General features: G+C 58.1%; 96 protein-coding genes, 5 tRNA genes and 2 pseudogenes (2 of these 103 cut by a window edge). 62 read left to right on the top strand and 41 right to left on the bottom strand.

What is annotated here, in order from left to right; all coding sequences use genetic code 11:
- The 7 genes from BSF40_RS12030 to gltX all read right to left on the bottom strand — a co-directional run.
- On the bottom strand, positions 1-532 hold the 5' portion of the coding sequence (locus BSF40_RS12030) for an alpha/beta fold hydrolase (RefSeq protein WP_095965283.1). Its footprint begins 302 nt before the window's first position; 532 of the gene's 834 nt are visible here — the first part of the coding sequence; its start codon is at positions 530-532; its stop codon lies off the left edge, out of view.
- Between the two features lie 30 nt (positions 533-562).
- Positions 563-1,102, bottom strand: a complete 540-nt coding sequence (locus BSF40_RS12025; RefSeq protein ID WP_095965282.1) for a TetR/AcrR family transcriptional regulator — start codon at positions 1,100-1,102, stop codon at positions 563-565.
- 186 nt (positions 1,103-1,288) lie between these two features.
- Positions 1,289-1,364, bottom strand: a tRNA-Glu gene (locus BSF40_RS12020).
- Positions 1,365-1,444: 80 nt separating this feature from the next.
- Positions 1,445-1,520 (bottom strand) — tRNA-Ala (locus BSF40_RS12015).
- A gap of 53 nt (positions 1,521-1,573) precedes the next feature.
- Positions 1,574-1,649 (bottom strand) — tRNA-Glu (locus tag BSF40_RS12010).
- Between the two features lie 79 nt (positions 1,650-1,728).
- A tRNA-Ala gene (locus tag BSF40_RS12005) sits at positions 1,729-1,804 on the bottom strand.
- Positions 1,805-2,062: 258 nt separating this feature from the next.
- Positions 2,063-3,544, bottom strand: a complete 1,482-nt coding sequence (gene gltX / locus BSF40_RS12000; protein ID WP_095965281.1) for a glutamate--tRNA ligase — start codon at positions 3,542-3,544, stop codon at positions 2,063-2,065.
- 230 nt (positions 3,545-3,774) lie between these two features.
- Here gltX and BSF40_RS11995 point away from each other — a divergent pair, with 230 nt between their 5' ends.
- Together BSF40_RS11995 and BSF40_RS11990 are read left to right on the top strand one after the other, a co-directional pair.
- Positions 3,775-4,863: an HlyD family secretion protein gene (locus BSF40_RS11995; RefSeq protein WP_095965280.1), complete on the top strand. Its 1,089-nt coding sequence runs from the start codon at positions 3,775-3,777 to the stop codon at positions 4,861-4,863.
- 49 nt (positions 4,864-4,912) lie between these two features.
- The gene (locus BSF40_RS11990; protein WP_172435702.1) at positions 4,913-6,403 is read left to right on the top strand and encodes an MDR family MFS transporter; all 1,491 of its coding nucleotides are present in this window, start codon (positions 4,913-4,915) and stop codon (positions 6,401-6,403) included.
- Positions 6,404-6,538: 135 nt separating this feature from the next.
- Here BSF40_RS11990 and uvrB read toward each other — a convergent pair whose 3' ends face one another.
- Positions 6,539-8,554 carry an excinuclease ABC subunit UvrB gene (gene uvrB / locus BSF40_RS11985; protein ID WP_095965279.1) on the bottom strand — a complete coding sequence of 672 codons (2,016 nt, stop codon included), beginning with the start codon at positions 8,552-8,554 and terminating at the stop codon, positions 6,539-6,541.
- A 335-nt stretch (positions 8,555-8,889) separates the two neighbouring features.
- Between uvrB and BSF40_RS11980 the strand changes: the two genes are divergently transcribed.
- Together BSF40_RS11980 and BSF40_RS11975 are read left to right on the top strand one after the other, a co-directional pair.
- Positions 8,890-10,086, top strand: coding sequence for an amino acid aminotransferase (locus BSF40_RS11980; protein WP_015095910.1), 1,197 nt, complete (start codon positions 8,890-8,892; stop codon positions 10,084-10,086).
- A 211-nt stretch (positions 10,087-10,297) separates the two neighbouring features.
- Positions 10,298-10,507, top strand: a complete 210-nt coding sequence (locus BSF40_RS11975; protein ID WP_007986927.1) for a hypothetical protein — start codon at positions 10,298-10,300, stop codon at positions 10,505-10,507.
- Here the strand turns inward: BSF40_RS11975 and BSF40_RS11970 are convergent.
- The gene (locus tag BSF40_RS11970; RefSeq protein ID WP_007978659.1) at positions 10,504-10,734 is read right to left on the bottom strand and encodes a hypothetical protein; all 231 of its coding nucleotides are present in this window, start codon (positions 10,732-10,734) and stop codon (positions 10,504-10,506) included. The two genes, BSF40_RS11975 and BSF40_RS11970, sit on opposite strands and share 4 nt — an antisense overlap.
- A gap of 227 nt (positions 10,735-10,961) precedes the next feature.
- Between BSF40_RS11970 and BSF40_RS11965 the strand changes: the two genes are divergently transcribed.
- The 6 genes from BSF40_RS11965 to BSF40_RS31860 all read left to right on the top strand — a co-directional run bounded on the left by BSF40_RS11965 (position 10,962) and on the right by BSF40_RS31860 (position 17,747).
- Positions 10,962-11,037, top strand: a tRNA-Asn gene (locus BSF40_RS11965).
- A gap of 162 nt (positions 11,038-11,199) precedes the next feature.
- The gene (locus BSF40_RS11960) at positions 11,200-12,522 is read left to right on the top strand and encodes an integrase arm-type DNA-binding domain-containing protein (RefSeq protein WP_095965278.1); all 1,323 of its coding nucleotides are present in this window, start codon (positions 11,200-11,202) and stop codon (positions 12,520-12,522) included.
- A gap of 910 nt (positions 12,523-13,432) precedes the next feature.
- A complete protein-coding gene (locus BSF40_RS11950) occupies positions 13,433-14,410 on the top strand; it encodes an integrase domain-containing protein (protein WP_095965277.1) in 978 nt (325 codons plus the stop codon).
- Positions 14,407-14,682 carry a hypothetical protein gene (locus BSF40_RS11945; protein WP_083235917.1) on the top strand — a complete coding sequence of 92 codons (276 nt, stop codon included), beginning with the start codon at positions 14,407-14,409 and terminating at the stop codon, positions 14,680-14,682. Before BSF40_RS11950 ends, BSF40_RS11945 begins: the two co-directional genes overlap by 4 nt.
- A gap of 196 nt (positions 14,683-14,878) precedes the next feature.
- Positions 14,879-17,251 carry a DEAD/DEAH box helicase family protein gene (locus tag BSF40_RS11940; RefSeq protein ID WP_095965276.1) on the top strand — a complete coding sequence of 791 codons (2,373 nt, stop codon included), beginning with the start codon at positions 14,879-14,881 and terminating at the stop codon, positions 17,249-17,251.
- A 100-nt stretch (positions 17,252-17,351) separates the two neighbouring features.
- Positions 17,352-17,747 (top strand): hypothetical protein, encoded by a 396-nt coding sequence (locus BSF40_RS31860; RefSeq protein ID WP_123359945.1) that lies wholly within the window; start codon positions 17,352-17,354, stop codon positions 17,745-17,747.
- Positions 17,748-18,266: 519 nt separating this feature from the next.
- Here BSF40_RS31860 and BSF40_RS11935 read toward each other — a convergent pair.
- Positions 18,267-19,784, bottom strand: a complete 1,518-nt coding sequence (locus BSF40_RS11935) for a nucleobase:cation symporter-2 family protein (protein ID WP_095965275.1) — start codon at positions 19,782-19,784, stop codon at positions 18,267-18,269.
- A gap of 253 nt (positions 19,785-20,037) precedes the next feature.
- Between BSF40_RS11935 and BSF40_RS11930 the strand changes: the two genes are divergently transcribed.
- Both BSF40_RS11930 and BSF40_RS11925 read left to right on the top strand, forming a co-directional pair.
- A complete protein-coding gene (locus tag BSF40_RS11930) occupies positions 20,038-20,319 on the top strand; it encodes a BrnT family toxin (RefSeq protein ID WP_095965274.1) in 282 nt (93 codons plus the stop codon).
- Between the two features lie 3 nt (positions 20,320-20,322).
- Positions 20,323-20,628 carry a BrnA antitoxin family protein gene (locus BSF40_RS11925; protein WP_095965273.1) on the top strand — a complete coding sequence of 102 codons (306 nt, stop codon included), beginning with the start codon at positions 20,323-20,325 and terminating at the stop codon, positions 20,626-20,628.
- Between the two features lie 55 nt (positions 20,629-20,683).
- On the opposite strand, the gene BSF40_RS11920 is transcribed toward BSF40_RS11925, so the two are convergent.
- Both BSF40_RS11920 and BSF40_RS11915 read right to left on the bottom strand, forming a co-directional pair.
- Positions 20,684-21,514 carry an arylamine N-acetyltransferase gene (locus BSF40_RS11920; protein WP_095965272.1) on the bottom strand — a complete coding sequence of 277 codons (831 nt, stop codon included), beginning with the start codon at positions 21,512-21,514 and terminating at the stop codon, positions 20,684-20,686.
- Positions 21,515-21,627: 113 nt separating this feature from the next.
- Positions 21,628-22,422 (bottom strand): exodeoxyribonuclease III, encoded by a 795-nt coding sequence (locus tag BSF40_RS11915; protein ID WP_095965271.1) that lies wholly within the window; start codon positions 22,420-22,422, stop codon positions 21,628-21,630.
- Between the two features lie 623 nt (positions 22,423-23,045).
- Here BSF40_RS11915 and BSF40_RS32710 point away from each other — a divergent pair.
- The gene (locus BSF40_RS32710; RefSeq protein ID WP_095965270.1) at positions 23,046-23,372 is read left to right on the top strand and encodes a hypothetical protein; all 327 of its coding nucleotides are present in this window, start codon (positions 23,046-23,048) and stop codon (positions 23,370-23,372) included.
- Between the two features lie 35 nt (positions 23,373-23,407).
- Here the strand turns inward: BSF40_RS32710 and BSF40_RS11905 are convergent, their stop codons facing one another.
- Positions 23,408-24,814, bottom strand: coding sequence for a DUF1254 domain-containing protein (locus tag BSF40_RS11905; RefSeq protein ID WP_095965269.1), 1,407 nt, complete (start codon positions 24,812-24,814; stop codon positions 23,408-23,410).
- A gap of 112 nt (positions 24,815-24,926) precedes the next feature.
- Positions 24,927-26,373: pseudogene (locus BSF40_RS11900) on the bottom strand (diguanylate cyclase).
- Between the two features lie 191 nt (positions 26,374-26,564).
- On the opposite strand from BSF40_RS11900, the gene BSF40_RS11895 reads away from it, so the two are divergent.
- A complete protein-coding gene (locus tag BSF40_RS11895; RefSeq protein ID WP_095965268.1) occupies positions 26,565-27,032 on the top strand; it encodes a hypothetical protein in 468 nt (155 codons plus the stop codon).
- Between the two features lie 817 nt (positions 27,033-27,849).
- Here the strand turns inward: BSF40_RS11895 and BSF40_RS11885 are convergent.
- Positions 27,850-29,604 carry a murein L,D-transpeptidase gene (locus tag BSF40_RS11885; protein ID WP_095965266.1) on the bottom strand — a complete coding sequence of 585 codons (1,755 nt, stop codon included), beginning with the start codon at positions 29,602-29,604 and terminating at the stop codon, positions 27,850-27,852.
- A gap of 83 nt (positions 29,605-29,687) precedes the next feature.
- Here BSF40_RS11885 and BSF40_RS11880 point away from each other — a divergent pair, with 83 nt between their 5' ends.
- The 8 genes from BSF40_RS11880 (at position 29,688) to tal (ending at position 37,615) form a co-directional block, all read left to right on the top strand.
- Positions 29,688-30,413 carry a murein L,D-transpeptidase catalytic domain family protein gene (locus BSF40_RS11880; protein WP_095965265.1) on the top strand — a complete coding sequence of 242 codons (726 nt, stop codon included), beginning with the start codon at positions 29,688-29,690 and terminating at the stop codon, positions 30,411-30,413.
- Positions 30,414-30,493: 80 nt separating this feature from the next.
- A complete protein-coding gene (locus BSF40_RS11875) occupies positions 30,494-32,185 on the top strand; it encodes a copper resistance system multicopper oxidase (RefSeq protein ID WP_095965264.1) in 1,692 nt (563 codons plus the stop codon).
- Between the two features lie 10 nt (positions 32,186-32,195).
- Positions 32,196-33,059, top strand: a complete 864-nt coding sequence (locus BSF40_RS11870) for a copper resistance protein B (RefSeq protein ID WP_095965263.1) — start codon at positions 32,196-32,198, stop codon at positions 33,057-33,059.
- A gap of 52 nt (positions 33,060-33,111) precedes the next feature.
- The gene (copC, locus tag BSF40_RS11865) at positions 33,112-33,495 is read left to right on the top strand and encodes a copper homeostasis periplasmic binding protein CopC (protein ID WP_095965262.1); all 384 of its coding nucleotides are present in this window, start codon (positions 33,112-33,114) and stop codon (positions 33,493-33,495) included.
- A gap of 3 nt (positions 33,496-33,498) precedes the next feature.
- Complete coding sequence (copD, locus tag BSF40_RS11860; protein WP_095965261.1) at positions 33,499-34,422, top strand: copper homeostasis membrane protein CopD; 924 nt, start codon at positions 33,499-33,501, stop codon at positions 34,420-34,422.
- Between the two features lie 113 nt (positions 34,423-34,535).
- A complete protein-coding gene (locus BSF40_RS11855; protein ID WP_095965260.1) occupies positions 34,536-35,297 on the top strand; it encodes a transporter substrate-binding domain-containing protein in 762 nt (253 codons plus the stop codon).
- A gap of 217 nt (positions 35,298-35,514) precedes the next feature.
- The gene (gene dusA / locus BSF40_RS11850) at positions 35,515-36,510 is read left to right on the top strand and encodes a tRNA dihydrouridine(20/20a) synthase DusA (RefSeq protein WP_095965259.1); all 996 of its coding nucleotides are present in this window, start codon (positions 35,515-35,517) and stop codon (positions 36,508-36,510) included.
- A gap of 178 nt (positions 36,511-36,688) precedes the next feature.
- Positions 36,689-37,615 (top strand): transaldolase, encoded by a 927-nt coding sequence (gene tal, locus BSF40_RS11845; RefSeq protein WP_095965258.1) that lies wholly within the window; start codon positions 36,689-36,691, stop codon positions 37,613-37,615.
- Between the two features lie 248 nt (positions 37,616-37,863).
- Here the strand turns inward: tal and rssC are convergent, their stop codons facing one another.
- The 3 genes from rssC to BSF40_RS11830 all read right to left on the bottom strand — a co-directional run bounded on the left by rssC (position 37,864) and on the right by BSF40_RS11830 (position 40,612).
- Positions 37,864-38,346, bottom strand: a complete 483-nt coding sequence (gene rssC / locus BSF40_RS11840; protein WP_007978612.1) for an anti-sigma factor antagonist RssC — start codon at positions 38,344-38,346, stop codon at positions 37,864-37,866.
- A complete protein-coding gene (gene rssB, locus BSF40_RS11835; RefSeq protein ID WP_033048238.1) occupies positions 38,346-39,527 on the bottom strand; it encodes a two-component system response regulator RssB in 1,182 nt (393 codons plus the stop codon). The genes rssC and rssB overlap by 1 nt, the downstream gene beginning before the upstream one ends.
- A 395-nt stretch (positions 39,528-39,922) precedes the next feature.
- Positions 39,923-40,612 carry a VacJ family lipoprotein gene (locus BSF40_RS11830; RefSeq protein WP_095965257.1) on the bottom strand — a complete coding sequence of 230 codons (690 nt, stop codon included), beginning with the start codon at positions 40,610-40,612 and terminating at the stop codon, positions 39,923-39,925.
- A 202-nt stretch (positions 40,613-40,814) separates the two neighbouring features.
- Between BSF40_RS11830 and BSF40_RS11825 the strand changes: the two genes are divergently transcribed.
- Both BSF40_RS11825 and BSF40_RS11820 read left to right on the top strand, forming a co-directional pair.
- On the top strand, positions 40,815-41,435 hold the full coding sequence (locus tag BSF40_RS11825; RefSeq protein ID WP_095965256.1) for a phosphatase: 621 nt from the start codon (positions 40,815-40,817) through the stop codon (positions 41,433-41,435).
- A gap of 109 nt (positions 41,436-41,544) precedes the next feature.
- Positions 41,545-41,808: a DUF4404 family protein gene (locus tag BSF40_RS11820; protein WP_008053327.1), complete on the top strand. Its 264-nt coding sequence runs from the start codon at positions 41,545-41,547 to the stop codon at positions 41,806-41,808.
- 112 nt (positions 41,809-41,920) lie between these two features.
- On the opposite strand, the gene queF is transcribed toward BSF40_RS11820, so the two are convergent.
- A complete protein-coding gene (gene queF / locus BSF40_RS11815) occupies positions 41,921-42,751 on the bottom strand; it encodes an NADPH-dependent 7-cyano-7-deazaguanine reductase QueF (protein WP_095965255.1) in 831 nt (276 codons plus the stop codon).
- Positions 42,752-42,812: 61 nt separating this feature from the next.
- Positions 42,813-43,331: a plastocyanin/azurin family copper-binding protein gene (locus tag BSF40_RS11810; RefSeq protein ID WP_095965254.1), complete on the bottom strand. Its 519-nt coding sequence runs from the start codon at positions 43,329-43,331 to the stop codon at positions 42,813-42,815.
- 155 nt (positions 43,332-43,486) lie between these two features.
- Between BSF40_RS11810 and BSF40_RS11805 the strand changes: the two genes are divergently transcribed.
- Positions 43,487-44,167, top strand: coding sequence for a heavy metal response regulator transcription factor (locus tag BSF40_RS11805; RefSeq protein ID WP_015095939.1), 681 nt, complete (start codon positions 43,487-43,489; stop codon positions 44,165-44,167).
- On the top strand, positions 44,167-45,516 hold the full coding sequence (locus BSF40_RS11800; protein ID WP_095965253.1) for a heavy metal sensor histidine kinase: 1,350 nt from the start codon (positions 44,167-44,169) through the stop codon (positions 45,514-45,516). The genes BSF40_RS11805 and BSF40_RS11800 overlap by 1 nt, the downstream gene beginning before the upstream one ends.
- 97 nt (positions 45,517-45,613) lie before the next feature.
- Here BSF40_RS11800 and BSF40_RS11795 read toward each other — a convergent pair whose 3' ends face one another.
- From BSF40_RS11795 to BSF40_RS11785, 3 genes are all read right to left on the bottom strand, one after another.
- A complete protein-coding gene (locus BSF40_RS11795; protein WP_095965252.1) occupies positions 45,614-46,858 on the bottom strand; it encodes a lipoprotein-releasing ABC transporter permease subunit in 1,245 nt (414 codons plus the stop codon).
- Between the two features lie 63 nt (positions 46,859-46,921).
- Positions 46,922-47,605, bottom strand: a complete 684-nt coding sequence (gene lolD / locus BSF40_RS11790; RefSeq protein WP_167399534.1) for a lipoprotein-releasing ABC transporter ATP-binding protein LolD — start codon at positions 47,603-47,605, stop codon at positions 46,922-46,924.
- 7 nt (positions 47,606-47,612) lie between these two features.
- A complete protein-coding gene (locus BSF40_RS11785) occupies positions 47,613-48,863 on the bottom strand; it encodes a lipoprotein-releasing ABC transporter permease subunit (RefSeq protein WP_095965250.1) in 1,251 nt (416 codons plus the stop codon).
- A gap of 94 nt (positions 48,864-48,957) precedes the next feature.
- Here BSF40_RS11785 and BSF40_RS11780 point away from each other — a divergent pair, with 94 nt between their 5' ends.
- Positions 48,958-49,539 carry a PilZ domain-containing protein gene (locus tag BSF40_RS11780; protein WP_095965249.1) on the top strand — a complete coding sequence of 194 codons (582 nt, stop codon included), beginning with the start codon at positions 48,958-48,960 and terminating at the stop codon, positions 49,537-49,539.
- Between the two features lie 14 nt (positions 49,540-49,553).
- Complete coding sequence (locus tag BSF40_RS11775; protein ID WP_007972110.1) at positions 49,554-50,276, top strand: glycerophosphodiester phosphodiesterase; 723 nt, start codon at positions 49,554-49,556, stop codon at positions 50,274-50,276.
- A gap of 42 nt (positions 50,277-50,318) precedes the next feature.
- On the opposite strand, the gene sthA is transcribed toward BSF40_RS11775, so the two are convergent.
- The 3 genes from sthA to BSF40_RS11760 all read right to left on the bottom strand — a co-directional run bounded on the left by sthA (position 50,319) and on the right by BSF40_RS11760 (position 54,714).
- Positions 50,319-51,713, bottom strand: coding sequence for a Si-specific NAD(P)(+) transhydrogenase (gene sthA, locus BSF40_RS11770; RefSeq protein WP_007972111.1), 1,395 nt, complete (start codon positions 51,711-51,713; stop codon positions 50,319-50,321).
- Between the two features lie 207 nt (positions 51,714-51,920).
- Entirely contained in the window at positions 51,921-52,958 is a 1,038-nt protein-coding gene (locus tag BSF40_RS11765) for an FAD:protein FMN transferase (protein ID WP_172435696.1), read from the bottom strand.
- 292 nt (positions 52,959-53,250) lie between these two features.
- Complete coding sequence (locus BSF40_RS11760; protein WP_095965247.1) at positions 53,251-54,714, bottom strand: glyceraldehyde-3-phosphate dehydrogenase; 1,464 nt, start codon at positions 54,712-54,714, stop codon at positions 53,251-53,253.
- Between the two features lie 363 nt (positions 54,715-55,077).
- Here BSF40_RS11760 and mfd point away from each other — a divergent pair, with 363 nt between their 5' ends.
- Genes mfd through BSF40_RS11745 form a run of 3 tightly spaced genes read left to right on the top strand, consistent with a single transcriptional unit; the run spans position 55,078 to position 61,816 of the window.
- Positions 55,078-58,527: a transcription-repair coupling factor gene (gene mfd / locus BSF40_RS11755; RefSeq protein ID WP_095965246.1), complete on the top strand. Its 3,450-nt coding sequence runs from the start codon at positions 55,078-55,080 to the stop codon at positions 58,525-58,527.
- A gap of 10 nt (positions 58,528-58,537) precedes the next feature.
- A complete protein-coding gene (locus BSF40_RS11750; RefSeq protein WP_095965245.1) occupies positions 58,538-59,116 on the top strand; it encodes a CsiV family protein in 579 nt (192 codons plus the stop codon).
- Positions 59,117-59,122: 6 nt separating this feature from the next.
- Positions 59,123-61,816 (top strand): DEAD/DEAH box helicase, encoded by a 2,694-nt coding sequence (locus BSF40_RS11745; RefSeq protein ID WP_095965244.1) that lies wholly within the window; start codon positions 59,123-59,125, stop codon positions 61,814-61,816.
- A 126-nt stretch (positions 61,817-61,942) separates the two neighbouring features.
- On the opposite strand, the gene BSF40_RS11740 is transcribed toward BSF40_RS11745, so the two are convergent.
- From BSF40_RS11740 to BSF40_RS11730, 3 genes are all read right to left on the bottom strand, one after another.
- Positions 61,943-62,680: an S-methyl-5'-thioinosine phosphorylase gene (locus BSF40_RS11740; RefSeq protein ID WP_095965243.1), complete on the bottom strand. Its 738-nt coding sequence runs from the start codon at positions 62,678-62,680 to the stop codon at positions 61,943-61,945.
- Between the two features lie 12 nt (positions 62,681-62,692).
- Complete coding sequence (gene nagZ / locus BSF40_RS11735) at positions 62,693-63,703, bottom strand: beta-N-acetylhexosaminidase (RefSeq protein ID WP_095965242.1); 1,011 nt, start codon at positions 63,701-63,703, stop codon at positions 62,693-62,695.
- A 158-nt stretch (positions 63,704-63,861) separates the two neighbouring features.
- A complete protein-coding gene (locus BSF40_RS11730) occupies positions 63,862-64,569 on the bottom strand; it encodes a TetR/AcrR family transcriptional regulator (RefSeq protein ID WP_095965241.1) in 708 nt (235 codons plus the stop codon).
- A gap of 229 nt (positions 64,570-64,798) precedes the next feature.
- Here BSF40_RS11730 and lexA point away from each other — a divergent pair, with 229 nt between their 5' ends.
- Together lexA and sulA are read left to right on the top strand one after the other, a co-directional pair.
- On the top strand, positions 64,799-65,407 hold the full coding sequence (gene lexA, locus BSF40_RS11725) for a transcriptional repressor LexA (protein WP_007974043.1): 609 nt from the start codon (positions 64,799-64,801) through the stop codon (positions 65,405-65,407).
- Positions 65,408-65,417: 10 nt separating this feature from the next.
- A complete protein-coding gene (gene sulA, locus BSF40_RS11720) occupies positions 65,418-65,894 on the top strand; it encodes an SOS-induced cell division inhibitor SulA (protein WP_095965240.1) in 477 nt (158 codons plus the stop codon).
- A gap of 93 nt (positions 65,895-65,987) precedes the next feature.
- Here the strand turns inward: sulA and BSF40_RS11715 are convergent, their stop codons facing one another.
- The 7 genes from BSF40_RS11715 to BSF40_RS11685 all read right to left on the bottom strand — a co-directional run bounded on the left by BSF40_RS11715 (position 65,988) and on the right by BSF40_RS11685 (position 74,646).
- Positions 65,988-66,221 carry a hypothetical protein gene (locus BSF40_RS11715; RefSeq protein WP_015095953.1) on the bottom strand — a complete coding sequence of 78 codons (234 nt, stop codon included), beginning with the start codon at positions 66,219-66,221 and terminating at the stop codon, positions 65,988-65,990.
- A gap of 94 nt (positions 66,222-66,315) precedes the next feature.
- Complete coding sequence (locus BSF40_RS11710; protein ID WP_095965239.1) at positions 66,316-66,840, bottom strand: DUF6586 family protein; 525 nt, start codon at positions 66,838-66,840, stop codon at positions 66,316-66,318.
- Between the two features lie 299 nt (positions 66,841-67,139).
- The gene (gene topA, locus BSF40_RS11705; protein WP_095965238.1) at positions 67,140-69,767 is read right to left on the bottom strand and encodes a type I DNA topoisomerase; all 2,628 of its coding nucleotides are present in this window, start codon (positions 69,765-69,767) and stop codon (positions 67,140-67,142) included.
- A gap of 114 nt (positions 69,768-69,881) precedes the next feature.
- Positions 69,882-70,118, bottom strand: coding sequence for a DUF1653 domain-containing protein (locus tag BSF40_RS11700; RefSeq protein ID WP_007986363.1), 237 nt, complete (start codon positions 70,116-70,118; stop codon positions 69,882-69,884).
- A 98-nt stretch (positions 70,119-70,216) separates the two neighbouring features.
- Entirely contained in the window at positions 70,217-71,392 is a 1,176-nt protein-coding gene (gene fadA, locus BSF40_RS11695) for an acetyl-CoA C-acyltransferase FadA (protein ID WP_095965237.1), read from the bottom strand.
- 29 nt (positions 71,393-71,421) lie between these two features.
- On the bottom strand, positions 71,422-73,569 hold the full coding sequence (gene fadB, locus BSF40_RS11690) for a fatty acid oxidation complex subunit alpha FadB (protein ID WP_095965236.1): 2,148 nt from the start codon (positions 73,567-73,569) through the stop codon (positions 71,422-71,424).
- A 639-nt stretch (positions 73,570-74,208) separates the two neighbouring features.
- Positions 74,209-74,646 (bottom strand): hypothetical protein, encoded by a 438-nt coding sequence (locus tag BSF40_RS11685; RefSeq protein ID WP_015095957.1) that lies wholly within the window; start codon positions 74,644-74,646, stop codon positions 74,209-74,211.
- 104 nt (positions 74,647-74,750) lie between these two features.
- Here BSF40_RS11685 and BSF40_RS11680 point away from each other — a divergent pair, with 104 nt between their 5' ends.
- Positions 74,751-75,191: a universal stress protein gene (locus tag BSF40_RS11680; RefSeq protein ID WP_095965235.1), complete on the top strand. Its 441-nt coding sequence runs from the start codon at positions 74,751-74,753 to the stop codon at positions 75,189-75,191.
- A 184-nt stretch (positions 75,192-75,375) separates the two neighbouring features.
- Here the strand turns inward: BSF40_RS11680 and BSF40_RS11670 are convergent, their stop codons facing one another.
- The gene (locus BSF40_RS11670; RefSeq protein WP_095965233.1) at positions 75,376-77,295 is read right to left on the bottom strand and encodes an ATP-binding cassette domain-containing protein; all 1,920 of its coding nucleotides are present in this window, start codon (positions 77,293-77,295) and stop codon (positions 75,376-75,378) included.
- A gap of 213 nt (positions 77,296-77,508) precedes the next feature.
- On the opposite strand from BSF40_RS11670, the gene BSF40_RS11665 reads away from it, so the two are divergent.
- Positions 77,509-79,437: a transglycosylase SLT domain-containing protein gene (locus tag BSF40_RS11665; protein WP_095965232.1), complete on the top strand. Its 1,929-nt coding sequence runs from the start codon at positions 77,509-77,511 to the stop codon at positions 79,435-79,437.
- 101 nt (positions 79,438-79,538) lie between these two features.
- Here the strand turns inward: BSF40_RS11665 and BSF40_RS11660 are convergent, their stop codons facing one another.
- Complete coding sequence (locus BSF40_RS11660; RefSeq protein ID WP_172435700.1) at positions 79,539-81,332, bottom strand: ABC transporter transmembrane domain-containing protein; 1,794 nt, start codon at positions 81,330-81,332, stop codon at positions 79,539-79,541.
- A 251-nt stretch (positions 81,333-81,583) separates the two neighbouring features.
- Between BSF40_RS11660 and BSF40_RS11655 the strand changes: the two genes are divergently transcribed.
- Complete coding sequence (locus BSF40_RS11655; protein ID WP_007974065.1) at positions 81,584-81,763, top strand: PA1571 family protein; 180 nt, start codon at positions 81,584-81,586, stop codon at positions 81,761-81,763.
- A gap of 171 nt (positions 81,764-81,934) precedes the next feature.
- On the opposite strand, the gene pdxB is transcribed toward BSF40_RS11655, so the two are convergent.
- A complete protein-coding gene (pdxB, locus tag BSF40_RS11650) occupies positions 81,935-83,077 on the bottom strand; it encodes a 4-phosphoerythronate dehydrogenase PdxB (protein WP_095965230.1) in 1,143 nt (380 codons plus the stop codon).
- A 266-nt stretch (positions 83,078-83,343) separates the two neighbouring features.
- Here pdxB and BSF40_RS11645 point away from each other — a divergent pair, with 266 nt between their 5' ends.
- Entirely contained in the window at positions 83,344-84,753 is a 1,410-nt protein-coding gene (locus tag BSF40_RS11645) for an MATE family efflux transporter (RefSeq protein ID WP_095965229.1), read from the top strand.
- A gap of 143 nt (positions 84,754-84,896) precedes the next feature.
- Here BSF40_RS11645 and tusA read toward each other — a convergent pair whose 3' ends face one another.
- Entirely contained in the window at positions 84,897-85,148 is a 252-nt protein-coding gene (gene tusA, locus BSF40_RS11640; RefSeq protein ID WP_015095965.1) for a sulfurtransferase TusA, read from the bottom strand.
- 200 nt (positions 85,149-85,348) lie between these two features.
- A complete protein-coding gene (gene rlmM / locus BSF40_RS11635; RefSeq protein ID WP_008022982.1) occupies positions 85,349-86,422 on the bottom strand; it encodes a 23S rRNA (cytidine(2498)-2'-O)-methyltransferase RlmM in 1,074 nt (357 codons plus the stop codon).
- Positions 86,423-86,719: 297 nt separating this feature from the next.
- Between rlmM and acnA the strand changes: the two genes are divergently transcribed.
- The 25 genes and pseudogenes from acnA to BSF40_RS11505 form a co-directional block, all read left to right on the top strand.
- Entirely contained in the window at positions 86,720-89,461 is a 2,742-nt protein-coding gene (acnA, locus tag BSF40_RS11625; RefSeq protein ID WP_095965228.1) for an aconitate hydratase AcnA, read from the top strand.
- A 240-nt stretch (positions 89,462-89,701) separates the two neighbouring features.
- Positions 89,702-90,490 carry a CPBP family intramembrane glutamic endopeptidase gene (locus tag BSF40_RS11620; protein ID WP_095965227.1) on the top strand — a complete coding sequence of 263 codons (789 nt, stop codon included), beginning with the start codon at positions 89,702-89,704 and terminating at the stop codon, positions 90,488-90,490.
- 215 nt (positions 90,491-90,705) lie between these two features.
- A complete protein-coding gene (locus BSF40_RS11615) occupies positions 90,706-91,140 on the top strand; it encodes a low molecular weight protein-tyrosine-phosphatase (protein ID WP_007974078.1) in 435 nt (144 codons plus the stop codon).
- A gap of 24 nt (positions 91,141-91,164) precedes the next feature.
- Positions 91,165-93,402: a polysaccharide biosynthesis tyrosine autokinase gene (locus tag BSF40_RS11610; RefSeq protein WP_095965226.1), complete on the top strand. Its 2,238-nt coding sequence runs from the start codon at positions 91,165-91,167 to the stop codon at positions 93,400-93,402.
- A 54-nt stretch (positions 93,403-93,456) separates the two neighbouring features.
- On the top strand, positions 93,457-93,963 hold the full coding sequence (gene rfaH, locus BSF40_RS11605) for a transcription/translation regulatory transformer protein RfaH (protein ID WP_095965225.1): 507 nt from the start codon (positions 93,457-93,459) through the stop codon (positions 93,961-93,963).
- 744 nt (positions 93,964-94,707) lie between these two features.
- Positions 94,708-96,099, top strand: a complete 1,392-nt coding sequence (locus BSF40_RS11600; protein WP_095965224.1) for an undecaprenyl-phosphate glucose phosphotransferase — start codon at positions 94,708-94,710, stop codon at positions 96,097-96,099.
- 87 nt (positions 96,100-96,186) lie between these two features.
- Positions 96,187-97,320 carry a non-hydrolyzing UDP-N-acetylglucosamine 2-epimerase gene (wecB, locus tag BSF40_RS11595; protein WP_095965223.1) on the top strand — a complete coding sequence of 378 codons (1,134 nt, stop codon included), beginning with the start codon at positions 96,187-96,189 and terminating at the stop codon, positions 97,318-97,320.
- A 67-nt stretch (positions 97,321-97,387) separates the two neighbouring features.
- Entirely contained in the window at positions 97,388-98,653 is a 1,266-nt protein-coding gene (gene wecC, locus BSF40_RS11590) for a UDP-N-acetyl-D-mannosamine dehydrogenase (RefSeq protein WP_095965222.1), read from the top strand.
- A 49-nt stretch (positions 98,654-98,702) separates the two neighbouring features.
- Positions 98,703-99,572, top strand: a pseudogene (locus BSF40_RS33020) (IS5 family transposase).
- Between the two features lie 209 nt (positions 99,573-99,781).
- Positions 99,782-100,975 carry a lipopolysaccharide biosynthesis protein gene (locus tag BSF40_RS11580; RefSeq protein ID WP_095965220.1) on the top strand — a complete coding sequence of 398 codons (1,194 nt, stop codon included), beginning with the start codon at positions 99,782-99,784 and terminating at the stop codon, positions 100,973-100,975.
- Positions 100,965-101,555 (top strand): CatB-related O-acetyltransferase, encoded by a 591-nt coding sequence (locus BSF40_RS11575; RefSeq protein WP_095965219.1) that lies wholly within the window; start codon positions 100,965-100,967, stop codon positions 101,553-101,555. The genes BSF40_RS11580 and BSF40_RS11575 overlap by 11 nt, the downstream gene beginning before the upstream one ends.
- Positions 101,548-102,717 carry a polysaccharide pyruvyl transferase family protein gene (locus BSF40_RS11570; RefSeq protein WP_095965218.1) on the top strand — a complete coding sequence of 390 codons (1,170 nt, stop codon included), beginning with the start codon at positions 101,548-101,550 and terminating at the stop codon, positions 102,715-102,717. The genes BSF40_RS11575 and BSF40_RS11570 overlap by 8 nt, the downstream gene beginning before the upstream one ends.
- Positions 102,714-103,919, top strand: a complete 1,206-nt coding sequence (locus BSF40_RS11565; RefSeq protein ID WP_095965217.1) for a Coenzyme F420 hydrogenase/dehydrogenase, beta subunit C-terminal domain — start codon at positions 102,714-102,716, stop codon at positions 103,917-103,919. Before BSF40_RS11570 ends, BSF40_RS11565 begins: the two co-directional genes overlap by 4 nt.
- Positions 103,907-105,145, top strand: a complete 1,239-nt coding sequence (locus BSF40_RS31825; RefSeq protein WP_141249732.1) for a hypothetical protein — start codon at positions 103,907-103,909, stop codon at positions 105,143-105,145. The genes BSF40_RS11565 and BSF40_RS31825 overlap by 13 nt, the downstream gene beginning before the upstream one ends.
- A complete protein-coding gene (locus BSF40_RS11555) occupies positions 105,142-106,062 on the top strand; it encodes a glycosyltransferase family 2 protein (RefSeq protein ID WP_095965215.1) in 921 nt (306 codons plus the stop codon). The genes BSF40_RS31825 and BSF40_RS11555 overlap by 4 nt, the downstream gene beginning before the upstream one ends.
- Positions 106,063-106,099: 37 nt before the next feature.
- On the top strand, positions 106,100-106,849 hold the full coding sequence (locus BSF40_RS11550; protein ID WP_256589471.1) for a WecB/TagA/CpsF family glycosyltransferase: 750 nt from the start codon (positions 106,100-106,102) through the stop codon (positions 106,847-106,849).
- Between the two features lie 435 nt (positions 106,850-107,284).
- Complete coding sequence (gene rfbB, locus BSF40_RS11545) at positions 107,285-108,355, top strand: dTDP-glucose 4,6-dehydratase (RefSeq protein ID WP_095965214.1); 1,071 nt, start codon at positions 107,285-107,287, stop codon at positions 108,353-108,355.
- Between the two features lie 71 nt (positions 108,356-108,426).
- Positions 108,427-109,302, top strand: coding sequence for a glucose-1-phosphate thymidylyltransferase RfbA (gene rfbA, locus BSF40_RS11540; protein WP_095965213.1), 876 nt, complete (start codon positions 108,427-108,429; stop codon positions 109,300-109,302).
- Positions 109,302-109,844, top strand: a complete 543-nt coding sequence (gene rfbC / locus BSF40_RS11535) for a dTDP-4-dehydrorhamnose 3,5-epimerase (protein ID WP_095965212.1) — start codon at positions 109,302-109,304, stop codon at positions 109,842-109,844. Before rfbA ends, rfbC begins: the two co-directional genes overlap by 1 nt.
- 2 nt (positions 109,845-109,846) lie before the next feature.
- On the top strand, positions 109,847-110,737 hold the full coding sequence (gene rfbD, locus BSF40_RS11530; protein WP_095965211.1) for a dTDP-4-dehydrorhamnose reductase: 891 nt from the start codon (positions 109,847-109,849) through the stop codon (positions 110,735-110,737).
- A 142-nt stretch (positions 110,738-110,879) separates the two neighbouring features.
- Positions 110,880-111,179: a hypothetical protein gene (locus BSF40_RS11525; protein WP_041474924.1), complete on the top strand. Its 300-nt coding sequence runs from the start codon at positions 110,880-110,882 to the stop codon at positions 111,177-111,179.
- 87 nt (positions 111,180-111,266) lie between these two features.
- Positions 111,267-112,373 (top strand): polysaccharide biosynthesis/export family protein, encoded by a 1,107-nt coding sequence (locus tag BSF40_RS11520; RefSeq protein WP_095965210.1) that lies wholly within the window; start codon positions 111,267-111,269, stop codon positions 112,371-112,373.
- A 14-nt stretch (positions 112,374-112,387) separates the two neighbouring features.
- The gene (locus BSF40_RS11515; RefSeq protein ID WP_095965209.1) at positions 112,388-113,047 is read left to right on the top strand and encodes a YjbF family lipoprotein; all 660 of its coding nucleotides are present in this window, start codon (positions 112,388-112,390) and stop codon (positions 113,045-113,047) included.
- Positions 113,048-113,085: 38 nt separating this feature from the next.
- Positions 113,086-113,817, top strand: a complete 732-nt coding sequence (locus tag BSF40_RS11510) for a capsule biosynthesis GfcC family protein (RefSeq protein ID WP_256589470.1) — start codon at positions 113,086-113,088, stop codon at positions 113,815-113,817.
- Positions 113,814-115,343, top strand: the 5' portion of a protein-coding gene (locus BSF40_RS11505) for a YjbH domain-containing protein (protein ID WP_095965207.1). Its footprint extends 570 nt past the window's final position; 1,530 of the gene's 2,100 nt are visible here — the first part of the coding sequence; the start codon lies at positions 113,814-113,816; its stop codon lies off the right edge, out of view. The genes BSF40_RS11510 and BSF40_RS11505 overlap by 4 nt, the downstream gene beginning before the upstream one ends.

Here is a 115,343-nt window from a genome sequence, read left to right as displayed (position 1 = left end):
CCACATAACGGGCGAAACCACGCAGCACGCCGAGAATCCGCGCCGGGGCGGCAATGCTCACCAGGGTTTCGGTGCGCAAACCCAACTGGACCGCGAGCATGGCACTGGCGCCGCCCATGGAGTGGCCGATGACCGCTTGCAGCGGGGGCAGTTCGGAAGCGGCTTCAAGCATGGCGCGAGCGAACAGCACCACATTCGCTTCGCTGCCCGGCGAGCGGCCGTGGGCCGGACCATCCAGGGCGACGACCGAGTAACCGGCATCGACCAGCGCGGTGATGAGGCTGGCAAACTGCGTCGGCCGACCTTCCCAACCGTGCATCAGCAGCACGGCCGGCCCCTGCCCCCAACGCAGCGCCGAAAGGCCAAACCGCAGGGTAATGCGCTCGGATCGCGCCAACAGCGGCAGCTCCCAGTCACGGGGCGGCAGGTCCCGCGGTGTCATGAAGGCCAATCGCATTTTGCTAGCGACCAGTTTCGGGGCAAACCAGCCCAAGGTGCCATTAACGCCACGAACCCACTTTAACGCGCTCATCGCATTCTCCTCAGGCCGCAGCCTTCAGGGTCAACGCACTGCCGATTTGGCGGCGCGCAGTAATCGATCTGACAACTCTCCCGGCCCCAGCGCCCGCGCCAGAGCCAGCCCACCGACCATCAAGGCCAAATCGGCCAGGGCTTTTTCGGTTTCTTCAGGACTGGCCGCCAACTGCGCGACCATCAATTCCATATGTTCATTCAGGGCGACACGAAACGCTTCCGGCAGCCGCCCCAGTTCGCCGACCGATGCCGGGATCGGACAGGCCGATTCGGAGGAGTCACGGTGCTTGCGCGACAGATAGAACGCGGCCACCAGCGCGCGACGCTCTTCACCGGTCAACTCGGCGTCCATGTCGGCAATCAGGTCGCGGCGGTGACCGAGCAATTGCTTGAACGCCTCGAGCATCATCGCGTCCTTGCTTTCGAAGTGTGCGTAGAAGCCGCCGACCGTCAGGCCCGCCGCCCCCATCACTTCGCCCACGCTTGGCTCGGCCGGGCCACGCTGAATCAGCGCTGCGCTGGCAGCCTTGAGGATGCGTTCGCGGGTCTGAGCTTTTTTATCGTTCATCGTTGCCTCCGAATATTACGATTGAAATATTATTCTCATAATAAATTTTAGCAAGTCATGGGTGTGACCGCTGGTCTGAAGAACAGTTTTTTTGAAAATGGAGGAATTTTGGCCAAACGCCAGACAAACAAAAGGGCCATTCAATAATTGAATGACCCTTATAAAATCCCGCAGAGCGGGTAATCGTGGCGTCCCCTAGGGGACTCGAACCCCTGTTACCGCCGTGAAAGGGCGGTGTCCTAGGCCACTAGACGAAGGGGACACAAACCCTTCTATACAATTGATCAGTGCTGAGAGCTGATCGATTCAAGGCCGGTGTGGCCAGACCTTGAACTGTAAAATTGGTGGAGCTAAGCGGGATCGAACCGCTGACCTCCTGCATGCCATGCAGGCGCTCTCCCAGCTGAGCTATAGCCCCGGATTTTTCGCCTCGCGGCGGAGCGACATCTTGCAACATCGCTTCTGTAAAACTGGCGTCCCCTAGGGGACTCGAACCCCTGTTACCGCCGTGAAAGGGCGGTGTCCTAGGCCACTAGACGAAGGGGACGCAAACCCTTCCATACAACTGATCAACGCTGAGTGTTGATCGCTTCAAGGCCGGCGTGGCCAGACCTTGAAGTGTAAATTGGTGGAGCTAGACGGGATCGAACCGTCGACCTCTTGCATGCCATGCAAGCGCTCTCCCAGCTGAGCTATAGCCCCTCATCGTTGATGTCATCGCTGAGGACGGGGCGAATCTTAAGGGCGTATCGAAAGCCTGTCAAACTTATTTTTCAAAAAATTTAAAATTTTTTGTCGGCATAACAACCACTTACCGCCCTCCCCCCGGAAATTCGGGAGGTTTACACGCCACACAGACCTGTAGGAGCTGCCGAAGGCTGCGATCTTTTGACGTTGGCTTTTGGAAGCAAGATCAAAAGATCGCAGCCTGCGGCAGCTCCTACAGGGAATCAAAAGCGCTTAGGCGATAGCGCCCAACAGCTTTTCCCACTCTTTGTTTTCTTTCTTCGACACACCGCCCAGCAGGTCGATGGCCTGGCGCAGACGGAATCGGGTCAGGTCCGGCCCGAGGATTTCCATCGCATCGAGCACCGACACCGAACTGGCCTGGCCGGTGATCGCGGCAAACATCAGCGGCATGGCATCACGCAGCTTCAGCTCCAGGGATTCGACTACGGCCTGAATGGTCGAGGTGATGCTGTCCTTCTCCCACTGACGCAGGCTTTCGAGCTTCCACAGGATCAACTGCATCAACTGACGGACCTGATCACCCGACAGCTTCTTGGATTCGAACAGTTTGGCGTCCGGATTCACGCCACCGGCAAAGAAGAACCCGGCCAGCGGTGCCACCTGGCTGAAGGTTTCGACCCGGCCCTGCACGTGCGGTGCGATCTTCATCATGTATTCGGCGTTGAACGCCCACTTCTGCACGCGCGCGGCGAACTCTTCCACCGGCAGGTCACGCAGCCACTGGCCGTTGAGCCAGGACAGCTTCTCGATGTCGAAGATCGGCCCGCCGAGGGACACGCGCTTGAGATCGAAGTGGTCGACCATTTCCTGCAACGAGAACTTCTCGCGCTCGTCCGGCATCGACCAGCCCATGCGACCCAGGTAGTTGAGCATCGCTTCCGGCATGAAGCCCATGCGCTCGTAGAACGTCACCGAGGTCGGGTTCTTGCGCTTGGACAGCTTGCTCTTGTCCGGGTTACGCAGCAGCGGCATGTAGCACAGCTCCGGTTGTTCCCAGCCGAAGTACTCGTAAAGCAGGATCAGCTTCGGTGCCGATGGCAGCCACTCTTCGCCGCGCAATACATGAGTGATGCCCATCAGGTGATCGTCGACCACGTTGGCCAGGAAGTACGTCGGCAGGCCGTCGGTCTTCATCAGGACTTGCATGTCCATGCGGTCCCACGGGATTTCAACATCACCACGCAGCATGTCCGGCACCACGCAGACGCCTTCGCTCGGCACCTTCATGCGGATCACATGGGGTTCGCCAGCGGCCAGGCGACGGGCGACTTCTTCCTTGGACAGCAGCAGCGCGCGGCCGTCGTAACGCGGGGTTTCACCGCGAGCCATCTGCTCGGCGCGCATCTGGTCCAGCTCTTCGGCGGTGCAGAAGCACGGGAAGGCATGCCCCATGTCGACCAGTTGCTGGCAATACTTCTGATAGATATCGCCACGCTCGCTCTGCCGATACGGACCGTGCGGGCCGCCGACGTCCGGGCCTTCGCTCCAGTCGATCCCCAGCCAGCGCAAGGCGTCGAAAATCTGCTGCTCGGACTCACGGGTCGAACGCAATTGGTCGGTGTCTTCGATCCGCAGGATGAACTCACCGCCGTGCTGCTTGGCAAAGCAGTAGTTGAACAAGGCGATGTAGGCGGTACCTACGTGGGGATCCCCGGTAGGCGATGGCGCGATGCGAGTGCGGACGGTGGTCATGGCATGTCTCGAAAAGAAAAAAAGCGAAGTTCAAACTAGGCGCGAATGGTAACAGGCGACACCCGCCCGGCTCCAGCGAACAGGGCATTTAAGCCAAGGTTGCGTCTGTAACCTCCCTATGACGCGGTGAATGGCCGAATATCCACCGACGGCATTTACCACTTATCGGCTGTATGCCAGATTTGCCTGCTGATAACTTCCCTTACAATTTCTCGACTACAGTTTGCCTCATGCCTGCCCAACTCAAGCGTCGCCTCTTTATATTCCTGCTGATGGTCCTGTTGATTGCCGGGGGCCTGTTTGCCCAGTGGTTCTTCAAGGGGCGCTTTTATGAAAGCACCGACAACGCTTATGTCCAGGGCGAGATCACCCGTGTGTCGAGCCAGTTGGGCGCGCGCATCGACCAGGTGCTGGTGCAGGACAACCAGCATGTCGAAAAAGGCCAGTTGCTGATCAAACTCGAAGGCGACGACTTCCGTCTCGCTGTCGACCGCGCCAATGCCGCCCTGGCCACCCGCCAGGCCGAGCGCCTGCAAGCCCAGAGCAAGCTGACCCAGCAGGCCAGCCTGATTGCTGCCAGCGAAGCGCAAGTCGCGTCCAGCCAGGCCAGCCTGGGCCGCTCGCAGATCGACCTGACCCGCGCCGAGACCTTGCGCAAACCCGGTTATGTCTCCGAAGAGCGGGTGACCACCCTCTCTGCCGAATCCCACATTGCCCGCTCGCAAGTGGCCAAGGCCCAGGCCGATGCGCAAAGTCAGCGCCAGCAGGTCAACGCGCTGACCGCCGAGATCAAACGCCTCGATGCGCAGATCGCCAACGCAAAAACCGACCTGGCCCAGGCCGAACTGAACCTGACCCGCAGCGAAATCCACGCCCCCATCAGCGGCCTGATCGGCCAGCGTGCCGCCCGCGAAGGCCAATACGTGCAGGCCGGCGCTTACTTGCTGTCGATTGTGCCTGACGAAGACATCTGGATTCAGGCCAACTTCAAGGAAACCCAGATCGGCCGCATGCAACCCGGCCAGGAAGCCGAACTGACCTTCGACGCCTACAGCGACACGCCGATCAAAGCCCGTGTCGACAGCCTGTTCGCCGCCTCGGGCGCGCAGTTCAGCCTGCTGCCGCCGGACAATGCCACGGGCAACTTCACCAAGGTCGTGCAACGGATTCCGGTAAAACTGACCTTCGCCGCCGACAATCCGTTGCGCGGCAAGATCCGTCCGGGCATGTCGGTGACCGCCAAGGTGAACATCAAGGATGCCCCTGAAGACGCCACCCCCAAAGTGAGCCACAAAGCCGCCCCTGACGATGGCCGGTGATCAACTGATCCGCCCGGTCGGCGAACCGACCCGGCGGGACTGGATCGCGGTGATGAGCGTGATGCTCGGCGCCTTCATGGCGGTGCTGGACATCCAGATCACCAATTCCTCGCTCAAGGATATCCAGGGCGCGCTGTCGGCGACCCTGGAGGAAGGCTCGTGGATTTCCACCTCCTACCTGGTGGCGGAGATCATCATGATCCCGCTCACCGCCTGGCTCGTGCAGTTGCTGTCGGCGCGACGCCTGGCGGTGTGGGTGTCCCTCGGATTTCTCGCAGCCTCCCTGCTCTGCTCCATGGCCTGGAGCCTGGAGAGCATGATCGTGTTTCGCGCCCTGCAGGGGTTTACCGGCGGTGCGCTGATTCCACTGGCGTTCACCCTGACCCTGATCAAGCTCCCGGAACACCACCGCGCCAAAGGCATGGCCATGTTCGCCATGACCGCCACGTTCGCGCCCTCCATCGGCCCGACCCTCGGCGGCTGGCTGACGGAGAACTGGGGCTGGGAGTACATCTTCTACATCAACATCCCGCCCGGCCTGATCATGATCGCCGGCCTGATGTACGGCCTGGAGAAGAAAGAAGCGCACTGGGAATTGCTGAAAAGCACCGACTACGCCGGCATTCTCACCCTCGGCGTCGGGCTCGGTTGCCTGCAGGTATTCCTGGAGGAAGGCCATCGCAAGGACTGGCTGGAATCCAGCCTGATCGTGACCCTGGGCAGCATCGCGCTGGTCAGCCTGATCACCTTTGTCATCGTGCAGTTTTCCAAACCCAATCCGTTGATCAACCTCGGCATCCTCGGCAACCGCAACTTCGGCTTGTCCAGCATTTCCAGCGTCGGGATGGGGGTCGGGTTGTACGGCTCGATCTACCTGCTGCCGCTGTACCTGGCGCAAATCCAGAACTACAACGCACTGCAGATCGGTGAAGTGATCATGTGGATGGGTGTGCCGCAGCTGTTTCTGATCCCGCTGGTGCCCAAGCTGATGAAGTTCGTCTCGCCCAAATGGCTGTGCACATTGGGCTTCGGGCTGTTCGGGTTGGCGAGCTTCTCGTCGGGCGTGCTCAACCCGGACTTTGCCGGGCCGCAGTTCAATCAGATCCAGATCATCCGCGCCCTGGGCCAGCCGCTGATCATGGTCACCATCTCGCTGATCGCGACGTCCTACATCCTGCCCCAGGATGCAGGATCGGCATCGAGCCTGTTCAACATCCTGCGCAACCTCGGCGGGGCCATCGGCATCGCCCTGCTCGCCACGCTGCTGGATGCGCGGACCAAGGTCTATTTTGATTACCTGCGTGAATCCATCGTGCCGAGTAACCCACAGGTGGCCGAGCGCATTGCCTCGCTGACCGACCGGCTGGGCAGTGAAACGGCGGCACTGGGCAAACTCAGCGAGATCGCGCATCAACAGGCGTCGATCATGGCCTACAACGATGCGTTTCATTTTGTCGGAATTGCGCTGGGGATCAGCATGCTGGCGGTGTTGCTGACCCGGAAATTGCCGGCGGGGTTGAAGGCTGGGGAAGCGCACTAGTTAAGTATTGTGGCGCAAAGACCGGCCCCTTCGCGAGCAAGCCCGCTCCCACATTGGACCGCGCCCGTCAGGACAACCCGATCAACGGTGGGAGCGGGCTTGCTCGCGAAGAGGCCCGCACACTCACCGCGAATCTCAAACAGTGATCAACCGCTCCCGCAACTTGCCAATCTCGTCGCGCATCTGCGCCGCTGCTTCAAACTCCAGATCACGCGCCAATGCATACATCTTCTCTTCCAGGGCCTTGATACGCTTGGCGATCTCGCCCGGCGAGCGCAATTCGGCTTCGTACCTGGCGTTTTCTTCGGCGGCCTTGGCCATGCCCTTGCGCTTTTTGCTGCGCGAACCGGGCACTGTGGCGCCTTCCATGATGTCAGCGACGTCCTTGAACACGCCTTTGGGCGTGATGCCATTGGCCAGGTTAAAAGCAATCTGCTTGTCGCGACGACGCTCGGTTTCGCCGATCGCCCGCTCCATGGAGCCCGTGATGCGGTCGGCATACAGAATCGCCCGGCCATTGAGGTTACGCGCCGCCCGGCCGATGGTCTGGATCAGCGAGCGCTCGGAACGCAGGAAGCCTTCCTTGTCGGCATCGAGGATCGCCACCAGCGACACTTCCGGCATGTCCAGGCCTTCGCGCAACAGGTTGATGCCCACCAGCACATCGAAGGTGCCCAGGCGCAAGTCACGGATGATTTCGACCCGCTCCACGGTGTCGATGTCCGAGTGCAGGTAGCGCACGCGCACGCCGTGGTCGGCCAGATAGTCGGTCAAGTCTTCGGCCATACGCTTGGTCAGTGTCGTGACCAGCACCCGCTCTTCCAGAGCGACACGCTTGGTGATTTCCGACAGCAAGTCGTCGACCTGGGTCAGTGCCGGGCGGATCTCGATTTGCGGGTCCACCAGCCCGGTCGGGCGCACCACCATGTCAATCACGCGCCCGGCGTGCTCGGCTTCATAGTTGCCCGGCGTCGCCGAAACGAAAATCGTCTGCGGGCTGATGCTTTCCCATTCATCGAAACGCATCGGCCGGTTGTCCAGGGCCGAGGGCAGGCGGAAACCGTATTCGACCAGGGTTTCCTTGCGCGAGCGGTCGCCCTTGTACATGGCGCCCACCTGCGGAACGCTGACGTGGGATTCATCGATCACCAGCAAGGCATCGGCCGGCAGGTAATCGTAAAGGGTCGGTGGCGCCGCGCCGGCTTCGCGACCGGACAGATAGCGCGAGTAGTTTTCGATGCCGTTGCAGTAACCCAGTTCGAGGATCATCTCCAGATCGAAACGGGTGCGCTGCTCCAGGCGCTGAGCCTCCACCAGCTTGTTGTTGGAGCGCAGGTATTCCAGACGCTCCTGCAACTCGACCTTGATGCCTTCGACCGCGCCCAACAGGGTTTCCCGGGGCGTGACGTAGTGGCTCTTCGGGTAGAAGGTGAAGCGCGGCAGCTTGCGGATCACTTCGCCGGTCAATGGATCGAAGGCCGACAGGCTTTCCACTTCATCGTCGAACAGTTCGATGCGGATTGCTTCGAAATCCGATTCCGCCGGGTGGATATCGATCACATCGCCGCGCACGCGGAAGGTCGCCCGGGCGAATTCCATGTCGTTGCGGGTGTATTGCAGGTCAGCCAGGCGGCGCAGCAACTCACGCTGGTCGAGCTTGTCGCCGCGATCCACGTGCAACACCATCTTCAGATAGGTTTCCGGGCTGCCCAGGCCGTAGATGCACGACACCGTGGTAACGATGATCGCGTCCTTGCGCTCGAGCAATGCCTTGGTCGCCGACAGCCGCATCTGCTCGATGTGGTCGTTGATCGAGGCATCTTTCTCGATGAAGGTGTCCGAGGACGGCACGTAGGCTTCGGGTTGGTAGTAGTCGTAATAGGAAACGAAATACTCCACCGCGTTGTTCGGGAAGAACGCCTTGAACTCGCCGTACAACTGCGCCGCCAGGGTCTTGTTGGGCGCCAGCACCAGCGTCGGGCGCTGCACCTGGGCGATCACATTGGCGATGCTGAAGGTCTTGCCCGAGCCGGTCACACCGAGCAGCGTCTGGTGCGCCAGCCCGGCCTCGATGCCCTCGACCATCAGGCGGATGGCTTCCGGCTGATCGCCGGCGGGCTCGAAACGGGTGACTAGCTGGAATTCAGACATGAAATACCTCTGGATCACTCTTGCCGGTCAAACCGGCACGAACGAGAAAGACCGCAAACGACCGATGTCGCCCGAGGAAAAAACTGGATTGTGCTCAATGTGGAGCCGATTGCCAGCGCTTTCAAGGCAAACGTCCTGCATCACGCAAAACCTTTGCCGAGACCATTCGACTGACGGTCGATAAATAATCGGAAAAACTTGCCTTAAAAGGTCAATCGCCTGTCGCCAGCCATCGCCGATGGCCTCTATACTAGCTCCCCGTTTGTGCACCGCTCTAGTGCATTCGGCTGGAGCGCGACACGTCCCTCCACTCTCCATTCAGAGCCGCCGCAATAATGAGCCTGTTCTCCGCTGTCGAAATGGCACCACGCGATCCAATCCTGGGCCTCAACGAAGCATTCAACGCCGATACCCGCACCAGCAAGGTCAACCTGGGGGTCGGTGTTTACTGCAACGAGGAGGGGCGAATTCCACTCCTGCGCGCCGTTGTCGAAGCCGAAACGATTCGCGCCGCTCAACACGTTTCCCGTGGCTACCTGCCAATCGACGGCATTGCCGCCTACGACCAGGCCGTGCAAAAGCTGCTGTTCGGCAATGATTCGCCACTGCTCGCCGCTGGCCGCGTCATCACCACCCAGGCCGTTGGCGGTACTGGCGCTCTGAAAATCGGTGCCGACTTCCTCAAGCAACTGCTGCCGAACGCTGTCGTGGCGATCAGCGACCCGAGCTGGGAAAACCACCGCGCGCTGTTCGAAACCGCCGGTTTCCCGGTGCAGAACTACCGCTACTACGATGCCGCGACCCACGACGTGAACCGTACCGGCATGCTGGAAGACCTGAACGCGCTGCCAAACGGCTCGATCATTGTGCTGCACGCCTGCTGCCACAACCCGACCGGCGTGGACCTGAGCCCGGCCGACTGGAAAAACGTCCTGGAAGTCGTTAAAGCCAAAGGCCACGTGCCATTCCTCGACATGGCGTATCAAGGTTTCGGCGATGGCATCGACGAAGACGCCGCGGCCGTGCGCCTGTTTGCCGAGTCGGGCCTGACTTTCTTCGCTTCCAGCTCGTTCTCCAAATCGTTCTCGCTGTATGGCGAGCGCGTCGGTGCCCTGTCGATCGTCAGCGAATCGAAAGAAGAAAGCGCGCGCGTGCTGTCGCAGGTCAAACGCGTGATCCGTACCAACTACTCCAACCCGCCGACCCACGGTGCCAGCGTTGTCGCTGCCGTGCTGAACAGCCCGGAACTGCGCGCCCAGTGGGAAGCCGAACTGGCCGAAATGCGCCTGCGCATTCGTGGCATGCGCACCCAGATGGTCGACCTGCTGGCAAAAAAAGCGCCTCAGCGCGATTTCAGCTTCGTCGGTCGTCAGTGCGGCATGTTCTCCTACTCCGGCTTGAGCGTTGAGCAAGTTCATCGCCTGCGCAACGAGTTCGGCATCTACGCCCTGGACACCGGCCGCATCTGCGTGGCCGCGCTGAACCAGAGCAACATCGAGGTGGTGACGGACGCTATTGTCCAGGTCATCTGATTCAGCCTTGAATTGAAAAACGGGAAGCCTGTGGCTTCCCGTTTTTTATGGACCATCGATATTCCCCTAGACTGAATCAGATCAACGTGTGGGGCGGGCTTGCTCGCGAAAGGGCCAGCAGCTCCAACACCGATGTCTCAGTCAGATCGCATTCGCGAGCAAGCCCGCTCCCACAGGTTTGCGTACACCTGAATGACCTATGAGAACCCACATGAAAAACGATGACCTGCGCGCCGACCGCGATGACCTGGATGACCTGGATCACTTCATCCCCCGCGCCCCGGCCAAACGCGGCAACAACCTGGTAATGCAAGTCGCTGCGGGTGTATTCCTCGGCGGCCTGGCCCTGTGGCTGGTGCAATTGGGTGCCACAGCGCTCTACGCCAAACTGATGGTTGCCACCATTACCTTCGGCGGTTAAGCCAGTTCGGTCGCACGCTGGCTGGCAGCGTCGTCGTAGGCGACATACAGCGATTCGGCGACCTGGCTCTTGATCGCCTTGGTGCTTTCCAGCCCCAGGACGAAACCTTCGGCCTTGCCACCCGCGCGGTTCAATGCTTCAGCGGTGCCGGCCTGAGTGATGGCGTCGAACAACTTTTCGGCATGGGGGCCGACCCCCTTGGGCAGGCTGATCTGAGAGATGCTCATGGGTGCACCCCGTGGTGTCGAGGTGTGAGGGTCAAATGATTCATGGCGCGTACCTTTTCGGCGAATGGCCGGCAGCGCGTGTCACCACTTCCGGGCGACCATGGTAGACCTCCGTGCCGATCCTGGTAACCGCCAATCGCCGCCAAACCACCGCCCGTCCCGATAATTTTCTCCAATTGTTGTTCTATGCTTGACTTCTCTTTTTGAATCAGTAAGATACGCGCCATTCCGCGATAGCTCAGTTGGTAGAGCAAGTGACTGTTAATCACTGGGTCCCTGGTTCGAGTCCAGGTCGTGGAGCCAGACAAGGTTCCAGAGAAGGCTTTCAAAATCTCTGAAACCCCCGAAAAACCCGCCTTCTGGCGGGTTTTTTCGTTTTGGCGTTCTGTCGGATTCCGGTGGATACCAGCCATTTTAAGGGTAGAGTTTGGGATAAAGGTCAGTTCGATAAAAGGGAGTACCCTTATGTCGCGCACTACTGCTCCACTCTCCGACGCCGCTTGCCGTTCGGCCAAGCCCACAGACCGCGCCTACAAGCTTTTCGACGGCGACGGCCTTTACCTTCTAGTCCAACCCAATGGCCGCAAAGGCTGGCGTCTCAGATACGTCAAACCTGATGGCCGGGAAGGACTGACCTCATTCGGCAACTACCCCATCGTTGGCCTCGCGGATGCGCGCCGCAAGCGCTTGGAGGTCAAGCGAATGCTGGCGGATGGCATTGACCCTATAGGAGCCAAGAACCAAGCCAAGACGGACGCTCTGATCAAAGGCCGCACCTTTGAAAGCGTTGCCCTCGGCTGGCACACGGAAATGTCAGCCAAGTGGGCACCGGACTATTCCAAGACAGTGATGAGTCGCCTCAAAACTCACCTCTTCCCGCTGATCGGCGCCCGCGCCATTGTCGACCTTGATACCCACGACCTTATGCGACCCCTGGACGCGATTAAGAAGCGCGGAACGATAGACATTGCTTTAAGGGTACAAAACTACCTGCAGAGCATCATGCGCGAGGCAAAGCGCCTCCGGCTTATCACCGTAAACCCTGCTTACGACCTCGTAGGCTCGATCAAAGCCTCGCGGGTCGTCCACCGCCCCGCCTTATCCTTATCGCGCTTGCCTGAATTGCAGGAACGGATCGACACCTATAAAGGCCGCGCACTTACCCGGCTGACGGTCTTGCTGTCGCTGCACGTGTTTGTACGCTCCAGCGAGCTGCGCTTCGCCCGCTGGAGCGAGTTCGACCTCAAACGTGGTGTCTGGGAAATACCCGACACGCGACCAGCGTTGGAAGGCGTACCCTTTTCCACAAGGGGTACGAAGATGGCAGGCGATATCCATCTTGTACCCTTATCGCCGCAAGCGATCGCCCTGCTCGAGCAGATCCACGCAATCACAGGCAAATTTGACTTGGTGTTCGCAGGCGATACCAAGTCTTGGAAACCAATGTCCGAAAACACGGTGAACAGCGCGCTTAGGAAGATGGGGTACGACACCAAATCCGAGATCTGTGGGCATGGGTTTCGTTCGATGGCCTGCAGCGCACTGATCGAGTCAAGTTTGTGGACGGACACAGCCATCGAGCGGCAGATGAGCCACAAGGAACGCAACAACGTCCGCGCCGCCTACATCCACAAGGCCGAGTTCATCGAGGAGCGCAGGCTGATCATGAACTGGTGGAGTCGCTACCTTGAGGCTAATCAGCAGAAGCATGTCAGCCCACGCGAATTCGCCAATCAGACGGGTGCGAATGTCACTCGCCTAAAAGCAAAACGTGGCGCAACTGAGTAAGCGCTCGGTCCTCATATCTCAGTGATCCGTTTGTCCACGCGGGTCCATCCAAACAGGGCTGCAAAGCCGCCCTGTTTGGATGGACCTAACTTAAAAAATCTAAAGCCCACGCAATTGTCTGTGGAAAACCACTGATTTCCATTAGTGGATAATTTCACCCACAGCCGCAGAACTCCCGAAAATTCGAGCCTTGACCCTAATTCTCCACAGGCGTAGAAAAGGTCGGGCAAAGCGCTGTCGTTGACAGCAACCCAGGTAGCCAGAACCTTTAAGGCTACGCCACACCGTGGTGGTTCTCCCAAAGTGCGATTAGCGTCCGGCGGCTCGCACGGTCACAGCGATGTGATGGATGCCTACTTTTACTAGTGTGCCCACTGCGGCAACTCATACCCCTTCATATCAGCCCTGAAGCAACTTATCCGCGTGGCCATTTCATTGCGCCAACCTGCGCCCGTCTCTTTCTCCCGGAAAGAGACGGGCGCACCTACCACTGCTGCAGCCCACCTCGTACCAGGCTTTGCGGCATTCCCCTCGTGACAATCGGCGCGACAAACACCGATGTCACCAGCAACAGCGATGCCGATGATGGTGCCGCAGCCCACGGAATGGACTGCACCTGACTGACAGTCAGGTATGCCCCGGTCGTCGCTTCACTGCCTTCACCTGACTCAGGATCTCGCGGCGCTGGTCTCGTCAGCCAATGCAGCCTCCACCCGCCCACTTCCTCGGAAGTGTTCAGGAGGCCAGATCATGAGATGCCCAAGCTCCCGGTCGTAAGGAGCCGCCAGTCCCGCGTTAGTGGACAACCCTCACAGGTCGCAGGGGCCTTGATCCCTGATAACACTCAACATTCTTGGCGGGATGACGTGGGGGAAGGTTTTAAGAGTTTGGCTTCGAGAGGAATGTGATCATGGCGTTGGTCGGTAGACGGGATGGGCGCAATTTTGGCTATGGTCGGCAGCTGAGCTATGCCGGGCCGCAAGCGCTAAAAGATCTGTTTGGCGGCGGGCATTACGGCACGGTGAAGGCGCACGGTGATCGCTGGCAGGCGTTTGTGCGCTGGTGTCGGTCGGAGGATGGCCCGGGGTTTAACGATGCTCGGCAGATTGATCGGCAGACCTTGCTGGATTACGCGGCGCATCTGCGTCACCTGGTTGAGCGCAGCGATCTCGCCATCGCTACCGCACAAAATCGGCTGTCCAGCGTGAATCGGACCATGGCTGCGCTTCGCGGTGATCAATATGTGAAAGTGCCAAGTCCGAGCAAGGCTTTGGGAACACAGCGCATCACCGTGCGCACGACAAATCCTCAAGGCCAAGATCACGAACACGTGATGCGCATCGTCGAAGCGCTCCGCGAACAGCATCCGCGTGCCGCCGCCATCGCTCAATTGGCACGTGCCACTGGCATGCGTCTGCGAGAAGCGATTCTGGCCGACCTACCGCGACTCAAGCGTGAAGCCGAACACTACGACAAGATCAACATCCAGGACGGCACCAAAGGTGGCCGCGGCGGCGCAACCGCGCCTCGTTGGATCACGGTGGATGACCATATTCGCGAAGCGCTCAGGTACGCCGAACAGGTCTCTCCCGACGGTAGCCGCAACCTCCTGGCACCGAACGAGAGCTACCTTGATTTCCAACGGGAAATCGTCCGCCCCGCCCGAGATATCCTCCATACGCACAACCTCAAAGGCTTCCACGAACTGCGCGCGGCTTATGCGTGCGAACGCTATGAGCAGATCACCCATCACCTAGCGCCCATCAACGGTGGCAGGTGCAGGCGCCTCGATCCACGCCTTGATCGAGAGGCCCGCTTACAAATCAGCTATGAGCTGGGACACGGTCGAATCGACGTGGTATCGGCGTACATCGGTGGTCGGGTATGAATAAACCATTCGATATGGAGATCTTCTTGGCTGGGGCACTGACTGGCGCACATGCCACACGCGAACGTCACATCCGCCAGGCCAAGACTATTCAAGCAGCCATTTCTGAACGCTGGAGCCGAGATAATCCATGGACATGGCAAAGAAAGCATCTCGTTTGGTTTTTGAACCATCACATGAGCTCAAACTCGAAATCGACGCGCTACTACTACCTGCTGACCACAAGCCTGATCACTCTGCGCCTAGGAAAATCCTGGAATTTTCCACGTTAGCCGAATGCCAGCAACTGCGCGCTCTGTATCCCTCACCGGCAGATTGAGCCAGCCAACGACTTGACGGGGATTAGGGCGGACCTCTTGAGCCCCTGAACCTAACCTCTGTTGTTTGATAACCTCTATGTATTACTGATGGACTGAGGGTTGTAGCTCGAGGCTACAGGCTTCACCTGAGACGTAGAGGCTGAAGGCGGTGATAAACAGTAGTCTGGTGGCGAAGCTAAGGGCTGAGAATGCAAGATTGGTTGCCTTGCTGGATGCTCATGGCATCGAATGGCGCCCGCCTGCTGAGCCAGTCAAGATAGCGATTGTCCAAGCAGAACAATCACAGCAACTCGATACTGATGGAAAGCTTGCCCTATTCCGAAGCTTGTTTCGTGGTAGGACGGACGTTTATCCCATCCGCTGGGAAAGCAAGGCAGGCAAATCAGGATACGCACCCGCTTGCGCAAACGAATGGAGGCCTGGCGTTTGTGAGAAGCCCCGAATTAAATGTGGCGACTGCGGTAACCGCCAGCTGCTTCCGCTGACCGATGAGGTGGTCTATCGCCATCTGGCGGGCGAAGTGGTCGTTGGTATCTACCCCCTACTCTCTGATGACACTTGTTATTTTTTGGCGGTCGACTTCGATGAGGCCGAATGGCGTGATGATTCCAAAGCTTTTGTGCAGTCATGCCATGAGCTGAACGTCCCGGTGGCGCTGGAAATATCGCGCTCAGGCCAAGGGGCTCATGGCTGGATTTTCTTTGAGCGTAATGTTCCTGCCTGCGATGCGCGCCGCCTCGGTGCCGCAATCATCAGTCATGCCTGTGAGCGCACCCGCCAGTTGGCGCTCAGCTCCTATGATCGACTGTTTCCAAACCAGGACTATATGCCCAAAGGCGGCTTTGGAAATCTCATCGCGCTCCCTTTGCAAAAGCGGGCCAGGGCCCAAAACAATAGCGTTTTTGTAGACGACTCGCTTGAGCCTCATCCTGATCAATGGGCCTTCCTGGCATCGATTCAGCGCATGAGTCCAGAAGATATCCAGCCCGTTATTATCCAGGCGATGGGTAATCGGGACCCTCTAGGGGTCGCCTATGTCGATGACGAAGGTGATGCAGAACCTTGGAAAGATCGTGAATCGAGATCACGTAAATTGACATGCCCGTTGCCTGCTGCTGTCAACATCACGCTGGCTAACTTAATTTACTTTGAAAAGTCGGAATTGCCACAGCCATTGGCAAACCAGCTTGTCCGGCTCGCTGCCTTTCAAAATCCTGAGTTCTACAAAGCTCAGGCCATGCGCATGTCAGTGTGGAACAAGCCAAGGATTATCGGCTGTGCCCAGAACTTCCCCAAACATGTTGCGTTACCACGTGGCTGTTTGGATGCTGCGCTGGAGCTTTTAGGGGAAAACGGGGTTACCGCTATTCTTAAAGACGAACGCTTCGCGGGCGACCCCATCGACGTGAGTTTTCTCGGGACCCTGCGTTCTGACCAAGAGGCTGCTGTCAGCGCAATGCTAAGTCATGACACCGGTATCCTCTGCGCACCGACTGCTTTCGGTAAAACAGTGAGTGCTGCTGCGTTGATTGCCGCACGTGGCATTAACACGTTGGTGCTTGTGCATCGGACGGAACTGTTAAGGCAGTGGCAAGAGCGCTTGCAGGTGTTCTTGGGAGTCGGGAATGGTGTCGTTGGAACTCTTGGAGGCGGAAAAGCGAAGCTTACCGGCATCATCGACATTGCCGTAATGCAGTCGTTATCGCGAAAAGGCGAGATCAGCGATCAGGTAAAAAACTACGGCCAGATCATCGTTGATGAGTGTCATCACCTATCAGCAGTGTCATTCGAGGCACTACTGAGGAGCGCGACCGCGCGGTACGTGCTGGGACTCACGGCAACCCCAGTGCGCCGAGATGGGCAGCAGCCTATTATTTTCATGCAGTGCGGACCGATCCGACATTCTGCTGCTCGGCCAGCGAATGCGCCTCATGACCTATCTGTCGTGCCTCGATTGCTGTCCAAACCAATAGTGGTCCCCGACGGCTTTGGGATTCAGGACGTTTTTCGGCGTCTAGCCGACGACTCTGAGCGGACAGCCAAAATCGTCTCGGAGATTGAGCTGGCGTACAACGAGGGTAGAAAAATTCTAGTGCTAACGGAGCGGACGGAACATGTGGATGCCCTTGAATTAGAATTGAAGCAGCGTGTGCATAACCTTTTCACGCTTCATGGGCGAGTGCCTAAGAAACAGCGCCTTTCCCGTATGCATGAGCTTGAGTCCCTTCCCCCTGATGCTCCACGGGTGCTGCTGGCAACAGGAAAACTAGTAGGTGAAGGCTTCGATCACCCGCCGTTGGACACGCTGGTGCTGGCAATGCCCATCTCATGGAAGGGAATCCTTCAGCAATATGCGGGGCGGTTGCATCGATCGCATGCCGATAAGGCCGACGTGCGAGTGATCGACTTCGTTGACGAGGGTAATGTCGCGCTGCTGAGGATGTGGGATAAGCGCCAGGCGGGTTACAAAGCGATGGGCTACCGTATGGCTGATTCCATGGCCACCATGGACCTACTCTAACTCTAACGTGGTTGACAGTTGATCATCCTATTAAGTGAGACGTGGTTCGTAGGCCTGTTCCCGCCGTGCCGCTCGCAGAATTGCTAACTTGGAGGTAGCTATGTCCTCAATTGAGTTTTATGTGCCTGGTGATTATGACAGCCCTTTAACAGCCAGCGGTCGAGGTCGCACTATCGCAGCGTTTCATCTTGCGCAGGGTGACGTTGAGTTTTTGACCAAAGTTACTGAAATGCGTCGCGACGTACTTAATCGTCTCATGAGCCCTTCTGCCGTGAGCTATTGGATCGCTCAGAAATGGCTGGAGAAAGCCCGTGATGTCGGAAGGATTCAGCTTCTTCGACTCACCGCTAAGGGTTTGGTCACATGTAAAAACAGTGTCAATGGCGGAGGAAATGTACCTACAACCGCAGCGCTGGTAGCTCGGTGGAGGGCCAATATGAAACGAGGCGGAGTATCCTCGTTCACGCTAGTTTCGTTTGATCCGATCTCTGACTGAGTAGCCGCTGAGCTTTGGCCAGGTGGCTTTGTTTGTCGAGGCACATACACGCATTCAAACCAGACTGACGACACAGCGTACTTATACAGAAGTCACATCGACCGGTTGAATCCACAGCCAAAGCAGTCACTCGGATGTGTTTTCCTCATCCATCACAGTATGGCCTGCGTACGCCACCTTCAGAAGCTTGCTGCCGCCGTGCTCATGGGGTATCGAAAGAACTCCAATAAAAATACGGGCTTGATTAGGATAATCGTAGGGATATGAATACTAAAAATCAGCATAATTTCATTGTAAAACAAATACTTATTTTTTTATTCGAGTCCAGGTCGTGGAGCCAGACAAGCAACATTGAAAAGCCCCTGAATCGAAAGATTCAGGGGCTTTTTTGTGGCCGATACAAATATCAAAAGATCGCAGCCTGCGGCAGCTCCTACAAAGGCTGCGATCTTTTGATCCATAAAAAAAGCCGATCTGTCCATTCAACAGATCGGCCCTTTACTTCAGTCGCCGCGAACGTCAGACATGCTCACTGCTTTTGACGTGCACCGCCCGTGGTTCTGCCCCACCGTGTTCCGATTCCAGCACCGGAATCTCCTTGCCGTCGCAATCGTGCAGCTTACCGTCGCTGAAGTAGTCCCCTTCGCGCAACGCCGCCAGATCCTGATAACGCAGCACCCGCTCGGTACCGGCCGCAAACACCGATTGCTGGTCGGAGTTACCGGCGGTGAGGTGGTTGAAGGTCAGGTTCAGCACGATGGCCATGATCGCCGACGAGCTGATGCCCGAATGGAAAATGGTCGCGAACCAGCTCGGGAATTGATCGTAGAAGCTCGGTGCAGCGATCGGGATCATGCCGAAGCCGATGGAGGTAGCAACGATGATCAGGTTGACGTTATTGCGGTAGTCGACCTTGGACAAGGTCCGAATGCCGCTGGCCGCGACGGTGCCGAACAGCACGATGCCGGCGCCGCCCAGTACGGAGGTCGGCACTGCGGCGATAACCCGGCCCATGAAGGGCAGCAGGCCGAGGAGCACCAGGAACAAACCGCCAGTGGCCACCACGTAGCGGCTCTTGATGCCGGTGACCGCCACCAGCCCGACGTTCTGGGCAAAGGCGCTCTGGGTGAAGGACCCGAAGATCGGCGCGAACATGCTCGACAGCATGTCGGCGCGCAGGCCATTGCCCAGGCGCTTGGAGTCAACCTTGGTGTCGATGATCTCACCGACCGCCAGAATGTCGGCCGAGGTCTCCACCAGCGTCACCATCACCACGATGCACATCGACAGGATCGCCGCGAAGTGGAAGGTCGGCATGCCGAAGTGGAAGGGTGTCGGGAAGCCGAACATCGGGCCCTGGGTCACGGACGAGAAATCCGCCATGCCGAGGAACACCGCGATCACCGTACCGACGACCATGGCCAGCAGGATCGACAGGCGGGAGATGGTCGCACTGCCGATTTTGCTCAGCAACAGCACCAGCACCAGCGTCACCGCCGCCAGACCGATATTCGCCATGCTGCCGAAATCCGGTGCGTGGCTGTTGCCGCCCATGGCCCAGCGCGCGGCTACCGGCATCAGCGTCAGGCCGATGGTGGTAATCACGATGCCGGTCACCAGCGGCGGGAAGAACTTGGTGATACGCGAGAACACCGGGGTTATCAGCAATCCGATCAGGGACGCCGCTATTACCGCCCCCAACACCGACTGGAACCCGCCCTCCCCGCCACTGCTGACAATCGCCACCATGGTCGCGACGCCAGAGAAGGATACGCCCTGCACCAGCGGCAACTGACAACCAAAAAACGGTAGACCCAGGGTTTGCAGCAGCGTTGCCAGCCCCCCCGCAAACAATGAAGCAGCAATCAACAAACCGATGTCCGCTGGCGAGAGCCCGGCCGCCTGGCCGATGATCAATGGCACCGCAACGATACCGCCATACATGGTCAGAACATGTTGCAGGCCATAAGCCATATTCGCGCCGATCCCTAGGTTTTCGTCCTCGGGCCGTTGGTGTGAAACATGGGGCGTTTTCATGGAGGGGGTTCCCTGGTTTTTGTTATGCGCACACTGTATGCAAGACACAGGACAAATGTCTATAGAGTTGTATACAACTTATCAGTCACAAAATGGATACTTGTCCATTCCCGCCTGATACCCACCCTCCTGACCCCGCCAAAAACCTTGAAATACATCCCTCGCTGCCTCCCCCGAGTGCTGACTAGTCTTTCGAATTCCTGGCGACCATCGGTATGACTCGCCTCTTTCTTATACATATAAAGTATGCATAATGAAGCCATTCGACATTCAGTTCCACAAGGCAAAGAACGCAGCCAACAAACTCAAGCACCAAGGCATCAGCCTCGCAGAGACTGAACCGGTGTTCCATGACGAACGAGCGCTGACCATCGAGGACCACCACCACGACGAACAACGCTGGATCACCCTGGGGCTGGATGCCAAAGGCCGTTTGCTGGTCGTCGTGTACACCTACCGCGATCCGAATTTTGTTCGAATCATTTCCGCGCGCATCGCCACCAAAAGCGAGCGCCGTCAGTATCTGGAGACATGACCGATGAAAGACGAATACGACTTCAGTGACGCCAGGCGCGGGGCCGTGGCGCCCGCCAAAGGCAAGACCCGCATTACCATCATGCTCGATGACGCCGTCATCGAAGCCGCCCGGGCCCTGGCAGAACACGAGGGGTACGGCTACCAGACGGCAATCAACAATACGTTGCGCCGGGCCCTGCTCAACGAAGGCAAGAGCGCAAAACTGAAACCAACCCTCACCCCTGCCGAACTCAAGGGCCTGGAGCAGAAACTGGCAGAAGCCTTGCGCGAAATCCAACGGGTGATGGCGCCGGGTGTCCGGCCCTGAAACGCAAAGGGCCGATCAATCTGACCAGCCCTTTGTGATGCCTGCGATCAGCCCGCTATTGCGGCGCTGCGATCAATCGCTCCAGCGTCCGCGCCAATTGCGCCTGTTCCGGTACGCGGATGCCGAACTCGCTGCCCAGCAGGCCAATCAGTTCCTGCACATCCGTCACCTCCCGCCGCTCGCTGTCATGGCCGATCCGGTGAATGGCGAAGCTGCCGTTGTTGAGCGTACGGCGCCAGCCCTCCCCGGTGCGCGCCACCATCAACTGCCTGACGAAAGATGACTCGGGATGGGTCGAGACGTACCAGTTGCCCACAGCAAAATCGATATCCTCCTGGCGTTGCAGGTCGAAGATGTACATCGCTCGCCATTCACCGGCTACGTTGGCACGCAGGGTAAAACCGTCGACGTGCAGGTCGATGCGATACGATTCGTGTGGGGTGAGTTGTTCGGCGCGGGAATCGAGCAGCAGTGGCGCGGTCGGCACCATTCCGCCGAAGCCGACGTCGGTGATGTAGCGTACGTCGTCAATGATGACCAGGCTCAGGCGATGGGTCCGGGCCGTCCAGGCGCCCTCCGGTTGCCCCATCACCACCCGACCGCTGATGGCGCGGGCGTCGAAACCCAACTCCTGAAGCAAGGCCAGAAACAGCTTGTTGAGTTCGTAGCAATAACCGCCACGGCCCGCATGCAAGACCTTGCGCTCGATGGACGGCAGGTCGATCAGCACCGGTTCGCCGGATAACGTGGTGAGATTTTCAAACGGGAAAACCCCGGTATGGCGCAGTTGCAGTTGGCGCAAGGTTTCCAGGGTAGGTGCCGGGGGTGTATCGAAGCCCAGGCGTTGCAGATACAAAGCACGGTCAGTCAGGCGTGGCTCGCTCATCGTTCAATCCTTTTGCACGCAAGCGGCGGATTGCTCCGCCAGTGGTCGCTATGTATACGGGATCAGGCACGGCCACCGACAATTGATTTAGCCAATCATTCGTCCTGAAAAACTCAATGCCGCTTGCGCGAACCCAATTGAATCCAGGTCGGTGCATGGTCGCTGGCATGGGGCTCATTGCGTACCCAGGCATCCACCCCGACGTCTTGCAGATACGGGCTCAGGACAGGGTTGAGCAGCAAATGATCAATGCGCAGACCGGAGTTTTTCTGCCAGTGCTGGCGGAAGTAATCCCAGAACGTGTAGAGCCGATCCTGCGGATGCAGGTGCCGCAATGAATCAGTCCAGCCCTGGTCCAGCAACCGCTGGTAGCACTCGCGACTCTGAGGTTGCAGCAAGGCGTCCTTGAGCCATGAGCGCGGGTTATAGATGTCCAGGTCGGTGGGCACCACGTTGTAGTCACCCGCCAGCACCACCGGATGTTCACTGCCTTGAAGCGCCTGCGCATGACGGATCAGTCGCTCGAACCATGCCAGCTTGTACTCGAATTTCGGCCCCGGCTGCGGGTTGCCGTTGGGTAGATACAGGCAACCCACCAGAACCCCGTGGACCGCGGCTTCCAGATAACGACTTTGGTTGTCGCTGTCATCGCCGGGCAACCCGCGCCGGCTTTCCAGCGGCTGCGCATCCCGCGCCAGGATTGCCACGCCGTTCCATGACGCCTGACCCTGCCAGATGGCGCCGTAGCCGAGCGCTTCAAGCTCGACAGCCGGGAATGCGCTGTCCACTGCCTTCAATTCCTGCAAGCAGGCGATGTCCGGTTTTTCCCGTTCAAGCCAGGCCAGCAGGTTGGGCAGCCGGGCGCGCAGGCCATTGACGTTGAACGTGGCGATCCGCAGTTTCTTCATGATCGGACACTCCTGAGGGCGAGGTGCCTGAACTGTGACACCTGCCCTTTTCGGTGGTTGCATCCGTGGTCCCGGGGGCGGCAGCACCTTGAGCGCAAGCTGGTCGATTCGAGGGTGTCCGCAATTTCCCCGCCCGACACAGATCAACTGTGGGAGCGGGCTTGCTCGCGAATGCGCAGTGTCAGCCAACATCAATGCTGAATGGGCCGACGTCTTCGCGGGCAAGCCCGCTCCCACAGGGTTCGAGGGTGTCAGCAATTTCCCGCCCGACACAGCTCAACTGTGGGAGCGGGCTTGCTCGCGAATGCGCAGTGTCAGCCAACATCAATGCTGAATGGGCCGACGTCTTCGCGGGCAAGCTCCCACAGGGTTCGAGGGTGTCCGCAATTTCCCGCCCGACACAGTTCAACTGTGGGAGCGGGCTTGCTCGCGAATGCGCAGTGTCAGCCAACATCAATGCTGAATGGGCCGACGTCTTCGCGGGCAAGCCCGCTCCCACAGGGTTCTCGCTTGGCCATGGATCGGTGGCCCACCAAGGCCCCGCGCCACTCGTCAAGCGGATCGGCACCCACCACGCGCCCTGTCACACTAACCTCAGGTAACGACTCATCCTGGAGACGACCATGATGAACATAAAAATGACTTCGCTGCTCATGGCCGCATGGTTGTCGGCTACGTCCGTGGCCACCTTTGCGGCGTCCGGCGAGGGTCCTGGTACGACCGGTACGGCACCCGGCGCCACCCGCAGTTCAACCATGCTGCCAGACAGCAACAGGCCCAGCGATCCCTCGGGTAATAACGGGCGCGGGAAGAGCTCCGGCTCGTCAATGGGCAGCACCGGCGTCAATGGTCCGGGCAGTGGCGCTGGCGGCGGCACCGGTGCGCCCGGAGGCGGAACCGGCGGCGCTGGCGGCGGCACGGGCAGCTGGACAGGCAAAGGCAACCAATGACATGCCGCCATTGGCCGCCTTTTGTCAGCTGATACCTACATCGGCTTGATCGCCGGCGGGTTCCATTGGCCATTCAACGCCTCGGCTTTCGGGCCGTACAAACGCATGGTCAGATTGAATGAGCCTTTGGGCGCCGGCAGCCAGTTGGCCTCCAGATCCTTGCCGGGGCTTTCGTTCTGGAAATAGAGGTCCAGCGAGCCATCGGCGTTGTGCTTGAACGGCATCCAGCTACTGACTGCAAAACGGTTGATTGAGTTGCCGACCTGGAAACCTTGCGGGTCATACAGGGTGATCGACCAGAAAGCGTTAACCGGCGGTGTCTCGCCCTTGCTGAAATGCAACACGTATTTGTTCGCGCCATCGAGTGGCTTGCCGTTGCTGTCGCCGATGTTCAACGGATAAATCGCGTCCTCGGGCAGGTTGGCGCCGAGCCCCACCTGCGTAACGATGGCACGCTTTAGGTAGTAGTTGCCGTAGACGCCCATGGTGTCGGTGTTCATCGACCAGCCATTGACCTCCCGCGCCAGGGTCGGCACTTTCCAGCTCATCAAGGCCTGCGCATCCTTAGGCACCTTTTGCAGTGCGGCCTGGATTTGCGGGTCCAACGCGTCCATGTTGAACGACTTGCCGACTTCGATTCCAAGACGCTTGATCTGCGCCAGCATTGGCTGGTCGGTGCTGTGCGGCGGGTTCACCTTCAGCAACTCGGCAGCGTAAGTGAAGTAATCGGCAGCCGACATGGAGTCGACCTGAATCTTCGGTGGCGTTTTCATGTCCACCGCAGGGTCGACTTTCACGGTGACGGCTTCAGGCTCCTTTCCTAAGCGCGACAACGGCGTCACCGTGTAGCCGGCCTGGATCTTGTGCACCGCTGCGTAATCCTCTGCGCCGTCAGTCTTGGTCCTGCCGATGACCCAGACAAAGGGCGTTGGCGCCGGCAAATGGCTCATCCCGGCAGGCACCGCGCCCGTCCAGCCCGGTGGCGTCACGAGGAATTGTCCGGCCTCGGTGCCCGTGGTGCGCCAGCCCGGCGACGCGAACACGTCGGTCCACATATCGAGCATTGGCAGCAGGTAGAAGCGTCCATCGGTATTCGGCGCTGCGATCACCAGCGGCTCCTTGCTCAAGTCCAGCCAGGCAATCGAATACAAGGTGTCGAAGTTGGAGCGCACCACCCCTTTGAAATCGGCTGGCGGGTACTGCGGCACACTGACAAACATGTTCATCGGGCCCTTGCCGAATTCCTTGCCCGGCTCGATGTTGGTGAATTGCTTGCGGGTGACGTCCATGCTCAGCAGCGGGTAAAAATAGATGTAGGCATCCACGCCGATGGCATGCGCTTGTTCGGCGGTGATTTTCGGTTGCGCTTGGCTGGCCAGCGGAAAAGTGGCAGCGGCTGCGACGGTCAGAGCAACGGCTGTCAACGTTTGAGGTAGCAACATGTTGGCGATCGTCCGTACGTGGGGGAGCCTGCCGGGTTCGACAGCGCTAACGGAACTCTAGACGATCAATTCTGACTGGCCAGCAAGACGGTCCACCGGCAACAAAAGCACTTCAACGATCGGAGCGCATCAATGCCTCGCCACCACCGGCCATCGACAATGTGGCCACGCGGTTGCGACCCGAATGTTTGGCTTGATACAACGCCGCATCGGCCCGCTCGACAAACACGTCCATGCTGTCACGCCCCGAGGGCACGAACGAATAGCAGCCCAGGCTGACCGTCACGTAGCCATTGGGTGAGCCGGTGCGAGTGATGTTCTTGTCGATGACACTGCGACGGATCTGCTCGGCAATCGTCATGGCGCCGTGAATGTCGGTGTCGGGCAGCAGCACCGCAAACTCTTCACCGCCGTAACGCACCGCCAGATCGGCCTTGCGGTGGCAGCAACTCTTCAGCGCACGCGCCACTTCGGCCAGGCAGTGATCCCCCACCACGTGGCCGTAGGTGTCGTTGTAGCGCTTGAAGTAATCGATATCGAGCATGATCAGGCTCAAGGGGCTTGCCTGCCGGGCACCGCGCCCGAACTCGACGTCCATCGCCCGCTCGAACAACCGGCGGTTGGCCAGGCCGGTCAGGCTGTCATGCGTGGCGATCAGCTCCAGCGCTTGCTGGGCCCTGCGCAAATCCGACTCGACCCGCTCGCCAACACGCACCTGACGAATGAACACCCAACCGAGCAACCCCACGCCCAGCAGCACCAGGGCCATCGATGATGGACGTGAACATCGCATTGCCAGAGTTGGCCAGTGGCAGGAAATTCTGGAAGATCTCGCCCTGGGCCAGCGACACGCCGATCTGCGCTTCTACAAAAGGTCGACGCGCCAACAAAGTGCCATCGGTCAGGCCGAGAAACATCGAGCCGTTGTTGTCGAGGCTGAAGCTTTTGAAGAACCGGTCGAAGTACGACATCTTGATGCCGGCCAGCAATACGCCCTGGAAATGGCCGTTTCTGTCGTTGACCCGCTTGGAAACAGGGATGATCCACTCGCCGTTTTCCCGGCTGCGGATGGCCGGGCCGATATGCGCGACCGACGATACGTTCTGCTGGTGATACTTGAAGTACTCGCGATCCGCGACCCCGGTACCCCGGGGCAGGTTTTCAAACGAGGTCACCACCCACTGGCCCTTCTGGTCGAACAACAGGATGCCGTGTAATTGATCCAGTGCCAGCATTCGCCGGGCAAAGGTCTGCTGCAAGCGGGGTCGCATGTCCTGGCCGAAACCGTCGACCTGAATCCAGTCCACCAGGCTGGTCAGCACCAGGTCAGCCTTCATGAAGGTGTCTTCGGCTTGCTGCGCCATGGCCCGCGTCAAGTTCGAAGACGCCACTTGCGCCAGACTCAGATCATGGCGACGGGATTGTTCCAGTTGCAGGTAGAGCAAACCGCACAGGCACAGACACACAGTGGCAATGAACAACACCGCGGCCTTGCGCAGCGGTATGCGTTTCAATGCAACGCCAGGGGCCTGCTCCGGGTTGTTAAAGCGCGTGGGCAAAAGTTCATCCTGTCAGGGACAAGGCATGGGCAACGGCCCAAAGCCCTCAGTTTTTGTGGGCCGTAGTTTACGGGGTGATCCACGACGAAGGGGCAACCACTTGCCCGGTGGCGCTGCAAACATGACCCTGGGCAGTACTGTCTGCGCGTCAACGAGCTACGATTAGACTGACCTCCATACAAGGAATCGACATGAGCAAGGCAGACGAGCTCGCTGCAAAAATGAAACGGACAGGGCTGACCAGCGCAGATCAGGCGATCGATGGCTGGCCGGGCCAGGTCTACGAACTGTATCAACGGATAGAGCACTGGCTGCAGCCCTTGACCGAAGCGGGCCTGGTCCTGCGGCGCAATGCCACCCATGTGTTCGAAAGTCATCCCGAGGGTGGCTCCTACGATTACGCCATCGACCAGTTGGTGATCACCGGCAACGGGCACAGCATTACCTTTGACCCGATTGCACGCTTCACCACCGATGGCGAGGGACGGATCGAAATCCACACAACAGGCAACGAACTCGCCCTGTTGCGCACCGTGGACGAACACGGCGAAACACACTGGTGGCTACAAACGATCGAGCAAGCCACAGCACAACAGGATGCGGTGGCGCTGACAGAAAGCGATCTGCTTGTAGTGGTGCAACAAGGGTTGGCGCTTTAGTAAGGTTGCCTAAGGGTTCGGGAAACTGTAGGAGCCAGCCTGCTGGCGATGGACTCGAATGCGCCGCGTTCATCCAGTTCACCCGCGTTATCGTTAACGACCATCGCTGGCAAGCCAGCTCCCACAAGGGGCCATGCCCACGCTGAAACTGTAGGAGCCAGCTTGCTGGCGATGGACTCAAATGCGCCGCGTTCATCCGGCTCACACGCGTTATCGTTAACGACCATCGCTGGCAAGCCAGCTCCCACAAGGGGCCATGCCCACGCTGAAACTGTAGGAGCCAGCTTGCTGGCGATGGACTCAAATGCGCCGCGTTCATCCGGCTCACACGCGTTATCGTTAACGACCATCGCTGGCAAGCCAGCTCCCACAAGGGGCCATGCCCACGCTGAAACTGTAGGAGCCAGCTTGCTGGCGATGGACTCAAATGCGCCGCGTTCATCCGGCTCACACGCGTTATCGTTAACGACCATCGCTGGCAAGCCGGCTCCCACAAGGGGCCATGCCCACGCTGAAACTGTAGGAGCCAGCCTGCTGGCGATGGACTCGAATGCGCCGCGTTTATCCGGCTCACACGCGTTATCGTTAACGACCATCGCTGGCAAGCCGGCTCCCACAAGAGGCCATGCCCACGCTGAAACTGTAGGAGCCAGCTTGCTGGCGATGGACTCAAATGCGCCGCGTTCATCCGGCTCACACGCGTTATCGTTAACGACCATCGCTGGCAAGCCGGCTCCTACAGGGGACCGTGCCCACGCTCCAAACCAGTACCCCCCCCAAAAAAATGGCGCTCCCGAGGCGTCCTTTCAGTCTTTGGTTACTGTTGGTTCTGCCCCGTCACCACCAGCGGGAGCTCTGCCTGACGCAAGTCCAGGGGAGGCAATTTCGTCGGCTGACTCAAGCCCTGCAACACCCGGGCATCGTAATCATAAATGTCCGGCTTGAACGTCACCCGCCCGTCATTGCTCAGGTCCACGGTCCAATAGGCCAGCAGCACCGGCACCTTCACCGGCAGCTGGATATTCTCGGTCCTGCCATTGGCCAACTGCTTTTGAATCCCGGCACTGTTCCAGCGCACCGGGTCGTTGAACAACAACTCGACCAGTTGCAGCGGGTTTTCCACGCGGATGCAGCCCGAGCTGGTGGCCCGGACCGTCTTGGCAAACAGCTCGCGGTGCGGGGTGTCATGCAGGTAAATCGCATAGTCGTTGGGGAAGCGGATCACCACCTGCCCCAACGAACTGTCGGGGCCGGCATCCTGACGCAGACGGATGCCTCGCGGGTTGCTCCAGTCAACGTCCGACGGATCGAGCACATTGCCTTCGCGATCAAGCACGCGAATCCGGTTGGCCGCCAGATAGCCAGGATCGTTCTGGACTTTTGGAATCACGTCCTGCTTGAGGATGGTCGGTGGCACGGTCCAGGTCGGGTTGAACGTGATGTAGGTGATTTCGGCCTGGAACACCGGCGTACTGCGCACCGGCTTGCCGACCTGCACCCGCGAACGCCAGATCGGCAGACCGTCGCGGTACATCGCCACCTTGTAGCCGGCGATATCGACGATCACGAACGTGCCCTGAAGTTTGTACAACAGCCAACGGGCGCGCTCCATGTTGACCCGCACCTGATCGATCCGCGCCTCGACCGGCACGTTCAGCGCCGCCAGCGTCGCCGCCCCCGCCACGCCGTCGGCCCCCAGGTATTGCTCGGTCTGATACTTCTTCACCGCGGCGATGACCTTGTCGTCGTAACCGGCTTTTTTCGCCAGGTGCGGGTCCAGGTACCCGCCCGCCACCAGGCGCGCACGCAATTGACCGACCGCCACACCGTCCATGCCGGGCTTGAGCGATTGGCCTTCGGTGACTTTCGGCCAGCCACCCGCATCACGCACCTGGCGCAACCGGGCCAGGCCTTCGCGCAAATTGCGGTAAATCTCTTCCTGAGGAGGCGCCTCGGCGAATGCACGTGCCACGTCATGGGCATCGAGGGCGGCGAACAGGTTGTTCATGTCCTCGCGGGCATTGCCGCCGGCAGGATCGAAATTCCAGTGAATGTCCAGCCGCGACGGATCGACCTTGCCCCGGCGCAGTTGCAGCAGCGCAGTGATGAAGGTGCGGGTGGCCGCCATGTCGAACATCGCCCGCTGCGCCGTGGAAGGCATGGCGGCCATCAGCGATTCATGGGCCTGGGCCAGTTCGGTGATACGGAAATCCGCCGGGGTCAGGCCGTCGATCCGGGTGTCTTCGAGGCTCTTGAGCAACTGCAGCACATCACGATCATCCGTCCACGCGGCGCGATAGTTGCGATGCATATAGAAATCCAGCACCACCCGGCTGACGTCCGCACGCTGATTGCGCCTTGAAGTGAGCAACGGCGGAAAGGCCGAGCGCAACGGTTCCAGCGTTGCCTGAATCGCCTGGCCGACCGCATCGTCAGGCGCCGCGGCATCGCTTGTGCTGCTCGCTGCAGATACCGGCTCAATCGGCGAGGTTTGCGCAAAGGCCGCACCGCTGATCAGAAAGCCCATAAAAAACATGCGGCTTATGACGAATGACCTTGTTAATTGCACCATGGATAATCCTTAATCCCCCTGATTCAACGGCGCCAGCTTTGCGCTCGCTGCTAGACTCGAAATTATCATGATGAGACCCGACTATGGCGCTAAACCGCTTTGGCCTTTTATTTGCCATTTTACTGACGTGCCTTTCAGTAACGTCAGCCTACGCCGATTCGCTTGAAAACGCGCTGGTCAAAGCAGCACCAGGTGCCGACGCCAAAGTGATTGCCCTGGCCGTTCGCGCCACCCAATGCAGCCGTGCCCAAGGCGTCGCCCCGGCCCAAAGACTGGCGGTGATCGATTACTCCCTGCCTTCGACTGAACAACGCCTGTGGGTCTTCGACCTTAAACGGCGCAAGTTGCTGTTTCACGAACTGGTCGCCCATGGCCGCAACAGCGGCGAAAACATGGCCACGCTGTTCTCCAACCGCAACGAAAGCCACGCCACCAGCCTCGGCCTGTTCCGCACCCGGCAAAGCTATCTCGGCCAGAACGGATACTCGCTGCGCATGGAAGGCCTGGAGCCCGGTTTCAACGACAACGCCTTTGACCGGGCCATCGTCATTCACGGCGCTCCCTACGTCAGTCCGGTGCTGGCCCGCGCCAATGGCCGCATCGGCCGCAGCCTGGGTTGCCCGGCTGTCAGACCGGCAATTGCCCATCGGCTGATTGATTCGATGAAGGACGGCCAGTTGTTGTTTTCCTACTACCCGGACCAGCGCTGGTTGAAGTCGTCCTCCTACATCAACTGCGGCGACACCGTGGCCTCAAGGGAAAAGTCCACTTCAAGCCAGAAAGCGACGTCCAACCTGTCAAAACTGTAATCTTCGCCTCAGCCTGCTGAAAGGCACCGCCTGCTAGCCTCATCGACAAGTTCAACAGGCTGACGAGCGGAACACACGGCATGCACTCCCACACTTCAAGACGCACCTTCGTCAAAGGGCTGGCCATCGGCGGGCTCTTCGGCGGCCTCGGGTTATGGCGCACGCCGGTCTGGGCGATCAGCAGTCCCGGCGAACCGCAGGTGTTGGCCGGCAATGATTTCGACCTGTTCATCGGCGAATCCCCGGTCAACTTCAGCGGCACCCCGCGCACTGCACTGACCATCAACGGTGGCATTCCCGGCCCGCTGCTGCGTTGGCGTGAAGGCGATACGGTGACGCTGCGGGTACGCAACAGACTCAAGGACAGCACCTCCATTCACTGGCACGGCATCTTGCTGCCGGCCAACATGGACGGCGTGCCGGGCCTGAGTTTCAAGGGCATCGAGCCGGGCGGTGTGTACGTCTACCAGTTCACCGTGCGGCAGAACGGCACCTACTGGTATCACAGCCATTCGGGGTTTCAGGAACAGTCCGGCGTCTACGGCCCGCTGGTGATCGACGCCAAGGACCCGGAGCCGTTCCAGTACGACCGCGACTACGTGGTGATGCTCAGCGACTGGACCGACGAAGACCCGGTCGACCTGATGAAGACGCTGAAAAAACAGTCCGATTACTACAACTTCAACAAGCGCACCGTGGGCGACTTCATCCACGACGTCAGCGAAAAAGGCTGGGGGTCGACCGTCGCCGACCGCAAGATGTGGGCCGAGATGAAGATGAACCCCACTGACCTCGCGGACGTCGGCGGCGCCACTTACACCTACCTGTTGAACGGCCAGGCGCCGGACATGAACTGGACCGGGGTGTTCCGCCCGGGGGAAAAGCTGCGGCTGCGCTTCATCAACGGCTCGGCCATGAGTTACTTCGACGTGCGCATCCCCGGCCTGAAAATGACCGTGGTCGCCGCCGATGGCCTCCATGTCAAACCGGTGACCGTCGACGAGTTTCGCATTGCCGTGGCGGAAACCTTCGACGTAATCGTCGAACCGACCGAAGCGGCCTACACCCTGTTCGCCCAGGCGATGGATCGCACTGGCTACGCACGCGGCACCCTGGCGGTGAAAGCGGGACGGGTAGCGCCGCTGCCGGCACTGGACCCACGCCCCCTGGTGACCATGGATGACATGGGCATGGCCGGCATGGACCACGGCAGCATGGCGGGCATGGATCACAGCAACATGCCCGGCATGCAGTCCCATCCCGCCTCGGAAACCGACAACCCGCTGGTGGACATGCAAGCCATGTCCACCTCACCGAAACTCGACGACCCCGGCATGGGCCTGCGCAACAACGGGCGCCGCGTGCTCACCTACTCCGACCTGCGCAGCACCTTCGAAGACCCGGACGGCCGCGAGCCTGGTCGCACCCTTGAGCTGCACCTGACCGGGCACATGGAAAAATTCGCCTGGTCGTTCAACGGTGTGAAGTTCTCTGATGCAGAGCCCCTGCGCCTCAAGTACGGCGAACGGCTACGGATCGTGCTGGTCAACGACACGATGATGATGCACCCCATCCACCTGCACGGCATGTGGAGCGACCTCGAAGACGAGAACGGCGAGTTCATGGTGCGCAAGCACACCATCGACATGCCACCGGGCTCCCGGCGCAGCTATCGGGTCACTGCCGACGCACTCGGCCGCTGGGCCTATCACTGCCATCTCCTGTACCACATGGAAATGGGCATGTTCCGTGAAGTTCACGTGGAAGAATGAGGCGCACCCCATGACTCGATTCACCCCGGTTTTTCTCGCACTCGTGACCTCGACAGCGATGGCCGCCAGCGACGACATGCAAGGCATGGATCACAGCCAGATGGACCACAGTCAGATGCAAAGCATGGACGACGGCCAGATGCAGCCCGCCGCCCCCAGCGAAAGCCGTACGCCGATCCCGGTGCTGACCGATGCCGATCGCGCGGCGGTGTATGTCGATCCCGCCGGCCACCATGTGCACGACAACACACTCAATTCGTTTTTCCTCGCCGACAAACTGGAATGGCAGGACGCCGATGACGGCAGCACCCTGGCCTGGGATTTGTCCGGCTGGGTCGGCGGCGATATCGATCGCCTGTGGCTGCGCTCCGAAGGCGAGCGCACCAACGGCGTGACCGAGGATGCGGAAATCCAGGCCCTGTGGGGCCACGCCATATCCCCGTGGTGGGACGTGGTCAGCGGCGTGCGCCAGGACTTCAAACCCGGCGCCCCGCAAACCTGGGCCGCCTTCGGCGTGCAAGGCATGGCGCTGTACAACTTCGAGGCCCAAGCCACGGCCTTCATCGGCGAAGGCGGCCAGAGCGCCGTGCGGCTGGAGGGCGACTACGACATCCTGCTGACCAACCGGCTGATCCTGCAGCCGACCGTCGAACTCAACGCCTACGGCAAAAACGATCCGCAACGGGGCATCGGCGCGGGGCTGTCCAACACCGAAGCCGGCCTGCGCCTGCGCTACGAAATCCGCCGGGAATTCGCGCCTTACCTCGGCGTGACCTGGAACCGCACCTACGGCAACACCGCCGACTACGCCAACGACGAAGGCGAGGACCGCAGCGAAGCCCGCCTCGTGCTCGGTGTTCGGATGTGGTTCTGAACAGACTCACCCAAAACCAGCAACAACCGCTTCGAGCGGTAAAGGACCTTGCATGCGCATCATCAAACCCACCGCCGTCGTTATCGCGTTACTCAGCGCTCTGCTCATGAGCACCCTCGCTCAAGCGCACCCCAAACTGCTCGCCTCCACCCCAGTGGAAGGCGCAGAAGGTGCGCCGCCCGACAAGATCGAACTGCACTTCTCAGAAAACCTCGTCACCCAGTTTTCCGGCGCGAAACTGCTGATGACCGAAATGGCCGGCATGGCCCACGCCCCGATGCCGGTCAAGGCCAGGGTCAGCGGCGGCAGTGATCCGAAAACCATGCTCATCACCCCGACAGCCCCTCTGGTTGCCGGCACCTACAAGATCGAATGGCGCGCGGTGTCCTCGGACACCCACCCGATCACCGGCAGCGTCACGTTCAAAGTGAAATGATCAATGAGCGACTCGGCCAACGTCGTTCTGCGGTTTGTGTTGTATGTGGATTTGATGCTGTTGTTTGGCGTGGCGCTGTTCGGGCTCTACAGCTTTAAAGGACAGGAACGGCGATCCGGGACGGTGCTGCCCTTTTGTCGATTGCTGACGGGAACTGCCGGGGTCGGTGCGCTGCTGTCCATCGCCGGCATGGTGCTGATGGTCCGCGCCATGAGCGGCGAGTCAGACGTTGCCGAGCTACGTCCTCACCTCGAGATGATGCTGTTCGAGACAGACGTCGGGATGGCCTGTGCCGTGCGGATGATTGCGCTGGCGGTCGCAGGCCTGGCGGTGATGCTCAACCCACGCGCCCCCGGCCTCAGCCTGGTGATCGCCAGCACTGCCGGCGGCATCGCCCTCGCCAGCCTGGCCTGGAGCGGGCATGGCGCCATGGACGAAGGCAGCCGTCGTTACTGGCACTTCACGACAGACATCCTGCACCTGCTGGTAGCGGGCGCCTGGCTCGGCGCATTGCTGGCGTTTGCCTTGATGGCGCAACCCCGGGCCGTGCAAACCGAAGCACACATACGGTTGTTGGTTCACGCCGTCAGGCGATTCGAACTTGTCGGTGCGCTGGTCGTCGTGATCATCACCGTGACGGGCGTGGTGAACTACCTGTTCATCGTCGGGCCGAAACTCGATGAGGTTTTACTCAGCCATTACGGAATTCTGCTGGCGATCAAAGTGCTGCTGTTTGCCGGGATGCTGGCTTTGGCGGCGCTGAACCGCTTTCATCTTGGCCCCTTGCTGGAGCGGTCGTTGCGGGAGGGCCAGTATCGCGAGGCAGCCCATGCACTGCGGCGCAGTGTTGTGGTGGAAATGGCCGCGGCGGTTTTGATTGTGGGGTTGGTGGCGTGGCTGGGGACGTTGAGCCCGGAAGTGGAATGAGCCATCTTCAGGGCGTTGATTTTTCACACCGGTGAAAGTTTCACTACACTCCCCTTTCAAAACCACTCCAGCACAAAAGCCCGATAACAATGACGAAAATCAATAGAGCAATGATGCTCGGCGGCTTGCTCACACTCTCCCTTGGCGCCCAGGCAGAACCTTCGCATCTGGACAGCGTCATGCAACGGGGACAACTGCGCGTTTGTACCACCGGCGACTACAAGCCCTACACCCTTAAAGCCGAGGACGGCGCGTATTCCGGCATCGACATCGCCATGGCCCACGCCCTGGCCGACAGCCTGGGCGTCAAGGTCGAGTGGGTGCCCACCACCTGGAAAACCCTGATGCCCGACATGCTCGCCGGCAAGTGCGACATCGCCATGGGCGGCATCTCGGTCACCCTGGAACGGCAGAAAAAAGCCTTCTTCAGCAACATCCTGGACGTCGACGGCAAAATCCCGCTGGTGCGTTGCGAAGACCAGGCGCTGTACCAGACTGTCGAACAGATCAACCGACCCTCGGTTCGCCTGGTCGAACCCGCCGGCGGCACCAACGAAGCGTTCGTCCACGCCTACCTGCCCCAGGCGCAATTGCAGCTGCGCGATAACCTGAGCATCTTCCAGGAACTGCTGGATAAAAAGGCTGACGTGATGATCACCGATGCGTCGGAGGCGCTGTACCAGCAGAAGCTCAAACCGGGCCTGTGCGCCGTCAACCCGACGCACTACCTGCAATACGGCGAAAAAGCCTACCTGCTGCCCCGTGACGACATTACCTGGAAGCTGTACGTCGATCAGTGGCTGCACCTGGCCAAGGCAATGGGCATTTATCAGAAAATTCGACGGCAGTGGCTGGCGGTGCCTGAGGGCAAATAACGGCGTGCCAAGGTGCCTGGTCATGGCTTATTAAATCTCGTTACACACTTGAAACTGCTCTCGCACCGGTAGCAGGCCACGCGTTGACAAGGGAAACATCCGACATTTTCGTGCTGAATTAAACAAGCCTGGTTTCCGGTATTCGGACTCCTGAGCCTCGTCATCCCATTCCTGATAAACTCCCCCACCTCCCAGCCTCACCGATTCCAGATTCCCAATGTCCGCAGCCAACGCTTCACCCGCCCCGCTCTCCCGCCGTTTCTCCGTCGCACCCATGATGGATTGGACTGACCGCCACTGCCGCTTCTTCCTGCGCCTGATGTCGAAAAACGCCCTGCTCTACACCGAAATGGTCACCACCGGTGCCCTGCTCAACGGCGATCACGAGCGTTTCCTGCGGCACAACGAGGCCGAGCATCCGCTGGCCCTGCAGCTTGGCGGCAGTGTGCCGCTGGACCTGGCGGCGTGCGCGCGCATGGCGCAGGAGCATGGTTACGACGAGGTGAACCTGAATGTCGGCTGTCCGAGCGATCGGGTGCAGAACAATATGATCGGCGCGTGCCTGATGGGGCATCCGCAGTTGGTGGCCGATTGTGTGAAGGCGATGCGTGATGCGGTGTCGATTCCGGTGACGGTCAAGCATCGTATCGGGATCAATGGCCGGGACAGTTACGAGGAGCTGTGTGATTTCGTCGGCACGGTGCGGGATGCCGGGTGCACCAGTTTTACCGTGCACGCGCGGATTGCGATTCTGGAGGGGTTGTCGCCGAAGGAGAACCGTGACATTCCGCCCCTGCGTTATGACGTGGCGGCGCGGTTGAAGGCGGACTTTCCGGAGCTGGAGATCATTCTCAACGGCGGGATCAAGACGCTGGAGGCCTGCCACGAGCATTTGCAGACGTTCGACGGCGTGATGCTGGGCCGCGAGGCGTATCACAACCCTTATGTGATGGCCGAGGTGGATCAGCAGCTGTTCGGCAGTACGGCGCCGGTGATCAGCCGCGCCGAGGCGCTGGCGCAGCTGCGGCCCTATATAGCGGCGCATATCGATGCCGGTGGTTCGATGCACCACATCACCCGGCATGTGCTGGGCCTGGGCACCGGGTTTCCGGGGGCGCGCAAGTTCCGGCAGCTGTTGTCGGTGGATATTCACAAGGCGAAAGATCCGTTGGCGCTGCTGGATCAGTCGGCGGCGTTGCTCGAAGGGCGTTAACGGTCGGTTTCGTTGAACCTGTGGGGCGTTTGGGCATCGTATTCATCGATACCACGCCCCGCCCTTCAAACAATTGTTTTCAGGTTGTTGCCGCAGGGGCCGTCTATACACGTACACGCCCTTGAGTGGCTGTCAGCGCTCGGGTAATGTCATCAGACCCATAGGACAGAGCACGCCCATGACTTCCAAGCTGGAACAACTCAAACAAATGACCACCGTGGTTGCCGACACCGGCGACTTCGAAGCGATCGCTCGCGTTAAACCGGTGGACGCCACCACCAACCCTTCCCTGCTGCTCAAGGCCGCGGCCATTCCTGCGTATGCCGAGCTGCTGAACGCCAGCGTCAACGACTGCAAGGGCGATGTGGGCCTGGCCAGCGACCGTTTCGGCGTGGCCGTGGGTCAGGAAATACTGAAAGTGATCCCGGGCCGCATTTCCACCGAAGTGGATGCGCGCCTCTCGTTCGATACCGATGCCATGCTCAAGCGCGCCCATCGCCTGATCGAGCTGTACGACAAGGCCGGCATTGGCCGCGACCGCGTACTGATCAAGATCGCCTCCACCTGGGAAGGCATCCGCGCCGCCGAGATCCTGGAAAAGGAAGGCATCCAGACCAACCTGACCCTGCTGTTCTCCTTCGCCCAGGCCGCCGCCTGTGCCGATGCCGGGGTGTTCCTGATTTCGCCGTTCGTGGGCCGTATCTACGACTGGTACAAGAAAGCCAACGGCAACGATTACACCGGCGCGGATGATCCGGGCGTGCAGTCGGTGACGCGCATCTACAACTACTACAAGGCCAACGACTACAAGACCGTGGTCATGGGGGCGAGCTTCCGCAATCTGGGCCAGATCGAACAACTGGCCGGCTGCGACCGACTGACCATCAGCCCGGACCTGATCGACAAGCTGGCAGCGGACACCGGCAAGCTGGAACGCAAGCTCACGCCTGGCCATGCCGGTGAAGCGCGCCTGAGCCTCAACGAATCGCAGTTCCGCTGGTTGTCCAACGAAGATGCGATGGCGACCGAGAAGCTGGCTGAAGGTATTCGTCAGTTCGCACGGGATCAGGAGAAGCTTGAGGCGTTGTTGCAGGCCAAGCTGTGATCTGAGCGGGGGTCATGCAAAAAGGGCGGCCCCTTACGGGCTCGCCCTTTTTTATGGTGCGTTACTTTGTGGCAGATGATGATGTGTGGCGAGGGAGCTTGCTCCCGCTGGGCTGCGAAGCGGCCCCAAAGGCTACAACCGAGTAGCATCAGGCACACAACAATCGAAGGTTTTACGACTGCTGCGCAGTCGAGCGGGAGCAAGCTCCCTCGCCACAGGTCAGCAGTGTTCTCAAGATTTACAGGAAATCAGTGCCGCTCCAGCGCATTCACCAGGTCATGGAAGGCTTCACGATTGGTGTCGTTCAGGCCCATGAGGATCTTGTGCGCTTCGAGCACCTTGATCCGCACCACTTCTTCGGACTGATCCTGGTCTGGCAGGTCATCCAGGCATTCCGGGCAGGGCACCGGCTTGTCGACGATGTTGAAGACCTGCTCGAAGCCCATGGACTGCAACAGTCGCGTGATGTCTTCGTGGGTGGTGACGACGGTCGGCAGCAGGCCGACTTTCTGCCGCGACAGGATCGACAGCTTGGCCAGCAGGCCAAGCGTGGTGCTGTCGATACTGCGGGTTTCGGTCAGATCGATCACGATCGCGTTGAAATTCAATGCGCTGAAGATCCGCTCAATAGTCGCATCCAACGCCGAACACAGGGTCAGGCGAACTTCACCGACGAACTTCAGGACGAAGGTGCCGTCCTGCTCGGCGAACTGGATTCTACCGGTACTCATCAAAGATTCCTGCTCAACACCAACAGGGCGATATCATCCGGCATCTCCCCTAGCGTGGCCAATCCAAAAACCTGCCGCAGCCCATCCAGGGTGCCGCCCGCCGCCTTGACCCTTTGGGGCAATGCCGCTTCTTTTTCTTTGAGTGTGGGTTCTGGCAAAAGGTCCAGAATGCCATCAGACATCAGCGTCAGGCTGAACGTCGGTGGCAATTCCAGCACGTGATCTTCATAGGTGGCTTCGTTGAAGAGGCCCACCGGCAGACCACGCCCTTCCAGATAACGAACACTGTCTGGCGTGTACAACACCGGCAACGGCAAATGACCGCCGATGCTATAGGTCAACAAACCGGTCTCCTCGTCGATGACTCCACCGACCATTGTGACGTGTTTGCCCAGCTTACAACTGATCAGGCCCCGGTTGATATGACCAAGAACCTCTGAAGGCTTGAATTCCGGCAAGGTGCCGCTGCGCTTGGACTCGAACAGCAGGCGCGTGGTCATGAACTTCAACAGCACGGTGACGAAGGCTGAAGAGGCGCCATGCCCGGAAACGTCCGCCAGGTAAAACGCTACCCGACGCTCGTCGACGCGAAAGTAGTCGACGAAATCACCCGACAGGTACAGCGACGGGATGATCTGGTGAGCAAATTTGAACTCGTTGATGGTCCATGGGCTGACCGGCAGCATGTTCATCTGCACCTGGCGACCGGCATTCTGGTCTTCCTGGAGCAGGTTCAGGCTGGCTTCGAGCTCGCGGTTGGCCTTCTCCAGCTTCTCGCGGTAGCGCTGGTTTTCCAGCAGCAGGCGCGCGCGATCCAGGGCCCGGCGCACAGAGTGCTCGAGCACCGCCAGATCTTCGAGAGGCTTGATCAGGTAGTCCGCCGCGCCCAGGCGCAGGGCCTCGACCGCGTCGTTCATCACGCCGGCACCCGACACCACGATCACTGGTGTTTGCGGCGACAGCTCGGTGACCTGACGGATGAGTTCGAGTCCGCCCATCTGCGGCATGCGCAGATCGCAGATGACCAAGTCGGGCTTGTCTTGCTCGAATACCTGAAGACCCTGCTGGCCATTGCTGGCCTGCAAGACGCTGAAACCACTGTCTTCCAAATAGGCGGCGAGGCTCGCGCGCACTACTTCGTCATCATCGATTATCAGCAGCGTGGCACTGGTTTTTGGCATGTGGGCAAACGGCGCCAGAATTAGGTTGGCGTAGCAGGCGGGGAACTTGACCCGGCACTCACTACTGGATTCGCTTTCTAGCCTCTCTGTCGCACCGCTTTCGGGCATTTGCCCTACACACGTGTACACCAGAGGTGCCCTTCTAAGGCGCAGACGGTACTCCCATCCGCGGGGCGTTTCAAGCTCACGCCGATGGTCGCTTGACGTCTTTGTTTGTCAAATCACCGAGAGTTATAAGAACAGTGAAATCCGTAACCCAATGGAAGGTTCGAACCCGCGAGTCAAACCGGTCGGGACTACAGTAAAAAGCCCGATTTACCCGCATGCGGGTCTTCGCAAACAAAAAAGGCGACCTTGATTGATGGCCGCCTTTTTTTTCAGTTTACCGGTCGAGATCAGAAATCGTCTTCGACCTGACCGTCTTTCACCTTGAATTCCCGGTTCTGCAAGTACGCATTACGGATGAAGGTGTACTTGTCGCCAGTGATCAGCTTCTCGCTCGACAGCAGGTTGGCACGCGTATCGATGATGTCCAGGGCGCGGAACGAGTTACGCACAGGAACGTCGTCTACATAGCGATAGGCGCCCGTGTAGCTGTCGACGTACTTGGACGGTGCATCGCGCAAGGTGCTTGGGCCCAGCAGTGGCAGCATCAGATAAGGGCCGCTGCCGACACCCCAGTAACCCAGCGTCTGGCCAAAATCTTCGTCATTGCGCTGCAGGCCCATTTTGGTGCCGACATCAATCACGCCCAGCAAGCCGAAGGTGGTGTTGAAAATGATGCGTGCGGTATCAACGCCCGCGGCATGAGGCTTGGCCTGCAGGATATCGTTGGCGAGGTTGCGCACATCGCCGATGTTCCGGAAAAAGTTGTGAACGCCGTCCTCGACAAACTGCGGCGTTATGTACTGGTAGCCCTGGGCCAATGGCTTCAGCGCATAGGTGTCGATCACGTCGTTGAACTTGTAGATCGGGCGGTTGACGCTTTCCCAAGGATCATCTTCCGAGGCTGCCTGGGCAACGAACGGAACCAGTATCACACTGGCGCATACACAAATCCTGGCTAGATGATTGCTCCAGCGCATAGAAAAAAAACTCCTTGGTTTGTACCGGCTCGGGCGCCTGGCCCGGGCAATAAGTGGGCAAGTATAAGACGTAAACGCCGTTTAAGGCACTTTGCACTCATCCCGCGCCGGAGGAATCGTGCCAACTGTGAGCGATTCACATCCATGTCACTCAACTGTCACCGTCGCCCGCTAGCCTTCAAGCTATTTCAGGGACGTCCATATGCCGCTCGCCGAAGCCTTGCCCCAAACCGCACCCCGCCTGACCGCCGTCCTGTTCGGCCTCAGTGGCTGCCTTGTGGATTTCGGCGCGCACACCCATCGCCACGGCAGTCACTCGGCCGAGCACGCAGAGTCCACACCTGGCGCACTGGACAGCCTGCTCAGTTTGCAGCGCCAGCAAATCCCCTGTGCCTGGCTTGATGAACTGCCCCCGGACCTCAGCCAGTCCCTGGCCGCTGCGCTGCCGGAATGGATCAAACCATCGCAACATCCCGCAACAATTAGCCCGTGGCCCGCCCCGGATGCCTGCTGGCAAGCCTTGATGAACCTGAACGTTGACCGACTCGACGGCTGTGTACTGGTGAGTGGTGAACCGCGCCTGCTGCAAGCGGGGCTTAATGCCGGGCTGTGGACCATCGGCCTGGCGTCCTGCGGTTCGCTGTGCGGGTTGGCGCCCCGGCAATGGCAAGCGTTGACCCAGCAGGAGCGCGACATCAAGCGCGGCAAGGCCACGATGCAACTGTTCGGCCTGGGCGTGCATTCGGTGATCGATCACCTCGGTGAACTCGACACCTGCCTGGCAGACATCCAGTTGCGCCGGTTCAAAGGCGAAAAGCCCTGATCGAGATCATGCAGGTTAGGCGGGAGTGGATTAATCTAAAGGTCAGCCATAGACCTTTGGCGGACCGCTGCGGTCTATGCCAGTGCCAATCGAGAGAAGGAAGAACGCCATGCCTGCCCGCGAACTGCAAGAACAGCTCAATGCCCTGCGCGAGCAATTGGAACAGAATCCTCCATTGTCTGAAGCAGAGCGCGCCGAACTGCACGAACTCATGCAGCAGATCGAATTGAAGCTTGAGCTGGAAACCAAAACCCAGGACTCCAGCCTTGCCGACGGCGTCAACCTGGCCGTGGAACGCTTCGAGCTCGAACACCCGACCCTTGCCGGCACCCTGCGCAACATCGGGCAGGCCTTGGCCAACATGGGAATCTGAACCCGACAATGCCTCTGCCTCTGTAGGAGCGAGCTTGCTCGCGATGGAGTGTCAGCTACCCTGGCGTCGACTGATACACCATCGCGAGCAAGCTCGCTCCTACAGGGTTTCGTTACTGGCGGACCAGGCGATGGTTCGGCAACTGCACCGCTTCAGTGCTGCGATACGGGTTGATATCCAGCCCGCCACGACGCACATAACGCGCGTACACCGTCAGTTTCTCCGGTTTCAACAACTGCTGCAGGTCGAGGAAGATCCGCTCCACGCACTGCTCATGGAAGTCCGAATGCTGACGGAAGCTGACGATGTACTCGAGCAGACTCGCGTGATCCAGCGCCGCGCCACGGTACTCCACCGCCACGCTGCCCCAGTCCGGCTGGCTGGTGACCGGGCAGTTGGACTTGAGCAAATGGCTGTGCACGCTCTCCTCGACGATGCGCGAATCATCGCAACGCAGCAGTTCCGGCCGTGGATGCTCGTAGTTGCTGACGCTGATATCCAGTTCGTCGATGCACACGCCCGGCAAGGCCACGACGCCTTCGCGCTCGACATCCTTGAGACTGCGAATGCGCACCCCCACCGGCTTGCCGGCAGCCGCCGACAAGTCCTTGGCCAGCGTCGCCTCAAGGCTCGCGGTGTCGACAAACGGCGTCTGGTTCAGGGAGTTGAGGTAGAGCTTGAACGATTTCGACTCGATGATGTTCGGCGAATCCGCCGGAATGCTGAATTCGCCGATCGCCACCACCGGCTTGCCCGAAGGCAGCAGCCAGGACAGTTCGAAGCAGTTCCAGAAGTCCACGCCTTTATACGGCAGGGTTTCAGCCGTCAGGCCCAGCTCCGCCCACTTCGCGGTGCGCGGGATCGGGAACAGCAAGGACGGCGTGTAGGTGGCGATGTATTCGCTGGACTTGCCCAGCGGCGAGTGTTCGGCTGCGGGATGCATGGCGGAAACCTGACTGAAGAATCAGCGGATTCTATCAGCCTTTGCTCCCGCCTTTGAGTGCTTACTGACTGACAGTCAGTTTGCCGACCATGCCGGCCTGATAATGACCGGGGATGTTGCAGGCAAACTCAAGGCTGGTGGCCTTGCTGAAGGTCCAGGTCAGCTCGGCGGTCTTGCCCGGCTCCACCAGCACGCTGTTGGGGTCGTCATGCTTCATGCCGTGATCCATTTTGCCGTGATCCATGCCGGCCATGTTGCCGTGGTCCATGGCTTTCATGCCGCTCTGTTGCATCTGCAACATTTCCTGCTGGTGCCTGGCGTGCATCGCCGCATCCCCCAGGTTGAACTCATGCAGCAACCGGCCTTTATTGACCAGCACGAAGCGCACGGTTTCTCCGGCCTTGATGTCGATGGCCTTCGGCGCGAAGGACATGTCCCCCATGACCACTTCGACACTGCGGGTCGCCTTGGCCGCCGGGGCCGGCTGGCCGAAATCGTAGGCATGCCCGCCGTCCGCCCACACCGGTGAGCTCAGCGCCAGCAAACACAGGATTTGCGCCAGGGATTTGCGTAAAAACATCGTCATACTCCAACAAGATAAGGCTCGGCATGAGGAAAACTCTAAACTGCTGCCACTGCCCGTAACCTGACAGCCAGATTACAACTTTGTCAGGTTGACCTGTATGAACGCTGCCCACGGTATAAAGCGTTCGTTCCATTTGCCATGAGTCGCCCATGAAACTGCTGATTGTCGAAGACCAACCGAAAACCGGTCACTACCTGCGTCAGGGTCTGGCCGAGGCCGGGTTCAACACGGAACTGGTGGCCGACGGCAGCACCGGCCAGCAACTGGCCCTCAGCGGCGAGTATGCCCTGCTGATTCTCGATGTGATGCTGCCCGGTCGCGATGGCTGGCAGATTCTGCAAGCCGTGCGCGGCGCCGGCCTGGACACGCCGGTACTTTTTCTGACAGCGCGCGACGCCGTGGAAGACAGGGTTCACGGCCTCGAACTGGGCGCCGACGACTATCTGGTCAAGCCGTTTGCGTTCTCCGAACTGCTGGCCCGGGTCCGCAGCCTGTTGCGTCGCGGGAGCGCCACGCCTCAGGAGACCAGCCTGCAACTGGCCGATTTGCGCCTGGACCTGATCCGTCGCCGGGTCGAACGCAGCGGCCAGCGGATCGACCTGACCGCCAAGGAATTCGCCCTGCTGGAAATGCTCCTGCGCCGTCAGGGCGAAGTCCTGCCCAAGTCGCTGATTGCGTCCCAGGTCTGGGACATGAATTTCGACAGCGACACCAATGTCATTGAGGTGGCGATCCGCCGACTGCGCCTGAAGATCGACGATGAATTCCCCAACAAGCTGATCCACACCGTGCGCGGCATGGGTTACGTGCTTGAGGAGCGCCCCGCCTGATGCGCCGTCTCTCCTTGAGCAGCCGCCTGGCGCTGTTGTTTGCCGCCTGCACCGCCGTGGTATCGCTGTTCGCCGGCGTGCTGTTCAGCCGCGCCAGTGAGGCGCACTTTGTTGAGCTCGACCAGCAATTGCTGAGCGCCAAGCTGACGGGCCTGCGTCGGGCCCTGCACGACTTTCAATCGAGTGACAGCGAAGTGAAGCTGACGGAGGAACTGAGCCGACAGGCTGATCTGTCACTGCGCATCACCGGCAGCGACGGTCAGCGCTGGTATGACAGCTCGGCAAACCTTCCGCTGCTATTGCCGCGCCAGCCCGGATTGTCGACGGTGAGCCACGAAGGCATGGATTACCGCGTGCTGAATGCGCCGCTCGATGCGAACAAACCCGATTCACCGCAACTGACCCTGATGCTGGACATCACCCACCACCAGCACTTTCTGCAACGCATGCAGCATCTGATCTGGCTGACCGTCGGCCTGTCAGCCCTGGCCACCGCCCTGCTGGGGGCATGGGCGGCGCGCAGCGGCTTGCGCCCGTTGCGGCGCATCAGTGCGGTCGCCAGCGGGGTTTCCGCGCAATCGCTGAACATGCGGTTGCCTGAAGAAAACATGCCACCGGAACTGGCGGAAATGGCCCACAACTTCAATGCCATGCTCGGACGCCTCGACGACTCTTTTCAGCGCCTGTCCGCGTTCTCTGCCGACATTGCCCATGAACTGCGCACCCCATTGTCGAACCTGCTGACCCACACCCAGGTCACCCTCACCCGCCCCCGCCCCATCGAGGACTACCGCGAAGCCCTGCACAGTAACCTCGAAGAACTGCAGTGGATGGCGCAACTGGTCAACGACATGCTGTATCTGGCCAAGGCTGACCATGGCCTGTTGATGCCCAAGCGCGAGCCCTTGGAGCTGGGACACGAAGCGGATCTGCTGCTGGAGTTTTTTGCGCCGCTGGCAGAGGATGCCCGGGTGAAGTTGAGCCGTGACGGTAATGCGCGCATGGAAGGTGATCGCAGCATGTTGCGTCGGGCGCTTTCCAATTTGCTGGACAATGCGTTGCGGTTTACACCGGTTGAGGGCGAGGTCCGGGTGCGGATTGTCGAACAGCCGAAAGCATTGTGCCTGAGCGTTGAAAATACGGGCCAACAGATTTCCGAAGATCTATTGCCGCGCCTGTTTGACCGGTTTTATCGGGCCGATCCTGCACGTCGCGAAGGCAGCAGTGAACATGCGGGGTTGGGGTTGGCGATTACGCAGTCGATCATTCGCGCCCATGGCGGGCAGATTCGTTGCGAATCGGAGAATGGATGGACGCGGTTTATGATCGAGTTGCCAAAGGGGGATTGAGGCCGGCAGTTGCGGCCTCTTCGCGAGCAAGCCCGCTCCCACAGGGGAACGCATTCCAATGTGGGAGCGGGCTTGCTCGCGAAAGCGGTGTAACGGCTTACGAATACCGCAACGCGTGAGCCGGTTCGATTTTCGCCGCACGCCACGCCGGGTAAACGGTGGCGAGGAAGCTCAAGACAAAACCTGCAGAGCAGATCAACACGACATCCCCGCCTTGCAGCTCGGACGGCAGGTTGCTGACGAAATACACGTCGGAACTGAAGATGTGCTGCCCGCTGACCCGCTCGATCCAGCCCACGATCTGGCTGACGTTCAGCGCGGCAATCACGCCCAGCACACCGCCAATCAGGGTACCGACAATACCGATCACCGTGCCCTGCACCATGAAGATCGCCATGATCTGTCGCGGCGTGGCTCCGATGGTGCGCAGGATCGCGATGTCCGCGCCCTTGTCGTTCACCACCATGATCAGGGTCGCGATGATGTTGAACGCCGCCACTGCGACGATCATCAGCAACAGCAGGCCGATCATGGTTTTTTCCATCTTCATCGCACTGAACAGGCTGCCCTGGGTGTGGGTCCAGTCGTCAGCCTTGTAGGCGGCACCCAGCCCCGTGGCGATGTCGCTCGACACTTGCGGTGCGGCGTACAGGTCCTTCACCGCCAGGCGCACGCTCTGCACCTGATCCGGCTCCCAGTGCTGCATCTGCGCGGCGTCGGCCATGTGGATCAGGGCCATGGTGCCATCCAGCTCGGCACCGACCTTGAACACGCCGACCACATTCAACCGTTGCATGCGCGGGGTAATGCCGCCCGGCGCATTGCTGACTTCCGGCACGATGAGGGTGATCCTGTCGCCGACGTTCAAACGGAAGCGCCGGGCCGTGATCTCGCCGATCACCACGCCGAATTCGCCCGGCTTCAGGGCCTCGAGACTGCCCTGGACGATGTGCTTGGCGACGATCGACACCTGGCCTTCCAGCGCCGGGTCGACACCGCTGACCTGGATGGGTTGCATCGTGCCCTTGTAGGACAGCATGCCTTCCATTTCGGTGAACGGCACCGCTGCCGTCACTTCCGGGTTTTTCATCGCAGCGGCCGCCACGGGCTTCCAGTCGTCAATCGGGTTGACGCCGACGATGGTGGCATGCGGCACCATGCCGAGGATGCGCGAGCTCATTTCGCGCTGGAAGCCGTTCATCACCGACAACACCACGATCATGGCGAGCACGCCCAGGGCGAGGCCGATCATCGAGGTCATCGAGATGAAGGAAACAAAGCGATTACGACGCTTGGCGCGGGTATAGCGCGTGCCGATAAAGATCGATAACGGTCTGAACATTCGCTGGGGCACCGTATAAATATTAAAGACCCGATGCCTTTCCGGGCATCGGGTTGCAGCCAATCAGATGGGCGTGAGGCAACCTTCCTGCAGGTGCAGGACTCGGTCCATCTGGCGGGCCAGGTTCATGTCGTGGGTCACCACCAGGAACGCCGTGCGCATCGAGGTGCTGAGTTCCAGCATCAAGTCCTGAATGCCCTGGGCGGTGTGGGCGTCGAGGTTGCCGGTCGGCTCGTCGAGCATCACCAGGCCCGGTGTGTTGACCAGGGCGCGGGCGATGGCCACGCGCTGACGCTCACCACCGGACAATTCGGCCGGCTTGTGTTCCAGCCGGTGGCCCAGCCCTACCCGCTCCAGCAGCGCCGTGGCACGCTGGCGCGCTTGCGGGATCGCGGTCTTGCCGATCAGCAGCGGCATGCAGACGTTTTCCAGCGCGGTGAATTCCGGCAGCAGGTGGTGGAACTGGTACACGAAGCCCAGGGCCCGGTTACGCAGCAGGCCGCGTTTCTTCTCGCTCAGCGCCGACAGTTCTTCGCCATCGAGCCAGACGCTGCCCTTGGTCGGCGTATCGAGGCCGCCCAACAGGTTGAGCAAGGTGCTTTTGCCCGAGCCCGACTTGCCGACAATCGCCACACGCTCGCCCGGATGCATTTCCAGTTGCAGCCCGGCCAGGACCTCTACCGACTCCGGACCTTCCTCGTAGGATTTGCCCAGGTTGCGGCAGCTCAAGATTGCTTTATCACTCATGCCCGACTCACTCATAACGTAGCGCCTCCGCAGGCTGGGTGCGCGCGGCACGCCAGGCTGGATACAGGGTGGCGAGGAAACTCAGGATCAACGCGGCGGCGCAGACCATGACAACGTCCTGGCTCTGCACTTGCGACGGCAGGTAATCGATGAAGTACACGTCGGCGTTGAGGAATTTGTGGCCGATCAGGCCTTCGAGGGCCGAGATCGCGGCACTGACATTCAGCGCAGCGAAGATCCCGACCACGGCGCCGATCGCGGTACCGACCACGCCGATCACCGTGCCCTGCACCATGAAGGTGCGCATGATCGTGCCCGGCGTGGCGCCCAGTGTGCGCAGGATCGCGATGTCACCCTTCTTGTCGTTCACCACCATCACCAGCGTGGAAATGATGTTGAATGCCGCGACGGCAACGATCAGCAGCAGCAACAGGCCGATCATGGCTTTTTCCATGCGGATGGCCTGATACAGGTTGCCGTGGGTGCGGGTCCAGTCGCGGGCGTAGAAACGGTCTTCACCAAGATCGCGGGCGATGCTCCACGCAGTGCGCGGCGCCTGGAACAGGTCGTCGAACTTCAGGCGCAGGCCCTGGACCTGATCCGGTTTCCAGCGATGCAGCCGGGCCAGGTCCTGCAGGTTGGTGACGCCGAGGTAGCCATCGAGCTCACCGGCGCCGACATGGAAAATGCCGACCACGGTAAAGCGCTTCATGCGCGGGAACATCCCGGCCGGGGTCACGGTGACCTCCGGCGCGACGAAGGTCAGCTTGTCGCCGATGACCGCACCGAGCTTGGCCGCGGCCTTGTCGCCGATAACGATGCCGAACTCACCCGGCACCAAATCGTCGAGTTTGCCCTGGGTCATGAAGTGATCGATGATCGACACCTGGCGCTCTTGCGCCGGGTCGATGGCATTGAGCAGGACCTTCGAGACCTTGCCGTTATTGGTCAGCAACCCCTGCATTTGCGTAAACGGCGCCACGGCCGTCACTTGCGGGTTCTGCCTGACTTTGGCGGCCAGGCTTTGCCAATCGCTGATTGCTTCGCCGGACTCGATGGTCGCGTGGGGCACCATGCCCAGCACGCGGGTGCGCATCTCATGATCGAAGCCGTTCATCACCGACAGCACCACGATCATCACGACCACGCCAAGGGCGAGCCCGATCATCGAAGTCAGGGAAATGAATGACACAAAATGATTGCGACGCTTTGCACGGGTGTAACGCGTGCCGATAAATACGAAGAGAGGTCTGAACATGTCGGGGCTTGTTCGGAGGGAAAAGGAACGTCCTTGTGGCGGGGGTCGATAACCAGCTTTACACTCAGACCACCGCCGCTACCATGGGTTCGCCATGTCGACATTAGATGAAGAAGATCGCCGCGAATACTACCGTATCGAGGATACGATCGCACTGGAAATTCGGCCCCTGTCCGCTTCTGAAGCCGCAGGCCAGGAAGTGTTGCAGGATGCTTCTCCACTCTTCAACTTGCTCAGCGAACTGCACCTCAGTGAATTCGAGTCGCAGCACCTGTTGCGCCAGATCAATGAGCGCGACCGCAACATTGCGGCATTCTTGAAATCCCAGAACAAACGCATCGATCTGCTGAGCCAGGTGATCGCCATCACCGTGCTCGGGCAGATCGGCGAACCGCAGCCGGTGATCATCTCCGAAGGCGGCATCGACTTTCAGCACCCATCGCCCATCGCCGCCGGCGCACACCTGTCGGTCAAGCTGGTGCTGATGCCGCAAGCCCTGGGCCTGCTGCTGCGCGCCCGCGTCACCCATTGCGACCGCAAGGGCGATGGCTATGACGTTGGCACCGAGTTCGAACACCTGACCGACGCCCAGCGCCAACTGTTGGCCCGCCACATCTTGCAGAAGCAGGCCCAGGAACGACGCCTGGCCCGCGAACAACTCGAATCAGGCAATTAATTTAAGGAAGAACCGTGACCCTCATCTACGGCCATCGCGGCGCCAAGGGCGAAGCACCGGAAAATACCCTGACCAGCTTTCAGGAATGTCTCAAGCACGGCGTGCGTCGCTGCGAACTGGACCTGCACCTGTCCAGGGACGGCGAGTTGATGGTCATCCACGACCCGACCCTCAAACGCACCACGGACCGTCGCGGCAAGGTCGTCGAACACACGGCGGCAGAGCTTGTGACCTATGACGCGCGCAAGGGTGGCCCGGGCTGGATCAAGCCGTGCCCGATTCCGACGCTGGAAGAACTGTTCGAGAAGTGCGACTTCGATCACTGGCAGCTGGAAGTCAAGAGCGCATCACGGATGCGTGCCGCGACCACCGTGCTGGCGATTCGCGAAATGGTCCAGCGTCATGGCCTGATGGACAAGGTGACCATCACCTCGAGCTCCCGTGAAGTGCTCAAGGCAGCATTGGAGCTGGTGCCGGACGTGTCCCGCGGGCTGGTGGCCGAGTACGCCTGGCTCGACCCGCTGAAGGTCGCGGCCAGTTATGGCTGTGAGATTCTGGCGCTGAACTGGACCCTGTGTACGCCGGAACGCCTGCAAAAGGCGCAGCGTCAGGGGTTGCATGTGTCGGTGTGGACCGTCAACGAGCCTGCGCTGATGCGCAGACTCGCCGACTTCGGCGTTGACAGCCTGATTACAGACTTTCCCGGTTTGGCCACCGCCACGCTCGAGAATTGCTGAAATCGGTCTCCCCGGCCGGCTCAGGCCACCGGCCGGAGCCGCTCAAAAAAGCCGGTTGAGGCCGTCGTACGCCGCGACCCGATAGGCTTCGGCCATGGTCGGGTAGTTGAACGTGGTGTTGACGAAATACTTCAGGGTGTTCTGTTCGCCCGGCTGGTTCATGATCGCCTGACCGATGTGCACGATCTCCGACGCCTGATAACCGAAGCAGTGAACGCCCAGCACTTCCAGGGTTTCACGGTGGAACAGGATCTTCAACATGCCTTGCGGCTCGCCGGCAATCTGCGCCCGCGCCATGCTCTTGAAGAACGCCTTGCCGACTTCGTACGGCACCTTGGCCTGGGTCAGCTCCTGTTCGTTCTTGCCGATCGAGCTGATCTCCGGAATGGTGTAGATGCCGGTCGGCACGTCATTCACGAAACGCCAGCTGCCGTTGTCGACAATGCTGCCAGCGGCCGAACGACCCTGGTCGTGGGCGGCACTGGCCAGGCTCGGCCAGCCGATCACGTCACCGGCGCCATAGATGTTCGGCACGCAGGTGCGATAAGCCTCGTCGACTTCGATCTGGCCACGGCTGTTGACCTTCACGCCGATGTTTTCCAGACCCAACTGATCGGTGTTGCCGGTACGGCCGTTGCACCAGAGCAAGGCATCGGCCTTGATCTTCTTGCCGGACTTGAGGTGCAGGATCACGCCATTGTCCACGCCTTCGACGCGGTCATACTCTTCGTTGTGGCGAACGGTGATGTTGTTGTTGCTGAAGTGATAGCTCAGGGCCTGGGAAATTTCCGAGTCCAGGAAGCTCAGCAACTGACCACGGTTGTCCACCAGTTCGACCAGCACACCCAGGCCACTGAAGATCGAGGCATATTCGCAACCGATCACGCCTGCGCCGTAAACGATGAGTTTGCGCGGGGTGTGGCCGAGGCTAAGAATGGTGTCGCTATCGTAGATACGCGGGTGGTGGAAATCGATGTCCGCCGGGCGATACGGACGCGAACCGGTGGCGATGATGATGTGCTTGGCCACCAGTTTCTCGACCACGCCATTGGCGCAGACCACTTCGATGGTTTGCTCGTCGGCGAAACTGCCGGTGCCGAAGAACACGTCGACGCGGTTGCGGGCGTAGTAGCCGGTACGCGAAGCGACTTGCTTGGAGATGACTTTCTCGGCGCTTTTCAACACGTCCGGGAACGAGAACCAGCGCGGCTCACCAATGGCCCGGAACATCGGGTTGGTGTTGAACTGCATGATCTGCCGCACCGAGTGACGCAGTGCCTTGGAGGGGATGGTGCCCAAGTGAGTGCAGTTGCCGCCGACCTGGCGACGGCTATCGACCATCGCCACCTTGCGCCCTGCCTTGGCGGCGTTCATTGCCGCGCCTTCCCCCGCCGGGCCGGAACCCAACACCACCACGTCGTAGTTGTAGACAGCCATGCGTACTCCTCAGAACAGGCCGCGGCACCCTCGGCACCCGCGGCTAAATCACGCCAATCTGTGGCATGAAGGAACAATTTGGGGCCAGTGCAGAACCCGGACACAGTCTATAGAAGCGTCAACGCCGGGCACATTAACCCTTGGTCGCGTCGTAGGCTACTTTTGCCTGCACTACAACGCCAGTTTTCAATGCTCAAATCGCCACAATCACTCGGTTTTCTTGCCACTGAGGCGCTCAAAAGCGTGACTGCTGCGTGTGACGAAACCTGTATCGGCACGAATCACAAAAAATGCGCCGATACCGTGTTTTTCCGCGTAATCCCAACCGCGTTCCGGGCCGAGAATCAGCAACAGCGTCGATAAGCCATCGGCCATCAACGCTGAAGGATGAATCACCGTGACGGACGCCAGAGCGTGTGAGACCGGCGCACCGGTACGGGCATCGAAGGTGTGGGAAAAACGCTGGCCGCCCTGCTCGAAATAATTCCGGTAGTCGCCGGAAGTGGAAAGGCCATAACCGTCGACCACAATGATGCGCTCGGCCACCTGCCGATCATCCCGCGGCTCTTCCAGTGCAATGCGCCATGGCGAACCGTCGGGTTTCCTGCCAGCCGCCTTGAGCTCGCCCGTCGCCTCCACGAGGTAGTCGTGGATGCCCATCGCCTCGAGCCTTGTAGCAATCGTGTCCACCGCATAACCGGCGGCGATGCTGTTGAAATCGACCTCGACGGCGGCGTCCTTGCACAAATTGTCGCCATCGATGCGCAAGTGCTGGTGGCCGACACGCTGGCGGGCTTCAGCGAGCGCTTCAGCGGCCGGGACCTTCTCCTCCCGTGCCTGCGGGCCAAACCCCCAGAGGTTCAGCAACGGCTCCACCGTCAGGTCGTAGGAACCGTCGCTTTGCACTGACAGTTGCTCGCCCACGCGGACCAACTCGAGGATCGATGCCGGCATTGCCTGACAGTGGTTGGCCGGCAACGCGTTGAAGCGCTCGATGTCCGAGTCGCTGCGGTAGGTCGACATTTGCAGGTCCACGTCAGCGAGGATTTGCTCGACCTGGACACGGACTTCGCCAGGTGCCGGAAGGCCGGCATGGCGTACGTACTTGACCGAATAAGTGCTGCCCATGGCCGGGCCGCCGAAGCTTTCGAGGGCGTCGTTGTTGCCACAGCCTGATAGTGCGCCGAGCAGCAAAAATGCCACCCCCTGCCACCTGATCAACAATTCCCGAGCTCCCCAATACATCCCCTGGCACGCCGCCAGGGCCAGCCATTATGCGATAGAACTGTGGGAGCGGGCTTGCTCGCGAAGAGGCCGGCACATTCAACAGAGATGTCGACTGATCCACCGCTTTCGCGAGCAAGCCCGCTCCCACAATTTTGATCTTCAGTGACCGCCAATCCCACGGCCGGCCACATTCCCTGTGGGAGCGGGCTTGCCCGCGAAGAGGCCAGCACAGGCAACATATCCCTACTGACAAGCCCACAAACAAAAACGCCCCGACCAAGGCCGGGGCGTTTTCATGTGCGGCTAAGGCTTAGCGCGGGAATGCTGGCGGGTTTACACCGGCCATGTCTTCCATCACGCGAACCACCTGACAGCTGTAACCGAACTCGTTGTCGTACCAAACGTACAGAACAACGCGGTTATCCTGGGTGATGGTCGCTTCAGCGTCCACTACGCCTGCGTGGCGCGAGCCAACGAAGTCGGTGGAAACCACTTCCTGGGAGCTCACGTAGTCGATCTGCTTGTGCAGATCCGAGTGCATGGCCATCTGGCGCAGGTACTCGTTGATCTCTTCGCGAGTGGTGGCCTTTTCCAGGTTCAGGTTCAGGATGGCCATCGACACGTTCGGCGTAGGAACGCGAATCGCGTTGCCGGTCAGCTTGCCCTTGAGCACTGGCAGCGCCTTGGCGGCTGCGGTGGCGGCACCGGTCTCGGTGATAACCATGTTCAGCGGCGCGGCGCGGCCACGACGGCTGCCCTTGTGGAAGTTGTCGATCAGGTTCTGGTCGTTGGTGAACGAGTGAACGGTTTCGACGTGGCCGTTGACGATGCCGTACTTGTCGTTGACTGCCTTGAGCACCGGCACGATGGCGTTGGTGGTGCAGGACGCCGCCGAGATGATCTTGTCGTCAGGGGTGATGTCGCCGTGGTTGATGCCGTGCACGATGTTCTTCAGCGCGCCCTTGCCAGGTGCGGTGAGGATCACGCGGGCAGCGCCCGGGCAGGCCAGGTGCTGGCCCAGGCCGTCGGCGTCACGCCATACACCGGTGTTGTCGACGATCAGAGCGTTTTCGATGCCGTACTGGGTGTAGTCGACTTCGGTCGGGCTCTTGGCGTAGATAACCTGGATCAGGTTGCCGTTGGCGGTGATGGTGTTGTTGGCTTCATCGATGGTGATGGTGCCATCGAACGGACCATGCACCGAGTCACGACGCAGCAGGCTGGCGCGCTTGACCAGGTCGTTCTCGGCGCCCTTGCGGACAACGATGGCACGCAGGCGCAGGCCGTCGCCGCCACCGGTTTTCTCGATCAGGATGCGCGCCAGCAGACGGCCGATACGACCGAAGCCGTAGAGGACAACGTCGGTGCCTTTGCGGGCCGATGCGTTTTGCTGGCCAACCACGTCGGCCAGTTCTTCACGGACGAACTGCTCGGCAGTGCGGCCATTGCCTTGGGCCTTGAATTTGGCCGCCAGCTTGCCCAGGTCCACCGAAGCGGCGCCGAGCTTGAGTTCGCTCATCGCCTTGATCAGCGGGAATGTTTCGTGGACGGACAGCTCGCTTTCGTCGGACTGACGGTGACGAGCAAAGCGGTGAGCTTTGAGAATCGCAATGACTGAACGATTGATCAGGCTGCGGCCATAGATCGAGCTCACCACGTTGTTATTGCGGTAGAGCTGACCGATAAGCGGAATCATCGCTTCTGCGAGTGCTTCACGGTCGATCCATTCACCAAGACACTGGTCGGGCTTCTGAGTCACGGGAACCTTCCACATGTAGGGGCAGAAAAAAGGGGCTACATTATGCCGCCGAGTGACAGCCGTAGCAATGCGCGCCCGTCGTGCTTTACGTAACAATTCGTCGTTCAAAAAAATTGCGCCTCGCGCAAACCCAATAAAACCGGGGCTTTCAGCGCAGTCACTTTTTTGGAGGTCGCGCTACCTTATCCGTAACCCTCCGTAACACTCGTTGTATTTGCCACTACATATTCAATAATTTCCGGCAAAAAACCGCCGAATTTTGTCTTTACCACTACATTTCACCAAACCCGTGCTTTAGACGCAGTCAGCAACTGACAGGCGGCATCGTAGGCCGCTACAATTACCGACTTTGTCGCAACGCTTGGAGCTCAACCTTCCGTGCCCGTTCTGCGTCTACCGCTTCTCCCTGCCGCGGCAGGTAAACAGCACTGGGGCAATCTGCCCGGTGCCGCCCTGAGCCTGGCCATCGCCGAGGCCGCCAGCGCTGCCAAGCGCTTTACCCTGCTGCTGACCGCCGACAGCCAAAGTGCCGAACGGCTGGAACAGGAGCTGGGTTTCTTCGCCCCGGATTTGCCCGTACTACACTTTCCTGACTGGGAAACCCTGCCCTACGACCTGTTCTCACCGCACCAGGACATCATTTCCCAGCGCATCGCCAGCCTGTACCGGTTGCCGGAACTGAGCCATGGCGTACTGGTGGTGCCGATCACGACCGCCCTGCATCGCCTGGCACCGACCAAATTCCTGCTCGGCAGCAGCCTGGTGCTGGACATCGGCCAGAAACTCGACGTCGAGCAAATGCGCACCCGGCTTGAAGCCACGGGTTATCGCTACGTCGATACGGTGTATGAACACGGCGAGTTCACCGTTCGCGGCTCGTTGATCGACCTGTTCCCGATGGGCAGCAAGTTGCCGTATCGCATCGACCTGTTCGACGACGAAATCGAAACCCTGCGCACCTTCGACCCGGAGAACCAGCGCTCCATCGATAAAGTTGACTCGGTCAAGCTGTTGCCGGCCAAGGAATTCCCGCTGCAAAAAGAAGCGGTCACCCGTTTCAAGGCGCGCTTCCGTGAGCGTTTTGACGTCGACTTCCGCCGTTGCCCGATCTTCCAGGATTTGAGCAGCGGGATTACCCCGGCCGGCATCGAGTACTACCTGCCGCTGTTCTTCGAGGAAACCTCGACGCTGTTCGATTACCTGCCCCAGGACACGCAAGTGTTTTCCCTGCCGGGCATCGAGCAAGCCGCGGAAAACTTCTGGAACGACGTGCGCAATCGCTATGAAGAACGCCGTGTCGACCCGTCCCGTCCTTTATTGCCACCCGCCGAACTGTTCCTGCCGGTGGAAGATTGCTTCGCACGCCTGAAGAACTGGCCGCGTGTGGTGGCCAGTCAACAGGATGTGGAAAGCGGTGGCGGTCGCGAGCGCTTCCCGGCTCGCGAGCTACCGAACCTGGCCATCGAAGCCAAGGCTACCCAGCCGTTGGCGGCATTGGCGGACTTCCTCGACCAGTTCCCCGGTCGCGTGCTGTTCACCGCCGAATCCGCAGGCCGCCGCGAAGTGCTGCTGGAGCTGCTGGAGCGTCTGAAGCTGCGACCGAAAACCGTCGACAGCTGGCCAGACTTCGTCGCCAGCAAAGAACGCCTGGCGATCACCATCGCACCGCTCGACGAAGGCCTGGTGCTGGACGATCCAGCCCTGGCCCTGGTCGCCGAAAGCCCGCTGTTCGGCCAGCGCGTGATGCAGCGCCGTCGCCGCGAAAAGCGCGCCGATGCCAACAACGACGCCGTCATCAAGAACCTCACCGAGCTGCGCGAAGGGGCGCCGGTGGTGCACATCGACCACGGTGTCGGCCGCTACCTGGGCCTGGCCACCCTGGAAATCGACAACCAGACCGCCGAATTCCTTGCCCTGGAATATGCCGAAGGCGCCAAGCTCTACGTGCCGGTGGCCAACCTGCACCTGATCGCCCGCTACACCGGCAGCGACGATGCCCTGGCCCCGCTGCACCGCCTCGGTTCCGAGACCTGGCAGAAAGCCAAGCGCAAAGCCGCCGAACAGGTCCGCGACGTGGCTGCCGAGTTGCTCGACATCTATGCACGCCGCGCCGCCCGTGAAGGCTACGCCTTCGCCGACCCGAAAGCCGACTACGCCACCTTCAGCGCCGGCTTCCCGTTCGAAGAAACCCCGGACCAGCAAACCACCATCGAAGCGGTGCGCGAAGACATGCTCGCGCCCAAGCCAATGGATCGCCTGGTGTGCGGCGACGTCGGCTTCGGCAAGACCGAAGTGGCGATGCGCGCCGCGTTCATCGCGGTCCACGGTGGTCGCCAGGTAGCGATCCTGGTGCCGACCACCCTGCTCGCCCAGCAGCATTACAACAGCTTCCGCGACCGCTTCGCCGACTGGCCGGTGACCGTGGAAGTGATGAGCCGCTTCAAGTCGGCCAAGGAAGTGAATGCCGCCGTCGCCGATCTGGCCGAAGGCAAGATCGACATCGTCATCGGCACGCACAAGCTGCTGCAAGACGACGTAAAGATCAAAAACCTCGGCCTGGTGATCATCGACGAGGAACACCGTTTCGGCGTGCGCCAGAAAGAACAGCTCAAGGCCCTGCGCAGCGAAGTCGACATCCTGACCCTGACCGCCACGCCGATTCCGCGCACGCTGAACATGGCGGTGTCGGGCATGCGTGACCTGTCGATCATCGCCACCCCGCCGGCCCGCCGCCTGTCCGTACGCACCTTCGTCATGGAGCAGAACAAGAGCACGGTCAAAGAGGCCTTGCTGCGTGAGCTGCTGCGTGGCGGCCAGGTCTATTACCTGCACAACGACGTGAAGACCATCGAGAAATGCGCCGCCGACCTCGCCGAGCTGGTACCGGAAGCACGGATCGGCATCGGTCACGGACAGATGCGCGAGCGCGAACTCGAACAGGTGATGAGCGACTTCTACCACAAGCGCTTCAACGTGCTGATCGCCTCGACCATCATCGAGACCGGCATCGACGTACCGAGCGCCAACACCATCATCATCGAGCGTGCCGACAAGTTCGGCCTGGCCCAGTTGCACCAGCTGCGCGGCCGGGTCGGACGCAGTCACCACCAGGCCTACGCCTACCTGCTGACGCCACCGCGCCAGCAAATCACGCCGGACGCGGAAAAGCGCCTGGAAGCGATCGCCAACACCCAGGACCTCGGCGCGGGCTTCGTGCTCGCCACCAACGACCTGGAAATCCGTGGTGCCGGCGAACTGCTCGGTGACGGTCAGAGCGGGCAGATCCAGGCGGTCGGCTTCACGCTGTACATGGAAATGCTCGAACGCGCGGTGAAGTCGATCCGCAAGGGCGAGCAGCCGAACCTCGATCAACCGCTCGGCGGTGGTCCTGAAGTCAATTTGCGGGTACCGGCGCTGATTCCGGAAGACTACCTGCCGGATGTCCACGCCCGCCTGATTCTCTACAAGCGCATTGCCTCGGCCACCGATGAGGACGGCCTCAAGGATTTGCAGGTGGAGATGATCGATCGTTTCGGCCTGTTGCCGGAACCAACCAAGAACCTGATCCGCATCACTGCATTGAAGCTGCAGGCCGAGCAACTGGGCATCAAGAAAGTCGATGGCGGCCCGCAAGGCGGTCGCGTCGAGTTCGCTGCGCAGACGCCGGTCGACCCGTTGACCCTGATCAAGCTGATCCAGGGCCAGCCAAAACGCTACAAATTCGAAGGGGCCACGATGTTCAAGTTCATGGTTCCGATGGAGCGCCCGGAAGAGCGCTTTAATACTGTAGAGGCGCTGTTCGAGCGCCTCGTTCCGAAAACTGCTTGAAGGACGCCGCATGCGCCTGTTCCGCTCACTGACCCTGCTGTCCCTTTTGATGCCAGCGCTGGTCGCCCCCACGGCATCTGCCGATGACCTGTATCAGGTCGAAATGATTCTGGTCCGGCAAAACGCCGTGCCGGCGATTGTCAGCCGCGCCGCACCGGAAGACTGGGCCGCTGGCGCCCAACCCGTCAGCCCCGACAGCCTGCGCACGCCAAGCCTGAATGGCGAGGTGGAAAAACTCACCAGCAGCGCCGACTACACGGTGTTGCTGCACAAGGCCTGGCAACAGACGCTCGGCGAAAACGCCAGCAAAGTGGCGATCAGCGACGGCAAGGAACAATATGGTCAGTTCCCGATCGAGGGCACGCTGAGCATGAAACTGGGACGCTTTACCGACGTCGACGCCGATTTCTGGGTCAATCAGATCGATGCCAATGGCATGGTGACTGCCAGCGAACGCTTGAAACAGGAAAGCCATACCAAGAACGGCCAGCTGAACTTCCTCGACAACGGCCACCTCGGCCTGCTGATCAAGATCACTTCGCTGACCGCCCCCGCACCCCGAGCAGCACCCGAAGAAATTCCGGACTGATTCCCTATGTCCGCGACCCTGAGCAAACCCCTGGCACCATCCTGGGTCAGCCGATTCAAGGAACAGAGCCTGGAGCGTGGTCGCCGTTACGCGCTGGAGAATCGTGTCAGGATCGTCGAGGCCGGCGACGCAACCATCGTCGCCGCGTGCGAAGGCTCGGGCGGTAACGTTTACCGTCAGACCATTCGCCTGCGCGAGTCAGCCAAAGGCACGCTGCTGATGGTCGATGCCATCTGCTCCTGCCCGGTCCACAACAACTGCAAACATTGCGCAGCAGTGCTCCTGCAAGTGCAGGAAACCCTCGACTACCCCGCTGCCGCCAAAGACGCCGAACTCCTGGAAAAACTCCAGGCCGTCCTGGAAAACCGCAGCCCGAAAGCCCCGCCGCAAGTGCTGGTGGACAATGTGCAGCCGGTACCGCGCCTGTGGCTGGCCAGCATCGAGTTCAGCGCCTTCGAACCGCGCAACGGCCGAATGCAGCGTTACATCCAGCATCGTGCGGCGCTGTCCTTCAGCTATCTGGACGAATACGTTAGCGGACAGAAGAATTCCGACATCCTGATTCGTCAGGAAACCCAGACACTGCGGATAAAACGCCACCCGGACGTGGAACAGTCCTACCGGGAACAGTTGCGAATCCTCGGCTTCAAAGTCGCCACCCGACAAAGCAAGGCCTTGCCGGAAAGCGCCGGCGAACTGTTCGAGATGGTCAACGACAGCGCCTGGCTGACCTTTACCCTCAATGAACTGCCGAAGTTGCGCACCCAGGGCTGGGAACTGCAGATCGACGAGGACTTCGGGTTCGACCTGACGGCGGTAGATGACTGGTACGCCACGGTCGAACAGGCACCGGAGCGCGACTGGTTCGACCTGGAACTGGGGATCATCGTCAACGGCGAGCGCTTGAGCCTGCTGCCGATCCTGCTCAACCTGATGCGCTCCCACACCGAAATCCTCAACCCGGAGCGCCTGGCCCGACGCCGCGACGACGAGTTGATCCTGGTCAACATCCCCCATCGCCCGAACTCCGAGCACGGCCCGCTGCAAGTCGCCCTGCCCTTCGGCCGCTTGAAGCCGGTGCTGGCCACCCTCGGCGAGTTCTACCTGCAGGAACCCGGTGACACCACGCTGCGCCTGAGCAAGGCCGATGCCACGCGCCTGAACCCGCTGGAAGACATGCCACTGCTCTGGGAGGGCGGCGAACAGATCCGCACCTTTGCCCAGCGCCTGCGTGACATCAAGGACCACACCGCTGCCGCCCCGCAAGGTTTGAATGCGACGCTGCGCCCGTATCAGCTTGAGGGCTTGAGCTGGATGCAATCGCTGCGGCAGCTGGAAGTGGGTGGCATTCTCGCGGACGACATGGGCCTGGGCAAAACCCTGCAGACACTGGCGCACGTGCTGAGCGAGAAAAACGCCGGCCGTCTCGACCGGCCGTGCATGGTGGTGATGCCGACCAGCCTGATTCCCAACTGGCTCGACGAAGCAGCGCACTTTACGCCGCAGCTCAAGGTACTGGCGCTGTACGGTGCCAGCCGCAAAAAACACTTCGACAAGCTGGCTGACTACGACCTGATCCTGACCACCTATGCGCTGCTGCCCAAGGATGTCGAACGCCTGGCGACGCAGCCCTTGCACATCCTGGTGCTGGATGAAGCGCAGTACATCAAGAATCCGACCAGCAAGGCCGCTCAGGCTGCCCGCGAGCTCAATGCCCGGCAGCGCCTGTGCCTGAGCGGCACGCCGCTGGAAAACCACCTCGGCGAACTCTGGTCACTGTTTCACTTCCTCTTGCCCGGCTGGCTCGGTGACGTCAAAAGCTTCAACCGCGACTACCGCGTACCGATTGAAAAACGCACCAGCGAGGTCAGGCTTCAACACCTCAACGGCCGGATCAAACCCTTCCTGCTGCGCCGCACCAAGGAACAGGTGGCCACTGAGTTGCCGCCGAAAACCGAGATCATCCACTGGGTCGAACTCAACGAGGCCCAGCGTGACGTTTACGAAACCATGCGCCTGGCCATGGACAAGAAAGTCCGCGACGAGATCACCCGCAAAGGCGTAGCCCGCAGCCAGATCATCATTCTCGAAGCGCTGCTCAAGCTGCGTCAGGTGTGCTGCGATTTGCGCCTGGTCAACGAGGCGACCCTGCCAAGCCGTGGCAGTACCTCGGGCAAACTCGACAGTCTGATGGAAATGCTCGAGGAATTGTTCGAGGAAGGTCGGCGGATCCTGCTGTTCTCGCAGTTCACGTCAATGTTGTCGCTGATTGAGGATGAGCTGAACAAGCGTGGAATCGCCTACGCCCTGCTGACAGGCCAGACCCGCGACCGCCGCACTCCGGTGAAGGAATTCCAGAGTGGCAAGCGTCAGATATTTCTGATCAGCCTGAAGGCGGGTGGCGTTGGCCTGAACCTGACTGAAGCGGACACGGTGATTCATTACGATCCGTGGTGGAACCCGGCGACTGAAAACCAGGCGACCGACCGGGCGTATCGCATTGGCCAGGAGAAGCCGGTATTTGTCTACAAGCTGATTGCGCGCGGCACGGTGGAAGAGAAGATCCAGCACCTGCAGAAGGAAAAATCCGACCTCGCGGCCGGCGTGCTGGATGGGCGCAAGGCCGGGGACTGGAAACTGCAGAGCGACGATATCGAGGCGTTGTTTGCGCCGTTGCCGGAAAATCTCGGAAAGCGTTGAGATTTTTGGCGTTTGAACCGGCCTCTTCGCGAGCAAGCCCGCTCCCACAGGTAGAGTTTGTGTTCGACGCGGTCACTGTGGGAGCGGGCTTGCCCGCGAAGGGAGCGACTCGGTATACCGCCAGACTCAGCCCTTGAGCACCCGCGCCAACGTCGATTTCACCTTGCCCATGCCGTCATGCAACGCCTGCTCGATCTCGACCATGGTGATCACCGCCGTCGACTTGCCCGCCGCCGGGTTCACCACCAGCGCCAGACAGGCGTAATCCAGTTCCAGCTCGCGGGCCAGGGCCGCTTCCGGCATACCGGTCATGCCGACGATGTCGCAGCCGTCGCGCTCCAGCCGGGCGATTTCAGCCACCGTCTCCAGGCGCGGCCCTTGAGTGCAGGCATACACGCCATGACTGCTGTAGCCCACACCCTCCGCCGCCAGCGCCGCGATCAATTGCTGGCGCAACGGCTCGCTATAGGGGTAGCTGAAGTCGATATGAGTGACGTGCTCCAGGTCATCGGCAAAGTAGGTGTGCTCGCGACCGCTGGTGTAGTCGATCAACTGATGCGGCACGCAAAAGTGCCCGGTGCCCATGGCCGCATGGATGCCGCCCACGGCATTGACGGCCAGAATGGCTTCGGCACCGGCCTGCTTCAGCGCCCAGAGGTTGGCGCGATAGTTGACCTGATGCGGCGGGAAACGATGGGGATGGCCGTGACGCGCGAGGAACAGCACTTCCTTTCCGGCATACTCGCCGATTTGCACGTCGGCCGAAGGTGCACCATAAGGCGTGTCCACTGCCAGTGACTGGCGAATGCTCAGGCCTTCGAGTTGAGTCAGGCCGGTGCCACCGATAATCGCGTAAACCGTCATAACGAACAGTCCTTAATCAATCAATTGAGCTTCTTTGAGCGCGCCGACAGCGGCCAGCCAGCGCGGGTCTTGACGGTATTCGGTGCTGGCAAACGACCGGCCGCGCATCCGCGCAATGCGCCCGGAAGGCTTGACCTTCAGGCGTTGCGCAGCGCTCAGGGCCAGTTCGGCGGCAGCGCGATCGTTGCACACCAGGCCCATGTCGCAACCGGCCGTCAGCGCTGCTTCGATACGGCTGGCGGCATCGCCGACCACGTGGGCGCCCGCCATGGACAGGTCGTCGCTGAAGATCACGCCGTCGAACTGCAACTCGCCGCGCAGGATGTCCTGTAACCAGCGGCGGGAGAAGCCTGCGGGCTGGGAATCGACCTGTGGATAAATAACGTGGGCCGGCATGATTGCGGCCAGTTGCTTGCTCAATTTGGCAAACGGCACCAGGTCGTTGGCGCGGATCTCATCGAGACTGCGCTCATCATTCGGGATCGCGACGTGGGAGTCAGCCTCGGCCCAGCCGTGACCCGGGAAATGCTTGCCGGTAGCGGCCATCCCGGCGCTGTTCATGCCACGGATGAATGCACCCGCGAGCAAGGCAGCGCGCTCGGGATCACCTTCGAAAGAACGGGTGCCGACAACGGCGCTGCGCTGGTAATCGAGGTCGAGCACAGGGGCGAAACTCAGGTCCAGGCCAACGGCCAGCACTTCGGTCGCCATGATCCAGCCACACTGCTCGGCCAGGTATTCGGCGTTCGGGTTGTCGGCAATGGCGCGCATGGCGGGCAGGCGCACGAACCCCTGGCGCAGGCGCTGCACGCGGCCGCCCTCTTGATCCACCGCCAACAGCAGATCGGGGCGAATGGCGCGAATCGCTGCACTCAGCTCGCGCACTTGACGCGGATGTTCAATGTTACGGGCAAAAATGATCAGGCCGCCCACTTCGGGCTGGCGCAACAATTGGCGATCTTCAGCCGTCAGCCAGGTACCGGCGACGTCCACCATCAACGAGCCTTGCAAGCCAGCAGTCATAAAAATTCCTTGATAACAGAAAACCCTGCCCACACGAATTCGCCGCCAGGGGCAAGGCCTGGCAGATTGGCGAGTTCGATGGAAAACGGGTTCAGAACGAGAGTCGGCATGGGCGGCTAGCTTAGCGGATGTCAGCTGCCGCGCCCACCCGTGCGCGGTTAAACCTTGGCAGCAACCGGTGTCGATTTGCTGCGTGGACGCAACTGGGCAGTGGCCATGGCGGTATCGGTCACACCGGACTCGGCACGCATGCCGGCAGCCAGGAACGGCACCATCAGGCGCATGACCTGCTCGATCGAGGTGTTCACGCCGAAGTCGGTTTCGGCAATCGCACGCAAGGCCTTGATACCGGACATGCTGAACGCCGCCGCACCCAGCATGAAGTGCACCCGCCAGAACAGTTCGATGGGCGGAATACGCGGCGCCGCTTCGTTGACCAGCATCATGTAGCGGCGGAATACCTTGCCGTACATGTCCTCCAGATAACGACGCAAGTGCCCCTGGCTCTGACTGAACGCCAGCCCCAGCAAACGCATGAAGATGGACAGGTCGTTGCCGCTGCGCGGTTGCACCACCAGGGCCTGCTCGACGAGGATTTCCAGCAACTCTTCGAGGGTCGGCTTGATATCAGGCTTGGCCTGACGCCGCTCCAGCTCTTTGTCGAGGCTGATGCAGAACGGCCCGAGGAACCGCGAGAAAACCGCCTGGATCAACGCCTTCTTTGAACCGAAGTGATAGTTCACCGCCGCCAGGTTGACACCGGCCTTGCTGGTGATCAGGCGCAACGAGGTTTCGGCGAAACCTTTTTCCGCGAACAACTGCTCGGCTGCATCAAGAATGCGTTCAACGGTTTCCGACTGGGCCATGGCTACTCCGCCTGACAAACACTTGTTTGAAACATACGTTTCAGCCTGTGCCTTGTCAAGTCTGGCAGTTCGTTTCGGGAATGGTCGGTCAGATATTTAACCACACAACGGCGAAGCTTGAATCCACTGACTGATTGACCGTCTGGCGGCGACTGAAAAATGGAGCATTGCCAAGACCGTCTTACTGTATATAATCCCAGTCACTGTATAAAAAAACAGAGCGATCAATATGCTAAAGCTGACGCCACGACAAGCAGAGATTCTGGCTTTCATCAAACGCTGCCTGGAAGACAACGGATACCCCCCCACCCGTGCGGAAATCGCTCAGGAACTGGGTTTCAAGTCACCCAATGCGGCGGAAGAGCACCTCAAGGCGCTGGCCCGCAAAGGTGCCATCGAGATGACGCCTGGCGCCTCCCGTGGCATTCGCATCCCCGGCTTCGAAGCCAAGGCCGATGATTCCACCCTGCCGATCATTGGCCGGGTCGCAGCCGGTGCCCCGATTCTAGCGCAGCAACACATCGAAGAGTCCTGCAACATCAATCCTGCCTTCTTCCACCCGCGCGCCGACTACCTGCTGCGCGTCCACGGGATGAGCATGAAGGATGTCGGCATTTTCGACGGCGACCTGCTGGCCGTCCACACCACCCGCGAAGCCCGTAACGGCCAGATCGTGGTTGCACGAATCGGCGACGAAGTGACCGTCAAGCGCTTCAAGCGTGATGGCAGCAAAGTCTGGCTGATCGCCGAGAACCCCGAGTTCGCCCCTATCGAAGTGAACCTTCAAGATCAGGAACTGGTGATCGAAGGCTTGAGTGTCGGCGTGATTCGCCGCTAAAGGAGGCTCCATGCAGTTCCCACAGCCATCACCACAGCAAACCCAACTGCCGTTGTTCGAAGCGTTCATGGCACAGCCATTGGCGCCGATCCTGAAAGACGTAGTCGAGTCCCCCTGGAGCGCCGAACCTGACGTTTTCAGCGAGCTGTCACTGCGTGGTGCAGCCGGGAACTGCCTGAGCCTTCTGGCACCGATCCTCAGGGAATTGAGCCAGGACCAGGACGCACGCTGGCTGACACTGATCGCGCCGCCCGCCAGCCTGACTCAAGCCTGGCTGCGAGATGCCGGCCTCAACCGCGAGCGCATTCTGTTGCTGCACCCCCGAGGCACCCAAAGTGCTCAGCAACTGACCTGCGAAGCCCTGCGTCTTGGGCGCAGCCATACGGTTGTCAGCTGGCTCAACCCGTTGAGCAGCCAATCCCGGCAACAGCTGATCAGCGCCGCCCGGACCGGGGACGCTCAGAGCCTGAATATTCGTTTGGGATAACTGACAGCCGGGGCGCGAGCTTCAGCGCGCGAGGCTTCTCCAGGGAGAGAGAAGCCGATGTGTAGCGACATCAAGAAAACCGACGGACGGGGATCAATGAAGAACCCGTGACCCCTCGTCCTTGTCGAATTCGCCTTCAACCAGGCGACCTGCCATCTGGACTCCCACGCTCAACATCGCCTTGGCGACTTCCACGTGTTGCCCTTGCAGGAACGCTTTGGCGTCCTCGGAGAAATCCAAAGTAACCAGAGAACCCTCGTCCTCGGCCCTGCGTAGCTCGATACGGCCGTCTGGTAACTCGACAATTTCTAGAAAGGACGTTGGCATAAAGGACTGTTCTCCACGAAAGGCGGGGATTATATAGGCATCGGCCAGGCTTCGCTCGGGATCTTGACCAGATGCCACCCCAAAACTGTTTCTGTCAGCACTCGTTCAGACCTTCGCGAAAGCGGATCGCCAATCCTTTCAGATTCTGGCGCCAGCTCTCCAGCTCTTCCCGACTCAGTTCCTCTGGCTCATCCGCTTCATCCAGATTGACCGCCTGAATCAGTGGCTGGGTCACGTCCCCTTTTGGCTTGCGGGGCGCGCGCGGCGGCTGAAACAACGCAGCATGGGCAGCCAACAACCTGGCCAGCCAGGTCTGCGGGTTATTGGCCAGCTCGACCAGCTCGGCCATTTCCGGAATGGCGATGGTTTCCAGCACTTCGCGAGTCAGCAGCAGCTCCGCACGGGGTGCATTGGCCTGAGGCAGGCGATAGAAGCCGGCGATTTCGTGACACAGGCCCAACAGCGCGCCGTACAGGTGAAACAGCGCCGATTCGCGTCCGGCCTGGATCAGCGCCAGGGAATTCATCGCCCGCCCCTCTTCAGTGCGCGCCAGTGCTTCCAGCGACAAGCCGGCGAAATAAATCTTCTGATTGGTGCGGGTATAAAGTTCGTGGGCCATGACGGCAGCCTCCACAACGAAATAATTGCTTCACGCAGGTCCTGTAGGAGCGAGCTTGCTCGCGATGGACTTGAGAGCAGCGCGGGCATCCTGAAAGCCCGCGTTATCGTTGACGACCATCGCGAGCAAGCTCGCTCCTACAGGGGTCTTGCGATTCTACGCCTTCGCAGTTCCCATGCGCCTTTTGTAGGAGCGAGCCTGCTCGCGATGGACTTGAGAGCAACGCGGGCATCCTGAAGGCCCGCGTTATCGTTGACGACCATCGCGAGCAAGCTCGCTCCCACAGGGGTCTTGCGATTCTACGCCTTCGCTGCCGGGCGCTTGTCTTCAACCGTCCACTTGCCGCCGTCGTAGAACGCTTTCCAGCCAGTCGGCTTACCGTCAACTTCGGTCTGCACGTACTGTTCCTTGGTCTTGCGGCTGTAACGAATCACAGCCGGGAGGCCATCGGGATCTTTCTTCGGCGCTTCGCAGAGGAAGTGATACTTCGGATCAATCTCATCCTTGTGCGGCACGATCTCGATAACCAGCGGAGCACGCGTCTCACGGTTTTTCGGGAACTGGCTGGCCGCCAGGAACAGGCCGGATGCACCGTCGCGCAGGATATAGGTGTCGTTGACCTTTTCGCATTTCAGCTCAGGCATCTTCACCGGGTCCATCTTCGGCGGCGCCGCATCACCGCTTTTCAGCAGCTTGCGGGTGTTCTTGCAGGTCGCGTTGGTGCAGCCGAAGAACTTGCCGAAACGGCCGGTCTTGAGCTGCATCTCGCTGCCGCACTTGTCGCATTCCAGGCTCGGACCTTCATAGCCCTTGATGCGATAGGTGCCCTCTTCGATTTCGTAGCCGTCGCAATCCGGGTTGTTACCGCAGATGTGCAGCTTGCGCTTCTCGTCCAGCAGGTAGGCATCCATCGCCGTGCTGCAGATCGGGCAGCGGTGCTTGCCACGCAATACCAGCGACTCCGACTCACCTTCATCGTCCGCGGCGATTTCGTCGCCCGGCACCAGGTTGACGGTGGCCTTGCAGCGCTCTTTCGGCGGCAGGCTGTAGCCTGAGCAACCGAGGAACACACCGGTCGACGCGGTGCGAATCTGCATCGGACGACCGCAGGTCGTGCACGGAATGTCAGTCATCACCGGCTGGTTGGCACGCATGCCGTTTTCCGGGCTTTCGGCTACTTCGAGCTTTTTCTTGAAGTCGCCGTAGAACTCGTCGAGTACGTTTTTCCAGTCGCGTTCGCCCTGGGCCACGTCATCGAGATGCTCTTCCATGCCGGCGGTGAAACCGTAGTCCATCAGGTTCGAGAAGCTCTCGGCCAGGCGTTCGGTGACGATGTCGCCCATCTTTTCCGAGTAGAAACGACGGTTGTGCAACGCCACATAACCACGGTCCTGAATGGTCGAAATGATCGCTGCGTAGGTCGAAGGACGACCGATGCCGCGTTTTTCCATTTCTTTTACCAGGCTGGCTTCCGAGTAACGCGCCGGCGGCTTGGTGAAGTGCTGGGTCGGATCAAGCTTGATCAGCTTCATCGCGTCGCCCTGGGCCATGTCCGGCAGCACATCGTCGTCGCCTGGCTTGGCGATTTGCGGCATGACACGGGTGTAACCGTCGAACTTCAGGATGCGGCCCTTGGCACGCAGCTCGAAGTCGCCAGCGCCCACAGTGACGGTCGTCGACAGGTATTGCGCCGGCAGCATCTGGCAAGCCAGGAACTGGCGCCAGATCAGCTCGTAGAGGCGCTCAGCGTCACGCTCCATACCCGACAGCTTGCTTGGCTCGGTGTTGGCGTCGGAGGGACGAATCGCTTCGTGAGCCTCTTGTGCGCCTTCCTTGCTGCTGTAGACGTTCGGGGTTTCCGGCAAGTACTTCTTGCCGAACTCGCCTTCAATATAAGTACGCGCCATCGCCACGGCATCAACCGAGAGGTTGGTCGAATCGGTACGCATGTAAGTGATGTAGCCGGCTTCGTACAGACGCTGGGCCATCATCATGGTTTTCTTCACCCCGAAGCCCAGGCGGTTGCTCGCGGCCTGCTGCAGGGTGGAGGTGATGAACGGCGCCGACGGCTTGCTGCTGGTCGGCTTGTCTTCGCGCTTGACGATGCTGTAGCTGGAAGCCTTGAGCTTCTCCAGCGCGGCCATGGCCTGGGCTTCGTTGAGCGGCTTGAAGGCTTCGCCTTTTTCGCGGGCCACGTCGAAACGCACGGTCGCGCCTTTTGCGGTGCCGAGGTCGGCGTGCACTTCCCAGTACTCTTCCGGGATGAACGCGCGGATTTCACGTTCGCGCTCGACCACCAGCTTCACGGCAACCGACTGCACGCGACCGGCGGACAGGCCGCGAGCGATCTTGGCCCACAGCAGCGGCGAAACCATGTAGCCCACGACGCGGTCGAGGAAACGACGGGCCTGCTGGGCGTTGACGCGGTCGATATCCAGCTCGCCCGGCTGGGAGAAGGCTTCCTGGATCGCCTTCTTGGTGATTTCGTTGAACACCACGCGCTTGTAGCGGCTGTCGTCACCACCGATGGCTTCGCGCAGGTGCCAGGCAATGGCTTCCCCCTCGCGGTCCAAGTCGGTTGCGAGATAGATGGTGTCAGCATCCTTGGCGAGCCGGCGCAGCTCTTCGATGACTTTTTCCTTGCCCGGGAGGATCTCGTACTTGGCTTTCCAGCCATGGTCCGGATCGACCCCCATGCGCGCGACCAGCTGCTTGCGCGCTTTTTCTTTAGGCGACAGTGCCGGCGCTTCACCCGCAACAGCCTTGCCGCGCTTGGCGGCCGGCTCTTTGCTGGCGCTAGCCGAACCGCTGGTGGGCAGGTCTCGGATATGGCCGATACTCGACTTCACCACGTATTCGTTGCCCAAATACTTGTTGATGGTCTTGGCCTTAGCCGGGGATTCCACAATGACCAGCGATTTGCCCATGGATCAGAAAATTCCTGAATTCGAGAAGTGAAAGGCGGTTGGCGCCTGACGCGGCACCGCTATATATAGTGGCTACAAGGTGAGGTCAAGCGCAGGGTATTGCGCGCACTCAGCTTATGGCTTGGTAAAAAGGCTTTCCTCGGCCTGCACCAAAGCAAAGCGTGGCACCTGTTCGCCGTCAACTTCGACGGACTCCAGGAACATGCTCAAGGGACGCACCCAAAAGCCGTAATCGCCATACAGGGCTTGATAGAAGACCACTTCTTCTTCGGTTTCCGAATGCCGCGCAACACTGAATACGCGGTACTGCGGACCTTTGTAATGTTGGTAGAGCCCAGGTTGTATCGGCATGCTTTGGCCCTCACTCAAATTTTTTCAAAATAAAAACAAAATAAATCCGGAAAAACAAAAACCGGGGCACTTGGCCCCGGCTTCCATCAACGAAACGCTTAAACGCGTTCGAAGACGGTGGAGATGCCTTGGCCGAGACCAATGCACATGGTGGCTACCCCGAAGGTACCGCCATTCTGCTTCATCACATTGAGCAAAGTGCCGGAGATACGCGCACCGGAGCAACCGAACGGGTGGCCCAGGGCGATCGCGCCGCCGTGCAGGTTAACCTTCTCGTTCATCTTGTCGAGCACTTTCAGATCTTTCAGCACTGGCAGGGCCTGTGCGGCGAAAGCTTCGTTGAGCTCGAAGAAGTCGATGTCGGAGATGCCAAGACCCGCGCGCTTCAGTGCTTTTTGTGTGGCCGGTACTGGACCATAGCCCATGATTGCCGGATCCACACCTGCTACCGCCATCGAGCGAATCACCGCCATAGGCTGGATGCCCAGGTCCTGTGCGCGCTGCGCCGACATCACGATCATGCACGAAGCACCATCGGTGATCTGCGACGAAGTACCTGCTGTCACGGTGCCGCCCTTCGGATTGAACGCTGGCTTGAGAGCCGCCAGGCTTTCCAGGGTGGTTTCCGGACGAATGGTTTCGTCGTAGTCGAAGGTTTTCAGGAAACCGTTCTCGTCGTAGCCCTGCATCGGGATGATTTCGTCTTTGAACTTGCCTTCCACGGTCGCCTTGTGGGCGAGTTGGTGGGAGCGCATGCCGAAAGCATCTTGCTGCTCGCGGGTAATGCCGTGCATTTTGCCCAGCATTTCCGCAGTCAGGCCCATCATGCCCGAGGCTTTCGCCGCGTACAGCGACATGTGCGGGTTCGGATCGACACCGTGCATCATGCTCACGTGACCCATATGCTCGACGCCACCAACGACGAACACGTCACCATTGCCAGTCATGATCGCTTGCGCAGCAGTGTGCAAGGCGCTCATGGACGAGCCACACAGACGGCTGACGGTCTGGCCGGCCGAGGTGTGCGGGATCTGGGTCATCAGCGACGCCATGCGCGCGATGTTCCAGCCCTGCTCCAGGGTCTGGTTCACACAGCCCCAGATCACGTCTTCGACTTCGTTCGGGTCGACCTTGACGTTGCGTTCCAGCAATTTGCTGATCAGGTGCGCCGACATGTCTTCGGCGCGGGTGTTGCGGTGCATGCCGCCCTTGGAGCGGCCCATCGGAGTACGACCGAAGTCGACAATCACGACGTCTCTAGGATTCAAGCTCATAAGTTCACTCTCACTCTAGTTGGGGGCGCTTAACCGAAGAAGCTCTGGCCGTTCTTGGCCATTTCGCGCAGCTTCGCGGTCGGGTGGTACAGCGCGCCCAAATCAGCGTACTGGTCAGCCAGGGCAACGAACTCTGCCACACCGATCGAATCGATGTAACGCAGCGCACCGCCACGGAATGGAGGGAAACCAATGCCGTAGACCAGACCCATGTCGGCTTCGGCAGCGGTTTCGACGATGCCGTCTTCCAGGCAACGCACGGTTTCCAGGCACAGCGGGATCATCATCCAGTTGATGATGTCTTCGTCGGTGACTTCGCGCTGTTCAAAGACGATTGGCTTGAGCACTTCCAGTACCGACGGGTCGGCGACTTTCTTCTGCTTGCCCTTCTTGTCGGTCTCGTAGGCGTAGAAGCCCTTGCCGTTCTTCTGGCCCAGGCGCTTGGCTTCGTAGAGCACGTCGACAGCCGAGCGACGGTCGTCCTTCATGCGGTCCGGGAAGCCTTCAGCCATCACGTCACGGCCGTGGTGGCCGGTGTCGATGCCGACCACGTCCATCAGGTAGGCCGGGCCCATCGGCCAGCCGAATTTTTCCATGATCTTGTCGATACGGACGAAGTCCACACCGGCGCTGACCAGCTTGGCGAAACCGCCGAAGTACGGGAACAGTACGCGGTTGACCAGGAAGCCCGGGCAGTCGTTGACGACGATCGGGTTCTTGCCCATTTTCTTGGCGTAGGCAACGGTGGTGGCAACGGCCAGCTCGCTGGACTTCTCGCCACGGATCACTTCCACCAGCGGCATCATGTGCACCGGGTTGAAGAAATGCATGCCGACGAAGTTTTCCGGACGCTTGAGGGCCTTGGCCAGCAAGGTGATGGAAATGGTCGAGGTGTTGGACGCGAGGATGGTGTCCTCTTTGACCTGATCTTCAACTTCCGCCAGTACGGCCTGCTTGACCTTCGGGTTCTCGACGACGGCTTCCACCACCAGGTCCACGTGACCGAAATCACCGTAGGACAGGGTCGGACGAATGCCGTTGAGCACTTCAGCCATTTTCGCGGCGGTCATGCGGCCTTTATCAACGCGGCCAACCAGCAGCTTGGCGGCTTCGGCCAGACCCTGCTCGATGCCGTGCTCGTTGATGTCCTTCATCAGGATCGGCGTACCCTTGGAAGCCGACTGATAGGCGATACCGCCACCCATGATGCCGGCGCCCAGTACGGCGGCCTGCTTCACGTCCTTGGCGATTTCGTCGTAGGCCTTGGCCTTTTTCTTCAGCTCCTGGTCGTTCAGGAACAGACCGATCAAGCTCTGCGCGGCAGAAGTCTTGGCCAGTTTGACGAAACCTGCGGCTTCAATTTCCAGCGCCTTGTCGCGACCGAAGTTCGCGGCTTTCTGGATGGTCTTGATCGCTTCAACCGGCGCCGGGTAGTTCGGGCCAGCTTGACCGGCCACGAAACCCTTGGCCGTTTCGAAAGCCATCATTTGCTCGATAGCGTTCAGCTTCAGCTTTTCCAGCTTCGGCTGGCGCTTGGCCTTGTAGTCGAACTCGCCGCCGATGGCGCGCTTGATCAGTTCCAGCGCGGCCTCTTGCAGCTTCTCTGGAGCAACCACTGCATCGACAGCGCCAACTTTGAGCGCGTCTTCAGGACGGTTTTCCTTGCCGGCGGCAATCCACTCGATGGCGTTGTCGGCACCGATCAGGCGCGGCAGACGAACGGTACCGCCGAAGCCCGGGTAGATGCCCAGCTTGACTTCCGGCAGGCCGATCTTGGCCTTGGTGGACATGACGCGGTAGTCCGCCGCCAGGCACATTTCCAGACCGCCACCCAGCGCGATGCCATTGATCGCGACAACGGTCGGAACGTTGAGGTCTTCGAAATCGCTGAAAATCTTGTTGGCTTCGAGGTTGCCAGCAACAAGCTCTGCATCCGGCAGCTTGAAGTTGTCGACAAATTCGGTGATGTCGGCGCCGACGATGAACACGTCCTTGCCACTGCTGACGATCACGCCCTTGATCGAAGCATCTGCCTTGATGGTGTCTACGGCCTGACGCAGTTCGTTCAGGGTTAGACGGTTGAACTTGTTGACGGACTCACCCTTGAGGTCGAACTTCAGTTCGACGATGCCACTTTCAAGAGCCTTAACCGTGATGGCTTTACCTTCGTAAATCATCAACTGATCTCCACGATATGGAAGCTGAACAGTACACGTCGGACGCAGGCGAATGGCTTGGCAGGGACGTTGATCGTCAATGCTACGCCCATTCCCCCGGCACACCCGCCAACGCGATAGTCGGGATTCTGTAGGAGCGGTCTGAAATACAAACGCTCAATTCATACGCCCGTTTGATTTGGGTACGTCACCTTCACGGAATTTCCGGCAATTGTCAATCGCCCGAAACACGGGTTGAAACGCGACTTTCCGGTCATATCCGTACTGTGAAGACCTTAAACACGCCGAAGCATGCAGGGTCATTCATAGAATCAATTGTTAGAAAATGCGCCCTAATTCGCTGCAGCCCGCGTTTAACAAGCTACGCTGGCGGAACCAAGGGGAAATTGTGAACGCTTTTGGCGAATGCCCAGCGTAAGATCAGCCAACACCGATTTACCGGCCTGCCTGGCCAACTCCAGCCCGATGATGAATGTCGGGCTTTTTATTGCCTGCGAAAAAACGGCAAATGCGCTCCTCTGTACTCTGTAGGAGCGAGCTTGCTCGCGATGAACCTGAGAGCGCCACGGGGTGTCAGGTTTCAAGCATCATCGTTCACGTCCATCGCGAGCAGGCTCGCTCCTACAGGGGATCGGAGCTTCAGGCGAGCGCCTTGAGGGTGGCATCGATGTGCTGCAACACCTCGGCCTCGCCCTTCTCGCCCCAATACAAGGCAATCATTTGCTTGTCGGCCTCGACCTTGTAGACATTACCCGGCAATTTTTCGAAATGATTGAGCAGCGCCTGGTCTTCACAGGTTTCCTGCCATTGATTGACCCAGACACCCGGTGATTTTTGCCAGTAACTCCAGCACGCCGCCTGACTGCCACGTCGCGGACGATGGTACTGGGCGCACGGGCTCGGCGGCTCCTGGCTCAGCCAGTGTGGCCACTCCTGGGGCGCCAGCTGCATGGCCAGCCCAATGCGCCGGGCCTCCATGCGCAGGGCGATGCGCCCACTCTGGGCACGCGACGGGCGCAACCATGCCAGTGGGCTGAGTACCACCAACAGGATTGACACCACTATCCAGACCGTCATATCTGTACTCCCGATTCTTGATGAGCCCATTGTGTCACTTTGGAACCAATGCGCTTGAAACCAGCCATACTTACCAATATTGCAATCCTCAGGAGGAGCACCTCATGCCCTACAACCATATTCTGGTCGCTGTAGATCTGACCGAAGAGTGCGACCCTGTGATCCACCGCGCTCGCGAGCTGTCGGTGAGCAACGGCGCGAAATTGTCACTGGTGCACATTGTCGAGCCGATGGCGATGGCCTTCGGCGGCGACGTGCCGATGGACCTGTCACAACTGCAACAGCAGCAGTTCGATCAGGCCAAGGAGCGCCTTGACCGCCTGAAGCACAAATACTCAGAGCTTGAGAGCTCCAATTGCCACCTCACCTACGGCCAGCCACGCCAGGAAATCCATCACTTCGCCAAGGAGCAAACCTGCGACCTGATCGTGGTGGGCAGCCATGGCCGGCATGGCCTGGCACTGCTGCTGGGCTCCACCGCCAACGACGTGCTGCATGGCGCGCCTTGTGATGTGCTTGCGGTGCGCCTGCAAACCAAAAGCTGATAACACCAGCCCCTCTGTAGGAGCGAGCTTGCTCGCGATGGTCGTCAACGATGACGCTGGAAACCTGATGCCCCGCGGCGCTCTCAGGTTCATCGCGAGCGAGCTCGCTCCTACAGGGAACTGCGTTGCATATGAAAAGCCCGGCGTTCATCTCTGAGCGCCGGGCTTTTTATTGCAGGATCAATCAGGCATCCAGTTCGGCCCAGCGCTCGACCATCACGTCGAGTTCAGCCTGCAACTGCGCCAGCTGAGCGATCACTGCAGCCGTCTCGGCAGCCGGGCGCAGGTAAAAACCCGCGTCGGCCATCTGCGCTTCAACGGCAGCGATCTGCTGTTCCATGGCTTCGATCTCGCCGGGCAACGCTTCCAGCTCACGCTGCAATTTGTAGCTGAGCTTCTTCTTCGCCACTGGCGCTTCGACTGCCGCCGCAACCGGTGCTGGCTCGACCTTCACCACTGCAGAGTTCAGGTCGGCCTTGCCGGACTTGCTCTCGGTCACACCCAGCAGGCGCGGCGAACCGCCCTGACGCAGCCAGTCCTGATAACCGCCAACGTATTCGCGAACCTTGCCTTCACCTTCGAAGACCAGGGTGCTGGTCACCACGTTGTCGAGGAATGCCCGGTCGTGACTGACCATCAAAACGGTGCCGTTGAAGGTCAGCAGGACCTCTTCGAGCAATTCGAGGGTTTCGACGTCGAGGTCGTTGGTCGGTTCGTCGAGTACCAGCAGGTTGGCCGGCTTGCTGAACAGCTTGGCCAGCAACAGACGGGCACGTTCACCGCCGGACAGCGCCTTGACCGGCGTGCGGGCACGCTGCGGGCTGAACAGGAAGTCGCCGAGGTAGCTCAGCACGTGGCGGCTCTGGCCGTCGATATCGATGAAGTCGCGACCTTCGGCGACGTTGTCGATCACGGTCTTTTCCAGATCCAGCTGATGGCGCAACTGGTCGAAGTAGGCAACATCGATCCTGGTGCCCTCCTCCACCTTGCCGCTGGTTGGCTGCAAGCCGCTGAGCATCAGCTTCAGCAGCGTGGTCTTGCCGGTACCGTTGGCGCCGAGCAGACCGATACGGTCGCCGCGCTGCAGCACCATGGAGAAGTCCTTGATCAGGAACGGACCGCCCGGGTGAGCAAAGCTCACGTTATCGAGGACCATGACCTGTTTGCCGGACTTGTCGGCGGTTTCCAGCTGGATGTTGGCCTTGCCGGTCCGCTCGCGACGCTCGCTGCGCTCGACGCGCAAGGCTTTGAGCGCGCGTACGCGGCCTTCGTTACGGGTGCGACGGGCCTTGATGCCCTGGCGAATCCACACTTCTTCCTGGGCCAGGCGCTTGTCGAACAGCGCGTTGGCGGTCTCTTCGGCCGCCAGTGCGGCTTCCTTGTGCACGAGGAAACTGGCGTAGTCGCCGTTCCAGTCGATCAGGCCACCACGATCCAGTTCGAGGATGCGGGTTGCCAGGTTCTGCAGGAAAGAACGGTCGTGCGTGATGAACAGCACGGCGCCCTGGAAATCCTTCAGCGCCTCTTCAAGCCAGGCGATGGCACCGATGTCCAGGTGGTTGGTCGGTTCGTCGAGCAGCAGCAGGTCCGGCTCGGACACCAGGGCCTGGGCCAGCAGGACGCGACGACGCCAGCCGCCGGACAACTCGGCGAGGGTCTTGTCGGCCGGCAGTTGCAGGCGACTCAGGGTGCTGTCGACCAGCGTCTGCAAGCGCCAGCCATCGCGGGCTTCGAGGTCGTGCTGGACGTGCATCAGCTTGTCCAGGTCGGCATCGGTGACGATGTTCTGGCTCAGGTGGTGATACTCGGCGAGCAACGCACCGACGCCGTCCAGGCCTTCGGCCACCACGTCGAACACTGTCCGCTCGTCGGCCACCGGCAATTCTTGCGGCAATTCGCCGATCTTGAGACCGGGTGCGCGCCAAACGGAGCCGTCATCGGGCTTCTGGTCGCCCTTGACGAGCTTCATCATGCTGGACTTGCCAGTGCCGTTGCGGCCGATGATGCACACCCGCTCACCACGGGCGATCTGCCAGGACACCTTGTCCAACAACGGCATAGCGCCGAAAGCAAGGGACACATCGCTGAATTTGAGCAGGGTCATGAGCTTCTCCAAAAACCGGGCGCGCATTCTACCTGACTTGAGGCTTCAGAAGGCCGGCAATTTCACTCTCGTAGCACTCTGAACGACAAATGTTGCGAACTGATGCGGGAAGACCCGCAAAGCTTTCGCCGGCTGCTGGCAAAAGGCTAAGCTACAGACAATTCAGTGCGGGCCTGACCCGCACTTGTCATGTTTTCTCTGCCTGGACGTCTCATGCGCAGTCGCCTTTTCAATCTTTTGTCGTGTTTTTTACTTTCAGCCGCAGCGCTTCAATCCGCCCAGGCGGTGGACCTGTCCACCCAACGCCAATATTACGATGAAGCCAAGCGCGCCCTGGCCAAGGGTGATACCGGCCCGTACTTCCGTTACAGCCAGGCCCTCGCCGATTATCCGCTGGAACCGTATCTGGCCTATGACGAACTGACCGCGCGCCTGAAAACCGCGAGCAACGCCGAAATCGAGAAATTCCTCGCCGAACACGGCGACCTGCCCCAGGCCAACTGGATGAAACTGCGCTGGTTGCGCTGGCTGGCGGAGCGGGGCGACTGGGCGACTTTCGTCAAGTATTACGACCCGAAAATGAACTTCACAGAACTGGACTGCCTGAATGCGCAGTACCAGATCAGCCACAACCTCAAGGCCGAAGGTTACGCCAACACCGAAAAGCTCTGGCTGACTGGCAAATCCCAGCCCGAAGCCTGCGATACCCTGTTCGGCATGTGGGCCGCCGAAGGCCAGTTGACCGAGCAAAAACGCTGGGAACGCGCCAAACTCGCCGCCCAGGCGCGCAACTACCCGCTGGCCAACAGCCTGGTCAACGGCTTGACCACCCTCGCCCCGCGCGGTCGCTTGCTGGTGGACGTCGCGCAGAAACCGGAACTGCTCAACCAGCCGTCACGCTTCACCCCGGCCGATGAAGCCATGTCCGACGTGGTCAGCCTCGGCCTGCGCCGCCTGGCTCGCCAGGACCCGGACAGGGCCATGAACCTGCTCGACGGCTACGCCAGCAGCATGCACTTCTCCCGGGATGAAAAAGTCGCAATCGCCCGGGAAATCGGCTTGACCCTCGCCAAACGTTTCGACGGCCGAGCCCTGGACGTCATGACCAAATACGATCCGGAACTGCGCGACAACACGGTTTCCGAATGGCGCCTGCGCCTGCTCCTGCGCCTGGCGCGCTGGGACGATGCCTACCAGTTGACCCGCCGCCTGCCCCAGGACCTGGCCACCACCAACCGCTGGCGCTACTGGCAGGCCCGCAGTCTGGAACTGGCGCAACCGCAGAATCCGGAAGTGCAGACGCTCTATAAAAACCTGGCCCGCGAACGCGACTTCTATGGTTTCCTCGCCGCCGATCGCTCGCAGTCACCCTATTCGCTGAACAACAAGCCGCTGGTGATGAGCCAGGCGCTGATCAACAAAGTGCGCAACACCCCCGGCATACGTCGCGCCCTGGAGTTCCACGCTCGCGGGCAAATCGTCGACGGTCGCCGCGAGTGGTACCACGTCAGCCGCCACTTCAGCCGTGACGAGATGGTTGCCCAGGCCAAACTGGCCTACGACCTGAAATGGTACTTCCCGGCCATTCGCACCATCAGCCAGGCGCAGTATTGGGACGATCTAGATATCCGCTTCCCGATGGCCCACCGCAACACGCTGGTGCGTGAAGCGAAGAATCGCGGCCTGCATCCGAGCTGGGCGTTCGCCATTACTCGCCAGGAAAGCGCCTTCATGGAAGATGCCCGCTCCGGGGTCGGCGCCTCGGGTCTGATGCAACTGATGCCCGCCACCGCCAAGGAAACCGCACGCAAGTTCAGCATTCCCTATAGCTCGCCACAGCAACTGTTCAACCCGGACAAGAACATCCAGCTCGGCGCCGCTTACCTGAGCCAGGTGCACAGCCAGTTCAACGGCAACCGCGTCCTTGCCTCCGCCGCCTACAACGCCGGCCCGGGTCGCGTGCGCCAATGGCTGCGCGGTGCCGACCACCTGAGTTTCGATGTGTGGGTAGAAAGCATCCCGTTCGACGAAACCCGCCAGTACGTGCAAAACGTGTTGTCGTACTCGGTGATCTACGGCCAGAAGCTCAACTCGCCACAGCCGATCGTGGATTGGCATGAGCGGTTTTTCGACGATCAATAAATGGAACAGCGGCAAGCTTTAAGCGACAAGCCGCAAGCTGTTCTGGTTAACCGCAATAAAAAAACCGCATTGAAAGATGCGGTTTTTTTATTGCGCTTTTCTTAGCCGGTTATTGGGTCGGAAACGGCATTCTGCCCATCACTGAACTGCAACGCCGCCAGCCGTGCATACAAGGCATTGCTGGCAATCAGTTCCTGGTGCGTCCCTACCGCCACCAGCTTCCCCTGATCCATCACCGCGATCCGGTCGGCGTTTTTAACCGTGGCCAGGCGATGGGCGATCACCAGAGTGGTTCGGTTCTTCATCAGGCTCGGCAGCGCCTGCTGGATCAGGTGTTCACTCTGGGCATCGAGGGCGCTGGTGGCTTCGTCGAGGAGCAGGATCGGGGCGTCCACCAGCAACGCGCGGGCGATGGCCAGGCGTTGGCGCTGGCCGCCGGACAGGCCGAGACCGCCATCCCCCAGATGAGTCTGGTAACCGCTGGGCATGGCTTCGATAAAGTCATGGGCGTAAGCGATCTTTGCTGCTTCCTGTACCTCGGCCAGCGTCGCCTGCGGATTGCCGTAGCGAATGTTGTCTTCAATGCTGCCGAAAAACAGCGCCGGGGTCTGTGACACCAGGGCGAAGCAGCGGCGCAAATCCAGCGGATCGAGCTGAGTCAACGGCACGCCATCGAGCAGGATGCACCCCTCGGCCGGGTCGTAGAAACGCAGCAGCAAGTCATACACCGTCGACTTGCCGGCCCCGGATGGCCCGACCAGCGCCAGCGTCTCACCGGCATTGACCGTCAGACTCAAGCCGTCGACAGCATAACTTTCCGGCCGCGACGGGTAGGAAAAACGCACATTTTGCAGCTGCAGGTGGCCGTCGACCCGTTCCGGCAGCGTCACCGCGCCTGCGACCGGTGGCAGGATGATGTTTTCCGATCGCAGCAACTCGGCAATCCGTTCGGCCGCGCCGGCCGCCCGCTGCAATTCCCCGATCACCTCGCTCAAGGTGCCGAACGCACTGCCGACGATCAGGCTGTAGAACACGAACGCCGCCAGTTCGCCGGCGGAAATTCGCCCGGCGATGACGTCCATCCCGCCGACCCAGAGCATCACCCCGACCGCGCCCAGGACCAGCACGATCACCAGGGTAATCAGCCACGCCCGCTGGAAGATGCGCTTGCGTGCGGTGTTGAACGCCTCCTCCACGGTCACGGCAAACCGTTGCTCGTCCTGGACCTGATGGTTGTAGGCCTGCACGGTCTTGATCTGTCCCAGGGTTTCGGAAACATAACTGCCGATATCGGCAATCCGGTCCTGGCTCAGGCGCGAGAGGTTACGCACCCGGCGACCGAAAATCAGGATCGGCGCGATCACCAGGGGCAAGGCCACCACTACGATACTGGTGAGCTTGGGGTTGGTGATGAACAACAGGACGATCCCGCCGATCACCATCAACAGATTGCGCAGGAACAACGACAGCGAAGACCCGATGACCGATTGCAGCAGCGTGGTGTCGGCGGTCAGGCGAGACTGGATTTCGGAGCTGCGATTGTCTTCGTAAAAACCCGGGTGCAGGTAAATCAGGTGATTGAACACGTCACGCCGTATATCGGCGACGCAGCGCTCGCCGATCCACGACACCAGGTAAAACCGTACAAAGGTGCCGATCGCCAGCCCCACCACCAGCAACATGAACAGGCCAATGGACTGATTGAGCAGGTGTGGCGACTGGGTCATGAACCCCTTGTCCACCAGCAGGCGGATGCCCTGCCCCATGGACAAGGTGATGCCGGCAGTGACGATCAACGCCAGCAAGGCGCCGAAGGCCTGCCAGCGATACGGCGCAATGAAACGACTGGCCAGGCGAACAGCACGGCGGTGACGGGCAGAGAGCATCGCAAACATCCGGGACAAGACAAACATTAGGGTCAGCCTACACCGCTCAATGGGGTGGCTCGCTGCAAATCACAATGAGTCAGGTTAATTATGTCCACCAACACTAGAGGCTAGACGCTATTGGTCTAAAGTTCGGCTAGCCACGCGAAGGCATTTCTGCTGCACTGGTTCTGTCCCCCCGGAAAGATCGCAGGGAGTTGTCATAGCCCGGTCACCTGGCGGTTCTACAGTAAGCACACTACCTGATGAGGAGACAGGCCATGTCCTTGCAACACAGCAGCGATGACAAGATTCAAGTGATCCGCACGCAACCAGACCAGTCTCTGGGCTGCTCGATTATCGACGAGCAAGGCCGCGAAGTACCGATCACTGAAGAAATGATCCAGAAAGCTTGCAGCGAACTGGAAAAGCGATTGGTCAAACCTGCCGAACAAGAGTGATATAGCCACCGTCTTCTTGACCCGGCCCATTGTTGGCCGGGTTTTTTATGGGTGCCTGTCCGGATATTGTGGGGCGCCCTTCGCGAGCAAGCCCGCTCCCACACTTGATCTATATGCACCACAAATCCCCTGTGGGAGCGGGCTTGCTCGCGAAGGGGCCACTGCGGTGTATCAGATTGCCGCCGCCCCCAACGCCGCCACAATCCGCCGCAACTCAGGCGCATCCCCCTCGATCCGCACCTGCAAGCCGTCGATCTCTCGGCGCGAAGGATAATTCTTGCGCAGCATATCGAACGCCGCGCGCTGCTCGCTGACACTGCCGACCAGGCTGCGACGGAAATCCGCATCGTCACGACGCGGGTCATACACGCCACGGCACAGCATCGCCAAAGCCCAGGCCGGGTCGCTTTGCGCATTCAGGGTCACGTGCGACAACCAGGGTGCCGGCAGCAAATCCCTCAGGCTGACGCGGGCCGGTTGCCCGAGGAAATCACAATAGGCCTGATAGATCTGTGCGGTGCCCCGCTGCTTGCCGTCGAGGCTGTAACCGGCAATGTGCGGCGTTGCCAGCACGCACAGCTCGGCCAGCGCCACGTCGACTTCAGGCTCGCCTTCCCAGACATCGAGCACTGCTTGCAGGTCTTCACGCTCCAACAGCACATCGCGCAGTGCCGCGTTGTTGACCACAGGTCCACGACTGGCATTGACCAGCCAGGTACCGGGTCTGAGCTGGTTGAGGCGTTTTTCATCGAACAGATGCCAGGTCGATTGAGGCCCCTGCTTGGTCAGCGGCGTGTGCAGGCTGATGACGTCGCACTCGTCGATGATCCGCTCAAGGCTGACGTAGTCACCGCCTTCATTCGCCTGCCGGGGAGGATCGCACACCAGCACCTTCCAGCCCAGGCCCTGCAGGACCTTGACCAGTCGGCCGCCCACCTCGCCGGCGCCGACCACGCCGTAGGTACGCCGGGTCAGGTCGGCCCCTTCGATTTCGGCCAGGGTCAGCAAGCTGCCGAGCACATAGTCGACCACACCGCGGGCATTGCAGCCCGGTGCACTGGACCAGGTGATGCCGGCCTGCTGAAAGTAATCCAGGTCCAGATGATCGGTGCCGATGGTGCACGTACCGACAAAGCGCACTTTGCTGCCTTCGAGCAGCGCGCGGTTGACGTTGGTCACCGAACGCACCAACAGCACATCGGCCTGCTCGACCGTGGCACGGTCGATGGCGCGACCCGGCACCCGGCGGATTTCACCGAAGCCTTCAAAGAAGGCATCGAGCAGGGGGATATTTTCGTCGGCAACAATCAGCATGGCAGGCTCCTTTGGCGGATCGGCAGTGTAGGCGTAGATGACGCATCGCGCCTAGACGCATCTCTCTGTAGGAGCGAGCTTGCTCGCGAAGGACGCAAGGATGCCACGTTCATTCAGGCATCCCGCGCCATCGTTGACGCTCATCGCGAGCAAGCTCGCTCCTACAGAGGGTTGATTACAAATCCATAACACGGGCCTTTTCCTGACTGCCGCGTCAACGCGTAGAATACGCGGCTGTGCATCAAAACCTCCTGGACGTTTCGCTATTGAATCCTGTTATTGAAAGTACCGTCGCCACTGCGCCTTCGCGGACGACCCCCGTTCGCCTGGAACTCAAGGGCCTGCTCGGCCTGGCCCTGCCCATCATGATCGCGCAACTGGCCACCACGGCCATGGGCTTCGTCGATGCGGTGATGGCCGGCCGCGTCAGCCCGCGAGACCTGGCCTCGGTGGCCCTGGGCAACTCGATCTGGATTCCGGTCTACCTGTTGATGTCCGGCGTTCTGCTGGCAACCACACCCAAGGTCGCGCAACGCTTTGGCGCCGCGCAGTTCAACGAGATCGGCCCGCTGGTACGCCAGGCGCTGTGGCTGGCATTGTGTGTCGGCTTGATCGGCAGCGGCCTGCTGCTTTGCGCCGAGCCGATCCTGCACTGGATGAAAGTCGATCCGCAATTGATCGAGCCGAGCATGGGTTACCTGCACGGGATCGCTTTCGGGTTTCCCGGCATGGCGTTCTATTACGTATTGCGCTGCTACAGCGATGGCATGGGGCGTACCCGCCCGAGCATGGTCATCGGCTTGTGCGGCCTGCTGCTGAACATCCCGCTGAACTATGCGTTGATCTACGGCCATTTCGGCGCACCGGCCCTGGGCGGCGTCGGTTGCGGCTGGGCCAGCGGCATCGTGATGTGGTTCATGGCGTTGAGCATGGCCGGCTGGACCTTCTGGGCCCCCTTCTATGCCCGCACCCGGGTACTGGTGCGCTTCGACCGCCCGCAATGGGCCGTGATCAAGCGCCTGGTCGGCATTGGCCTGCCGATTGGCATCGCCGTGTTCGCCGAGTCCAGCATCTTCGCAGTTATCGCGCTATTGATCGGCAGTCTCGGCTCGACCGTGGTGGCCGGGCATCAGATCGCCCTCAATATCAGCTCGTTGCTGTTCATGATTCCTTATTCGCTGGGCATGGCGGTGACCGTGCGCGTCGGTCAGGCACTGGGGGCCGGCAATCCCTGGCAGGCGCGCTTCGCGGCGAAGGTCGGGCTCGGCGCGGCACTGGTGTTCGCGGCGTTCTCGGCGAGCCTGATCCTGCTCCTGCGCGAACCGATCGCCTCGATCTACACGCCTGACAAGGCCGTGATCCAGATTGCGTCGATGTTGATTGTCTATGCTGCGCTGTACCAGTTTTCCGATGCCATCCAGGTGATTTGCGCGGGCGCGTTGCGTGGCTACCAGGACACCCGGGCAACCATGATCCTGACCCTGTTCGCCTATTGGGGCATCGGTCTGCCGGTCGGCTACGTGTTGGGACTGACCGACTGGTTCGGTCCGGCCAGCGGCCCGAGCGGGCTGTGGGAAGGGTTGATTGCCGGCTTGAGCTGTGCGGCGCTGATGTTGTCGATCCGCCTGACGCTCAGTGCGCGCAAACGGATTCGTAACAGCCGCTCGGCCGGCTGATTGCACAAATTGTAGGAGCGAGCTTGTTCCGGGCGGCGTTCCGACGAAGGTCGTGAACGGTAACGCGTAAAACCAGATGCCCAACGGCGCCTTCGTTTTTTTCGCGAGCAAGCTCGCTCCTACAGTTGCGTCATGATGCGAACCTAAACGGACTTCTTGCGAATCCAGTAGAGGTAGGTGCCCTCCTCCTCGTGCTGCGCCACCAGTTCGTGGTCGAGAAACACACAGAACTTGGGAATGTCACGACGGGTCGACGGGTCGGTGGCGATGACCTTGAGCAGGCCGCCGGGCACCAGGTCACGGATGTGCTGGTGCAGCATCATCACCGGCTCGGGGCAGTTGAGGCCGGTGGCATCGAGGGTGCCGTCTACCGGCGTATCAAGCATTTCACTCATGATTCACTCCTGAAACTGGCCGGCATTGTCGCGCATTGCCGGGTTTGTGGCGAGGGAGCTTGCTCCCGCTCGGCGGCGAAGCCGACGCAAAACCTGTATATGTGGTGTGTCAGACACAACCAATAGCTAATAGATGACTTTAGGGCTGCTTCGCAGCCCAGCGGGAGCAAGCTCCCTCGCCACAAAAGCCCTTGCCAAAATCAGCGGGACTTGGGTTTCTTCACGTCCAGCCGGCGCAAATGGCAGGTCACTTCCTCGCGGTCGTGGTACAGCTGCTTGCAGCCGATCTCGACCTTGATGCCCCGCGCCTTGAAACCATCGGCAATGCGCTCGAGCAGACGCTTCACCTCGGCATAGCGCTGTTTCATCGGCAGCTTGAGGTTGACCACTGCCTCGCGGCAATGACCGTCACCGATCCACTCTTCCAGCATCGCCGCATTGCGCGCCGGCTTCTCGACGATGTCGCAGACCATCCAGTCCACCGGCTGCTTGGGCTTGAAGGTGAAACCGTCGGCCATCAGGTGTTGCACAAGCCCTGTGTCCATCAGGCTTTCGGCCATCGGGCCGTTGTCGATGGCGGTCACCAGCATGCCGCGGTTGACCAGTTGCCAGGTCCAGCCACCGGGAGCGGCCCCGAGGTCGACGCCGGTCATGTCGCTGTGCAGGCGCTCGTCCCACTGGTCACGCGGGATGAAGTGGTGCCAGGCCTCTTCCAGCTTCAGGGTCGAGCGGCTCGGCGCCTCCCGAGGAAACTTCAAGCGGGGAATGCCCATCGGCCACATCGCCGAGTTGTTCGACTCGGCCAGCCCCATGAACACCTCACGGCCGCTTTTGAAGGTCAGCAACAGCCGCGGCTTGTGAGCGTCTTCCACCAGTTTGCCGGCGGCCATCAGCGCCTTGCGCAGGTGCACTTCGAACTTTTTGCAGAAGTTCGACAGTTCCTTGCCATCATTGGTGTCGACCATTTCCAGCCACAGGCTGCCGCACAGCGGAAAGTCCGCCATATGATCGAGGATCACGCTGATGCGGTCGGTTTCCGGCAGATCGATGAAAATCCCCCGGGCCCATTGGCGCGGGAAGATCAGCTCGGCGAAACGCTGCCCGCGCATCAGGCGCTCGGCGCCGTCTTCTTCGGTGCAGACGAATTCGGCGCAAGCGGTGGCGGCTTTGGCCTTGGCGTAGCCGGCCACGTTCAAGCGCGCGGCGAGGTCGGAAATCTCGGAACAGACTTCACCTTCGAAGCCCGGCCGGCAATGCATGAATAGGGTGTTCATTCTTACTCCTGGACCCTGTAGGAGCGAGCGTGCTCGCGATGGACTCAAGGACGGCGCATTTATTCAGGAAACACGCGTTATCGTTAACGTCCATCGCGAGCAGGCTCGCTCCCACAAAGAGAGACCGCTTGCGTTGAAGCAAAGCCTGTCACGAAAACCGGCGCATGATAGCCGAGATCGGAACCTGGGTCTGTCCATAGAGTCCAGTTATTAGCCAGCTACCGAAAACAGGGCTAGGTTTAAGGCTCTGTCCGTCCCCTCAGTCCGTAGCCGTGCGGACTTCAAGGAGTGATCGCAATGCCGTCCCTCGATAGCCTGAATACGTTGAAAACCCTGCAGGTCGGCAACAAGACCTACCACTACTTCAGCCTGCCCGACGCCGCCAGGAGCCTGGGCGAGCTGGACAGGTTGCCGATGTCGTTGAAAGTCCTGCTGGAAAACCTGCTGCGCTGGGAGGACGAAAAAACCGTCACCGGCGCCGACCTCAAGGCACTGGCCGCGTGGCTCAAGGAGCGCCGCTCCGACCGGGAAATCCAGTACCGCCCGGCGCGGGTGCTGATGCAGGATTTCACCGGCGTTCCCGCCGTGGTCGACCTGGCCGCCATGCGCGCGGCGATGGCCAGGGCCGGCGGCGATCCACAGCGCATCAACCCGCTGTCGCCGGTGGACCTGGTGATCGACCACTCGGTGATGGTCGACAAGTTCGCCAGCAGCAGCGCCTTCGAGCAGAACGTCGACATCGAAATGCAGCGCAATGGCGAGCGTTATGCGTTCCTGCGCTGGGGCCAGAGTGCCTTCGACAACTTCAGCGTGGTGCCGCCGGGCACCGGGATCTGCCACCAGGTGAATCTTGAATACCTCGGTCGCACGGTCTGGACCAAGGACGAGGACGGCCGCACCTACGCCTTCCCCGACACCCTGGTCGGCACCGACTCCCACACCACCATGATCAACGGCCTCGGCGTGCTCGGCTGGGGCGTCGGTGGCATCGAGGCGGAAGCGGCGATGCTCGGGCAACCGGTGTCGATGCTGATTCCCGAGGTCATCGGTTTCAAACTCACCGGCAAGCTCAGGGAAGGCATCACCGCCACCGACCTGGTGCTGACCGTCACCCAGATGCTGCGCAAGAAAGGCGTGGTGGGCAAATTCGTCGAATTCTACGGCGACGGCCTTGCCGACCTGCCGCTGGCCGACCGCGCGACCATCGCCAACATGGCGCCGGAATACGGCGCCACCTGCGGTTTCTTCCCGGTGGACGACGTCACGCTGGAGTACCTGCGCCTGTCCGGCCGCCCCCTTGAAACAGTGCAATTGGTCGAGGCCTACAGCAAGGCCCAGGGTCTGTGGCGCCTGCCCGGCCAGGAGCCGGTGTTCACCGACACCCTGGCGCTGGACATGGGCAGCGTCGAAGCCAGCCTCGCGGGACCAAAACGTCCGCAGGACCGAGTGTCGCTGCCGAATGTCGCGCAAGCCTTCAGCGACTTCGTCGACCTGCAATTCAAACCCACCAGCAAGGAAGAGGGTCGCCTCGAAAGTGAAGGTGGTGGTGGCGTCGCCGTCGGCAATGCCGATATGGCCGGTGAAGCGGATTACGATTACGAAGGCCAGACCTATCGTCTGAAAAACGGCGCCGTGGTCATCGCCGCCATCACCTCCTGCACCAACACCTCCAACCCGAGCGTGATGATGGCGGCCGGGCTGGTGGCGAAGAAGGCCGTGGAAAAAGGCCTGAAACGCAAACCCTGGGTGAAGAACTCGCTGGCCCCCGGCTCGAAGGTGGTCACCGACTACTACAAGGCGGCCGGCCTGACCCGCTACCTCGATGAATTGGGCTTTGCCCTGGTCGGCTACGGCTGCACCACCTGCATCGGCAACTCCGGACCGCTGCCGGAACCCATCGAGAAAGCCATCCAGCAAGCCGACCTCACCGTGGCATCGGTACTCTCGGGCAATCGCAACTTCGAAGGCCGGGTGCATCCCCTGGTGAAAACCAACTGGCTGGCCTCCCCGCCACTGGTGGTCGCCTATGCGTTGGCAGGTACGGTACGCACCGACCTCAGCCGCGAACCGCTGGGCGAAGACAAGGACGGCAAACCGGTTTACCTGCGGGACATCTGGCCCAGCAGCAAAGAAATCGCCGACGCGGTGAGCCAGGTCAACACCGCCATGTTCCACAAGGAATACGCCGAAGTGTTTGCCGGAGACGAACAATGGCAGGCAATCGAGGTGCCGCAAGCGGCGACCTATGTCTGGCAGGACGACTCGACCTACATCCAGCACCCACCCTTCTTCGACGACATCGGCGGCCCGCCGCCCGTGGTCAAGGATGTCAGCGCAGCGAACATTCTCGCCCTGCTCGGCGACTCGGTGACCACTGATCACATCTCCCCCGCCGGCAACATCAAGGCGGAAAGCCCGGCAGGGCAGTACCTGCGCGACAAAGGCGTGGAACCGCGGGACTTCAACTCCTACGGTTCGCGGCGTGGCAACCATGAAGTGATGATGCGCGGCACCTTCGCCAACATCCGCATACGCAACGAAATGCTCGGCGGCGAGGAAGGCGGCAACACCCGCTACATTCCCACCGGGGAAAAAATGCCGATCTACGACGCCGCCATGCGCTATCAGGCATCGGGCACCCCGCTGGTGGTGATTGCCGGCCAGGAGTACGGCACCGGATCGAGCCGCGACTGGGCGGCCAAAGGCACCAATCTGCTGGGGGTCAAAGCGGTCATCGCCGAAAGCTTCGAGCGCATCCACCGCTCCAACCTGGTGGGCATGGGCGTGTTGCCGTTGCAGTTCAAGCTGGATCAGAACCGCAAGAGCCTGAACCTCAACGGCAGTGAAACCCTGGACATCCTCGGCTTGACCGGTGTCGAGCTGACACCACGGATGAACCTGACACTGGTCATCACCCGCGAAGACGGCAGCCGCGAGAAAATCGAGGTGCTGTGCCGCATCGATACGCTCAATGAGGTGGAGTACTTCAAGTCCGGAGGGATTCTGCATTACGTGTTGCGGCAGCTGATTGCCTCCTAGCCATGCGCTGATACAAACACCGCCTTCGGGCGGTGTTTTTTGTCTGGGAGCCCGCCAGTACAATCGCTCGCCTTATGCCCCCCTTTCATGCCTGACACATGAGCAAATGTGGGAGCGGGCTTGCTCGCGAAGACGGTGGATCAGTCGACACACGTGTTGAATGTCATGGCCTCTTCGCGAGCAAGCCCGCTCCCACAGAACATCAGGGGCGTTCGCAAGACTTCGACTCAAGGACTTCACATGGTTGCCATGCAATGGACTTTTCTGATCCTCCTCTCCATCGGCTACTACATGGCACTGTGTTTCAGCAGTATGAGTTGGCCAGCGATGATTTCCGTCGCTTTACTACTGGTCTGCGGTTTTGCCGTTCGCCAGCAAACGCTTCAGTTCGGTCGCTACCTCGGCCACGGCCTGTTCATCGTCCTGGCGCTGGCCCTGGCATTGCACTGGCTACCGGGCTTCCATAACCATCGCGGCATTGCGCTGCAGCGTTTCAGCGAAAACGCCATCCCGTTTTCCATGTTCCTGAACCTGGACAAACCCCTGATCGGCTTCTGGCTGCTGTTGGTCTGCCCATGGATTGTCGGTCGTTGCCCATTGCGCTCCTTTCTATATGCCACCGCACTGGCACTGACCTTGAGCACCGTGCTGGCACTGGGCGGCGCGCTGCTGATGGGCGTCATCGCCTGGGCGCCGAAATGGCCGGACCAGGGCTGGCTATGGATGTTCAACAACCTGCTGCTGGTAACCCTGGTCGAGGAAGCGTTGTTTCGCGGCTATATCCAGGGCGGCCTGAGCCGGATCATGAAAAACCTGCCCCGGGGTGAAAACCTCGCCCTGCTGCTGGCGTCTCTGATTTTCGGCCTGGCCCACGCGGGGGCCGGCTGGCAATGGGTGGTACTGGCGAGTCTGGCCGGGGTCGGTTACGGCGTCGCCTACCGTTTCGGTGGATTGGGCGCTGCCATCCTCAGCCACTTCGGCTTGAACCTCATGCACTTCGCACTGTTCACCTACCCGATGGCAGGATAATCACTGCAACGAACCAAACAACCGTATGACAGAAAGTAACAGCCGAGCCTTGACCCTCCCCCCCTTACATCACTAGAGTGCACGCTTTTAAAATGGCCCCGGTAGCAGTAAGCCATCGGAGATAGCCGTACAGTTGCGCGGGAATGGAATCCACACGCCCTCTCCCTCCTGCCTGTGCGGTTTTCACACTTGATATCGCAACTTGCGCAGCCCCTATGTTCAATAAAATCCTGGTCGTTTGCATCGGCAACATCTGCCGAAGCCCCACCGTCGAGGCCCTGCTTAAAAGCAGACTGGCCGAGCGCGGCATTGATGTAAGTTCAGCAGGCATCCACGCCCTGGTGGACAAACCCATGGACAGCACCGCGCTGGAAGTCTTGCGCGAACACAATGGCGACCACCCGGACCACAAAGGCCGGCAACTGACCCGCGAACTGCTGCAACAGGCTGACCTGATCCTCACCATGGAAACAGGCCACGTCAAACGCATCGTGCAAATGGCGCCGGAAGCACAGGGCAAAACGTTCCTGCTGGGCAAGTGGCAGAACAACCAGGAAATCCCCGACCCCTATCGCCAACAGAAGGTCGCCTTCGAACACGTCTATCAACTGATGACGCAAGGCGTCGACAGCTGGTCGCAAAAACTATAATCACCTCTTGCAAAAGTACCCCGCATGCAAAGCCCAAACAGCCTCCCCATCCAGGAACACCGCGACGACGATGACGACATCGATCTGCTCGCACTCTTCGGCACCTTGATCGACAGCAAGTGGATCATTGTTGGCATCACTGCGTTCTTTTGCGCGGTGGGTGCTGCGTATGCCCTATTGTCGACGCCGATTTACCAGGCGAATGCGCTGGTGCAGGTTGAAGAAAAAAAAGGCGGCATGGCTGCGCTGGGCGGCATGGGGGAAATGAGCGAGATGTTCGGCGGCACCTCTCCGGCGTCGACCGAGATTGAGCTGCTTAAATCCCGCGCGGTTCTGGGCAAGGCTGTGGAGAACCTGAAGCTCGATATTATTGTTGAGCCGAACTACTTCCCGCTGGTTGGCCACTTCTTGAGCCGGCGCTTTGAGCCAGTGGGTGAAAACCAGGTGGCCTCGCCACTGCTCGGCCTCAGCAGCTTCACTTGGGGTGGAGAAAAACTCGATATCTTCCAACTGGAAGTACCGGATGCCTACCTGGGCAAGGAGCTGACACTTCGTGCGGAAGGCAATGGCGCCTTCACCCTGCTGAATGACGATGACGAAGTGCTCCTCCATGGTCAAGCGGCTGAGAAGCTTGAGCAAAATGGCTTCAAGCTACAAGTTGCCATCCTGAATGCCAATGCTGGTGCGCTGTTCTCTGTCACCAAACAGCGCCGTCTCAACGCTATTCTGCAATATCAGGAAGATGTGTTTGCCGCTGAACGCGGCAAGGAATCCGGCATCATCGCGCTGTCGCTGGAAAGCCAAGATCCCGATCTTGCCAACAAGGTGCTGGACGAGATCAACCGGCTCTACGTACTGCAGAACGTCCAGCGTAACTCCGCTGAAGCCGCGCAAAGCCTGGAGTTTCTGCGCACCCAGTTGCCGGATGTACGAAAGCAACTTGAGAAGGCCGAAGGTCAGTTGAATGCCTATCAGAGCAGTGCTCGCTCCGTAGACATCACTATCGAAACCAAAGCTGTACTCGATCAGATCGTTGCCCTGGAAACCCTGATTTCCGAGTTGAAGCTCAAGCAAGCCGAGATGGAACACCGCTTCACCCGCGAACATCCGTCCTACCAGGCACTGATGACCCAAATGGGTCAGCTGGATCAGCAGAAACGCGGACTGGAAAAGAAGGTCAAGAACCTGCCAGAAACCCAGCAGGAATTACTGCGCCTGACCCGTGACATGCAAGTCACCACCGACATCTACACACAGTTGCTGAACAAAACCCAGGAGCTGGATATTGTCCGAGCCGGTACGGTAGGTAACGTCCGCGTGATCGACTCGGCGGATGCGAACATCGAAAAACCGGTCAAACCGAAAAAAGCGCTGATCGTTTTGATCGCAACGCTGCTCGGCGGCCTGATTGCCGTGGCCTACGTACTGGTTCGTAAAGCGATGAATCGTGGCGTCGAAGACCCGGAGGTCATCGAACAACTCGGCATCCCGGTTTACGCGTCGATCCCTCTCAGCAAGGGCCAGTCCCAGATTGAAGGTACGTTGAAAGGCAACAACCGCGCCTCTACCGGCTCACTGTTGCTCGCCGTCAACAACCCTGCCGACCTCGCCGTCGAATCGTTGCGCAGCCTGCGTACCAGCCTGCACTTCGCGACCCTTGAAGCGAAGAACAACATCCTGATGATCTCCGGCCCAAGCCCGGCCGTGGGTAAATCCTTCGTCTCGTGCAACCTGGCCGCGATCATTGCCCAGACCGGGCAAAAGGTACTGCTGGTCGACGCCGACATGCGTAAGGGCTACCTGAACAAAATGTTCCGCATGGACGTGAGCAACGGTTTGTCCGATCTGCTCGCCGGCAAGATTGATCTGAACAAGGCAACCCACTCCACCGAAGTGGACAACCTGCACGTCATCACCCGCGGTCAGATCCCGCCCAACCCGTCGGAATTGCTGATGCACAGCAACTTCACCCGGTTCCTGGAGCAAGTCAGCAGCCAGTACGACCTGGTGATCATCGACACCCCGCCAATCCTCGCAGTGACCGACGCAGCCCTGGTGGGCCGCCAGTCCGGCACGAACCTGATCGTGACCCGTTTCGGCGTAAACGCCGCCAAAGAGATAGCAGTGACCAAGCGCCGCTTCGAACAGAACGGCATCGTGGTCAAGGGTGCGATTTTCAACGCCGTGGAACGCAAGGCTTCAGCCTACGGCTACGGTAGCTACAGCTATTATCAATACGAATACGCCTCGGACAAAAAGTGACACCGGACATCAGGGCAGCACCGCTGCCCTGATTCACCCATGAGAGCCCTTAGCATGCCTCGCCCGCACCCGCCCCCACGCTGGTACCTGATCCAGTGCAAGCCCCGGCAAGATGCCCGCGCCGAGGAAAACCTGATCCGCCAGAGCTTCACCTGCTACCGACCTACACAACAGGTCGAACGCATTCAACGCGGTCGCCGCAGCACCTCGGTGGAGTCTCTCTTCCCCGGCTACCTGTTTATCCAGCTCGACCAGCTCAACGACAACTGGCACCCGATCCGCTCTACCCGCGGGGTCAACCAACTGGTGACGTTCGGCAAACAACCGATTGCGGTCGCTGACGATCTGATCGAGCAATTGCAACAGCAACTCAACGAGGCACCCACAGAGTCCGCAGCATTCGAACCCGGCGACAGAGTGCGCATCAACCGCGGCTGCTACAAGGAACTGGAAGCGATTTTCCTGGCCCGCGACGGTGCCGAACGCATCGTGATCCTGCTCCAGCTCCTGCACCGCGAACACACCCTCAGCATCCCGATCGACGCCATAGAAAAGACCTGATAGCAGTCAACATCAATCCCCACTGTGGCGAGGGTGCTTGCCCCCGCTGGGCCGCGCAGCGGCCCTAAAACCAGCCACCGCGGCTCTACAGATAAAACACATTTGCCGGCTTTACGACGCCCTCTCAGCCAACCAACCCAACCATGCGCAACATCGAAACCCTCCCCCCTTCGGTACATACCCCAGAATCGATCGCATGACGGCTCACATAGTGGCACTTCGCCCAACAAACACTGGGCTATCGCTGCAATCAGCTTTTCACTGGTTATTGGTAATTTTGTCCGTCCGAACCCCCTATGAGCCTGTTTTATACCTTCACATTTCCTAACAAAAACGTAGAATACGCCGTCGGCTGAGGTATATTCCCATTCCGGCAGGATGCCATTGCACAAACCTCGCGTTGTGCAGCAGTCAAGGACAGACTCATTATCCTCCGAGCACAGACTCGGCCTGCCTGATTGACCCTCTTCCCCAAAAATGCCAGCGCTCGCGCATCGGCTCATTCGTCGCACCCACGGCGCACGTTCTCAGGAAACCAACGGTCAATCCTGGGGCGGTAGCGTGCCCAAAACCTTGATATTGGCCAAGGCGAGTGCGTTCCCTGTCACGGATAAGGGAAACGCCACGACACAGACCGGTTTGTGCCAGAGGCTCAAACAGCAACCAAAGCGGCATGGAGTGAACACTCCAGCAGCAGGCATACCCCAGGAAGGCTATGTCCAAATCGACGCAAGGGACATTATTTTGATTCGCAAGCGCAAAACCAAGCTACCAGCCGGCCGCGGTCTTACGTTCTGGACCCAATGGCTTGGCGCAATCTCCGCACTCATCCTCCTGCTCTGTGCACTGGCAACCATAAAGACCGGGGAAGTCGAAGCCCACTACCGGATACTCGCGGCATTCATGCTGCTCGGCTCGGTACCCGCCTACTCCATGATGCAGGTCTACCATAAACACCATGGCTATCTGGTCGGGCTAGGCCGATTGTTGGCTGGCTGGCTGGTGCTACTCTCCGGCTTGACCGTCGTGGCGTTTATCACCAAAACCAGTGAGCTTTTTTCCCGCGAAGTTATTATTAGCCTCGCGCTCGGCGGATTCGTACTCCAAGCCTGTCTCTATGTGCCGCTGCATAACCTCTCCCGGCGTTACCAGCAAAAGCTGCAATCAGAACGCACGTCTCTGATTATCGGCACCGGCGACCTGGCCCAAGAACTCGCAGACAAATTGGTTCGCAACAGAAACGAACCACTGGTTGGTCTGGTGGCCGCGGACGACCAACCCTCGCCCAGCAATGGCCTGTATCCGGTGATTGGCAGTCTTGCCCACCTGCGGGACCTGATCGCAACCCACCAGATTCGGCGCCTCTACATCGCATTGCCGCTGACAGAGGCCGAACAGATCGAAGGCCTGTACATCGACCTGTTGGACTCCAGCGTCGATGTCATCTGGACCCCGGACCTGCAAAGCCTGATCCTGCTCAACCACTCCGTCAGTGATATCGAAGGCCTTCCCGCCATTCACTTGAACGAGAGCCCACTGACGTCCTACCCCACCGCTGCCGCCTCTAAAGCGATAATGGACCGGACCGTCGCACTCATCGCGATCATTCTCCTCAGCCCGGTATTGTTGGCCACCGCCATCGCCGTCAAATGCTCATCCCCTGGCCCGATCCTGTTCAAACAGAAACGCCACGGCTGGAACGGCAAGATCATCAAGGTCTGGAAATTCCGCTCAATGCGCGTGCATGACGACAAAGAGGTCAAGCAGGCCAGCCGCAATGACCCGCGAATCACCCGTGTCGGTCAGTTCATCCGCCGCACGTCCCTCGACGAACTGCCGCAACTGTTCAATGCCCTGCAAGGCCGCATGTCACTGGTAGGCCCCCGCCCTCACGCCGTGGCGCATAACGATTACTACACCGGCAAGATCGACGCCTATATGGCTCGTCATCGAATCAAACCGGGGATTACTGGTTTGGCTCAGATCAGTGGTTATCGTGGCGAGACAGAAACTATCGACAAGATGGAGAAGCGTGTAGAGCTTGATCTTGCGTACATCAACAACTGGTCGTTGTGGCTCGATATCAAGATCCTGATCAAGACACCCCTCACTTTGTTGTCAAAAAACATCTACTGAAGCCCGTCTACGGCTCCTCGCTGTAGTGCGCTGTTTCGCTGCGTACACTTGACTCAAACGCCCCCCCCCATAAATGGCCCGTATCCAATGAAAACCCTCTGCGTCTTTGGCACTCGCCCCGAAGCTATCAAGATGGCCCCTCTGGTTCTTGCACTTGCGTCTGACGAGCGCTTCGATGCAAAGGTCTGCGTTACAGGCCAACACCGCGAAATGCTCGACCAGGTGCTTGACCTATTTGCCATACAGCCAGATTTCGATCTGAACATCATGAAGCAGGGCCAAGATTTGACGGACGTCAGCACTGCTATTATGCAAGGCTTGAAGAACGTATTTTCGGACTTCAAACCGGATGTCGTTTTAGTGCACGGAGACACCGCGACCACCTTCGCGGCCAGTCTTGCGGCCTACTACCATCAAATTCCTGTGGCACACGTTGAAGCAGGCTTGCGTACCGGCAACCTTTACTCGCCATGGCCTGAAGAAGGCAACCGCAAGCTGACCGGCGCACTGGCTAATCTGCACTTTGCGCCAACTGAAACCTCGCAAGCCAATCTGCTGCGTGAAGGAGTCAACCCTGAGACCATCGTCGTCACAGGCAACACCGTGATCGATGCGTTACTCGGCGTAATCGGGCGTCTCGATCAGGACCAGGCACTCAACAACACAGCAGCAGCACCCAGCGCATTTCTTAATCCTGGCAGAAAGTTAATCCTCGTTACCGGCCATCGTCGAGAAAGTTTCGGAGACGGGTTTGAGCGAATTTGTCAGGCGCTGATGGAGGTTGCCCAGGAGCATCCAGAGGTTGATATCGTCTACCCAGTGCACCTCAATCCCAATGTTCGCGAGCCTGTCAATCGTCTGCTGACTGGCATCAGTAATGTCCATTTGATTGAACCTCTGGACTACCTCCCCTTTGTCTACATGATGAGCCGTTCGCACATAATCTTGACCGACTCGGGTGGTATTCAGGAGGAAGCACCATCACTGGGCAAACCGGTGTTGGTAATGCGCGATACGACAGAACGACCGGAAGCGGTCGCCGCTGGCACAGTAAAATTAGTAGGTACCGAAACTGCCAACATCGTTGGGGAATTAAACCGATTACTGTCTGACCCAGTTGCTTACCGTACCATGAGCGTTGCCCATAATCCCTATGGTGATGGCAACGCTTGTCAGCGCATTCTTGAAACGCTGCTCGGCCATCACGCTTCTAACAAGTAAGCCACCGATCAGCACGATTGTGATCCAATAAACAATGAATTCATTAAATATTAATCAAGGACGTTTCATGCCTTTCGCAACCATCTCTGTTATTGGTCTCGGCTATATCGGTTTGCCCACAGCTGCAGTCTTTGCTTCACGCAAAAAACAAGTGATCGGAGTCGACGTTAATCAAAACGCGGTAGACATTATCAATCGCGGACAGATTCACATCGTTGAGCCTGACTTGGACATGGTTGTGCATGCTGCGGTTACTGAAGGTTACTTGCGCGCCACCACCCAACCGGAACCAGCCGATGCATTCCTAATTGCAGTGCCGACACCATTCATGGGCGACCATGTGCCGGACTTAACATACATAGAGTCTGCAAGCAAAAGCATCGCACCCGTACTCAAAAAAGGTGACTTAGTCATTCTCGAATCCACATCTCCAGTTGGAGCCACGGAGCAGATGGCAGCCTGGCTTGCTTATGCTCGACCGGATCTTACTTTCCCTCAGACTCATGGTGAAAACTCCGATATACGCATTGCCCACTGCCCAGAACGCGTTTTGCCCGGCCATGTACTGCGTGAGTTAGTACAAAACGATCGCGTTATCGGTGGCATGACACCAAAATGTTCCGAATTAGCAATTAGTCTTTATAAAGTTTTCGTACAAGGCGAATGCATAGTTACTAATGCACGCACGGCGGAAATGTGCAAACTCACCGAGAACAGCTTTCGCGATGTAAATATCGCCTTCGCCAACGAGCTCTCCATGATTTGCGACGAGTTAGGCATTAATGTATGGGAACTGATCCGCTTAGCGAACCGTCACCCACGCGTTAATATTCTACAACCAGGCCCTGGTGTTGGTGGTCACTGCATTGCTGTCGACCCTTGGTTTATTGTTAGCAAAACCCCCAAACAAGCACAATTGATTCGCACAGCCCGGGAAGTTAATGACAGTAAGCCAGACTGGGTAATTGAGAAGGTAAAAGTTGCTGTAGCTGAATTTTTGCAAGCCAACCCAGAAAAAACAGCAAAAGAAGTAACAATAGCGTGTTTTGGCTTGGCATTTAAGCCAGACATTGATGATCTACGAGAAAGTCCAGCTGCGGCGATTACCAAGAACATTACAATGAATCATCCTGGTCGAACGGTAGCGGTAGAACCTAACATTGACAATTTACCGGAGAACCTGCTGCACAGATTAGAACTATTTAGCCTCGAAAAAGCGCTATTAGAAACTGATATAGTTGTTTTGCTTGTAGATCATAAAGAGTTCAAATCCCTTAACAAAAAAACTATTTGTACAAAAAAAGTAATCGACACTCGAGGAATCTGGACATAATACCGAATCGCTAACACCACATCATGCAACTTTTGCGCAGTTAAAAAACATCAAACAACACAACCACCGTGAGCGCTTTCTGATCCATCTCGATCGAAGCATATTACCCATAGGGGAGCGGTAGCCGTTCGGCTATCTGTTGTTGGCTATATTGCGAGTTAATCTGATGCAGAACTGGTTCGACTACATTGATACGGCGATGGAAGAATCGATGTATGAAACAACGATTCTGGGCCAGCTCGCGGGGTTGAATTTGGATTGGATTCCCGATGAGACCACAATCCTGAATTTCAGCCCGTACCTGGATAAGCACGAGATGGCGGTCGGAGTTTTGCAGGTCAAAAATGGCCATCTAGGCGACCACGGCTTGACGTGCACCAAGCCACAACAGTCGATGCAACGATCGTTCATGCCCCGAGCTCGAGGACAAACGCGATCCCGAAATGTATCAAACGAAGAAAGAAATTCAATATTTCTTCGGGATGAAAGTACACATTGGCGTCGACACTGAATCAGGTTTGGTGGACTGTCCGGAGGGGACGGCGGCGAATATAGTGGACGACACCAAAATCGCTCAATTGCTGCACGGCGAGGAAGTTTACATGTGTGATGACGCTGGATATACCGGCGTAGACAAACGCTCAGGGTATTAGGATCGCCAGATAATCTGGTCAATTGTTGCGCGTCACAGCGCCTATAAAAAACACGTGAAAAAGGATTGGTCGATCGCATGCAATGCAAAAATCGAATACGTAAAAGTTCGGGCCAATGTTGAACATGATTTTAGGTAATCAAAAGCCAGAGTGGCTATACCGAAATCGCGCTTTCGGGGCTTGTCGAAAATATTGCGCAACAAGCCTTGATGTTTTGCATAGCCGAAACTGAGAGTGATGCGAGAATGGTTACTGAATGCGGATGATGTATGTCTGGGATAAGGGCTGGTCGCCCTGAAATACTGCGACCGGAGGAGAAGCCGTAAACTAAAAGTGAGAAATGTCTATTTTTTTCGACCGACGTTGAAATTTTCGAGACTCAAAGAGCGAGGACGTCAAACGTGTGTGGGCACTTTAGACCTACCCCAAATCAATTTACAGTTAGAAAAAGCTGGCGCTCTTAAAAGAATACAATATGACAAATTTAATAAATAGAACACTTGAACACTTGGCTACGCCGCTAAGTGTAAGTTCTAGGCTTCTGCTATCTACAGTAATCTTTTTTATTGCTGCAAAAATTTTGGGACCGCATGAGTTTGGAATATTTACCATACATGCCGCATTTGCAATGTTCTGTAGTCAAATCGTCGACTTCGGAGCTCAAACAAAAATTATAAGGGACACATCAACTGACCCGACAAGAGCGAAGGAACACATTAAATCCGCGTTAACGCTTAAGACCATACTCATACCCGTGGGCGTTATATTTCTAATAGTTAGTGCAACACTGATAAAATTTGAAATAAAAACATTGGTATATCTTTCTATTTTTTTTAGTATGAGTGCAATTTCTGAAATTTTCATGAGCAGTCTGCGCGCGCAAAAAAAAATAAAGACCGAGGCTGTTTACGCTTGCTTTTCTAGTCTTTTGATTATAACAATCGCAACTTATGTATTGATCAATTATAAGCATGAATATTTCGCACTATTTCTAGCCGCATCCCGAACACTTACAACAGCAATCTTGGGTCTATACACATTTAAAATCACGCCTAAAAGCAATAACAAAATAAACGAAAACATCCCCCATACCGGCCCGTTTTCTTACGGGATCGATGCTTTGTCTATTAATGCACCACCCGCGATTCAGATGATGATTATTTCCTCACTTCTTCCCCCAATCCTTGTTGGACAGTACCAATTGATTCAAAGGATTTTGCAGGGTCTTAGCACACTACTGGTGATTTCCACCCAAAAATTTATGCCTATCCTGGGAAGAAGCCATAATACGCAAGCATATAAAAACAACTTAGAACGATACAAAAAAAATAATATTAAATTACTTATACTCCCTGTGGCCTTATTATGCACCCTTCCAATAGAGTTGATTTATTCAAATATTGGAATAACTAAAGAAACATCACTATACACCCCTTTACTAATAGCTATAATAATCTCGAAATTTATAAGCGCCACTTACGGAACAGTACTAATCATAGAAGGTAAAGCAAAAGCCAAAGCTAAAATATCTTTTACGCTAGGCATATTAGCAACCGGACTAACAATCATTATCGCGAAAATATTCCCCAGCGCACTTAGCATACTACTACTAGACCTTTTAGTATCTTTAACCATATTAGGCTTATACAAAAAGACCAATGAAAAATAGAATATTCAACTTAGCAAAAAAAATTATAAACAATGAAATACGCAGCAAGTTTTTAAGGGTATTATTTAAAAAAATCCACTCCGTCGACGTTGGAATGTATAGTTACGGCTGTTTTGACAAAAAAAGAATCCCCAAGAACACCAAGATAGGTAGGTACTGCAGCTTCGCTCAGACGGCATATATATTCAATGCAAATCACCCGAAACATTATTTGAGTTTGCATCCTTTTTTTTATAACCCAGACACAGGTTTTCTTGATCAAACGACGATTACTAGAACTCAATTGATAATTGAAGACGACGTTTGGCTTGGTCACAACTCGACTATTTTAGCAGGAGTGACGAAAATCGGTCGCGGTGCCATCGTTGCCGCTGGCGCTATAGTTACCTCAAATATACCACCATATGCAATAATGGCCGGAATTCCGGCTAAGCAAATAGGTCAGCGCTTTCCAGATAAAATAATTAATGAGATCGAACAGAGCAGATGGTGGTTGCTCGACGAAAAGGATCTAAAGAACGAATTGAAAACATCCCCAAACAAGTTTTTTAAACCGACAGAGTTCTTTGATAATGTCTGAAAAAGTTGCGTTTCTTTGGCATAACCCAAATTCCGGAAACCTTGGATGCTCTGCGCTTGCTATGAGCAATGTTTTGTTGATTCAAGGTGCGATTAAGGAAGGCGTTGAGATTCATTTATATTGCGATCACCTCGACAAAGAGAAAGATGGCCTAGAGAAGCTCCAGGAGTTAGCAAAGTCTAAAATCACATACCACCACGTCTCTATGAGAAATATTCCTCAACAGATAATGAAGTCACCACGAAAACTCATTAGAACATTTTCAGAATATAAATATGTAGTTGATATTAGCGCAGGAGATAGCTTTAGTGATATTTATGGTTACAAGAGATTTTTAAATCAAGTTTTCTATAAATATTTAGCAATCCGCAACAGTAAACTAATACTTGCCCCGCAAACAATAGGTCCATTTTCGAACAATGTTGTCAGAAAAATTAGCGACTATATAATTAGTAAGTGTTTCTATAGTTTTAGCCGCGACCCTGTTTCTACGCAATTTTTAAAAAACGCGTCACCTCACGGAAACTTCTTTGAAACTACTGATGTTGCATTTTGCCTTCCTTTTCAAAAGCAACCTAACGGCGAATCAACAAAAATCATAGGAATCAATATTTCAGGCCTTCTTGCAAGAGGAGGATATAATGGTAAAAATCAATTCAATCTAAAATGTGACTACCTTACCACTTTGAAAAAATTGATTGTACGTTTAAAAAATGATGGATATACAATAGTACTCGTACCACATGTTATTAGTAGCTCGATGGGCGGAATGGAAGATGATACGTCATACTCAAGAAGTCTCGTTAAGGAACTTAGCATCGATATAGCTCCATCATTTAAAAATCCGATCGAGGCGAAAAACTTTATTTCGAGTCTTCATCTGTTTATCGGATCTCGAATGCACGCAACGATTGCTGCGTTAAGCTCAGCCACTCCAGTGATCCCTCTAGCTTACAGCATGAAATTTGCATCACTCTTCAGCGGGCTCGAATACAAGCATACAATTGATCTAAAGACCCGAAATACTGATGAGATCATCGCAGAAATTTTGGGCAAACTAGAAAATATTGACATATTGAAAAGAGATGCAGAATCCTCAGCAGAAATTGCCACTAAAAGATTAGAACGCTATAAAGCCAAGCTTGAGCAAATACTCCAATGACACTCAAAAAAATTATTGAAGACAACCATTGCATAGGTTGCGGCCTTTGCAAATCGATTTCTCCAGCCCAAATTAATTTTTCAGAAAATAGTCACGGATTTTTAGAGCCTTCATTATTAGAAAACTTGCCGCACAACGCAGAAGCTTTCATTTCAGAATTTTGCCCAGGTAGCAATATAGATATAAGTCTAGCACCCGAAAATAAAGAAGATTACATGTGGGGTAGAATAAAGAAAATCGGAAAGGCTTATTCGACTTCCTCTAACACACGGTTAGCAGGTAGCTCCGGAGGAGTCATAACTGAAATATCAGCTTACTTGTTAGCTAAAGGCATCGTGGATTCTGTATATCATTTAAAATCGCCAGATGAAGGACCTTTTACTTTCACTCCTGGAATTTCCAACAGCGATGATGAAATAAAAAAATCAGTGGGCTCTAAATATACTGCTAGTCCAACACTGCTTCGGATAAATGAATTACTGGAATCTGAGAGCACTAAAAAATGGGCAGTTGTAGCTAAACCATGCGAGATTTCAGCAGCTCGACGAATGGTTAGAAGTGCAAAGCATCTGGATGAGAATAATTTTGTTTTTATTTCTTTCTTCTGCGCAGGATTACCCAGCATTAGCGCAAACAAAAAACTTTCCTCGAAGATTGGAATCCCTCCAGAAGACGTAAGCTCTATTATCTACAGAGGGAATGGTTGTCCTGGCAATACTATAATAACTAGTAACACAGGAAGGCAGGCATCCACAACTTATAAGGAGGCATGGGGCAATACATTAGGTCGCGACATTCACCCACGTTGTAAAATATGCCCGGACGGAATTGGCTTAGATGCTGATCTTGTATGTGCAGATGCGTGGGATATGGATGATTCCGGATACCCCTCTTTTTCAGAAAACGAAGGTTTTAGTTTAGTCATTAGCAGAACAAATAAAGCTAGTGCTTTCTTAAATGGGATGATTGCCGACGATAAAATTTCTTGGGCTCCCTATGAAAGCTCCAATATTCAATATGCTCAACCTTCTCAATTTTACCGTCGCACAACATTGGTATCCAGGATATTAGCTCTAAAATTTCTCATGAAATCGCCTCCTAAAATATTAGGCACTGGAGTTTCTAAGATAATTTTTGCAGCAGGTTTATTAACAAATATTAAAGCTTTTGCTGGAATGGTGAAACGTCAATGGCGTCTCTAACAATTCAAAAAAACAAACTGATGTTGTTATTTTTATTATTATTGAACTCAGAAATCTTATTTCTAACAGGTTGGAAGAGATCAGGGATAACCTACTTTAGGGAAATATTCCTATTTACAATTACAACAATTACGATTATTCACTTTACGAAAAAACTATTATCGGGAAAACCGTTCAAAAAGGTTGAAATTCAGGTTTTAGCCATAGTGTTAATCGGAGTGTTATCTCCATCTGCGCATGCTTGGATTATGTATGGTCAGCCTATTTTATATGGGATACTTGAAGAGAGACGATTATTCAGTTATTTATCTTTTTTCCCGCTGTTAGCATTACTGATGCGCACGCCTTTGAAAATTGACAAAGCGCTTCTAATGGTCGGATTCTCGATACTTACGATATCTAGTTTATATGCACTTGGAATCATACCCGAGAACGCTCGACCTTCATATTCAGTAGAAGAGCGGAGTTATGGAAATAATGATCCGCGCTATGCAACAAGATTCCCAATAAATACCAACCAAGTTTTCTTTATTTATTGTATATCTCTAGCAACATGTATTTCATATGGTCGATTGGTAAAAGCTCATATTGCATATATAGTCGCAGCGCTACTCTATGTACTACTGATCGACCAAGGTAGGACAAATCTGTTAATGTTTTTGTTCGCGGGGGGGCTATCCGTTCTAGCTTCGAAATTGAAGCACAGAACATTAGGCCTGCTGAGTGTAATTGCTGCTTTAGCTCTGATGGTAATTCCCATTATAGGTATCGATTCACTAATACCGAATTTCGACTTTATCGTTGCTCAGTCATCTTCACCGATCGAAAGCCAGGTTAGATATAACACTGTAAGTATAATATTGAGCAACCTTAAAAGTTCTTATTTTTTTGGTTGGGGCGCTCTTTCCCTCCAGTGGAATGAAGGCTTTCATCGTTTTTACGGTCAAAACTTTTATCTGTCCGATGTATCGCTCTTCGGAACGCTTTTTAGACACGGTTGGATTTTTCCAATTTTTATTGCAATTTTTATCACAACTTTCTATACCGCCTACAAAAACATGGAAAATTCCGAACTCAAAAGCGGTATAAAAATAACGCTTATTAGCTTTTTAGTTTTCGGTTTTTTTAATGGAAAAATTGAATACGCTGGTTCTACACTTACGTTGATATTGGCTTTATGCATAGCACACAGAACCCGCAAAGAATATAGGAGCTTGAACACATGAATAAAAAATGCTTGTGCATAATAGTTAATTGGAACGGGTGGTCTGATACGTCCAATGCAATAAAAAGTCTCGCACTTCAAGAGAAGGTAAAACTGGATCTTGTTATCGTTGACAATGGCTCAACAGACTCTTCAAAACATGCCATTGCGGGGTTCAGAAAAACCAGCCAATCTGCTGATTTCGGATCCATTGATAAGCTCTATTTTATTGACTCAGACGCAAATCTTGGTTTTGCTGGTGGTGTAAACTTAGCGCTTCGCCAATATGTCGACAGCGGTTATGATTACTTTTGGCTCCTGAATAGTGACGCAACCCCTAAACCAGACTGCTTATTCAATTTGATAAGTGAAGCATCATCCAATCGTTACGGTTTTTGTTCATCCATCGTAATAAATGCTTTAACGCCAGAATTGCTTGAAAGTGTAGGAGCTGGCAAACATTATCCTTTCACAGGAAAAAGCCGATTAATTGGAGCAGGCGACCCGACATCTAAGCTCCAAGGTACGAATATAGTTCTCCCAACAAAAAACACCTACTTAAGCGGAGCGTCTCTTTTAATTGACGTAGAAGTTTTACGGTCAACAGGATATTTGAAAGAAGATTACTTTATGTATGCGGAAGAGAAAGATTGGCAATTCAGAGCTAAGGCAGATGGCTGGAATATAGGAATAGCCTCAAACAGCATGATCACGCATAAGAAATCTGCATCTTTCTCAAAGGATAGGTCCAAATACTATTATTACATCAGTCGAGCAAACATCTTATTCGAGCGTGACCATTTTGGTTTCGGCGCATCAATTGCGGCGAGTATTGCATTAATACTGCACTCAGCCATCACAGCAAAAACACTTAAAGAGCGAGTCGCCATACTAATAGGTATAAAGGACGGCCTATTAAGAAATTCCGGTGCTCGCTAACTTTCTATAAATCAAACCTCTAGACGAGGAGTAATATATGACTTCAACCATGCAAAGAATTGAGCTACTGGGTTGTCCTATGGATATAGCGAGCATGGAATGTACGGTCCAACACATTCGCGCCGCTGTTGCCTCTGGTCAATTCACGCAACATGTTGTAGTCAATGTTGCCAAACTGGTAAACATGCGCACCGACGCCAAGCTTGACGAATCAGTTCGTTCATGTGACATCATTAACATAGATGGCATGGGTGTAGTCTTTGGCGCAAGATTTCTAGGTTATTCCGTACCAAACCGAGTAGCAGGCGTAGATCTGTTCCACGAACTGCTCGCGATGAGTATGACAAATGCGTTCTCAGTTTTTTTACTAGGCGCAAGTAGCGAAGTCATTTCAACCACGGCTCAGAAAATAAAAGAAATGTACCCTCACTTAAAAGTTGCCGGGCACCACCACGGCTATTTCTGGGACGATGAGGCTGCAATTGTCGAAAAAATTCGTGCATCAGGCGCTCAGCTTTTGTTTGTGGCTATCACATCACCTAAAAAAGAAAACTTTATCAACCGCTGGCAGGATCAGCTGGGTGTAAATTTCGTTATGGGTGTCGGCGGAACCTTTGACGTAGTAGCTGGCAAAGTAAAACGAGCTCCAAAGTGGATGCAAGACTGCGGTTTAGAATGGTTTTATCGGGTAATTCAAGAACCTAAACGCATGTGGAAACGCTATTTTATTACCAATAGTAAATTTGCATGGTTGTTACTTAAAGCAAAACTCAAAATCTCCATTTGAATTCTCTTCGATGGAAAGACTAGAAAGCGTAAATCCAAATATAATTTCGCATTCTCTGACTAGATGAAGGGTACTATTTTTCATTTCAACCAACAAAAATCATTAATTTCCACATTGCAGCAATTACGCCATCTATCACTAACATCCTTAGTTGAGGCCATCTGGTAGCAAGATATTTGCGGTTAGAAAATATATCCCCCATCTACAAGCCAGTAGCTGTGAATGAGTTTTTCTGCGATGCAACTGGCACAATCAAACATGATCAGCGCCAGCCCACTTAAAATCGATATTCTACAAGTGATTGCCACCCTTCTGCTTACCCGTATCCGCTCCATGCCCCCCACATTTCAAGCGGATTGCCGTTCGTTATCCGCTTGAAATGTGGGGTTCATAGAGCGGATATATTGGAATAGCCCCCTACGCGGAGAAACACTAATGCGAGTTCTTGTTACCGGCGGTGCTGGCTTTATCGGCTCGGCTGTAGTTCGCCACCTGATTGAAAACACTTCCCTAGAGGTCGCCAACCTCGATAAACTTACTTATGCTGGCAACCTGGAGTCGCTGGGTTCGGCTGCCGCTTCCCTGCGCTATCGCTTCTATCAGGTGGATATCTGTAACGGCGCTGCACTCGATAGGGTGTTTACCGAGTTTCAGCCAATGACAGTGATGCATCTAGCGGCCGAGTCCCATGTGGATCGCTCCATCGACGGGCCGTCTGACTTCATCCAGACCAATATCGTCGGTACTTACAGCTTGCTGGAAGCGAGCCGCCGCTATTGGAGTGGTTTGCCCGTTACGGAGAAGAGTGCGTTCCGCTTCCACCATATTTCCACCGATGAGGTGTATGGAGACTTGGAGGGTACGGATGACCTGTTCACCGAAACCACGCCCTACGCTCCGAGTTCGCCCTATTCCGCCTCCAAAGCCAGTTCGGATCATCTAGTCCGCGCTTGGCAGCGTACCTATGGGCTGCCAGTACTGGTCACCAACTGCTCGAACAACTACGGGCCGTACCACTTCCCGGAAAAGCTGGTGCCGCACGTAATCCTTAACGCCTTGGCGGGCAAGCCGTTGCCGGTGTATGGCGATGGCTCGCAGATTCGCGACTGGTTGTATGTGGAAGACCATGCTCGGGCGCTGGTCGAGGTGGTGAGCAAAGGCATAGTAGGTGAAACCTATAATATTGGTGGGCATAACGAGAAGCGCAACCTGGAGGTGGTCGAGGCCATTTGCGAGTTGCTGGATGAATTGGTGCCGCTAAAGGCGGATCGCGAGCAAGCTCGCTCCTACAAGGAGTTGATCACTTTCGTGAAGGATCGGCCGGGGCATGATCGGCGCTATGCAATCGACGCATCGAAAATCGAGCGTGAATTGGGCTGGGTGCCGCAGGAAACATTTGAGACCGGTCTGCGCAAGACCGTGCAGTGGTATCTGGATAATCGCCAGTGGTGGCAGCGCGTGTTGAGTGGGGATTATCAATTGGGCCGCTTGGGTAGTGATCTTTAGCTCAACATTTAGGCATCTGGGGTGGCGTTCCTAGATTCAGATTTAATTCAGATTTTTTAAAGGACATTAATATGAAAGGCATCATCCTGGCCGGTGGCTCCGGTACCCGCCTGCACCCCATCACCCGTGGCGTATCCAAACAACTGCTGCCGGTTTACGACAAGCCGATGATCTATTACCCGTTATCGGTGCTGATGCTCGCAGGTATCCGCGAAGTGCTGATCATCTCTACTCCTGAAGATTTACCGAACTTTCGCAAGTTGCTGGGTGATGGTTCGGAGTTTGGTATTGAACTCAGCTATGCCGAACAGCCGTCACCAGACGGGTTGGCCCAAGCCTTTTTGATCGGTGAAGCCTTTATTGGTGACAGCAACGTATGCTTGATCCTCGGCGACAACATCTTTTATGGCCACGGCTTCAGCGCGATGCTCCACGAGGCGGCCAGTCGTGGAACCGGTGCGACCGTGTTCGGCTATCACGTCAGTGATCCGGAGCGTTTCGGGGTCGTGGAGTTTGATGCGGGTAACAAGGCGATTTCCATCGAGGAAAAGCCCAAGGCGCCGAAATCCAACTATGCAGTCACCGGCTTGTATTTTTACGACAACTCGGTGGTGGAAATTGCCAAGCAGGTAAAGCCCTCTGTTCGTGGCGAACTGGAAATCACCGATGTAAACAATGCTTACCTGCAGCGTGGTGATTTGCATGTGAGTTTGTTAGGGCGTGGTTTTGCGTGGCTGGATACAGGCACCCATGACTCACTAATGGAAGCCAGTCACTTCGTTCACACCGTTGAGGCGCGACAGGGCTTGAAAGTCGCCTGTCTGGAAGAGATTGCCTATCATCAGGGCTGGCTGCCAGCCGAACAGTTGGCTATCCAAGCCGAGGCGCTGAGCAAGACCGGATACGGAAAATATCTGCAGGGCCTGCTGGTGCAGGAGCTTGCGTAGTGAAGGTCATTGAAACAGCGTTGGCGGGCGTCTTGATCATCGAGCCGAAGGTGTTTGGCGATCAGCGCGGCTTCTTTCTCGAAAGCTTTCAAACTGAGCGTTATCACGAGTTGGGTATTGAGTTGCCCTTCGTGCAGGATAATCACTCACGCTCGCAGCGCGGTGTGCTGCGCGGTTTACACTTTCAGCGTACCCGCCCGCAAGGCAAGTTGGTCAGCGTCAGTCGTGGCTCAGTCTATGACGTGGCGGTGGATATCAACCCCGACTCACCGACCTGTGGTCAGTTCGTTGGCGTCGAGTTGAACGATGAAAATCATCGTCAGCTCTGGATACCACCGGGCTACGCTCATGGTTTCTGCGTGCTCAGCGAGGTTGCGGATTTTCAGTACAAGTGCACCGACCTGTACTATCCCGAAGACGAGGGCGGGCTCATCTGGAATGACCCTGAAGTCAATATTCCCTGGCCTATCGAAAACCCGAATCTTTCAGGCAAGGATCAGTGCAACCCCACACTGCGCCAACTGCTGGGCAATGAGGATTGAGCATGCGCGTATTGATTACGGGTGCCCATGGTCAGCTTGGCCACGAACTGATGCGCTTGGCCCCACAAGGTTTTGAAACCGTTGGAATGGGATCGGCAGAACTTGATATCAGCGATGCCGAGCGGGTGGCCGTGTTGGTTGCCGAGATACAGCCACAGCTGATCATCAATGCTGCAGCCTACACAGCAGTAGACAAGGCCGAGAGCGAAATGGAGCGTGCCTGGGCGGTTAACCGCGATGGTGTCGCCCAACTCGCAGTTGCCGCCGAACGACTGAGTATCCCACTGCTGCATATATCCACCGATTATGTGTTTGCCGGTGATGCCCGCGAACCTTATCGGGAGTGTGAAGCTACAGGTCCTACCGGGGTGTACGGAGCGAGCAAGCTGGGGGGGGAGTTGGAGTTGGCTGCAAAATGCAGTCGCTACATGATCCTGCGTACCAGCTGGGTGTTCGCAGCCCAAGGCAATAACTTCGTCAAGACCATGCTGCGACTGGGTCGTGAGCGGGATCAGTTGGGCGTCGTGGCCGATCAGCAGGGTTGCCCGACTTCAGCTGCGAGCATCGCCCGCGCTTTGTGGACACTGGCAATGCAGTACCGTGATTTGGGTTCGCTACACTGGGGCACCTATCACTTCAGCGGTACCCCGGCCTGTACCTGGCATGAATTTGCCCTGGAGATTTTCCGCCAAGGGCATCAGCATGGATTAATAACCAAAATGCCGCAGGTACGGGGCATCGATTCGGCTGAGTATCCTACGCCGGCGAAGCGGCCAGTTTGGTCTGTAATGGATTGCTCGAAATTGCGGGAACAGCTAGGTATTTCGCAACCGGACTGGCGCCTGGAGCTTTCCGCTGTCATAAATGAATTGGCGCAATCGGAAGTCGCTTGAGAAACATGCTTCACTCATGTAACTGCATAAATAAAGCGGAAAAAAGCCTTCATTTAAACAGCTCTAACTTGCATTTCAGACACCTACTGAAATACCCTTAACCCAATAACCCCAAAGGATTATCCTTTCAAGGAGCAAGAACATGAAAAAACTACTGGCAATCGCCCTCGCTACCTCCATCAGCCTGCCATTGATGGCTGCTGAAACCGCCCCAGCAAAAGCCCCTGGCACCGCTGCTAAAACCCCTGGTGCAAACTCCGGCCTATCCCTGTCCACTCCAATCGCTGGCGGTGTAACCGTTGGTACTGGTCTGGCAATCGGTGCTGGCGTAATCGCTGCTGGCGTTGCTGCTTCCAACAGCGGTGGCGGCGGCGGTAACGACGGTACCCCAGGTACTACCGGCACCACCGGTACTACCGGCACTACTGGTACTACTCGGTAACAGCCCCCCGCTTAAAGTTCGATACGCTAACCTCCCAGCCCTGCTGGGAGGTTTTGTTTTGCCTATTCTCTTCGAGCAATTTCTACAATGAATCGCGCGCTTCCCTTGGCCATGCTGGTTGGCCTGACCCTGCAAGGCTGCATTTTCTCCCCTGGTCAGCACATGGACACGGGCAACCTGGTACGTGAAGGTTCACCGGAAAGCAGCCGCATTGAGCTGGTACCGATTACACCGAAGCTGGTCGCTATTGAAGCGGCGGCAGACCACTCCAACGTGGTAGCCCCGGAGCTGCTGCGTTATCAGCCAACCGAATACCGCATTGGTGCCGGCGACCTGATCTACATCACCGTTTGGGATCACCCCGAGTTGACTGCTCCGTCCGGTACACAGCAGCAAATTGAAGCAAACGGACGCCTGATTCGCCCGGATGGCACGCTCTTCTATCCCTATGTAGGTACCATCGAAGCGGCCGGCAAAACCATTGACGAACTGCGTTCGATCATTGCCTCGCGCCTGTCCAAGGTTGTTGCCGAGCCCCAGGTGGATGTCAGCATCCTGCGTTTTGTCAGTCAGAAAGTGATTCTCTCGGGGGCCTTTGGTAAAACTGGCCAGTTGCCGATCACCAACGCGCCTTTGAACCTGCTGGACGCTATTGGCCAAGGTTCAGTTCAAACCGGCACTGCCGATATTTCCGGACTGGTGCTCAAGCGCGACGGCCGTGAATACCTGATCGATCTCGACGCGCTCAATCGCAAGAACTCGAACCTGCACCATCTCTACCTGAAAGACGGCGATCAGCTCCACCTGCCCTATAACGACCAGAAAAAAATCTATCTGTTAGGTGAAGTCACTACAGCTCGTCCGCTTATTTTCAAGGGCAGCAACATGAATCTCACCGATGCCCTTGGCAGTGTTGGCGGCCTGCGTCAGGAAACCTCCAGCGGCAAAGAGGTTTATGTAATCCGTGGAGTTGAGAATCTGGCAGACGAACCCGTCAAGGTGTTCCAGATCGACTTGAAGTCGCCGTCTGCGTTTGCCCTTGCCCAGCAGTTCAAGCTGAAGCCGCAGGATGTGGTTTACGTCGGCCCGGCCGATGTCACCCGCTGGAACCGCTTTATCAGCCAGGTCTTCCCAACAGCCAACCTGCTGCGTACGGGTGTTGCTATTCAAGATGACATGGGCAGCGAAAACTAAGATTTGGAATTCTTGTGAAATTTCTGCGACTGGCCACCCTGGGGGTGGCCTCCTTGCTGGTGAGCGCCTGCAATCCGTTGATGACCGCGTCCATGGACACGCTGAAGGCCGCGTTCGAAGGGCCTGAGCCCTTGGAGCTGACCCGCCAGCAAGTTGATGCAACGCCTTACTACCAGATCACCATTGCGGCCCCTACGGGTGAAGCCGTGATGGCACTGGTGCGTCTGCAGGATGGTGTCGGCTTCTGGATGGCTTCGACCCGCCAGATCCTGATGCTTGAAGACGGCCTGGCCATTCGCAGTGTCGGCTTCAACGACAATCTGGATGGCACCCGTTTTGAAGGCATGTCCCCGTTCAAGACCGGACTGCACCGCATCCCCGATGGCTTGCAAACCCGACGTCAGGTGGACTTTACCGACGGCTATCGAATGGGGGTCAGCGTGACCAGCGTTTTCAACAGGAAGGGCCTGGAGACCGTGCACATCCTCGACCGCGACGTCGAGTTATTGCGCGTGGACGAAGAGATCTCAATGGACGGCCTGGGCTTCACCGCGCAGAACCGATATTGGGTCGATCCGGCCGACGGTTTCATCATGGCCAGCGAGCAACACCTCACCCCCGAATTGCCCCTACGCATTGTTCAAGTGCGCCCGAATAAGCCGGTAGTGCAATGATTTTTCGCTCTTCCTGGCTGCTTTGCTGCAGCCTGCTCATGACTTTTGCCGTAAATGCCGACTCGCTGGTCACGCTGCAGGGTGATGCCGCCAAGCCCGGGCGTTACTCGATTGTGGACGGCACGCGCCTGCATGACGTGCTGCTGGAGGCTCAGGTAAGCCCCAAGGCTTATCTGCTCGGCGCAGCCTGGCTGCATACCCCTCTGCGTGATGCGCAAGAGCGTCTGAAGGTGGGTGTTCTTTTCGATCTGTCGACCTTGCACAGTAATGCACTGGCGGGCGATCAGGCAGGGTTGGCAACGCTTGCCGCGCGTCTGCGCGAAAAGGTGCAGGCCATGCCGGTGACCGGGCGCAAGGTCGCCCAACTTGACCCGGTGCAGGTTGAACTGGACCGCATCAATAACCGCGTTCTGAGTGACGGCGATGTGCTGCTTTACCCGCCTCGCCCAACCACGGTGCGGGTCGTAGGCGCGGTGCTGGCTGAGTGCGAATTGCCGTTCCAGCCGTTGCAAGCAGCTATCGACTATCTCAAGGCTTGCCCGCTCGATCCAGACGCTGACGCCGACTGGCTCTTCGTGATTCAGCCTGACGGACGGGTATTCAAAGACGGCGTGGCGCTCTGGAACGAAACCACATCCGTACCACCGGCCCCAGGCGCACGCATTTATGTGCCGGTGCACAACAGCAAACAAGGCGATCCCACGCCTGATCTGAATACCGAACTGGCTGCCTTCATTGCCACCCAGCCATTGCTGGAGGTGAAGCCATGAAGTATCACTTGATCCCTTGCTTGCTGCTGGGTTGCAGCACGTGGGCGGTGGCAGAGCCGCGTTATACCCAGAATGACTTCGGTGGCGTGGGGCTGCTGCAAACGCCTACTGCGCGTATGGCGCCTGCGGGTGAGTTGTCTTTGAACGCTAACCGTACCGACCCTTACAGTCGTTACAGCGTGTCGTTTCAGCCTTTCGATTGGTTGGAGGGGTCGTTTCGGTACACCGCTATCTCTAACCGCGATTACGGTTCAGAAGAATTGAGTGGCGACCAGAGCTATAAGGACAAGGCTATCGACGCCAAAGTGCGCCTGCTCGAAGAAACCCACTGGATGCCCGAGGTTGCACTGGGTGCGCGAGACATCGGTGGTACCGGCCTGTTCTCCAGCGAGTACTTCGTAGGGAACAAACGTTTCGGCAACTTCGATCTCAGCCTTGGTCTCGCCTGGGGTTACATCGGCAACCGTGGTGACATGGACAATCCATTGGGTTGGATTGATGACAAGTTCGACTCCCGTCCTGATTCGACGGGGCTGGTAGAAACCTCTGGTAGCTTCAATGGAGACAGCTACTTCCGAGGATCACCTTCCTTCTTCGGTGGCATGACCTATCAAACCCCTTGGGACCCGCTGTCGCTCAAGCTGGAATATGAAGGTAACGACTACCAGCACGAACCCCTGAACAACAACCAGGTCCAGGACTCGCCAATCAACCTCGGCTTAGTCTTCAAAGCCAACGACTGGATCGATCTGCACGCTGCCTGGGAACGCGGCAACACCGCGATGTTCGGCATCACCATGCACACCAACTTCGCCACCCGCAAGGCGCCGACCAAGAGCTTCGACCCCAAGCCTGAACCTGTGTCCGACACCAAACCCATGGTCGCGCCGCAGGATGTGCAGTGGGCCGGTGTCGCCAAGCGCCTGAAAAACAACGCGGGCTACACGGTTTCGCGCATTACCCAGCGGGATTCCGAAGTCATTGTTTATGGCGAGCAAGGCCGTTATTTCCATACGCCGAAAGCGGTCGGCCGCGCTTCGCGCATTCTGGACAACAGCGTCAACGACGAAATCGACTGGTTCACCATGGTCGACACGCGCTACAGCTTGCCGGTCGAGGAAGTCAGCTTGCCGCGGGATACCTTCCGCGAAGTGGTGCAAGAGGATCGTCCGCTGGAAGACCTGCGTCGGGTCACCGAGATGAACGTCCCGGTACCGCATCACGAAAAGACCCTGTTCGAGCAAAAGCCTGACCCGCTCAGCTATGGCTTGGGCCTGGGCTACAAGCAAAACGTCGGCGGCCCCGACGGGTTCCTGTTGTACCAGTTCAGTGCGGACTTGAACGGCGAGTATCGCTTCAAGCCTGACCTGTGGTGGAGCGGTACCCTGAGCGCGAACCTGGCGAACAACTTCGACAAGTTCAAGTACGACGCACCTAGCGGCTTGCCGCGTGTACGTACCGACCTGCGCCAGTACATGACGACTTCGGAAGTCACCATGCCGACCTTCCAGATGAACAAGGTCAAA

This window comes from Pseudomonas sp. ACN5, assembly GCF_002303975.1.
Classification (GTDB): Bacteria; Pseudomonadota; Gammaproteobacteria; order Pseudomonadales; family Pseudomonadaceae; genus Aquipseudomonas; species Aquipseudomonas laurylsulfatiphila.
The sequence above is the reverse complement of the archived record's forward strand: the minus strand, read 5'-3'. Positions and strand labels throughout refer to the sequence as shown.

Coding starts and splice junctions, on each gene's coding strand:
- BSF40_RS11760 (WP_095965247.1), bottom strand. CDS start 54,714: ATGTGGAAGGTTCCCGTGACTCAGAAGCCCGACCAGTGTCTTGGTGAA.
- BSF40_RS11550 (WP_256589471.1), top strand. CDS start 106,100: ATGACTTCAACCATGCAAAGAATTGAGCTACTGGGTTGTCCTATGGAT.
- rlmM (WP_008022982.1), bottom strand. CDS start 86,422: ATGAACACCCTATTCATGCATTGCCGGCCGGGCTTCGAAGGTGAAGTC.
- BSF40_RS11740 (WP_095965243.1), bottom strand. CDS start 62,680: ATGACGGTTTACGCGATTATCGGTGGCACCGGCCTGACTCAACTCGAA.
- sulA (WP_095965240.1), top strand. CDS start 65,418: ATGCAGTTCCCACAGCCATCACCACAGCAAACCCAACTGCCGTTGTTC.
- BSF40_RS11825 (WP_095965256.1), top strand. CDS start 40,815: ATGCCGCTCGCCGAAGCCTTGCCCCAAACCGCACCCCGCCTGACCGCC.
- BSF40_RS11685 (WP_015095957.1), bottom strand. CDS start 74,646: ATGACGGTCTGGATAGTGGTGTCAATCCTGTTGGTGGTACTCAGCCCA.
- BSF40_RS31860 (WP_123359945.1), top strand. CDS start 17,352: ATGTCCTCAATTGAGTTTTATGTGCCTGGTGATTATGACAGCCCTTTA.
- uvrB (WP_095965279.1), bottom strand. CDS start 8,554: ATGTCTGAATTCCAGCTAGTCACCCGTTTCGAGCCCGCCGGCGATCAG.
- BSF40_RS11670 (WP_095965233.1), bottom strand. CDS start 77,295: ATGACCCTGCTCAAATTCAGCGATGTGTCCCTTGCTTTCGGCGCTATG.
- rssB (WP_033048238.1), bottom strand. CDS start 39,527: ATGCCAAAAACCAGTGCCACGCTGCTGATAATCGATGATGACGAAGTA.
- BSF40_RS11780 (WP_095965249.1), top strand. CDS start 48,958: ATGTCGACATTAGATGAAGAAGATCGCCGCGAATACTACCGTATCGAG.
- sthA (WP_007972111.1), bottom strand. CDS start 51,713: ATGGCTGTCTACAACTACGACGTGGTGGTGTTGGGTTCCGGCCCGGCG.
- BSF40_RS11700 (WP_007986363.1), bottom strand. CDS start 70,118: ATGCCGATACAACCTGGGCTCTACCAACATTACAAAGGTCCGCAGTAC.
- BSF40_RS11680 (WP_095965235.1), top strand. CDS start 74,751: ATGCCCTACAACCATATTCTGGTCGCTGTAGATCTGACCGAAGAGTGC.
- BSF40_RS11870 (WP_095965263.1), top strand. CDS start 32,196: ATGACTCGATTCACCCCGGTTTTTCTCGCACTCGTGACCTCGACAGCG.
- BSF40_RS11925 (WP_095965273.1), top strand. CDS start 20,323: ATGAAAGACGAATACGACTTCAGTGACGCCAGGCGCGGGGCCGTGGCG.
- BSF40_RS11520 (WP_095965210.1), top strand. CDS start 111,267: ATGAATCGCGCGCTTCCCTTGGCCATGCTGGTTGGCCTGACCCTGCAA.
- queF (WP_095965255.1), bottom strand. CDS start 42,751: ATGCATCCCGCAGCCGAACACTCGCCGCTGGGCAAGTCCAGCGAATAC.
- acnA (WP_095965228.1), top strand. CDS start 86,720: ATGCCGTCCCTCGATAGCCTGAATACGTTGAAAACCCTGCAGGTCGGC.
- BSF40_RS11875 (WP_095965264.1), top strand. CDS start 30,494: ATGCACTCCCACACTTCAAGACGCACCTTCGTCAAAGGGCTGGCCATC.
- tal (WP_095965258.1), top strand. CDS start 36,689: ATGACTTCCAAGCTGGAACAACTCAAACAAATGACCACCGTGGTTGCC.
- BSF40_RS11570 (WP_095965218.1), top strand. CDS start 101,548: ATGTCTGAAAAAGTTGCGTTTCTTTGGCATAACCCAAATTCCGGAAAC.
- BSF40_RS11615 (WP_007974078.1), top strand. CDS start 90,706: ATGTTCAATAAAATCCTGGTCGTTTGCATCGGCAACATCTGCCGAAGC.
- BSF40_RS11945 (WP_083235917.1), top strand. CDS start 14,407: ATGAATAAACCATTCGATATGGAGATCTTCTTGGCTGGGGCACTGACT.
- rfaH (WP_095965225.1), top strand. CDS start 93,457: ATGCCTCGCCCGCACCCGCCCCCACGCTGGTACCTGATCCAGTGCAAG.
- BSF40_RS32710 (WP_095965270.1), top strand. CDS start 23,046: ATGATGAACATAAAAATGACTTCGCTGCTCATGGCCGCATGGTTGTCG.
- fadB (WP_095965236.1), bottom strand. CDS start 73,569: ATGATTTACGAAGGTAAAGCCATCACGGTTAAGGCTCTTGAAAGTGGC.
- BSF40_RS11885 (WP_095965266.1), bottom strand. CDS start 29,604: ATGGTGCAATTAACAAGGTCATTCGTCATAAGCCGCATGTTTTTTATG.
- BSF40_RS11765 (WP_172435696.1), bottom strand. CDS start 52,958: ATGTATTGGGGAGCTCGGGAATTGTTGATCAGGTGGCAGGGGGTGGCA.
- BSF40_RS11995 (WP_095965280.1), top strand. CDS start 3,775: ATGCCTGCCCAACTCAAGCGTCGCCTCTTTATATTCCTGCTGATGGTC.
- rfbA (WP_095965213.1), top strand. CDS start 108,427: ATGAAAGGCATCATCCTGGCCGGTGGCTCCGGTACCCGCCTGCACCCC.
- BSF40_RS11525 (WP_041474924.1), top strand. CDS start 110,880: ATGAAAAAACTACTGGCAATCGCCCTCGCTACCTCCATCAGCCTGCCA.
- pdxB (WP_095965230.1), bottom strand. CDS start 83,077: ATGCTGATTGTTGCCGACGAAAATATCCCCCTGCTCGATGCCTTCTTT.
- BSF40_RS11580 (WP_095965220.1), top strand. CDS start 99,782: ATGACAAATTTAATAAATAGAACACTTGAACACTTGGCTACGCCGCTA.
- gltX (WP_095965281.1), bottom strand. CDS start 3,544: ATGACCACCGTCCGCACTCGCATCGCGCCATCGCCTACCGGGGATCCC.
- BSF40_RS11950 (WP_095965277.1), top strand. CDS start 13,433: ATGGCGTTGGTCGGTAGACGGGATGGGCGCAATTTTGGCTATGGTCGG.
- rfbD (WP_095965211.1), top strand. CDS start 109,847: ATGCGCGTATTGATTACGGGTGCCCATGGTCAGCTTGGCCACGAACTG.
- BSF40_RS11905 (WP_095965269.1), bottom strand. CDS start 24,814: ATGTTGCTACCTCAAACGTTGACAGCCGTTGCTCTGACCGTCGCAGCC.
- lolD (WP_167399534.1), bottom strand. CDS start 47,605: ATGAGTGATAAAGCAATCTTGAGCTGCCGCAACCTGGGCAAATCCTAC.
- BSF40_RS11620 (WP_095965227.1), top strand. CDS start 89,702: ATGGTTGCCATGCAATGGACTTTTCTGATCCTCCTCTCCATCGGCTAC.
- rfbB (WP_095965214.1), top strand. CDS start 107,285: ATGCGAGTTCTTGTTACCGGCGGTGCTGGCTTTATCGGCTCGGCTGTA.
- BSF40_RS11810 (WP_095965254.1), bottom strand. CDS start 43,331: ATGTTTTTACGCAAATCCCTGGCGCAAATCCTGTGTTTGCTGGCGCTG.
- BSF40_RS11715 (WP_015095953.1), bottom strand. CDS start 66,221: ATGCCAACGTCCTTTCTAGAAATTGTCGAGTTACCAGACGGCCGTATC.
- BSF40_RS11660 (WP_172435700.1), bottom strand. CDS start 81,332: ATGTTTGCGATGCTCTCTGCCCGTCACCGCCGTGCTGTTCGCCTGGCC.
- fadA (WP_095965237.1), bottom strand. CDS start 71,392: ATGAGCTTGAATCCTAGAGACGTCGTGATTGTCGACTTCGGTCGTACT.
- BSF40_RS11920 (WP_095965272.1), bottom strand. CDS start 21,514: ATGAGCGAGCCACGCCTGACTGACCGTGCTTTGTATCTGCAACGCCTG.
- wecB (WP_095965223.1), top strand. CDS start 96,187: ATGAAAACCCTCTGCGTCTTTGGCACTCGCCCCGAAGCTATCAAGATG.
- BSF40_RS11745 (WP_095965244.1), top strand. CDS start 59,123: ATGTCCGCGACCCTGAGCAAACCCCTGGCACCATCCTGGGTCAGCCGA.
- BSF40_RS11750 (WP_095965245.1), top strand. CDS start 58,538: ATGCGCCTGTTCCGCTCACTGACCCTGCTGTCCCTTTTGATGCCAGCG.
- BSF40_RS11655 (WP_007974065.1), top strand. CDS start 81,584: ATGTCCTTGCAACACAGCAGCGATGACAAGATTCAAGTGATCCGCACG.
- BSF40_RS11510 (WP_256589470.1), top strand. CDS start 113,086: ATGACTTTTGCCGTAAATGCCGACTCGCTGGTCACGCTGCAGGGTGAT.
- BSF40_RS12025 (WP_095965282.1), bottom strand. CDS start 1,102: ATGAACGATAAAAAAGCTCAGACCCGCGAACGCATCCTCAAGGCTGCC.
- nagZ (WP_095965242.1), bottom strand. CDS start 63,703: ATGACTGCTGGCTTGCAAGGCTCGTTGATGGTGGACGTCGCCGGTACC.
- BSF40_RS11665 (WP_095965232.1), top strand. CDS start 77,509: ATGCGCAGTCGCCTTTTCAATCTTTTGTCGTGTTTTTTACTTTCAGCC.
- BSF40_RS31825 (WP_141249732.1), top strand. CDS start 103,907: ATGGCGTCTCTAACAATTCAAAAAAACAAACTGATGTTGTTATTTTTA.
- copC (WP_095965262.1), top strand. CDS start 33,112: ATGCGCATCATCAAACCCACCGCCGTCGTTATCGCGTTACTCAGCGCT.
- BSF40_RS11730 (WP_095965241.1), bottom strand. CDS start 64,569: ATGGCCCAGTCGGAAACCGTTGAACGCATTCTTGATGCAGCCGAGCAG.
- BSF40_RS11795 (WP_095965252.1), bottom strand. CDS start 46,858: ATGTTCAGACCGTTATCGATCTTTATCGGCACGCGCTATACCCGCGCC.
- copD (WP_095965261.1), top strand. CDS start 33,499: ATGAGCGACTCGGCCAACGTCGTTCTGCGGTTTGTGTTGTATGTGGAT.
- BSF40_RS11895 (WP_095965268.1), top strand. CDS start 26,565: ATGAGCAAGGCAGACGAGCTCGCTGCAAAAATGAAACGGACAGGGCTG.
- BSF40_RS11785 (WP_095965250.1), bottom strand. CDS start 48,863: ATGTTCAGACCTCTCTTCGTATTTATCGGCACGCGTTACACCCGTGCA.
- BSF40_RS11555 (WP_095965215.1), top strand. CDS start 105,142: ATGAATAAAAAATGCTTGTGCATAATAGTTAATTGGAACGGGTGGTCT.
- BSF40_RS11565 (WP_095965217.1), top strand. CDS start 102,714: ATGACACTCAAAAAAATTATTGAAGACAACCATTGCATAGGTTGCGGC.
- BSF40_RS11800 (WP_095965253.1), top strand. CDS start 44,167: ATGCGCCGTCTCTCCTTGAGCAGCCGCCTGGCGCTGTTGTTTGCCGCC.
- tusA (WP_015095965.1), bottom strand. CDS start 85,148: ATGAGTGAAATGCTTGATACGCCGGTAGACGGCACCCTCGATGCCACC.
- BSF40_RS11930 (WP_095965274.1), top strand. CDS start 20,038: ATGAAGCCATTCGACATTCAGTTCCACAAGGCAAAGAACGCAGCCAAC.
- topA (WP_095965238.1), bottom strand. CDS start 69,767: ATGGGCAAATCGCTGGTCATTGTGGAATCCCCGGCTAAGGCCAAGACC.
- BSF40_RS11820 (WP_008053327.1), top strand. CDS start 41,545: ATGCCTGCCCGCGAACTGCAAGAACAGCTCAATGCCCTGCGCGAGCAA.
- BSF40_RS11830 (WP_095965257.1), bottom strand. CDS start 40,612: ATGCGCTGGAGCAATCATCTAGCCAGGATTTGTGTATGCGCCAGTGTG.
- wecC (WP_095965222.1), top strand. CDS start 97,388: ATGCCTTTCGCAACCATCTCTGTTATTGGTCTCGGCTATATCGGTTTG.
- BSF40_RS11975 (WP_007986927.1), top strand. CDS start 10,298: ATGAAAAACGATGACCTGCGCGCCGACCGCGATGACCTGGATGACCTG.
- BSF40_RS11805 (WP_015095939.1), top strand. CDS start 43,487: ATGAAACTGCTGATTGTCGAAGACCAACCGAAAACCGGTCACTACCTG.
- BSF40_RS11915 (WP_095965271.1), bottom strand. CDS start 22,422: ATGAAGAAACTGCGGATCGCCACGTTCAACGTCAATGGCCTGCGCGCC.
- rssC (WP_007978612.1), bottom strand. CDS start 38,346: ATGAGTACCGGTAGAATCCAGTTCGCCGAGCAGGACGGCACCTTCGTC.
- BSF40_RS11880 (WP_095965265.1), top strand. CDS start 29,688: ATGGCGCTAAACCGCTTTGGCCTTTTATTTGCCATTTTACTGACGTGC.
- BSF40_RS11980 (WP_015095910.1), top strand. CDS start 8,890: ATGAGCCTGTTCTCCGCTGTCGAAATGGCACCACGCGATCCAATCCTG.
- BSF40_RS11970 (WP_007978659.1), bottom strand. CDS start 10,734: ATGAGCATCTCTCAGATCAGCCTGCCCAAGGGGGTCGGCCCCCATGCC.
- BSF40_RS11935 (WP_095965275.1), bottom strand. CDS start 19,784: ATGAAAACGCCCCATGTTTCACACCAACGGCCCGAGGACGAAAACCTA.
- dusA (WP_095965259.1), top strand. CDS start 35,515: ATGTCCGCAGCCAACGCTTCACCCGCCCCGCTCTCCCGCCGTTTCTCC.
- BSF40_RS11960 (WP_095965278.1), top strand. CDS start 11,200: ATGTCGCGCACTACTGCTCCACTCTCCGACGCCGCTTGCCGTTCGGCC.
- BSF40_RS11855 (WP_095965260.1), top strand. CDS start 34,536: ATGCTCGGCGGCTTGCTCACACTCTCCCTTGGCGCCCAGGCAGAACCT.
- lexA (WP_007974043.1), top strand. CDS start 64,799: ATGCTAAAGCTGACGCCACGACAAGCAGAGATTCTGGCTTTCATCAAA.
- BSF40_RS11575 (WP_095965219.1), top strand. CDS start 100,965: ATGAAAAATAGAATATTCAACTTAGCAAAAAAAATTATAAACAATGAA.
- BSF40_RS11710 (WP_095965239.1), bottom strand. CDS start 66,840: ATGGCCCACGAACTTTATACCCGCACCAATCAGAAGATTTATTTCGCC.
- BSF40_RS11610 (WP_095965226.1), top strand. CDS start 91,165: ATGCAAAGCCCAAACAGCCTCCCCATCCAGGAACACCGCGACGACGAT.